A 92,160-nucleotide genomic window follows, 5' to 3' on the forward strand; every position below is an offset into this window, starting at 1 on the left:
CAATGAAAGCTTTAAGCCTCAATCTCTTTCGATTGCGACACTGTTTGTGAAACCGGGTCGTGTGGATATCCCGTTCAAGCAATTTTACACGCTCGAAATGAAAGACGATGGCATGTTGGTCGGCTATGGTTTGCCTTGGCAAGACAAGCTGCGCAACGTTCCTTACGTATCAAAGCTCATCACGAAAGAGTAGCTTCAAGCACTATTTACAGCCATTTACCAAAAGAATTCAGCACTAACATTTAATCAGGAAGCCCCAGAACATTTCTGGGGCCTTCCTGATTCGTCTCTTTCCCTATTAAAATCATGCTTAGATTTACTCGCTGTTGGTTGCCAACGTAAAGCGTGGCCGTTGCCTAAGCTGTTTTCTGATATCGCTCGGCGTCATGCCACTTTCTGCTTTGAATGCACGATGAAAGTTAGGGTAGGCGGAATAGCCACACTGATGTACGAGTTCGTCATTAGATATGCTTGGGATCTGCTTTAGCAAATCGATCGCATGTTGAATACTGGCTTTGCGTCGCATCTGCTTAAATGACAAACCTTGGCTAGCAAGAGCACGTTGGAGCGTTCGTTTGCTTAGCCCGAGTTGCGCAGCAATCAGCTCGATGCTTAGCTTTTCTAGGCCGACAAGATTAATCAAAAGCTTATCGACGGCTTCAATCGGCGTTTGCCAACGGCGCGAGGGTGATTGACTAAGCTCACCCATTGAAATGTAAGGAATCTCTATCGCGGTGACGTCGGCCCCAACTGTGGTGATCGTCTCCAAGGGGGCACCCATTGTATAAGGAGAAGTGTCGGTCGCGAGTAAGATGGACTTGGTATGCCAATCTTTACCAAGATAAATCTGGAAAAAACGCTGAATAAGAAGCGCTCGATATAACTCTATCTGGCTATTTAACTTTGAATTGGTTTTGCTGGAGCTGGCGTTACAGAGGTAGATTTTACCTTCTCGCTCTTCGAGCCAGAGATAGCCATGCGAACTGGCTTTAGGGTGTTCGAATAGCATCAACTGAACGAGATCAACAAGGCTATTACAGGTTTTGATTTTGGTTTCTAGGCCGGGCCATGCGGCCTCAAAATCAAACAGTTGAGCGATATCTTCTGCCCAATGAAGTTGCTTTGTCAGTTCCAAATATTCTAAAAATCGAAGAACTTGTTGAGAGGACAACCAGCTCGATGAGGAATCACCAGAGAAGATTGCAATCCCTTGTTGCGCCGAGAGAGTTTGCCAATCGAGGTTGATGCTTTCAAAGTAACGCTTAAAAGGTAAAAAGTGAGCGTTGTTGTTAATGGCGATGTTCTGCAAGCTCACTCCGATCAACAATAGACTGATTGTAAAACGTCATTATGTGATCTTCGATTGCGTATGAGAACCCTTTTGAAACATTTAGGCACGAAATGATAAAGAATCCAACAAAGCCTAAATCAGCCTGTACGAGTCAACTGGTCTTCAGAAATGATGCGAGATATAAACTTTTCTCGCCTTAACTGAAGGATCTCCTCAATTAGGGTCTCTTTGGCGTCTAACCCAAAGTGAGTGGTGTAGTTCTGAATTTTCTCTACGTCACAAGGCGCCATTTTGTATACATTGCGTTTAAGAGCACTTTTGGCCTCGCTCTTAATTAAGCCTTGCTGCTGAAGTAATGATACGATTTTCTTGTCTATTGGATTGGTCAGTTTAGCCATAACGATTAATACAACTTTCAGTTACCCTTTGGGATGAATGAACTTTTTCAATCGCGTTAGGGTTATGATTTTAATTGGTGGCTAATTTAGAGCGCTCATGTTGAAGAAAAATGTCTAATTCATTGCAGTTGTATTTCAGCAATCGTTATCAAGATATGAGATTGATTGACTGACAGCTTAAGTCAATTGCTTAAGCTGGATTGGCATTTGTTTTCAAAAGATTTCTCAGGCTGATTGTAGGGTTTAACCCTTCCAAATGAAGTTGATTTTCCTTTGTTATGTTATAACATACGAGCAACTTGATTGTTATAACATAACATTTTGTATAAGTATCATTTAAATCAACGTATTGCGGTAAATTATGAATAGCTTTCGCTTAGCACCTTTGGGTGCATTTTTTCTCTGTTTTGGGGCTTTCTCTGCCTCTGCAAATGACGAAACAGACGAGGTTATGGTTGTTACGGCAACCTCATATCAAACTCGAGCATCGGAAGCTCCTGCAAGTGTTTCAGTGATCACTGAAGAAGAACTTGCATTACTACCTTACAACAACCTCGCTGACGCTCTAGTCACCACCTCTGGTGTGAATATTGCCGATTTGGGGCAAGGACGAAAAGGAATCGAAATTCGTGGTATGGACGTATCACAAAGCCTGATTTTGGTGGATGGTAAACGAATTAGCCGTGCATCAGACATGATGGGTCACTCAAACTTTGAACTGCAGAATATCCCAGTTTCCGACATTGAACGCATTGAAGTAATAAAAGGCCCAATGTCTGCCCTTTACGGTTCAGATGCTTTGGGTGGCGTTGTTAACGTTATTACCAAACCGACGACAAACGAATGGTCTGGCAGCGTCACTGGTGGCGGCGCTATGACGGTCGATGAAGATGGTAATGCTACCAACATTGAGGCGCGCGCATCGGGCGCTTTGATTGCCGACAAGTTACTAATGAAAGTGGCGGCGGGTCAGTCTGAGCAAGATCTGATTGAAAACCGCTATGAGCCAGGTGAAACGGACATTGCGGGCAATAAAAACACCTTTGTTGACCTAGAGCTAACGGGCATTATCTCTGCCCAACAAGAGCTAGAGCTTGGTGTCAAAGTCGGTGAGAGTAAGATTGGTACGACACGGTTGATCGTAGCAATAATGTTGTTCGTAGTACGACAACGTATGACACGCTAGATTACTCTCTGGCGCATAATGGTTATTGGGCTTTTGGTGATAGCCAAGTACGCGTATACGGTACACGTGTATCTCAAACCAATGAGAAGAACATTGGCCAGCCAAATACCAATAATGATGTTGATGAAGATATCGTAGATGGTTACCTTCAGTTCTATGCCCATGACGCTCACCACATGACGGTTGGCGGACAATGGAGCGAGCAGCGCCTGAATAGTCCTGACTTGACCTCTGGCGGAGATGCCATTGATCAAACGGCTCTGTTTATTCAAGATGACATTGAACTTCGCCAAGATTTGTCACTTCTGTTAGGTCTTCGCTACGACAACCATTCTGAATTCGGCAGCCACACTTCTCCACGCGCTTACGTGGTTTATACCCCAACGCAGAACTGGACATTAAAAGGTGGTTACGGTGAAGGTTTTAAAGCGCCGACAATTAAAGAATTGGCACCGGATTACTACAACAGTGTTCCGGGCCGAAGCTTTGATATCCGCGGAAACGCAGACTTAAAACCAGAGGTAAACCAATCCTACGAAGTATCGGCTCAATATATGGCTGATCGTTGGGATACTACGTTAACTCTATTCAATAATGATGTTAAGAATCTCATTGATTTAACTTATGCCGATACCATCAATGGCCGCGAAGTTCGTGAGTACATTAATGTGGATGAAGCGAAGATCAGAGGTTTGGAATGGGCCGCAAATGTGACGCTGACAGATGCATTGTTCTTAAACATGAACCTGACGCTGCTGGACACTGAAGATAAGTCGACGGGTGAAGCACTAGAGAACAAACCCGACTCTCAAGCTTATGTTGCTTTAAATTGGCGAGCAACAGATACGGTGACAACTAAGGTTAGCATGCGCCATGTAGGTGAACAGAGCTATGAGTCTCGCGGTCAATCGTATGATTTACCGTCTTACCAAACCTACGATTTGGCTGCAAACTACAAGTTAGCGAGTTTTGATATCTCAGCGGGTGTGTCGAACTTATTCGATCTTTACCTAGAAGATGAGTCAAGCAACTTCAGCTATGCGATTCAGCCTCGTCAGGTTTACCTAAACGGCACATACAGGTTCTAACCAATGCGTATGTTAATTGCAAAAGCAGCCAAATTCATTGGCTGCTTTTTATTCTTGGTGCCATTGCAAGTTTTCGCTACGACAGTCGTGATGCTTCACACCGATTTTGTTCCACAAAGTAAAGTTGAGCGCTTAAAGCAGTACGCTGCTGAACAGGATGTGGAGTTGGTGAGCATCACACCCGCTCAGTTTAATCCGGCGCTTTTGGAAGGTGTCGATTTTCTCTTTGCCGATACGCCACGTATGCCTGACCGCCAGCGTTTGACGGATGCCATTGCAGACATTCCGACTGAACTGGAGTGGGTGATGCTTGGAGGTGGGCCACCAACGACCAGTGAGCAGTTGGATCCTCAGTCTCATCGAATGCTGATGGGCTATTTCCTTAATGGCACGGTGAATAACTACAACGCCTTTTTCCAAGCGATTGACCGTAAAGTTAAAGGACTACCGCTAAGCGATTTACCTAGTCCAGAGCAGGTGCCGAGTTACGGTATCTATCTTAATGAAGAAGCCGTCACAGACATTAACGCTTACTTAAGCGTTATGAATCATAGTGATGACAAACCCATCGTTGGGTTTGTGACGGCGCGCAATCAGATCATCAATCAAGAGTTTGAACCATTAGAGCATTTGATGAACATGGCACAGGATGCCAATGTCACCCCTGTGATTTACTATTTAGATGACGAATACGGGCTCGATTGGCCATGGCAAGAGAATAGACCGTCGATGCTAGTTAATATGACGCACTTGCAGCAGGGAGAAGAACGTAAGTTAGAGTTAGAAGCCTTGAATGTTCCAATGGTTCAGACCATTCATTACCGAGAAGGTGATATTGAGCACTGGCGAGCAAGTGATGTCGGTATTGAGCAGCGAAGCGCGTCGGTCACATTGGCAACAACCGAAACATGGGGTTTAACGGATCCACTGATTATTTCGGCTGATGTTGATGATGAGAAAGTGTTTATTCCAGAGCAAATGGACTTGTTATTTGGTCGGGCCCATTCTTATCATCGCCTAGCCACCAAAGCTGTAGAAGACAAATCCTTAGCGGTAATGTTCTGGAATGCGCCAGCGGGCGCTGAGAACATTTCAGCGTCGAACCTTAACGTACCACGAAGCATCGCGAGCATTGCCAACGGCCTGCGAAATGAGGGCTTTGCGATTCCGGAAATCAAAGAGCTAGACATGATCGCTGATGCTAAAGAGCTACTGTCTGGTTACTATCAACCCGAGACGCTACAGAGCCTGTATGACAAAGGCTATGCGGCGGCGCTGCCTCTGCGTGATTACCTAAGATGGTATCGAGGCGTGCCGACTGCCACTCGTCATTTCGTCAATGGCTGGTGGGGGCACCCGATGCGCTATGAAGGATTACTGCAAATTAATGGCGAACCTGCGTTTGTCTTCCCTATATTGAAACAAGGCAACTTGTGGTTATTGCCTCAGCCGCCTCGTTCGGGCAAAGTTGGCGATGCGATTCATGCGGTAAAAGAGCCGCCAAATCATCTGTTCTTGGCGGCCTATTTGTGGCTTCAAAAACAGCACGAAAGCAATGAATTAGACGCTTGGTGCATTTGGGGACGCACGGGTCTCAAGAATGGACGCCAGGCAAAGCTCGCGGTCTCGCAAGAGAAGATTTCCCTTATCTAACCTTGGGAGACCTACCGGTTTATTACCCATATATCCAAGACAATATCGCAGAAGCAATTCAAGCAAAACGGCGAGGGCGAGCAACTATCATCAGTCATCAAACGCCAACATTTGGCCCAGCAGGTTTATATGGCGAGTATGTTGAGCTTAATGGCTTGTTGGGGGATTACCAAAGTGCCCTGCCCGGTTCGGTGAGAGATGAGCTGCAACTGGCGCTTATTAGCAAAATAGAGCAACTGAATGTACTTGCGGACATGGGCCTTGACGTTAATTCACTTGAAAATGACTTCGATGGCGTTTTGTATCAACTTGAAGAACACATCGATCGCTTAGCTGCCTCATCAGTACCACTAGGGCTGCATGTGTTTGGTCAAGCCAAATCGGATCAAGACGTTATCTACACCATCATGCAGCAGCAAGGTGATGCCTTAATTGGCCATTTTGTCGAGCAGCCTAAAAGCTTCTGGAAACAGTTTGAAGGCAGCCTCGATACGTTAGTGGAAACCGAACCTTACCAATGGATAGAGTCTGTATTGGCGGGTGAGGGTGAAGTTGAAGCTGAACTTGTCGAGATCGCAGAAGCAGTTAAGGCATCTTATGTTTCTTTGTCTCAACCTAACGAGCTTGAAGCCTTGATTAATAGTATGAACGGCGGCTTTATCAAAGCTGGGACAGGGGGTGATCCGCTTCGTAATCCATCAACGACAAGCGGTACTAACTTGTTTGGCTTTGACCCTGCCAAGGTGCCAAGCCCTGCCGCCTACAATGCCGCCGAGCGTGAGCTTCAGAATCTACTTGATGCGCATATGGCCGACAATGGCGAATACCCGGAAAAAATCGCCTTTTCCTTGTGGGCAGGTGAAACCCAACGCCACTTCGGTATGTTAGAAGCGCAAGTATTGCGAGCATTAGGTTTACAACCAGTTTGGGATCGAGGGGGTAACTTAGTCAAACTCGACATCATTCCTGAATCTGAGCTTGGCCGAGAAAGAATTGATGTGGTGATTCAAGCAACCTCGGTCTATCGCGACCAGTTTGATGGCTTTATGTTAAAGCTAAGTGCTGCGATTGAGCAGCTTGCTCAGCTAGATGATGGCAACACCATTGCAGAAAACAGTCAGCGACTAAGTGAAGAACTTAGGGAGCTTGGTTACAACAGTGAACGAGCGAATATGCTTTCAGCGCTTCGAATCTTCAGCAATGAGCCGGGCGATTATGGAAGTGGTGTGAATGATTTGGCTATTCAGTCACAAGACTGGGAAGACGATGACGCCTTGGGTGCACAGTTCACCAATCGACTTCAGTATGCTTACGGCACTGAAGTTTGGGGTGAAAAGCTTGGTGATACCAACTTGTTTGAGTCTCAGTTGGCATCGGTTGATGCGGCGGTTATGGCAAGGACGAGTCGTCTTCATGGGCTTTTGTCTACCGATCATCCTTTTGAATATTTGGGGGATTAGCTGCGGCGGTGCGCCGAGCGTCTGGCAGCGATCCATCTTTGTATGTCAATGACTTAAGAGAATCACAAGGTCGAACGGTAACGGCAGGTAAGTTCATTGCTGAAGAGCTTAATGCTCGATACATGAATCCGGTCTGGATTACCGCGATGCAAAGCGAAGGCTATGCTGGCGCGCTTAATATGTTGGATATCACTAACAACCTATTCGGTTGGCAAGTGACGGCTCCCGATACCGTGAGCGATTATCAATGGGAAGTATTGAGTGAAGTGTACATTGATGACAAGCACGACTTGGGTATCAACGAGTGGTTTGAGCAGCATCAGCCCGCTGCACAAATGCAAATCATCGAACGTATGTTGGAAGCGGTGAGAAAAGGCTATTGGGATGCCGACGAAGAAAGGTTGAAGGCTTTGTTGGAGAGGCACGAAGAGCTAAAGCCTATGGTGGAATATCATCAAACTCATGAAGTGACCGAGCTGTTTATGGAACAAACCGCGATAGGATTTGGATTAGCAGGGAGCACAGGGCAAGCAACGAGCATACCAACGATATCGGGCAATGTTATGCAGGAAATCCCTGCTTATGAAGCCCCATCCGTGAGTGACAAACAGATGATGTTCCTCATTGCTTTGATTTTGATATGTATTGCCTCAGGCGCAATACGTCAGCACCTTATTTACCGAGATTAATATAATGAACCAGTTAGAAACTCTTATTTATCAGTTCGCGACGCTTTTTATGCAGCCCGTTATGCTTTTAGTGGTCATTACTGTTGTTTACTCTTTGTATGCATTAGGCCGTTTTGCTATGGAGCTATTGCAGCGCCAGCGAGCGAATCATGTTTCGGTTTTACACCGTTATGCCAAAGAGAAAAACATCTACCAAAGTGATCAGCTTGAACTTTGGATCATCAAGCAATTAGAGCTACTGCGAATTGTTAGCCGTTCTGGCCCTATGCTAGGTCTTGTTACAACGATGATTGCGATTGGCCCTGCGTTAGTTGCGATGGGTGAAGGTGATATCGACAAAGTCGCGCAGGAAATGATTGTTGCATTCTCCGCTTCAATTTTGGCGCTGATTGCTGCCAGTATCACGTTTAGTATTATGACGGTACGCCGTCGTTGGATGCTAGAAGATATGTGTAAGATTGAAGTGAAGGAGCAAAAATAATGCGCTTTCTTGAATCGGATGAGCTCGACGACCCAATATTATCCGTTGTAAACATGGTTGATTTGTTTGCGGTTGTGATGGCTTTTCTTATGATTTTGAATGTGACAGGTAGCCAGCTACCTGATAACTCGGTTTTGATTGAAAATCCGGGTGAAGAAAACATGAAAATCACCATCAAAGATGGAGAAACGCTGACGCGCTATGAAACATCTGATGAGATTGGCGAAGGAACCGGCAGTCTCGCGGGGCAAACCTATATGCTTGACGATGGACGACTGATATACGTTCCAGCAGACAACTAATTGAAACAATACTCTCAAGAGGCTTAACGTAGTGTTATGCCTCTTTTTTTGTGACAGGTTATAGGGTAAGCGTGTTACATAACAAGGCTCTAGAGTGAATAAGCGTTGAGTTTTCAACTTGGTATGAGTGCGTCAACCGCAATGTGCGGGCGTATTGTTTGACTACCACCAAAGGATAGTGTGCATTCTTTTGCAAGGGCCAGTTTTCTAACCTACTTTCTATAAAGGCTAGGGGAAAAAGGTAGGCTTTGGACATGAATGGAGTATTGTCTCAGTTATCGGTGACCAAACGTTTGGTTGCCATATTAGCGACGTTTCTAATTACAATTACGCTCATCGCAACAGATATCATCATTACATTAGAAAAAAACAAGCAAGACAGTACGGTTATCAATGTGGCAGGTAGGCAGCGAATGCTGACTAAGAAGTTCGCCAGTGAGGTAATGCTAGATATATATGAAGGGCATAAATCCGCTCAAATCAGGTAGTGGCACCTTTTCTGATTTACCAATGAAACAGCCGATTACTCTGATCAAAAGCACCGCCACCGAGTTTCTCTCTCAACTCAACGTGGTCGAAGGGCTGTGGAATGAACAAAAGGCTATGGCATTTTCGCTGATTAATCACGGTGACACCAAGCCATCGGAAGAGGAAGTCGATGCCTTCATGCTTGCTAATCAAAAAACGCTCGGAGCTATGCATAAAGCGGTGTTGAGTTACAACAAATACGCTGACGCTAACGTTACAGGATTAAAGCGGGATGTCTTAGCCATTTCGGGTGTGGGTATTCTTGCCGCTATTGTTCTTTCTCTCCTTATTGGCCGGAGTATTACTACCCCTATTAACTCATTGGTTGACGTAAGCCGGGCAACACGCAAAGGTGACTTGGAAGATAAAGTTCATATCGACACGTTAGTGAACCGAAGTGAGCTTGGTTTACTGGCTCAGAACATACAATCGATGCGTCATGCGTTATCGTCGGTAGTTAAAGGGTTGCGAACCAGTGCAGACAACATAGGTAGTTTATCTTCTCGCGTTGAAAACCTAGCTCAGCAGGTAAATAGCAGCTATGAAGAGGAGAAACAGAAATACGCGGAGATATCCGAAATTTCCGACAGCTTGGTGATGTCTTTTGAAAAAGTCTCGGACGTAATTTCACAAACGATAGAATCCGCTAATCAAAGTCAAGACAGCGCGAAGCAAGGTTTGTCATCGGTTGGGGCAAACATTAAAGCGGTAGAAACCGCATCGGTTGAATCCAACAAAGTGTCTGAAAATATTGAACAACTGAGCTCGGTGGCGGAAAAAGTATATAGCATCATTGACGTGATTCAGTCTATTGCGGAACAAACTAACCTGCTAGCACTCAATGCGGCGATCGAGGCCGCGCGAGCTGGTGAGCAAGGGCGTGGCTTTGCTGTGGTAGCCGATGAGGTCAGGGTGCTCGCGAGTAAAACTAACGACTCGACTGAAGAAATTAGCAGTTTGTTGAATGATCTGACCGAAACGAGTGAAAGTGGCGGTGGACTCCGTTGAGCAGTTGCAAACTGAGGTAGAGAACAGTAAACAGTGCAGCATTGATACCGAAAATAACATCAATATTATCAGCCAATCCATTGAGCTGACCGTTGAGCAGCAAAATGAAATTGGGGCTTTGATAGAGGAGCAATCGCGTAAAATTCAAGACTTAAAAGTGGCTCAAAACTTCTTAACCAATCTACTTGAAAACACGAACAAGAAGATCGTAGACAGCTCCCAAATTGCCGTGGACATGAGTGATATGGCGAAAGGTATTACGTTAACGTTAGACGAATTCTCTGTGTCAACTCGAGGTATGTAGGCCTGCTTCCTCTCATTGCCATTGTCGGACATGAACACCTTCTCACAAGGGGCTTAACCTGACGTTAAGTCCGTTTCTTTTGTTTCTCTATCAGTTTGGCTTTATTCTGTTCTTTTATACTTAAGACTTTGTGCCACCTTGAAAATTGGCTGTCTAGTCCTCAGTTATATGTAACAAATAGGTAAGTTCGCGGGTGAGAAAGGAGAGCTGAAGCACGATATGGACGCAATGGACTCGGAAATTGACAAAAAACGCTCATTGATTAACGGCACACTCGCAATGATGCCATTGAGTTTGGCCGTCATTCCGTGGGGATTTCTGGCAGGATCCTTTGCGATAGATTCTGGCTTAAGTATCCTAGAAGGTCAGGCGATGAGTGCGGTGCTTTTTGCTGGTGCGGCTCAGCTTGTCGCCATGGGAATGATCAAAGCGGGCGCAAGCATCATGACCATGGTGATCACCATATTCTTCATTACCTCTAGGCACTTTCTTTACAGCCTCTCTATGCGAAGTCATATCTCTGGATTACCACTGCGTTGGCGTGTAACGCTGGGCTTTCTACTCACTGATGAACTGTTTGCATTGTGTGGACACCATAAACCCGAAAATTTTGACCGCTGGTATGCGTTGGGAGCGGGTTTTTCGTTTTATCTGATATGGAACTTAGCCACGTTTGTTGGCATTGCGGTTGGCGCGCAGATCCCTGATTTACAACAGTACGGATTAGAGTTTGCGGTTGCCGCGACCTTTATTGCGATCGTGGTACCCAACATTAAGTCTTGGCCGGTATTGTTAGCGGCGCTTTCGGCACTTGTCTCTTCAGTCGTATTCGCTTATCTAGGTGTTGAAAGTGGTTTGGTTATTTCGAGCTTGATTGGTATGACGGTTGGTTATGTATCTGAAGGGTGGATAAAGTCATGATCTTTGCTCTGATTGTTCTACTCACTTCTATTGTGTTTGCAAGCCGCTACTTGTTCCTCGATCCGAAAGTGCCATTGAGGTTAAGTAGTGGTGCTCAACGTTTTTTGAGCTATGCAAGCCCAGCCGTACTCACCGCTATATGGGGACCTATTGTCTTCATGCCACATGGCGATCTTCTATTTGAAGATAATTTGCCTTACTTAATCGGCGCGGTATTTGCGATTGTGTTAGCTCGCATTACTAACAACGTGCTTTTGACTACGATAGCCAGTATTGTTTTGTTTCTCTTGATAAAGTTATACGTTTTCTAGAATAGATAAGCGTCACTCGCCATGTATAAAGGTTTGAAATCTCCATCCGCAGGGCACACTATTAAGTCGGTTTTTTCGCGCCAAACATCACTGCTTGTTTTTTGGGTAACCAAAGTTCTACATGGCGCATCGTCAAACTAAATAGCGGGCTTTGGATGTAATGATTGAGCCAGCGTTGGATTCCCACGTACTGGCTCTGACGAAACCAAGCTCGCTCAACTCGGGTAAACTTCCTAATGAGAGTGACAAGGGCAATATCCAACAGTTGCTCCCGTTCTCCGCAAAGAAAAGGACTATCTTTTAGCCTGCTTTCCAAAGGTGCGAGTATCGATTCGCATCGTAAGCGGGTCTCAATGAGCGAATCTTCATGATAACGCTTCGCTTGCTTGTACGAATCCAACGCTGGAACAAACTCAGATTCAAATCGAACAATCCTATCGATCATCTCAGGCAGATGCTGCTTCAATGGTAACAGCCGGTGTGGATCATTTTGCGCCAAAGCCCACAGCATGATGTCTAAACTTTCTTCAATCACCATAGGCTGCTCTTTGAGACGTTGAGGTAGTACTAAAACGGGCACGGTTCCTTTGGGTGAAGCATCCAGCATTTCAGTGGGTTTATTGCTGAGCTTAATCGCTCTTAATTCGACTTGAATATCTGCTTTGATCACGGCCATACGGGCTCTCATCGCGTATGGGCAATGCTGCAACGAATAAAGCACGGGAAGTGTGGGAGAGTGGATAGGGCCACCTTTTTTGATATGAGCTGAGTATCAAGAGTATAACCAATGAACTCGGTTTTCTTAAATCACTCAAATTTATAGTTGTGTCGTTAAATGGCAATCTACTACCAAGGGGTTGAGCTATTATTTCCTCGTCAGCGAATAAGAGCACTTTCTAAAGAGGAAATGTAATATGAGTAAACAAGCGCCAATCTACGGTTTTAACACTAACCAACGTCTGTTTGTGGGATACACACTTGCGATTTTGGTGGACCTAGTGGTTCTAAACTTATTCAACGAATATTGGACGTTTGTTAGCTTTTCTTCCTTCTCGGTATCACTGGCTGCGGCGGTATTAATGCAAGTGCTACTAAAAGCTTCAATTAAGGCAGAGCATAAAATTGCGGCTTACTTTATGGCGAAAGAAGGCGTTTGGCCTAAAGTGATGCGAGGCGTATCAAGCTACATCATCCTAGTAGGTTCAAAGTTCCTGATTTTGGAAGTTTTGAATATTGTGTTTGGTAACAACATTCAATTCACTGGCCCTTGGAATGGCGTGATTGCCTTCATCGCTGTGGTGTTCGCAATCCTACTGGCCGAAAAGATTGTGGCAAAGATTTACTTTAGCCTTAACGATTCTGAATTGCATACTGAGCAAGTGGCTTAATTAGATAATACGTTCTGGCCATAGCAGTATAAGCATATCGCGGTATAAGAAAGTCGCAGCATAAGAAAAGGCCGAAGCTTAAAGCTTCGGTCTTAATGTTTTATCCAGCTAACTTTCACTTTAGTAGTCTGGCTCTTTTACTTCACCGCTTTCAATTAAGTTTCCGATATTGTCGTACTCTTTCCAACGAGTAATACCTTCTTGATGGTCTGTAGCCGTTAGGTAGATGACAATACCATCGGTGTTGTAGTCTCTCTGCTCTTCATAAATGAGGTTTGCAAAACATGCGGTCTCACAGTCTTCCGGCGCAGGCTGGAGGCGTACCAACTTTTCATGATTCTTGATTCCTTCGTAGTAGGAGATGCTCAGCTCTTCATTGTCGGCTAAATAATGGTGTTCCGACACGATGTATCCGTCAACGTCGTAATGCAGGCTTTTGAGTAAAACGCCAGATTTATAATGGTGTTGTGCGTAGAGCTTGCCGCTCTCACGGAAGTTTTGGTGGAGGCCGTTAGGAAGGCCTTGTTGATACAGTCCTTCGAATTTGAGTTTAAGCTCTTCGTAGTAGCGGGTACTGAGGCCGTTACGTAAACCATGTTGATAGAAAGTGAGCTCAAGTAAATCGTTTGCATTGTTGAAGCGTTTGTATTGGCCATGCTTGACGACCTTTTTTTCCTCTTCGAGAATGTACCCTTGGTAGGTTTCATAACCTTCATCGCCTAATTCGACCTCATACCAATTCTGCGCAAACGCATTGGTGGAGATGAGCAAGAGGCAGATAAGAGAAATGCGGGTAAAAATCATGATTTCCTTATCCTCTTTTATTGAAATAGATGACGCACTAGTCGGTGTAAGAGCTCTTCTGTTCTGCCAATTATTCTCAGCTAACCCCTTCAAAAGTTTTAACTTATGAGTGATCTTAAACTGGGTTTGTTGGTTACTTGTATTAATAATGTTAGCTCAAGATGAGTATTGATGACCTGTAGAGTGGAGAAATGAGTAATGTCTCTCAATTCTCCGCAACATGTTGGAACAAAAGTAAGCTTATCAGCGCAATGACGTCGCTATTAGGTGAGCGGGTGAATGGGTGAATGAGTGAGAGGGGTTAGAAATCATGGACAAATGTTGGTTTACCCCTAGAAATGAATCGAGTGAAGAAGGAGTGATATTGCCAACCGAGCTTGAGTAAACGCTTAGCCAGTGATTTGTTTTCAATAAGCGCCACTTCGACGCTCGGTAGTGATAAGGGTGGCTTTCTATGTACTCGAGAAAGGCTGTTAGTACGCCTTGCCCGCGTATGGAAGGTGAGAGCCGGACATTGACGATACTAAAGCGCTGGCTACCCATGGGGCAACGCACATAGCAAAAGCCATGTTGATTCTGAATGGTGGCTGAAAACTCAGGGAAAGGTCGCTGATGATGGCATTTTGAAAGCTTATCGTATTCGCGACAAAGGAGATTGAGGAGCTGTTTAGCGTTTTGATTCATAGTGTCATCACTTTTTAGTTAAGCTAAAAGGCAAGTGAGACTCTCTATTTTAATCATGTTTACCATGAAAAATACGGTAAACTTTGCTCCTCAGTTTTTCCGGATTAATGCATCCAGCTCCCTTAGTTTAAGATGACAAAATGAGAAACCAGCTCGCTCTGTCGGCTCGAAAGTTGGTTAAGTGATTCGCTGTTTCGTGCCGATTCATCAACCTCTTCAGCAATGCGTGTGGCTTTGTCTGAGATGTACGTGATTTTACTCACCACATCCTTCACCACTTCACTTTGTTTTTCTGATTCGTTTGCGATTGAGCGACTCATTTGTTTGATAGTGGATAGCCTTGCAACCATGTTTTCAAGTGCATGATTACTCTCATTACTGTGGCTAACGGATACGGCTGCTTGCTCTAAATTGTTTTCTACAAGTGTAACCGCAAAAGCAGCTTTAGATTGAAGGCTATCGATCATACTGCCGATGTCATTAGCAGAGTTTTGGGTGTGGGTGGCAAGAGAACGAACTTCGTCGGCCACAACGGCAAAGCCGCGACCTTGTTCGCCCGCTCTTGCGGCTTCAATGGCGGCATTAAGTGCCAGCAAATTGGTTTGCTCAGAAATAGATTGTATTACTGTGAGAATTTCACCGATTTGGCGTGATTCATCGGACAACTGATGGATAACTTCGGTTGCTTCGGCTAGAGAAGTTTGCAACTGATGACCAAACTCCAGATTTTGGTGCATCGACTTCATGTTGCCATGCGCGAGATCGTTGATTTTCTTGACCTCATCTCTGGTTTCCGTTGCGGAGATAGTGACAGTGTCGATCGCCTGCTTCATCTCATTCACGGCTTGTTCAATGGCGGTTGTTTGCTTTTGCTGTTTAGCGACATCAATGTTGGTTTTATTGCTTAAAATATGACTTTCATTTGCGACATCACTCAGTGTGGTTGCAGATTGTTGTACTTGCGAAATAATCTCGCTCAATTGTTTGGCTAGGCTGTTGATGTTTTCTGCGATCGTCCCTAGCTCCGAGCGAATGCCTGTATCGATTCGAAAGGTCAGATCGCCATTGGTCATTTTGTCGAGAGCTTTCACGATGCCGGCGAGTGGTCTTTTTATCGAATAGACGATAGTCCATGCAACGAGTACAGCAATTAGCGTACAAGCTAAGGCGAGCGAACCATTGAGTAGGAGCGCGTTTTCTGAAGTCGTTTTGGCATTGCTTGCCGCATCACTCACGAGTAACTGAATTTGTTCAGTGATGGCATCAAACTCATTGATAACGGCATTCATGTCATAAGCTATCTGACTAAGTAATTGATTGCTTTGAGCCGTCAATCGAATGTACGTCAAATGCTGTTGGAGCAAACCTTCAGGCTGTTCGATGGCTCTGATCAACTGGCCTTGATAGAAGTCGATACTTGGTTTGCTCTCTGGCATGGTTTTCGGTAGTCGTTTTGCCTTGCTTTTAAAACGCTCGATATGGGCAATCAGCTCTTGTCGAGCCACTTCCGCATCTTGCATGTTTTCCATTGCGTAAGTCTTTTGAAGATAACGATCTGCCCCTTTTCCCTGTGCAACAATGTAGTTGAGATTACGATTGTTTGTGCGTTGATTGTTGGCCTTAGCTTTATGGGCTAAATCTGATATGTCTTGCTCGAAGAAGCGCCATTTCTTATCGAACTCATTAAGCTCTTTGGAGGTGGCTTGACGGGCGCTCATCTGCTGATTCTTCACATCAATATGAAGTAGGGCGTTAGCAAAGATATCTTGGGCCTTGGCGTCTAGCTCATTCACGCTTGCTTGCAGGTTTGGATACGCATTCAAGTCACTGATGAAGCGTTCTCGATTATTCAAGTATTCCTGTTGGGCAAGGTTGAACTCTTGTTCGAGTTGTATGCGCAACTGCTTATCCGCAGTACTCGCATGCACGAGCAGGGCGCGATTAAGGTTCTGTAGGTTCTGGCCCAGATGGTTTGCTCGCGCGAGCAAGCTGGTCATTTTGACTGAAGTCGTATCGAATTGCTCCGCCATATCAGACTGGCTAATATATGCGGTGGTACTTAGTGCAATCACAAAAATAATGACAGTCACAAATCCTAAAACGATTCGTTGGATAATTGATAGGTACATCGTCGCCTCACTGCGTATTTACTGCGAGCAGATAAAACTGCTCTAAATATATCCGTTCAAAAAATCAATCACCCGAAAGCATAGTGATGCTTTATTTCATACCTAAGAAAGATCCAGGTAGTAACGTTAACTTTATATGACATATCGATAGCTCTTATATATTCATGCAGGGATAAAGTCGAAGTTCTCTAAAGGTTAATTGCTCTATAATGCTGTTTTATATGGATTTAATGGGCATAGTCTAATTGAGGCTTATGTAAATACGACGAAGAATAAATATTGCAGGGGTGTAATTAATACATAATTTTTATGAAATGCATTTGTAATATATGTTTGTTTGAATTGATAGTGTTCGGGTATATCCAGAGCATATTAATACGACACCTTAATGACTATTGGTGTTTAACATCCATATATTCATGTATCAACTTGGAGGTTGATGTGAAAATTAAAGCCCTAATTGCTTCTACAGCAGTTGCACTAACAATGGCTACTGGCGGTGTTGCAAACGCTGCTTCACGCGACTATATCAGCATCGTTGGATCTTCCACTGTATTCCCATTCGCGACAGTTGTGGCTGAGCGATTTGGCCGTACGACTTCTTTCTCTGTACCTAAAATTGAGTCAACTGGCTCAGGCGGTGGCTTAAAGCTATTCTGTGCAGGTATTGGTGAGAACACGCCAGACATCACAAACGCTTCACGTAAGATCAAAGCATCTGAAATCGAGCTATGTGCGAAGAACGGTGTAAAAGACATCGTAGAAATCAAAATCGGCTTTGATGGTATCGTGCTAGCGAACTCAAACAAAGCTGAGCAATTTGAGCTATCTCTTCAAGATGTTTACAAAGGCGTGGCGAAAATGGTTCCAGACGCAAATGGTAACCTAGTTGAGAACCCATATAAAACTTGGAAAGAAGTGAATCCAGCGCTTCCAAACATCAAGATTGAGGTTCTAGGTCCACCACCAACTTCGGGTACTCGTGATGCTTTTGCAGAGCTTGCTCTTGAAGGTGGTTGTAAGACTTTCCCTCAAATCAAAGCACTTAAGAAAACAGACAAGAAGAAGTACAAAGCGGTTTGTCGCTCAGTTCGTGAAGACGGTGGTTACATCGAAGCGGGCGAGAACGACAACCTAATCGTACAGAAATTGGCTGCAAACCCTAACGCACTAGGCGTATTCGGTTACTCATTCCTAGAAGAGAACGCAGACAAAGTTCAAGCATCTCTTATCGAAGGTGTAGAGCCAACGTTTGATGCAATCGGTACGGGTGAATACCCTGTATCACGCTCTCTGTACTTCTACGTGAAAGAAGACCACAAAGACACAATCCCAGGTCTTAAAGAATACGTTGCAGCATTTACCTCTGAGCAAGCAATTGGTGACGAAGGCTACCTTGCAGACCGCGGTCTAATCCCGCTTTCAGCAAGGGATTGGAAAATTGTTCGTACTGCCGGTACTGAACTAACACCAAACCTATAATATTTGCTGTCCTCACGGGGTGCTCGGATGGGTACCCCGTTGTTAGTTTAGAGGCCCTATGAATTCTTTGCTTTTGATTTTGTTGCTTGGCATTTCGTCCATGGCCTATGTCATGACAAAAAGCCGCTCAAAGCAGTTGGCTACTGCAAACGGAGGATTGCGATACCTCCATTCGAGACCTGCCTATTACGCAACGCTCGCAGCAATTTTAGCTGCCATCCCAGCCCTGATTGTTCTGGCTGCTTGGAGCGTGTTTTATCCGTCAATTGTTGAATCGATGGTCATGGCAAATTTGCCAGCCCATGTGCTTGAGCAAGGTACTGACTCTTCGCTGCTTTATAGCCAAATTAAACACGTTGCCGACGGTATCACGGCAACCGATAAAGGTTGGTTGATTGACGCATCATATCACTACATCGATGTGGTTGAATCGGGTAACAATCTGCGCTTTGCGGCGTTAATCGTTTTATCTTTAACCGGCCTAGCGATTGGTTTGAAACTGGTGAGGCCAAAGGTAAAAGCGCGTGTACATGTGGAACGAACCATTCATGTCTTTTTGATCATCTGCTCGGTGATTGCGATTTTAACCACGCTCGGCATTGTGCTTTCTGTGCTGTTTGAAGCCATTCGCTTTTTCAACATAGTCCCTGTGACGGATTTTATTTTCGGTCTTGAGTGGTCACCGCAAGTAGCCCTTCGCGCGGATCAACAAGGTGCAAGTGGTGCATTCGGTTTTATCCCGTTGCTGACAGGTACATTGATGATCTCAACCATAGCAATGCTGATTGCTGCACCTGTGGGTTTAATGAGCGCGATTTACTTGGCAGAGTACGCAACCCCAAAATTTAGAAACATCACAAAGCCTATTCTAGAGGTGCTAGCTGGTATTCCAACGGTTGTGTATGGCTTCTTCGCGGCTTTGGTTGTTGCGCCAATGATTCGAGATATCGCCCATGCGATTGGTTTTACCTCTGCTTCATCAGAAAGCGCATTAGCGGCAGGTTTGATTATGGGGATTATGATCATTCCATTTGTCTCTTCACTCTCTGATGATGTGATTACTGCCGTGCCTCAATCGCTTCGCGACGGCTCACTGAGTTTAGGTGCGACCGAATCTGAAACGATCCGAAACGTCGTTCTTCCTGCCGCGTTACCTGGCATTGTAGGTGGTTTGCTGCTCGCTGTATCGCGTGCAATTGGTGAGACGATGATCGTGGTAATGGCGGCAGGGTTATCGGCAAATCTGACGGCCAACCCACTCGAATCTGTCACCACTATTACGGTTCAAATTGTCACGCTATTAGTCGGTGACCAAGAATTTGATAGCCCGAAAACCCTCGCAGCATTTGCACTGGGCCTGTCTCTGTTTGTTGTGACGCTGGTGTTGAACTTCGTCGCTTTACGAATCGTTAAGAAATATCGAGAGCAGTATGACTAGTATTCTCAATGAAATATCAAAGACTAAGAAGGCAAAGGTGAAAGCCAGCTTAGCAAAACGAAAGTCCAAAGAAGGGCGATTCCGTCTTTACGGGATTGTATCGATAAGCGCGGCCATTCTGTTTCTTGTCATCCTTATTGGCTCCATTACGTCACAAGGCTATACCGCTTTCTATACGACAGAAATAAGGCTTCAAGTCAGCCTCGACGAGGAAACGTTAGGTTTACTCAGTAGCAAGCCGAGTAAGGAAGAGCTCTTTAGTGCCAATTACATGAAGGCGCTTAGGAATGCGTTAAAGCATGAAATTGAAATTAGCACGCGCAAGGAACGAAAAGCCCTGAACGCATTCATTTCAAGAGGCGCCGAATATAACTTGCGAGATATGGTGGTAGAAAACCCGTCGTTGGTGGGCGGTAAGATCACCTATTGGGCATTAGCGGGTGACCTGTTTAACCAATACAACAAGGGCAACGTTGACGAGTCAATTCCAGAAGACTCTCGTAAGTTTAAAGACAATCAAATTGCTTGGTTCAAACAGCTAGAAAGTGAAAGCAAGGTTCGTACTGTATTTAACAAGAACTTCTTCACCAATGGTGATAGCCGTGATGCAGAGCTTGCGGGTATTTGGGGCGCAATGGTGGGTTCTTTTTATACCTTGCTCGTCTGTTTTTGTATTAGCTTTCCTATCGGTGTGGCCGCAGCGACCTATTTAGAGGAGTTTGCGCCGAAGAACAAGATTACCGATATGATTGAAATCAATATCAACAATCTGGCAGCTGTACCTTCGATTGTCTTTGGTCTACTTGGTTTGGCGATCTTTCTCAATGTGGCCGAACTACCAAGATCGGCACCTGTTGTCGGCGGTTTAGTGCTCTCATTGATGACACTGCCCACCATCATCATCTCGAGCCGAGCGGCAATTAAAGCGGTGCCTCACTCCATCAAGGATGCTGCGCTTGGGGTAGGGGCGTCAAAAATGCAGGCGGTGACACATCACGTACTGCCTTTGGCAATGCCGGGAATGTTAACGGGCACCATCATTGGCATGGCGCAGGCGTTAGGTGAAACCGCACCGCTTATCATGATTGGTATGGTGGCGTTTATTGTCGATATTCCAGAAGGCCCGTTTGATGCTGCAAGTGCTTTGCCCGTCCAAATCTACTTATGGGCAGAGAACCCAGAGAAAGGATTCGCCGAGAACACATCAGGTGCCATCATGGTATTGCTGTTGTTCCTCGCTTTTATGAACTCTTGCGCGGTCATGCTGCGTAAACGCTTAGAACGTCGTTGGTAGGGATTGTTACAAATGACAGAAAATATTTCGAATTTCGTTACTCAGCCTCAACTAGTGGCTCAAACCGAACGCTCAGTCCATCATCGCCACGACGAATCTCGTGAAACGGTGGGAGTACAGTTTATTGAAGATGCTCGCATGTCGGCACGCAATGTAGATGTATTCTATAACTTTGGCGAGAAGCAAGCGATTAAAAACGTCAGCTTGGATATCGGCGAGCGAGAAGTGCTTTCAATGATTGGCCCATCGGGTTGTGGTAAGTCGACATTTTTACGCTGCTTAAACCGCATGAATGATACTGTCGATGGTTGCATGATCAATGGGTCAATTACCTTAGACAGTGAAGACATCTACAGCAAAGAGCAAGAAATTGTAGAGTTGCGATCGCAAGTCGGCATGGTGTTTCAACGCCCAAATCCATTTCCAAAATCGGTGTACGACAATATCTCCTACGGCCCTAGACTGCATGGCTTGGTGGATACTAAAGCCGATATGGATCTGGTTGTGGAAGAGTCGCTGACTAAAGCCGGCTTGTGGGATGAAGTAAAAGATCGCCTTCATCACCCTGCGACGGGTTTATCAGGTGGGCAACAACAGAGACTCTGCATTGCGCGAACTATAGCGATTAGTCCGGAAGTGATTTTGATGGATGAACCTTGCTCTGCACTCGACCCAATTGCCACAGAAGTTATCGAAGAGTTGATTCACGACTTAAAGAAGCAGTTCAGCATCGTGATTGTGACACACTCGATGCAACAGGCGCTTCGTGTTTCCGATCGCACTGCATACTTTCATCTTGGTGATTTGATTGAGATTAATAAAACTCAAGAAGTGTTTCATAATCCTCAACATCGCTTAACCAGAGACTATATCAGTGGGCGCTTTGGATAACGAAACCAAGTTTCATAGAGCCTCGAGTTCTCGCAGCACTTGCAATGGCTCAAAGCGAATGAAGGTTATTGTCATCGGTGACGGTGATAATAACCTTGCCGAGCTTGCCAGCCATGAGATAGATATTAAGTGCAATAGCTATTTTGATATTAGCTATTATTCAGCGCCGAATCCTTTTGTAAATAAAAGTCGCTTGAAGCAAGTCAATAATCAGCTGGCTGTAAAGGAGAACAGTATATTAGAACATCACTACGATATTCTTATTGCTGTAGGGCTCGACGCTATTCAGCGTCTCCCCAAATTACCAAGCTACGACAAAATACTATTTTGGGATATTACGGATTCTCAGGATGAGCAGGAAGCGTTGAGCGAAAATGTTAATTTCTTTTTATCGCGTTACTTCTACGGTTGATGCTTAAGTTGTTAGGGCACTCACTGGGTCAATTTGTCAGTGGCGGTTAAACGGAGTGATCAACATTGAGAAGAGAATGTCCCTATTCTTGTTTCAGTTTTCGTCTTTTCAGATTTTGGTAAGTTAGTTTCTTCAAAAATCTAGGCCGTGTTCGAGCCCATCCAATCAAGGATCAAGAGATAGTAAAGAGAATGGCAACGGTGATGAGGGCAACCAAACTGATGCGTTCTAAAAGTCCGAATACCGGTTGCTCGGTGCTTTGGGTGTTTCTCATAAATAACCTCTTACTTTCTTAAAATGTCGTGTATTTGTGTTGGTAAATTGTGCTCATTAAGTGTGCGCATGTCTAAATATTAGTCCTTTAACACCTTAATTTTCAAGAAGAAAAACTCATAAAATTATGACATTAATATGACAGTTATGAAGTTTACTTAAATTAACGGTTAGATAAATTAAATTACTGTCTAAAAATTAGAATGTTAGATTTTCAAAATATAGGAAGGAATACCTTGATGAATTGAGGATTTACTTCAGTTTAGAGTCCTGTTCTTTGGAGATATATCTGATTGTGTGCAAATGGCCTGCAGTAAATGGATGTTCACTATCTACAGGCCAGAGTTGAATTTAAATATAAGTAGTTTTGAGGCTTCTAAAGCAAGCGCTAAAGTGGGTTACTCACCTCGTCCACCAAATAAAGAATCGACTGATACGAAATACCACTGTGGTGCGAAAGGCCAATTTCACAGGTTCGGCTATTACTAAAGCCACGTGTACAGCCTTCAGGTACTTGGTCTTTAAGTGGTTCAACAGCCGCAGCATTGAGTTCGGGCGTGGTAAAACCCTTATCCCCAGCCCAACCGCAGCAGGAAATATGCTCAGGTACGACAACATTGCTTGAGCATTGCTCGGCAAGCTTGAGCATGGTGTTTTCCAACCCCATCTTTCTAGAGCTGCAGGTTACGTGCAGCATAACCGTCTCGTCGGTTGGCGTAATATCTAAATGTGGCATTAGATATTTGCCCGCAAAACCAGTAGGTTCGAGAATTTCGAGTGGCTTGGTGAAGTTTTCGATACTGCGTTTGGCACATGGGCTGGTATCCATAAGGATTGGGTATTCTCCTTCATAGCTTGCTTCCCACAACGACAGCTCGAGTTGCGCCGCTTTTTGCGTGGCAATGTCGGTCATCCCTTTACTGTCGTAGGGCATGCCACAGCATTGATCGTGAATACCATTTGGTATGATCACTTCGTAACCCGCTTTTTTAATGAGTGACATTGTCACCTCAGTAAGGCTTCTCTGATCTTTCGCATCAGACTGCTGGCCCATGGTGCGAGAAGCACAAGAGGGGACATAAACAACTTTTTTGTCTGATTTCACTAAGGTCTCTAGCGACTCTTCAAGTTTGTGGCTATTGGATTGTGGGGTTTCTGGTAGCCAAATTGGTGTCTTGTTATTGGCAAGTTTGCGGAACCCATTAGTAAGTTTGGATACGCTTTTTTCGCCCACGACTTTAACGGCTATCTGGTTTGCCTTAAGTGAAGCACGAGTCAATGTCGTGGTGGTAGCAAAGTGATCCGCTGTCCACTTCGCGATGGGTGTGAACTTTTGATACTTTGCCGTGCGAAGTTGCTTGACTAAGTCACCAGTATTGATGCCAACAGGGCAGCGATCAGCGCAAAGCCCCGTTGCTGCACAGGTATCCAGCCCTTGGTATTCGAAGGTTTTCTCTAACTCTGTCGCATCGACATTTTCACCAGCTGCTCGGCGGCGTTGTAGCTCACGATAGAGCACAATACGTTGTCTAGGAGATAAGGTAAGTGTACGAGATGGACAAACCGGTTCGCAGAATCCGCACTCGATACAACGGTCGATAATGTCATCTGCGGCAGGCATGGGTTTTAGGTTTTCAATGTGGGAGTGAGGGTTATCGTTAATGATCACACCCGGATTGAGCAAGCCTTCTGGGTCGAAGAGTCGCTTAATCTGTTGCATCAAAGCGTAGCCATCTTTACCCCATTCGAGTTCAACGTATGGAGCCATGTTACGGCCTGTGCCGTGTTCTGCCTTTAACGAACCTTGATATTTCACCGCGACTAAGTCGCGACGTCATCCATGAATCCGCCATAGCGATCAATTTCTTGTTGTGAGTCAAACCCTTGAGTGAAGACAAAATGCAGATTGCCTTCAAGGGCGTGGCCAAAGATGATCGCTTCGTTGTACTGATATTTGTCGAACAGCGTTTGCAGATCTCGCACTCCATTGGCGAGACTCTCAACCGGAAACGCGACATCCTCGATAATCACTGTTGTTCCGACTTCGCGAACCGCGCCAACGGCAGGGAACATCCCTTTACGAATTCCCCACAGCGTTGCGACCATTTTTGCGTCAGTCGTGAAGGGCACCGATTCAATGATTGAATAGTCGCCGAGTGAGCCCAAAATGCTCGAACATTGGTTATCGAGTTCATCCTGCGAGCTTGCATGAGTTTCAACCAGCAGGGCGGCTGCCTCAATATCAAGGCCAGTCATGAACTCGGGCATACCAGGTTTGTCGGAAACGGATTTGAGTGCGCGACCATCCATCAACTCGACTGCGGCTACCGGAGTTTTTGCTAGAGTCGCAACTGCGCGGCTGGCTTCTTCAATATCAGCAAATACGAGTAGGGAAGAGGCTTTGAATTCGTGTTCTACCACTGTGTTGTAGGTGATTTCGGCAATAAAGCCCAGTGTGCCTTCAGAGCCAATGAGCAGGTGCTCCAATACGTCGATGGGATCAGTAAAGTCAACCAACGCATTCAAAGCGTAACCCGTGGTGTTTTTTAGGCGATATTTGTGACGAATACGATGCGTCAGCTCTGTGTTTTGCTGAGTTTGACCTACCAAATCTAATAGACCCTGATAGATATCTGAACGTTTCTCTTTAAAGGCTTCAACACTTTGCGGCTCGGCAGTATTAAGCAGGGTTCCGTCGGCAAACACGACTTTGATACTGTCTACCGTGCGATAAGAGTTTTGCGCTGTACCGCAGCACATTCCACTCGCATTGTTGGCCGCGATACCACCAATTTTACAGGTGTTGATAGACGCAGGATCAGGCCCGATTTTTCGCTGAAAAGGCGCGAGGTATCGGTTTGCATCAGCGCCGATTACACCGGGCTGAAGAATGATTTTGTCGCCATTCTCAATGATTTCATGACCGCGCCAGTCGTCGGTTAGTGTGATGAGCACGGAGTCCGAGACGGCTTGGCCAGACAAGCTTGTTCCCGCCGCGCGGAAAGTGAAATGAACGCCGAGTGTTCGGCAGCTCTGAATTGCGTAGATGACTTCGTCTAAACTCTTAAGGCGTAAAACGATTTGCGGCACCAAGCGATAAAAACTCGCATCGGTGCCGTAGGCCAAGCGCTTTGCTTCTTGAGTAACAATTCGCTGTGGATCAATGTGTAGGGCGAGCAGAGTTTCGAGCTGCTCATAAGTGGCCTTTGGTATTGTGTTTGCCATCATTGCTTCCTTATAATGAAAAGCTTCTTGGGAGGAACAAAGCTTATTCTGACTCTCGGGCTTATAATTGTTGCTCATTGCTATTTGTGTTTGTTGCCCGTTTATAAACGGTGCCACAACATGATGTGAAAAGCCGTGACACCGATTTGATTCGATACCTTAATTAGATAATCTGTTTAGATATTTACGAGCGAATCGCGATTCAAATCTTGAATCGATTTGGCGCCGGTTAATGTCATGGCAACGCGCATCTCTTTCTCATGGAGGTCTAACAGGTTTTCAACACCGGCTTGACCTTGCGCAGCAAGAGCGTAGATGTAGGAACGGCCTAGCATGGCACAGTCAGCGCCTAGGGCGAGCATTCGCACCACATCAAGCCCAGTGCGGATACCTGAGTCGACCAAGATCTTCATGTCGCCTTTTACTGCGTCTGCGATGGCAGGTAAAGCTTTGGCCGAAGACATAACGCCATCAAGTTGGCGACCGCCATGGTTTGAAACCACAATGCCGTCGGCACCGAACTTCACCGCATCTTTTGCGTCTTCTACATCAAGAATCCCTTTGATGATCATCGGGCCATCCCAGAAATCACGAATCCATTCAAGATCTTTCCAACTGATTGAAGGATCGAAGTTTTCGCCTAACCAACCGATGTAGTCTTCTAACTTGGTTGGCTCACCTCGGTAAGTAGAGATGTTGCCAAGATCATGAGGTTTACCAAATAGGCCAACGTCAAACGCCCATTGTGGGTGACGCATCGCTTGGAAAACACGTCTTGCTGCAGCGTTAGGGCCGCTCATGCCAGAGTGCATGTCACGATAACGGGCGCCGGGAACGGGCATATCGACAGTAAACACTAAGGTAGTCACACCTGCAGCTTTAGCTCGCTCTAACACATTCTTCATGAACCCACGGTCTTTCAAAACGTAGAGCTGGAACCACATTGGACGATGAATGGCAGGTGCTACTTCTTCAATTGGGCAAACCGACACGGTAGACATGGTAAAAGGAATGCCTTTGTTTTCAGCCGCTTTGGCCGCTTGAACTTCACCGCGCCTTGCATACATACCCGTCAAGCCAACAGGGATAGGGCAATTGGCATTGACAGCTTTTCTCCGAAGATTTCAGTATCTAGGCGGAGTTCAGACATGTCATTAAGAACGCGTTGTTTTAGCGCGATTTCGGCGAGATCTTCCGTATTGCGTCTCAACGTATGCTCACCGTAAGAGCCGCCATCAATGTAATGGAATAGAAAAGGTGGGAGCTTGGACTTCGCCGCTTTGCGGTAATCGGTTGAGGCAGAGATAATCATAATTCAATCCTACAAATGTTTTGGGCCTTTCTTTGAAGGCTAGAACAGGAACTGTTTAAGATGGCGTTGAAAGCACGGCCTAAACCGAGAACTGTTAGGTGAGTCCCAACGCCAAGTGGCACTATTTCACCAGAGCGTCAGTAATGCTTAGGCCATAGATAGCAACTAGACCGATGACACCAGTGACAACCAAGTAGTAGAACGTTGGGATAACCGTCTTACGCAGAGTTGCTCCTTCTCGACCTAGCAAACCTACTGTTGCCGAAGCTGCAACCACGTTGTGTATGGCAATCATGTTACCGGCAGCTGCGCCCACTGCTTGCAGAGCGACGACAACCGCACTTGAAATGGCCAGTGTTTGCGCCACTTCAAACTGGAACTGGCTAAACATCATGTTAGATACAGTGTTAGAGCCTGCAATGAAGGCCCCTAACGCACCGACGGTTGCACTTAGTGCAGGGAAAGCTTCGCCGACTAAACCAGCAGCAAAGTTTGCTGTAGTCACTGGCATACTGGCTAAGTCTGCACCGTTCACGCCAGAGTTAATGAAGATACGCACCATAGGAATGGTAAACACCAGTACAAACCCTGCGCCAATCAGTGTTTTGCTCGATTCACCAAATGCTTTAACCAGAGGTGTCGCACTGCGCGCTTGCAGCAATACCGCAACCAGGGCAACTAATACTAAGATGCCACCTGGAAGGTAAAGCGGCTGAATCGCAGCACTAATACCTGTTTCGCCAAGGATGTTGCTGAACGATAAGCTCACGCCAGTCAACATGGCTTTGAAGTCTGCGCTGACACGGCTAGCAACAAGCACTACAGCCAGAAGTACATATGGGAACCAAGCTTTTACTAGGCTCATTGGCTTAGCTTTTGTGTCATCTAAATTGATTTTTAATGAGCCAAGCCACTCTGCTGGCCACTTGTCTTCAGATTCAAAATCCCACGTTGATTTAGGTACTAGGAATCCACGTTTTGCAGCAGAGACAACAATCGCAAGGCCAGCCAAACCACCAATTAGAGATGGGAACTCTGCACCAAGGAACATTCCAGTTAACGCATATGGGATGGTAAATGCGAGGCCTGCGAAAACCGCGAATGGAAGAATATCCAAGCCTTCAGTCCAGCTTTTGTTTTTGCCAAAGAAGCGGGTCAGCATCATGGCCATTAGAACAGGGATAAGCGTCCCCACAATGGCATGAATGATCGCAACACTAGAGGTAATTTGCTGAAGGTAAGCGTCCCAAGTTGAGCCGTTGGCAACAAGTGCTTCAGAAATATTGTGCGTGTCCAATCCACGATTTACTCCCACAATGATAGGCGTGCCCACGGCACCGAACGACACTGGGGTAGACTGAATCATCATGCCCATTAACACCGCAGCTAATGCCGGAAAACCGATAGCAACCAAAAGGGGAGCAGCAATCGCAGCGGGTGTGCCAAAACCGGATGCGCCTTCAATAAAGGAACCAAAACACCATGCGATGATGATGGCTTGGACGCGTCGGTCTGGTGAGATATTAGTAAAACCATTGCGAATGGTAGCAATAGCGCCAGTGTGTTTTAGGGTATTTAGTAAGAAAATTGCTCCAAAAACAATCCAAAGAACGGCAACCGTAATGCCTAATCCTTGAAATACAGAAGCAAGAACCCGTGTGGTTGACATCTCCCAACCAAAAAGGGCGATGATAACGGTTAGACCAAATGCGACAGGCATTGCACGCTTGGCGGGCCAGTTTAGGCCGACAAGTAAGACAGCAGCCACCACAATTGGTGAGAAAGCCACAAGGCAAGTAAAGTTTCACTCATTGGTACATCCTCGTACAGGCAGTTTCCCTTAACTTTTGTGTTAGGGATGACTTGTTGAATCGAGCTCTATTGAGCTTCTCAAGTTTTATATTTGTGATAATTGTGTTAATTCGGGGTGAATTTACCCTTTCTTTTTTATTGATATAGGGAAATAATGAAAATGATTAATTCCAAAATTGACATAATAGATGCGTGCAGATGATTTAATTCTGTTTTCACAGGTGGTGGAAATGGGCAGTTTTAGTAAGGTTGCTGAAGCAAATAACCTTACAAATTCGGTAGTTAGCAAACGAATTGCTCGTTTAGAGGAAGAGTTGGGCGTTCAGCTATTATATCGAACAACGCGTAAATTGACCCTCACCGAAGCGGGTAAGGCGCTCACCCACGGAGCAAAAAATGTGAAGCAAGCCACTTCGGAGGCTATGGATGCAGTTTCAGGGTTTGGCGAAAATGTGAGTGGGCATATTAAAATGTCGGTGCCAACCATATCCGGTGATTTGATTTTGGCCGATGCCGTGGCCGAATTTTGTAACACCCACCCTGGGCTTACGGTGGACATGTCTCTCGATAATCGGTTTGTTGATCTGGTGGAAGGTGGCTTCGACTTGGTCATCCGCACGGGTTATCTTGAGGATTCAAGCTTAATTGCCAGACACATTTTGGACTCTCAATGGGTTGTATGCGCGTCTCCTGCGTATATCGCTCGAAACAATAAGCCTGTGAAGCCAGAAGATCTGGTTCAACACAACTGCTTGCAATATGCGTATCAAACCACGGGTGCCAGTGAGTGGGAGTTCAAAGGGCGAGAGGGGAACTATATTGTGCGAGTCTCGGGTTCGTTCTCAACCAACAATGCCACTGCGCTACGCAAGGCGGCATTGGGTGGTCATGGCATTGCCTACGTGCCTCGCTGTTTGGTCTATCACGATATTCGCAATGGGCAGTTAGTCGATCTATTCCCAGAGCTCGTGGGTAAAAGGCTCGGTATTTACGCGGTTTACCCGTTTACGCGTCAGCCTCCAAACAAAGTAAAACTGCTTATTGAGCATATTCGAGCTCGTTACCTAGCAATCTCTCACTATTTTTAAATGCATTGCTTTAGAGAGGGGGCTGAATTAGCTCCCTTTAACAACTGACGAAAAATGCTCTCTAAGAAAGTCACTCAATGCTTTAACCTGCGGCGGTATCCCTTGGCGAGACGGCATTAGCAGGCTCAGTTGCACTCTATTTAACATCCAGCCATCTAAGACTCTTACAACCTGACCTGACTTTAACTCTTTACGGCACACGTAAGAGGGCAACGCAGCCACTCCCATACTTTGCATAGCAGCATGCTTCAGCGTTGAAAGGTCTTGTGAGCAGAAAAACGGAGATGTTTGGATTTGAGCGCTCAACCCATCGTCGTGTTGCAGTAGAATCATCGAAGCATTTTGTTGATTTCCCATTGCGAGGTAGCGCGAGTCAGTTAAGCCGCAAGGCTCAGTGAGCTGAGGATGCTCCGCGTAGTAACTTGGCGAAGCAAAGAAATGCCATTCAACATCGGCAAGATGATGGGCGATCATGCTAGAGTCAGGAAGCGGTGCATTATGCCCGCGAATGGCGAGGTCAATGCCTTCCGTGATGAGGTCAATGTTCGAGTTAGTCACGTGCTGCTCTACCACTACGTCAGGGTATTCAAGGGCGAACCGACAAATGAGTTCTTTGAGGGCGAACTGAGCCACCCCAACCGAACTGCTAATCCTCACTGAACCTGATAAATTGCCTTCAGGGCTGAGCACAGAGGCCTCTGCCATTTCCATTGTATCCACCAGTTTGCGGGCATGCTTATAGAATGTCATGCCTTGCTCAGTAATAGAGATGCTCCGCGATGTCCGCTGAATAAGCCTTCGCCCTAAACGCTGTTCGAGCTGACTGACATGCCGACTTAGCCGAGATTTAGGTACGCCCAAGACATTCGCGGCTGCGGTGTAGCCTTTCTTTTCAACAACATGAACAAAGTAATAGTAATCATTGAGATCGATCATTTCTAATGTTCCATTTTTAGAACGATGAGTTCGATTATTGACTATTTTTTGCTGAAATCAAGCTTGCTATCTTTATTTCAACGCAATAAATGGAACGTAGAAGCATAATGTCAGCATTAAAAGGATTCACTACACGTACTTCATCAGATCAATCTTCAGATAACCAGGTTTCAGAAAACGAAGCTTCAGTAAACATTGTCGGCCCGATTAAGGGGAGCCGACTGTCGGTAGGTGACGGTTTCACTGGTACGGGTTTTCGTTATGGTCAGTTTGAAGGACAAATGGACCCGCTAATCATGGTCGACCATTAAGTTATGACCACACCAACATTTGGCGCACACCCACACGCGGGTTTGTCAGCCGTTTCGATATTACCGGAAGACACGGAAGGTCTGTTTAACAACCGTGATTCTCTGGGCAACGATTTCAATATCGAAGCAGGAGACTTGTATTGGCTTAAAGCCGGCAGTGGCGCAATCCACGACGAAGCACCGCTTAAAGGCGCGAAAGTACACGGCTACAACTGTTTGTGAATCTACCTGCCAGATTGAAACACTCGGTGCCGGATTCCTTGCATGTTAGACGTGGAGACATGCCAATCCTAGAAGGGACGGGCTACCGAGTTAAAATCGTACTGGGTGAATCAAATGGTATAGCGGGGGCAAAGTCTATAGCCTTACCTTTCACTGCTCTCGATGGTCATATACAAGCTGAAGCTTCATTTAGTCACGAAGCACAAAAGCAGCATAGCGCATGGATATACGCAATCGACGGCAGCATTGAAGTTGATATTGATAGTACAGAGTTAGTTCTTCAACAAGGCGAATCACTGGCGGTTAAATCGACTAATGATCATCAAGCGTTACCGATTCGTGTGATTGGGAAGAGCGATACCAACAATTACTTTGTCATTCTATCTGGCGAGACAGTACAAGAGTCGTTTGTTCAACAAGGCCCGTTTGCAATGAGCAACATGGAAGAGATCCGCGAGGTGACACAACGATACCAAAATGGTGAGTTAGGTAGTTTGGCATAGAGCTATGAGAACCGGTCGCTCGCACCTTTGCGGTGCTAGCGACCCAATGGCAGGTGATTATATAGCAGGGAAGCTATGAAGATTCACAACTTACATTTCTATCTATTTTCTATGGTGATGGCAGCTGTCATGTCTGGTGGGATGTCGCTTGCTATGTTGCTGGTAAATATCGAAGGAAATCTATTGGCGAGTGCGTTTATTAATAGCTGGCTATCGGCGTGGTTAACTTCATTTATGGTTGCATGGCCATTAAGTATGTTTGTGGTGCCACTGGCTAATCGAAGTGTCAATTGGATGATGTCGCTACTGAAACCGCTGCAATGAATTACTCTAACTTCATGATCTAACGTTGTTATTCGAGTCCATGAACGGCATTATGGAGGGATAGACGCGATTAAATAACCGTGAGTTCTTACTTCAGTCTTGAGTTGATTACGAGGCACTTCATGATTTCATTTAAGCAAACAGAAGATTTGTCTGCTTCAGCCCAGATAACGTACGACAACATGCAACCGTACTATACGCATTATGGTGTTGAGTGGGAGCTTGTAACGATAAGAAAGCAAATCTCAGATCTAGAAAATTGGGACATTCTGTTTGATGACACAGTAGTGGGCGCAGTACGTTTAGCTATGATGAGAGCGGTTGTTATTTGCGCGATCTGCAAGTAACTAAGGAATATCAGGGTAAAGGCATCGGTGCAAAGGCGCTCAAGAAAGTCTTGATGCTCGCGATAGATGCTGGTGCAGATTCAGTTCGTTTGAGAGTGTTTAAAATTAGCCCAGCTCGTCACCTTTATCAAAGAGAAGGGTATGCGATCGATAAAGAAGAAGAGCGCTTTTATTACATGTCCCGACCCGTGAACTAAGAGTGAATAACTTTGCAAGGAGGCAATATGGACTTTCTATTGTATTTAGCTGCTTTCTTACTGGTGCTTGTCTCTATTGCGCACTCCTATTTGGGTGAGCGTTTTTTATTGTCAAAACTGTTTGAACAACGTCATTGGCCAAAAGTGTTGGGCAGTGATGGATTTGCCAAGCGAACGCTTCGTTTTGCTTGGCACCTTACATCGGTTACTTGTCTTGGTTTTGCCGCCATTTTGGTGGTATTGACGCAGCCACAGGTGAGCAAGTTGCTCATCAGTCAGATTATCGCGACAACTTTTGCTTTTCATTTCGTCATTTCGCTGTTGGCTTCTAGGGGCAAACATCTGTCGTGGATTTTATTCGGGACCGTCACGTTTTTAGTTGTTCTGAATACATACCTTTAGATTTTTAGCTTGGGTTCAACTAGCCCAGCTTTATACATATTAAGTTGAAAGGAAATTGAAATGATTAAAAGGAACTACCGGCTAGCAGCGGCGTCATTATTATCAATGTTTGCTACTTATACGTTTGCGATGACAGAAGAAGTGAATATGGTGCCGGTACAGCTTGATGGTGACACGGTTGAACTAGAAATCATCGTGCATAAGCCTGACGGCTATCAACAAGGAACTAAGCTGCCAACGGTGATTTTGAATCATGGCTCGACTGGTTGGGGGACGAATCCTTCGTATTTCACAGCGAAAATTGACTATTTCGATGCGCTGATTGCGTATTTTGGCGATCGTGGTTGGGCCGTGGCAGTGCCAATGCGTCGTGGTCGCGGTAATTCAGAAGGCCTTTATGACGAAGGGTTTGATAGCAACAGGAAGTATGGTTATACCTGTGAAACGGGTAGGTCGCTTGCTGGAGCACAAAGAGCGTTAGACGATGTACATGCTTCTGTCGAAGCGATTGAGGCGATGCCATTTGTTGATACAGAGAACCTAATAATCGGCGGGATTTCTCGCGGTGGTATCCTCAGTACAGCTTACGCAGGCGAACATCCAGATAAGTTTAAAGGAATCATTAATTTTGTTGGTGGTTGGATGGGTGATGGGTGCCCAACGGCAGAAGGCATTAACGGTTCTTTATTTGTACGTGGAGCGGCAACAAAGGTTGAATCAATCTGGCTTTATGGTAACAACGATCATTATTATCGAATGTCCCACTCACAATCGAACTTTAATAAGTTTGTCGCCGCAGGTGGCAAAGGGGATTTCCACCAAGTGAATGTCGAACCTGGTCAAAACGGGCACTTTATTGGTTCTTATCCTCAAAAATGGACAGCTCTGATGGATGAGTATCTCGATGACCGTAATCTGTAGAGCGGCAAAAGGAAATAACGGGGAAAGAAAACTTGAGTCATATTGATATTGCCGACCCTTCGGTGATTGCTATACCGATCAAAGATACAGGAGAAAGGCTAATATCCGTAGAAGGCTTGATTGAGATCGGCCCTCCCGCGGAAAGCAGTGCAACCCAAGAACACTACCACCTGCTGCGTGAAAGTGTGGTTAAAAAGCTCATCCGCGCACAATCTCATCTTCCGACAGGCCTAAGGTTTAGAATTTACGAGGGCTATCGTTGCCCTCGATTTCAAAGTGAGCTGTTTGAACAGCAGCTTACTCGTGAACTGGCTATAAACCCTCTACTTACTTCGGAGGAAGCATTCAAAAACGCCTCTTTGCTGGTGGCTCCAGTGACTACCTATGAAGGCAAGACTTTGTCTCCACCACACAGCACCGGTGGCGCGTTAGACATTGAAATTGTTAACACAAGCGGGCAGGTGCTGGATTTTGGTATGGAGATAAAAGAGTGGTCTACTGTACCTGCCGAACTGTGTGAAACCAAGACTCCAAATCTGTCATCTTTAGCGTTAAGTAACCGCAATCTATTATGCTCGGTGTTACAGGCAGAAGGTTTTGTCAATTACACAAGGGAGTGGTGGCACTTTTCATATGGCGACCAATACTGGCTTATGTAACGGGAGCTTCATTCGCCAAATACGGTTCGATTGGCACATAAATAGACGTAAATTAAGGAATAGAAAAACGATGAATCATGTCATGCTCGACGTTGATGGAACGTTTGAGTATGACAATAATATTGCATTTTACGCACCCCAAAGTATGTAATAAACGGTTACATTCAAGCTGGCTATTATTAGTTCTATTAGATGAAATTAGTTCGTATCTAGTTCAAAAGTCTTGATTTCTGTTAAGTGACGCTCACAAATACATAGGGTATATTTACCTTTCTGTAGGAAGGGGTGACGTGACTCAAATGTTTACAAGTTTATTTGAAAAATGGCTGGGAATGAGTCGTTCTCATGAAGATTTTAGAGACAGCTTATTTGTGCTCATCGCAGTGAGTATTTTGTCATGCGTTCTTCTTCTCTTTATCTACTACAACATCGCAATTGTGCCTAACTTCGTGATGGCTTCTATTGAAATAACAGGCTTGGTTTTCTGTTTGTTGGCCTATTATTTCTTGTGGCAAGGTCGTGAAGTTAATTTAGCCGCCAATATTATGGTATCGGTAATGACCAGTATCAGTTTACTTCTGATATATGGAACAGGGCACCAAGAGTTTGCTCTGGCTTTTGCGTTTCTTACACCGATTGTATCTATATTTGTTCTAGGCTATCGAGTTGGGTCGGTGTTTAGCTTACTCAACTTTGCTATTGTTGCGTATATATGTGTAACAGGGATGGATTATTGGCTACCCGTCTACTTTGATGATATTAGTTTTATTCACCTATCTGCTGTTTATTTTTTCTTGTTTCTTACCGCTTTCTTTTACGATTCTGGTCGCCGAAAAACGATGGCGATGTTAAAAGAGTCGAATCGACAGCTTCAAAACCTGTCACATACCGATATGCTCACCCAGCTTTATAATCGTCGCCACATGGAAGGGCATCTCAAGGAGGTTGGCCGAGTAAATTGGGTTGCGATTTTAGATATCGATGACTTCAAAAAGATTAACGATGAGCATGGCCATGATGTTGGAGATCGCGTGCTGATCAAAATCGCTCGCATCCTGAGTTCCAAAATGGATAAGTTTGGTCATGTAGGGCGTTGGGGAGGAGAAGAATTCCTCATTGCTTTTGAGGTTGCTGAGCGAGCAGAAGTCGAGGCGCAAATCGAATCGATTCAGTCCGCTATCGCAAGCTATGATTTTGGCATTAAAAGACCTGTTACATTAAGTTGCGGTATCGCATTACATAATAACAGCGTTAAGAGCAGTACCTATCGCCGCGCTGATGAAGCTCTGTATCAGGCGAAAGCATCGGGTAAGAACCGTTATCGTATGGCTGCGAGTTAAAGTAAAGGGGCGTTAAGCCCCTTTTTAGTATCCGTTGTTTTTACGATTGATGACCAATCACGACTGCCATTTCATCCGCTTCGGTGAAAGGCGTGCCTCTTAGATCGCTATAAGTCTGTTTGATTTCCAAACCATGAGCGTTCAGTTCATTTGTTAGCTGATCAACTGTGAAGTGCTGAAGCCAGTTGTACACCGTCCATTCTTTGTCTTCTTGGCTGATGACGTACTTATCCAGCGTAACGAGATCGCTCTGATAGGTAAACGAAGATTGAATACACCAATAATCTTCACCACTCCAAAAACCATTCATCGCATTGCGTTCAACATTCAGTGATTCTGCTTGTTGCTTAAAACGATGTGCGGTGTACACATCAAGCACGATAGAACCGTTCGGTGCCAGTAGCGATTTGAACTTGGCTAATAGTGTTGCGCGTTGGCTTGGGTTTAAAGCGCACAGGTCGCACATGACTAGAGTAATCAAGTCAAACTGACGATTGTCTTTGTACTCTAGATAGTTACCCAAGTGGTACTCAATCTCAATACCGGCTTCTTTTGCTTGGTTTTTTGCATAGGCAAGAGAGTTCTCTGAAAAGTCGAGTCCCACCACAGTACCAACACCGCTAGACTTTAAACGCTGAGTATATAGCCAGGTCCGCAGCCAAAATCGATGACTCTAGACTGGGCGTTGAGATTAAACTCAGTGATAAGCCATTGTGCAGATGCATCAATGAATTGTTGGGTGCGAGAGGCAAGGCTTAAATCAGGGTTTAAGTGGAAATTAAGCATTTGCTTTGCAATGTGTGTGTCAGTCCACAGCACATCTGCCGTGTATTTTGACCAAACTGCGGGTTTGGCTGCAGCTTTACTTAGATTTTTGTACATAGTTTGTAATTCCGACAATACATTTGTTGCCGTCCTTACAAGAACATTGAAGGGTGCTAATTACCCTAAAAGGTCGTAAGGACGCGTAAAGAATGAGATTGTTGTTGAGATAAACATAGTGGTTGCCTCCCTAAGTTGAAATGAAATACGTTGAGATGAATCGAAAACGGGCGAACTCTACACATAGGCTTTCCATATCGCAATACTTAAATGATATTCACAAAGATAATTCGACGTTTCGTTGAGATGAATCATATTTGAACAAGCCAGCATGTGGATTGGAGCTAAGCGCGATAAAGCGTTAAGATACAGACTGTTTCAGTTTGGATAGATGTCATGATGTCAGATGAAGAACGCGCTCTGGAATGGATGCGTCAGCAAGCCTACAAAATAGATCCCTACAGCGAAGAGCTCTCTTTTGAAGAGTGCTTAGAGTTAATTGGCCCGGCTTTTAAAAAAGGAAAAAGCATGGCCCAGTTGAGACACTTATTAGGTGAAGCGGATCGCCGAGCGGGTGCTGCCGAGCGTAAACATGCTGCCTTGAAGTACGCTAAAGAAAAAAGTCCGAACGCAGGTCAAATTCTTCGCCTGCAAGGTAAACTGCAGCGAGTTGAATTGGCATTGAAGCTTGCGACAGGCGATAACAATATGACGATTTCTCAGTTTTGTGCAGAGTACGATGTTACCAAGAAAGACGGTAATACCGCTTGGCACGAAAAGCTGGTGGAGCAGAACAAAAAGCGTTAATTCGCTCTGGAACCTCTTCCTCCTAATCGAGTTTCAAATTTCCTTAATTTGCCTCTGTTTAGAGGTGAAACTTTGTAAGAATTAGTGTAATTTCGCCTCTTTATATCGGTGTTATAATATAACATTGCTAGTTCCTTTTTGGCGACTCTCCCTTGCTTGATGGTGGTCGTGTCAAAAACTGGGATTATCGTTTTAGATTGATTGCTTTAGTCATGCGGTATTGGTTAATCGCATAGTGGTCAATTATGCTAGGAGGGCTTATGAACGTAGAACAACAAGCGTTGATGTCGGAGGAAGAGATCCTTGCGGCGCCAGAATCAGATTACATGAACGAAGCTCAGCTGGCCTTTTTCGAAAACAGGCTGATGGAGCTCTACCAATCAACATCGGATCATATCGAACGTACACGTAAAGAAATGACCCAGCCTATGGAGTTCAGTGACGAAAGTGATCGAGCTTCTAGTGAAGAGCAATCGGCCATTGCGCTGCGGATTATCGACCGAGAGCAAAAGTTGCTACCGAAGATTCGACAATCTCTCGCGCGCTTGAGGGCAGGGGATTACGGTTACTGTTTGGAATCTGGCGACCCGATTGGTATACCACGCTTGCTTATAAGGCCTACTGCTGAGTACTGCGCTGAAGTGAAGGAACAGTTAGAAAACAAAGAGCATCGTTACAGAGATTAATGCGCTAGCTAAAAAATCAAGCCACTCAGTTGAGTGGCTTGTTTTTTATCTTCAGAGTGACCCTAACTGCGAATAACAATCTTTCTTGGGATCAGTTCAATACCCGGCTCGTAGCGCTTAGCGGAAGCGTTCAAAGCTAGCGCCATTGCGCTGTCAGCAATTAGCTCAAACTTCTGCGGGAGTGAGTTTATCTTCATTGGCAAGAAGTCGAGCAAACGATTATCACCAAAGGTCGCAAGCTTAACTTGATTAACCAATTCAGGTCTTTCAAGCATTACATCTAAAACACCTTCTAGTAAGGTATAAGAGGTCGTGATAATTGCATTAGGGACTTCATTGTTCTCAACCCAGCGAGAAAAAAGCGCCTTTCCTTCTTCGCGTGCGAAATGCTCTCCATACACAACTTGGCTGTTAATGTTGTTCTTACCACACACTGACATAAAGCCTAACTCACGCTCTTTAGATATTTGTAGATCGGGCAGGGCACCAATTAAGCCAATACTGTTAATAGAGTCAGAGAGAATGGAATTGGTTAACTCAAAAGCACTATCGAAATCTTCACTGACAACGCTGCAAAAAAACTCGTCATCTAGAGGACGGTCGAGGGCGATGATTGGTGTGCCGGATTTTTGCAGTTTTAAATAGTAGTCGTTGGCATCGGTCATACTGCTGGCGACAAACAGCGCATCAATACGCCTGCTGATAAGCGCCTCTGCCACCTTTTGCTCAGTATCTGGATCATCGTCTGAACAGCCAATCAAAATTTGGTAACCGGCTTTACGTGAGTTTTGCTCAATCAGTTTGGCAAGTCTTGCGTAACTGGTGTTCTCTAAATCTGGGATAATCAAACCAAATGAACGCGAGTTTCCAGCTCGAAGGGCAGACGCTGCGACATCCGGCTTGTAGTTATGCTCTTCTACCACAGCCATGACTTTACGCTGAGTCTTTTCGCTGATTCGGTATTTTTGTGCCTTACCGTTTATTACATAGCTAGCCGTAGTTTTGGAAACACCTGCTAGTTTTGCTATCTCATCTAAAGTCATTCAATCAACCTTGTTCTGTGCGCAGGATCATATTAATGCACACATGATCTTATGTTGGGTTGAATTATAAGCTGAAACGATTCAGTATAAAAGCTGAAAGGATTCAGCAAAGCTTTAAAGCAGACCCAAATCACGATTATTCAAGATTCTATGGTTTAAAGAGCTTTTCTGAACCTTTTTGTAGTTCGACTTTTTATTTGTCGACTTGCTGAATCGATTCAGTGGTTTGGCAAGGCAAAACCTTCGAGTGGTGGAATGCCACTTCGGTGAAACCAGATAACTTATGTTGGAGAGCCCATGCTTAAGCTAAACAACAATGACATTACACTAGCGCAGTCAGCATCAGACAAGTTTGCTGCGATCAAATCAATTGCTCAGTCATTAACAGAAAAAGGCCTTGTAGAAGAGGGCTATGTAGAGGGCATGCTTAATCGTGAGAACCAAAACTCTACGTTTTTGGGTAACGGTATCGCGATTCCACACGGCACAACGGATACGCGCGCTATGGTGAAAACCACAGGTGTTGCTGTGCATCACTTCCCTCAGGGTGTCGATTGGGGGATGGCAACACAGTTTACGTGGCAATTGGTATTGCCGCTAAGTCAGATGAACACCTAGGCATTCTAAAACAACTTACGAAAGTACTGAGCGCAGAAGGTGTAGAGCAGCGTTTACGTGATGCGAGTAAAGGTGAGGAAATCGCTGCACTGCTGAATGGCGATGTACAACTAGAAGCTGACTTTGATGCTTCTCTTATTCAACTGCTTTTCCCTGCAAGCGACATGGTGCAAATGAGCGCTGTGGCTGGTGGCCTTTTGAAAAACACAGGCTGTGGCGAGAAAGAGCTGGTTGCGGATCTCATTACCAAAAACCCAACGCATTTAGGTAAAGGCTTGTGGCTTGTGGGTAGCGAGAAAAGCGTGACTCGTACTGGCGTTTCCTTTGTGTCTACTGCTAACGATTGCGAGTTTGAAGGCGAGCAGGTGCGTGGCTTAGTGGCTTTCGCCGCTTGCAATAATGCTCACCAGTCTATTCTGAGTAACCTGTCGAAAATTGTTTTTAACGGCGAACAAGAAAAGCTGCTTAATGCGAATGCTGCACAAGTAATTGGCTTACTCAGTAACGAAGAGTTTAGCGGTGAAGGAGTAACAGTTCAGTCCCTTGAACAAGATGACACAGCAGCAGACAACGTAGCAGTCTACAAAATTAAGAACGCTCACGGTTTGCACGCTCGCCCTGGTGCAATGCTCGTTGCGGAAGCGAAGAAGTTTGAATCTACCATTCGTGTTTCAAACCTTGATGGTGATGGAAAAGAAGTGAACGCGAAGAGTTTGATGAAAGTGATTGCTCTTGGTGTTAAGCACGGTCACAGCTTGCAGTTTACCGCGGAAGGTACCGATGCAGCCGTTGCACTGGAATCTATTGGTCAAGCAATCAATGCCGGCTTAGGCGAGGGTTAACTCAATGGCTATCACGAATAAGGTTGTCACCGTGACGCTTAATCCTGCGCTAGACCTAACCGGAAGCCTCGAGCTTCTCAAGCATGGTTCGGTGAGTGTGGTTGATGAAAGCAGTCTACACGCAGCTGGTAAAGGTGTGAATGTGGCTAAAGTGCTCAGTGATTTAGGCGCGGAAGTGACGGTGACGGGTTTTTTAGGTAAAGATAATCCAGAACTATTTCACCAACTCTTTGCTGACATTGAAGTAAACGATCGTTTTGTTGAAGTCGATGGTGCGACTCGTATCAACGTAAAGTTAGTTGAAGACAATGGCACCGTAAGTGACATTAACTTCCCGGGCGTACAAGTGACTACGCAAGATATTGCGCGCTTTGAAGCAACCTTGTTTGAGCTTGCTGAAACACATGATTACTTTGTTATTGCGGGAAGTCTGCCTCGCGGTATTGAACCTCAGCAGTGCGCCGCTTGGATTGATGCGCTGTACAAGCAGGGCAAGAAAGTTCTATTCGACAGCAGTAAAGCCGCGCTCAAAGCTGGCATTGAATCTCACCCATGGCTTATCAAACCAAACGAAGAAGAGTTAGGTGAATTTATGGGTGAGCAATTAGATACGGCAGAAAAGTGCCAAGTGGCCGCTCAGTCTCTCAGTGAAAAGGGCATCGATAACATTGTCGTGTCTATGGGCAGCGAAGGTGTGATGTGGCTAAACGATAACGCTTGGCTTCGTTCACAGCCTCCTCGTATGCAGGTGGTAAGCACGGTAGGCGCGGGCGACACTCTTGTTGCCGGCCTGTGTTGGGGCCATATGCAGCAGATGCCAAAACCAGATTTACTACGTTTCGCTACCGCTCTTTCTGCCATGGCAGTTGGCCAAGTGGGCGTAGGCCTAACCAGTCAAGAAGAACTGGACAAAATTAAGCTCGGAACAAACGTGAGCGAGCTTTCTCCAATCACGAACCTAGACATGCCCCTATCAGGCACGAACTAAGGAACAGAAGGTTATGACTATGAATATTGCCATTATTACAGCCTGCCCAAGCGGCGTGGCGAATAGCATTCTTGCGGCAGGTTTACTTGAGCAAGCGGCAAAGAAATTGGGTTGGGACGCTAAGATTGAGTGTCAATCAAGCGTTATTGACTCAACACCTTTAAGTGCTGACGACATTAGCAATGCGGATGTTGTGTTCATTGCAGCGAGTACGCCTGTTGAGACTTCGCGTTTTGTTGGACAAAAAGTGTATCAAGTCGATATCAAAGAGGTGATTGAGGACGCCACTGTTTGTTTGGAGAAAGCACCGTCTTTGGCGACAGAATTAACGCAAGCAACGACCGTTGCAAAATTGCAATCTGCTGAGTCGGGTGCGAAGAAAATTGTCGCGATTACTGCTTGCCCAACTGGGGTTGCACATACTTTCATGGCGGCTGAAGCATTAGAAGAAGAAGGTAAGCGTCGTGGTCACCAAATCAAAGTGGAAACGCGCGGTTCAGTGGGCGCTAAGAATCAACTAACCGAACAGGAAATTGCAGACGCGGATTTAGTGATTATCGCGGCTGATATTGAAGTGCCACTAGATCGCTTCAACGGCAAGAAGTTATATCGCACTAAAACGAGCCCTGCGCTGAAAAAGACAGCAGAAGAGATGGATAATGCGTTTGCACAAGCGACGACATATCAGCATTCCGGCTCTGCTAGTACTGCCGCTACAGAAGAGAAGAAAGGTTTTTACAAGCATCTTATGACTGGTGTGTCGCACATGCTGCCAGTGGTGGTTGCGGGTGGTTTGATTATCGCTCTGTCATTTGTTTTCGGTATCGAAGCATTCCAAGAAGAGGGCACGTTAGCGGCTGCGCTTATGAACATCGGTGGCGGTTCGGCCTTTGCGTTGATGATTCCAGTGCTCGCGGGCTATATTGCGTTCTCGATTGCTGACCGTCCAGGTTTAGCGCCGGGCCTTGTGGGGGTATGTTAGCCAGTTCAACGGGCGCCGGTTTCCTCGGTGGTATTGCGGCTGGTTTCATTGCAGGTTACACAGCAAAACTGCTGGCTGACAAGGTGTCTCTGCCTCAATCTATGGAAGCGTTGAAACCTATTTTGATCATTCCATTTGTCGCAACGCTTGCTACTGGTTTGGCCATGATCTACGTTGTTGGTGGCCCTGTTTCTGGGATTATGACGGCGCTAACTGACTTTCTAAACAACATGGGTACAGACAGCGCAGTTCTTCTTGGCGTTGTGCTAGGTGCCATGATGTGTTTCGACCTTGGTGGTCCAGTGAACAAGGCGGCATACGCATTTGGTGTAGGTCTACTGGCTTCTCAAACTTACGCACCGATGGCGGCAATCATGGCTGCGGGCATGGTTCCTGCGTTAGGTATGGGCTTAGCGACATTCATCGCCAAGAACAAATTTGAGCAAAGTGAACGTGAAGCAGGTAAGGCTTCGTTTGTACTTGGCCTATGTTTCATCTCTGAAGGTGCAATTCCATTTGCAGCGAAAGATCCGATGCGTGTTATTCCTGCATGTATGGCAGGTGGTGCATTAACGGGCGCGTTGTCGATGTTGTTCGGTGCGCAGCTTATGGCACCACACGGTGGTCTATTTGTACTGCTAATTCCAAATGCGATTACACCAGTATTGATGTACCTAGTGGCAATTGCAGCGGGTACAGCAGTCACAGGTTTTGGCTACGCACTACTAAAAGGTCGTGCTGAGCAAAAACAAGCTGCAACGGCATAACCTTAATCGACTAAACAGAGCCCATCGACATCATGTCGATGGGCTTTTTTGATTGAATCTTGGCGATGATTGACAGACTACTCTAGTGTACTTTTGTTGAAATTAGGCAACTAACTGCCTAAAAGACCTTAATTTATGTTAAATTATGCCGTTCAGGATTAGATAGGAAGAATTTAATAAACTCTGTTTCATAATGCGGGATTTGCCTTGTGGACAAGTTATTCTAATCGGACATTAATCAACATGGAGTTGGTCGTTACATTCACGTTTTGAATGTACAACATCATAACTTATGAGTTATAAATCAAAAAAATATAGTATTGAATCAACAGATTACCAAGTCGGTCAGGACAATGTGACAAAGTGGGGCATGGATGTTCACAACACAGTCTTCACTGCTTCGGTTGGTCTTTCCCTCCTTTTTATTGTGACGCTACTTGTTCTGTCACCAGCGGACTCTAAAGCCGCTATCGATGCGGTAAAAGCAGCAATGCTTTCCAAGTTTGACTTTGTATTTATGTGGGGAGCAAATATCCTTCTCATACTCGCCATTGTGATTGCATTCTCTCCTTTAGGCAAAATCCGTTTAGGTGGTGACGACGCGACCTCTGATTATTCTACTCTGTCTTGGATTGCGATGCTGTTTGCAGCGGGTATGGGGATCGGTCTTATCTTCTGGGGCGTGGCAGAGCCAACCGCCTTCTTCACAGATTGGTTTGGTACACCGCTTAATGTAGAACCTTATACTGCTGAAGGTCGTGAATTAGCACTGGGCTCGGCGGTTTTCCACTGGGGTTTCCATGCGTGGGCTATATACGGCATGACGGCGTTGTCACTGGCATACTTTGTTTACAACAAAGGCTTGCCACTTTCAATGCGTTCTGTTTTCTACCCAATTCTAGGCGACAGAGTTTGGGGCCGTATTGGTGATGTGATTGATGTAATGTCAGTTCTGGTAATTCTGTTCGGTCTAGCGACTTCACTGGGCCTAGGTGGCTCGCAAGCAGCAAGTGGTATCAGCCACGTATTTGGCTTAAGCAATAGTTTATTCCTGCAGGTTCTAATCATTCTAACCATCATGGGCCTTGCTATTGTTTCAGTGGTTCGTGGTATGGATGGCGGTGTTAAGCTGCTTAGTAACCTTAACATGGTCATCGCTTTTGCGTTCATGGGTTTACTGACTATTTTGAACTTTACTACGGCGTTTGACTCACTGTTTACCGGAGTTGTTGGGTATGTAAAAAATATCCTACCGCTAAGTCAAAGTGTTGGCCGTGAAGATACGACTTGGTTACACGGCTGGACTGTTTTCTACTGGGCTTGGTGGGTAGCTTACGCACCATTCTTCGGTATGTTCGTTGCTCGAATCTCGAAGGGCCGTACAATCCGCGAATTCTTAGTATGTGTATTGGTAATCCCAACACTGGTAACAACCGCGTGGATGTCTTTCTTCGGTGGTATTGCGATTCAGCAGGTGATCGATAACGTAGGTCTGCTCGGCCTAGAGCAAGGTATTACAGACGTATCATTAAGCCTTTTCTACATGCTTGATGCGTACTCAATGGGTGACATCCTATCGGTAGTTGCTGTAGCGCTGATTATCGTATTCTTCGTAACGACGCTGGATTCAGGTTCTATCGTAGTCGACAGTATGACTGCGGGTGGTAAGTTAGAGCTTCCAATCAAACAGAAAGTTATTTGGGCTCTTATCTCAGCGACCATTGCTGTCGTTATGCTTTGGGTTGGAGGTACCGAGTCGATTCAAGCATTGCAATCTATCACCATCATTGCCGCTCTGCCGTTCACCATTATCTTGATAGTGGGTTGTGTCAGCTTACTAAAAGGTCTTATGACTGAAGTTGGTCAGCCTAAAGCAGCAAGACAAAAAGCGTTGTAATCGACCTTTAACTCGCTGATGTTATCAGTAACGAGCTGAATCAAAAAGCCAGTGAATTATGTTCACTGGCTTTTTAGTATTTGAGAAATCAAATTGAAGAACTTAGTTCAACAGAGTTAAACCATGCGGCAGTGCGTCACCAAACACACGCTTGGACTCACTTTCCGAAAGTTCTTTCACTTCTGCTACAAGGGAATACCAGCCTTCTGGCGCCTTACTTGCTTTAAGCTTTGAGAGCACTTGCTCACGATAGTCATCGGAAATATCGCTTAACCGATCGCCCGTCTTACGACACATCATCACCGCGGCGAATGCAGTCATAGGTTCTTTAGACCAATCTTGTTCAAGGATTTCTGGTAGCCACTGTTGAGCTTGTTCTCGTGGAATGACGGTGTGCTGGCTGCCGTAGAGTGGGGTACGGCTTGTCAAACGTCCGAAAGCCCACCAATGAGCTTGTGCAAATTGGCTTGAGTGAATCGCTTTTTTCAAGAACCAAGTAGCAAGCAGTGTTTTGTCTTCCAATTCGAGGTGCTCTAACGATGCAGCCAATCGAACCATCGCTTCATAGCCGTGCTCTTGTGCTTGTTTAGCCGATTGCGGATTCTTCGCAGCGCCTGGGTGAAGATACTTGGCGATATCCGCAAGAATCGTCTCTTGCTGTTCCTGGTTTAAGCCGCCTGCAATTCGACGCCAGAACACCCACCAGTCGTTCCAACCTTGGTGGTTTTGGAACTGGATGCCTTGTTGATACAAAGACCAAGTTTGCTCTATGCGCCAACCATCCGTTGCATCTCCAAAGCCCGGCCGAAGGGAGTAGCCAGCTAAACGAAGCCAGTTCTTCTCATGAGCTTCAGAGCGGCGTCGGCGCTTACGCCCGAGAGCGAAGGTATCGAACAGTTGCCTTAGGGTAACGAAGTCCCAGTCCTCGCGTTTCCCGAGTTTCTTTTCTAGCTCTTTGGCCAACGTCTTAATTTCTTTCGAGTCAGCACTTTTCTTGTTACCACTGTAGATGCGAGAGATCAGTTCCTTACAGTTTTCCAACTGTGGATGAAGCTGAATGTCTTCCTCTGCGTCTTGCTGGTGGCGAATTTCGAATTCTAGTAGCCAACGCTTTGAATCGTCTTCTACACTGACACACTCCATTTTTAATGTGCCGACCTCGGTTAACTGACAGGCTAACTGAACTTCTACACGCTGCTTCTGGTTTGCGGCCAATTCAACTTCTTCGCCCTCCAGCGTTGAAATCGAGGGAGGAAGCGGCACAAAAAGGTCGGGATTAACATCGACCATCATGCCGTTCTTGATCTCTAGATGATTAGAACCATTGGGCTCAGATAGAGAGTCATGGGTGGAGGTTAGAAGATTGAAGCGAACTGGCTCTCCCAAGGTGAGTGAGAAACGGCGACCCGCTAAACGAATCTCCTGACCTTCTTCAGACCCCTTAGCCAATAAGCACAATGCTTTGCCCATTTTGTTCTTTTCTTGTAAATGTAAGAAGTAAGAACGAGCAGCACCACCGCCAATCTTGAGTTGTGCTCCGCGTCTTGCTTTGCCAAATGCAACGGCGCCAAGGGCAACGGATAAGTCTGGATGAGGATTATCCAGTACTGTAATTGGACTGCCACGCCAGTTTACCAGCAGTTGAGTGATACGCTGCGTGACAAGGTCACTATTGAACACACCACCATTAAGAAGCAGCGCGACCGGAATCGCTGGCTTATCATCACGAATTTCCTCAATTGAAGAGAGGGCAGATTTAGCAACCATTTGATGCTGAGTTAAGAACTCTGCAACGTGCTTCGATACAGCAGGATCGGCAACGTAAGGCAGGCCAAACTCCACCACCGCGCTACGTCGTTTATCGGGGGTCTGCGTAAAGTCAGACAGTGGGAAAAAACCATCTAACGCTATTTGATGCACTTCTTGCTTGGTTAGGCTGATACTCTTCGTTCCACCAAGAAGTTTAGAACCACTGCCCAACATGGTGATCTTGATATCATCTGGTGCATTTTCCGACAAAAGGTTCTCTTTAGCGGCGCGCGTCTGCTGGATGAGTTTAGTAAGACTAGCTGCATTCAACTTTTTGCTTTGGCTAAAGCGTTGCTCTGCTAAATGGGCGAGCGCAAGGTCGAGGTTGTCACCACCTAGCATTAAGTGCTCACCCACACCGATACGATCTAGCTGAGCTCATCTCTCTCTGAGTAGCGTGCTTCAATCAAACTCAGGTCAGTGGTACCGCCGCCCACATCACATACCAGGATGAGGGGCAGTAGGGCTAGCTCCTCGGAAGCGCTGTCCTTATGGCGCGCATACCAGTCGTAGCAAACTGCTTGAGGCTCTTCGAGCAAAACGATTTTGTGTAGACCTGCTAAACTTGCGGCTTCTAGGGTCAGTTTGCGCGCAGTTTCGTCGAATGATGCTGGAACCGTGACGACGACATCTTGATCTTCAAGTTTATTGCTTGGATTACGGTAGTTCCAAGCTTGTCGAATATGGTTGAGGTAGCTTGCGCTGGCAATAACCGGTGAAACTTTATCTACATCGTTAGCTGCGGCCCAAGGTAGAATGTCTGAGCTGCGATCCACCGCTTGGTGAGAGAGCCAACTTTTCGCGCTGGAGACTTGTCTGCCTTCTACTTTCGCACCCAATTCTCTTGCCCATTCACCGACTATCACATTACTAATATCGCCTTCAACAGGTTCTATTTCCCAAGGTAGAGTTAAATCACTGGTAGCGATTTGTCCTATTGCTGGGTGGTAGCGAAAAGAGGGCAACAGGGGCTTTCTGACCACTTCACCGGGGCCGATGAGTTGATCGATTTCGAAGAGAGAAGTTTCAGCAGAAGATAGGTCGTCAGTAATCTCACAGTAGGCGACCACGGTATTGGTAGTCCCTAAGTCAATTCCGACCAAAAAACGAGGAGAGGCCATGCGAGCTCCTTAGTGTCAAAAACGGCACCCAATGGGTGCCGTCGTAATATTGCTTATGTTTTATTGGCTTTCAGTTGCGTTTGACTCTTCACGAACGTCAAACTCAACGTGCCATTTTTGTCCGTTATCTGAAGCAATGGCTTCTAAGTAAAGTGTTCCTAGCTCGGTAACGCGAGAAGCTAACGTCACAGGCACAACTTCACCTTCACGGCGGCCTTCGGATACTGGCAGTGTCACCTGAATCTCAGGTAACTCCTCAAGTTCATCAGGTGCCCAATGATCTAGGTGCGTACCGGCTTCGTCGTCTCGGCGAGTGGTAGAGCCAAAGAATTGGAAGTGAACAGGTTCGCCAATAACTAAACCAAATTCTTTGCTCGGCACTTCAGCGCTTGAGCCTTCTTCCATACCAAATGGGGCAACACACAGTGCTTCCATTGGAGGAGCCATTCCCGGAATCGCAGGCATCGCACTTTCAATACCCACGTAGTAGCTTGAAGCAATACCACCGCGAATGCGAACGCCTTGACCACGGCGAACTGAGCCGTAGTAAGATGCGCCGCTTGCTACTGCTAGGTCAAGATCTAGGCCAGTGAGTTGCTTTGCTTCATCTGTTGATGCTGAGGTAAGCCAACTATTGATGGTTTCAGTGAGGCGATTTGCTAGAAGGTGCGACTTCAACACACCGCCGTTGAACAAGATAGCGGTTGGCTTAATGAAATCCGTACTTGCTTGAGCGCTATCACCCATACCTGGCATGCCAGGCATATTGGCAAATGGGTCAAAACCGCTATCAGCTTGACTACCGCTTGATTCGCCCTGAGCGTTTGCTTGCTTAGCAAGGAAAGCTGCGATATGACGAGTAATGCCGGCGTCTTGTGCGTAAGGTAAGCCCATTTGTGTTAGTGCGCCACGAGTTTTCTGAACCGGATGCTCAGTGATCGTCACGCGAGGGAAGAAGCCATCGACAAGGGTTTGCTGAACTTCTTCTTGAGTCAGTTCGGTTTTCAGCGTTGCGCCTAGCAGCTTAGAGCCGCGGCTTGGTACCACGATAGGAACAGACTGTAGCTCGCTGTCATTGAGCAGTGCTTCTTTCGCATCGCGACATGCGTGCGTCATGGCTTGAACCTGCCAAGGGGCCAACTCTTTGCCTTGCTGGGCCATCTTCATTTTAAGACGGTACGCAAGCGCAAGATCCATGTTGTCACCACCTAACAAGATGTGCTCGCCAACGGCGATACGGTTAAGCGTTAGGTTGCCTTCTTCTTCGGTAACTTCAACCAAAGATAGGTCGGTTGTACCACCACCAATATCGACAACAAGTACAATATCACCAACGGCAACTTGGTCACGCCAGTTGTCATCGCTGTTATCAATCCAGCTATAAAGCGCCGCTTGCGGTTCTTCAAGCAGGGTTAGGTGCTTAAAGCCAACATTACGTGCTGCTTCTGCGGTTAAATCGCGAGCAGCAGGGTCGAAAGAGGCTGGAACGGTAATCGTGACATCTTGCTCAGCAAGTTTATGTTCTGGGTTCGAATGATCCCATGCGGCGCTGAGGTGAGCAAGGTAGAGCTCGGTTGCGCGCAGTGGTGAAACCTTTTCAACTTCTTCAGGGCTTCCGGTCGGAAGGAAGGCGTCGCGACGATTCACGCCACCATGGCAAAGCAAGATTTTGCGCTCGCAATCAAGCGAATAGGGGTCTTTGCACCAAGGTTTCGTGCGATCGCACCCACTAAAGCCGTTGGCTCGCTCGACCAAGGAAGAACGCGAGACGCAGGATTCATCTCGTGCTCATGCGGTTGGTACAAAAAAGAACCTAACTGCTCGCGAGCCTCAACCGTACCTGGCGCGGTAAGTTGAGAGATTGGCATGACTTGCACACGAGCATTTTCGTCAGTGGTATCGATGTAAGACAACACACAGTGTGTCGTACCTAAGTCGATACCAACGCTAAAGCGAGCGTGTTGGGTCGCGTCTGGTGATTGTGACTGTTGGCTAGGGTTTTGATGAGAAGGGTTAGAATGATCCATTACAGCTCAACCTCTGCAGGGGCGATCACAGACGCATCGTAGTTTTCTGCCAGTTTCGGCAGTGTCATGTCTGTTGCTTTCCAACCTTTGTGTACTAGCGTGCCATTAAATGGTGCGCTGCCTGTCACGTTACCAGTTAATCGAACTTCTTGCGGATTGAAGCCTTCTTCAATCGTAATGCGAGACTCTTCTTCTTCACTGCGTACAGGTGCAAGAGCAACGTAATCGTTCAGAACTTTTTGACCGCCAGTGTGGATAACACGAGCTGCCGCGCCCACTTCTTCATCAGAGAACGAAGTAAGGTCTTCTTTAAGGAAATCAATTAAACGCGCTTCTTGTTGCATGATAGATAGAAGCTGCATTGCTGAATCAGTAGAAGCTGTCGCGAGTTTCGATTCTACTTCGACAACACGCTCGATCACTTTTTCTACTTCTACGACTTTTTCCACCTCGACGATCTTCTCGACTGGTTTTTCTACTTCTACGATTTTCTCAACTGGCTTCTCGACAACTTTTTCAATCACTTTTGATTTACGTGATACAGCGATAAGTAGCAAAAGAACGCTAGAGGCAGTTAAGCCCGCGTGCAGCATGTCGAATGTCGTTGGGATCAGATTTAAATCGAAGTTCATAATGAATGCTCTTTGAATAGTAAGTTCATGGTGGAACGCTTATGTCCACCTGTGGCAAACGCCAGATCTGTTCATGAAATTGGGGCGAATAGTAGCATAATCAACCTTAGCTTCTTGCTAAAAATTGGCACGCAATTGACTTGCTCAGGTTGTTTGCCTGTTTTTTAGGCGAAATCCAGTAAGTTGTGGGGTGTTCCTCGCAGGTTTAGCCTGTAAATGGTTGGAGGAGTAGCTTTCGCCCACAATTTATAGGTATAGATATTTCTCGTTCTGAGCTAAAACGGTACACTCTTGCAATATTTTTTGGAACGATTATCACTTTTATTGGGTGGAAATGAAGAAATCTGCACCGAAAGTTGTTTACCCAGCTCTCGCTTTTAGCTTAGTTTGCTCTATCACAGCGTTGGTCGTTTTGATGGCCTATTGGATGCAGCGACACTACAGTGAAGTGATTTTCAATAACCTCGCCCAGAGACAAGCCCAAACTCTCTCTTCATTAGTCGAGACCGATCTCGAGTTCATTGGTGCAGGTGCAAACTTCTTCCACGCGGTTCCACCGGAAAACTGGCAACAATTCTCTTACTTTGCTGATGGTATTGTGAGTAGCTCGGGTAGCGTAATTGCTATGCAGTGGATGCAAAAAGTCGATACGCAAGACGTTGAGATTCATATGACTAATATGCAGTCTCGGTTCCCAAACTCTGAACTGTTTACCATTCCCAAAGGGGGAAGCCGAACAACGGGCAATGTTCTCAGTAACGAACGGCCACTGTTTATCGCAAGTGATGTGTTTCCTAGAACAGAAAGCAACCTGTCAGTACTCGGCTTTTATTCTTCTCGTGTTCGCTTCCAACGTATATTAGATGGCATGAGAGAAAACAGGCAGCCACACATTTCAGACAAGCTACGTTTGTTGCAAGATGGCCCGAATCAAACTGAACCAAGAAATGGCATTCTTATCTATCACCCAGTGTTTGATCGTCATGCTGTGCATGAGCTTATTGGTGTTGTAATTGGTGTGGTTAGGGCCGATGAGTACTTCAGCAGTTTGATTGAGCGAACGGCTTCGGAAAACACCCTTGAGATACGGGTGACGGATTTGGGGTATGAAGCCTATGACGATCCCATTTTGTTCAGCAGCCAAGGATGGGACAGCTATACCGGTTTTCACGCCAGCGAACGTATCAGCCTACCCAATCGAGATTGGTTAATCGAATTTAAGCTGCCAACAACTTTTACTGACTATCACAAGTGGACTCTTAAAGGCCTCGCAATGGGAGGGATTTTGATCGCGCTGCTGGTGGCTTACATTGTTTACATGCAGATTGAAGAGAAGAATCGATTATCTCGAATGTTGGCAAACCGAACCAAAGAACTTCAGTTCCTAGCAGACCATGACAGCCTTACTGAGCTATACAGCCGCCGAGCGTTCAATCATTTCGTGGATAAGTTTATCCTTCACCGCAAGCAGTTCAGCTTGGTGGTATTCGATATTGATTTCTTTAAGAGCGTTAACGATAACTATGGCCATGTTGCTGGCGACCAGATGCTGGTTCATATCTCGAGTGTGGTGAAGTCTAAACTTTACTCTGATGATGTGTTTGTTCGTTTGGGTGGCGACGAGTTTTGCATCATCACGACGATTGTTAATAGGCGAGCACTTGCGAATTATCTAGAGTCCATTCGTAGTGCTGTCGTTGATACTCCAACTATCATTGAAGGGCAAAAAATCTCCTGTAGCCTGAGCATTGGTGCCGCTGTCAGAAACAAGCAATCGAAGAAAGAATTGTTGAAGGAAGCAGACGCACAGCTCTATCTCAGCAAAGAGCAAGGAAGAAATAGCGTGAATATTGCTGCTTAGTGCATCAATTGGACGCTTGCCTGTCGAGATTGATGGGTAATTAGGGTAGAATTCTGCGCTTTACTAAGTTTGGGTGAGAAAAGTAGATAATGAACCACAATCGTATCGTCTGTTTTGACTTAGAGATGTGCTGTTGGAATGTTGATGGCGTTGGTACGACAGGTGAGATTATTGAAGTAGGGCTGGCTGAAATTGACCTAGTGTCAGGTAGCATCGTGAAACGCGCCCAGTACTATGTGAAGCCAGAAAAGGATGAAGTTTCCTTATTCTGTACTGAACTCACTGGCATCTCGCCGAGAAAGATTCAAAAGCAAGGCCGCCCGTTGGCATCGGTGGTTCAATCGATGATCAAAAACTTCGGCGGCCCTAATAAAATCTACGCTTCTTGGGGGCGTGATGATCTTATTTTGCTCAATGAGTGCAAAGAAAAAGGCATCGAGCCACCATTCAAAGAGTTTTTAAACCTCGCCACTTTATACCGCATTCAAAATCGTCTTAAAGACAAGCGTATAGGCCATCGTGCTGCTCAAGAAGAGAAGGGCATTGAGTGGGAAGGGCGTCAGCATTCGGGTTATGTGGATGCGTACAATTTAGCTAAGCTCGCTCTTCAGATGCTCTAAGAAGCATTTCACTCTTTAAACATCATGTTCTTAGCCAAAGGGAGCGATTTTTCGCTCCCTTTGATTATTCACCTGTTAAGGTTTGCTGTCTTAAGCTTGCAGAGCTGGTCGGGTTGAAACCTTGTCAAACCAACGCTTAATGTTCTGATTGGTTTCAAACACCTCTATCTTCAGTGCGTTTACGGCGACGAAAACAAGAATGTATGCGCTGATGTCCGCAATAGAGTAACGTTCGGTCGCGACATAACTTGATTGACCAAGTTGTTTATCTAGTTTAGGCAAGAACAGTTCCACACGGCGTTTCGCTTCTTTACCCCAATCTTCTACACAGTTTTCGCGGTCGCTGTATAAACCAGTGAGGTTTCGGAATGCTTGGAAGGCATTTTGAATACCGTCGATTTCAACAATACGGTTCCACATTTCTACCTTGGCGCGCTCTACCGTGTCTTGACCAAATAGGTTTAAATCATTCGGTGTGATTTCATCAAAGTAGCGGCTGATCGCCACTGTTTCACTTAAGTGAGAACCATCATCGAGCTCTAACAGCGGTACTTTTCCATTAGCACTTTTGTCTTGATAACCCTGATCGAGGTTATCACCTTCCCGCACATTAATTTCGATTCGCTCTAAATCAGTCACCCCGATTTCACGCAAGAATAGATTGAGGCGTTTACAGCTTACCGTTGCCGCTTGCTCGTATAGTTTCATGGTTTGTCTCTTTATCTAACCGATCGTTTAGATATGCTCTAAGCAATAACTAAACGATCGGTCAAGAATTAGTTTCCGTTTCTTTTCCTTATTCTTGTACAATAGATTTCCAAGGTTATTAGAAACGAAATGTGTGATCTATCTAAGGGTTCCAATGGCAAGAAAAGCTAACTTTTGTAAACAAGAAAAACTGGAGCAGGCAATGACGCTGTTCTGGAGCAAAGGCTTTGCCAATACTTCCATCAATGATTTGACAGAAACGCTCGCGATCAACCGTTTTAGTTTGTACAACACCTTCGGTGATAAGGAGACTTTGTACTATCAAGCTCTCGATAATTACCTCAGCTCCATTTCTTTTCCAAAACTTGAGCCGTTAAGAGCTGAGGGGCTGGTATAGATGCCTTGGAAACCTTCTTAATCGGCTTTGCTGAGAAGCAAAAAGACAGTACTTGTGGCTGTTTCATTCAAAATGCGGTGGTCGAGCATGCCGGTGAAAATGAACAGGTATTACAACGCAGTGACGCTTTGTTCGATACTCTACAAACCGCCATTGTTCAGACCATTAAGAGTGCTCAGAACCAAGCTCAGATCAGCAGCAAGCAAGACGCGAAATCACTAGGTCAGTTTGTTATCTGCCAGATGCAAGGGATGCGAGTTCTTGGTAAAGCTAAGCGCTATACGGAAATCGATACTGCCACACAGATTCTAATCCAGTATTTGAAAAGTGCATAAAAACGCCACTCTGAACGCCTTCGGAAAGGGAGAGAAAAGGAAAAATTTAACTAGAGTGGCGCAATGACGCGCCCTCTATAAATGAAAAGATTAATGGTGGATGAAGTGCTCATGCCGCAAGTTAAAATGGGAAATCAGCTTTTGCCATTTTTCTGCCATGTGTATTTGCTCGGTTTTCAGCAATTGAGATTGAGCACGCTCTATCATCTCTTTTGGCATACTTTGGTAAAGCAGCTCAAAGCGGTTACCGCTTATATCTTGTTCATTTTTAACACCTTTTAACTCATAGGCCAACCCGCAAGCGTAAGTTCGAGCGGCTTGCGTCTCGGGTGTGTTGGCTTCTGTCTCTCTGAGTTGATTGATAAGAATCTTCAATCTTTCAAATTTAATCTTCATCACTAGATACCTTTATGTTGATGTGCATGAGGTGGTCATACATAGCTACAATCTGCCTACTTTATGCACTACTTCTCATCTTTAAGCCTTGCTTCTGCTCAAAATTTACCCGCTTGATTGGGTTGCAAAATAAGATTTCATTTTTGGTATTTCTAGCCACCGAGTGATTATAGTCCAAAATTCCTTTATACAAGTACGCAATTGAGGTTTGCTTGGTTCAACTGACGTTGAGTTATTATCCATATATTGAACAATTAGAAATTAGCGAGTTGATGAACTAAATTGAATAATAAACATTGAGCGTTGGAGATTATGTCGATTTCAACATGGGCTGAAAAATACTGTCTAGAGAGTGACTCTTTAATGCTGCTGTTCAATCCAGACGCGGATTACGTATGTGAGAGTAAACCCTTACAGCAAGAGCTATCGCGTGGATCAGGTGACATATCTGAATTCCTTTCCAACTTGCCTGCCAGTGAATATCTGGCGCCGGATTTTAGTCAGTTTTCTCTACAAATCGACTCGGTCAAGTGTATCGAAGGTCTGTACTGCTATCAGCTAAGCCCCGCGATCTTGGACGAAGGTGAAAGCTGGCAAAAGTTTGCGGATACTTTATCTAAATTACATGATGTGATGCTGCGCCTGAGCAAAGCCGAATCATTGGAATCACTGTACAAACAAGCCATCGTTGAAGCACAGCAGTACCTGTACCTTGATCGCCTTGCCATCCTTCTTCTTGACCCTGAAACTAATGAAATGGTGGGAACGTGGGGAACCGATGAAGAGGGAAATGTAAAAGATGAAACGGCTTTTCGTGGCCCAATTCCAGATGCTCCATGGGTGGAGTTGACCTTAGCATCAAAAGATCATGTTGAAGTATGGGACAACGTAGACTTGCTCTATTACAACCAAGTGGTCGGTAAGGGTTGGAACGCAATGGCTGCAATGTGGGATGGCGATAAACCGATCGGGTGGATTGCCTGCGATAATCTCATAAACAAGCGCCCAATCCAACCTTGGCTTAAAGAGATTATTGGTCAATTTGGTCAATCCTTAGGCCACGCCATAGTTCGATACAAGTACTTACAGGAACTCAAGTCAATCAATGAGAATTTAGAATCCTTGGTGGAGGAGCGCTCTTCTCAGCTAAAAGAGCAAGTTCAGCTGCTCGAGAAAGCTCAAGAGGATTTAGTAGAATCTGAAAAACTCGCCTCATTGGGAGGGCTGGTGGCAGGTGTCTCTCATGAGGTGAATACTCCTCTTGGAATTGGCGTGACGGCAGCTTCCCATTTGGTGGAAGAGTCACGTTACATCACTAAGCTGTATCAAGAGCAAACTTTGAAGAAGTCGGATCTTGAGGGCTTTTTTGAGTACACCTTAGACAGCGGGAAAATACTTCAAGACAACCTGATGCGTGCCAGTGAGCTGGTCAAAAGCTTCAAACAATTGGCGGTGGATCAGTCTATTGATGCGACATTTGATATCAATATGAAGGATTTGGTCGATAATATTCAAAATAGTTTCCATCACAAGTTCAAAAAACGACCTATTACTTTCGTCAATCACATTCGAGACGATGTGATCTTCAGAGCTTGTTCAAGCACCTTGAATCAAATTTTGACTAATTTAGTGAACAACTCTTTGGTGCATGCTTTTGAAGAGGATACAGAAGGCAGCGTAGAAATCGATGCTAAGCTTGATGATGATAGGCTCCATATTTGTTACTTCGATACTGGCGTGGGTGTCAGCGATGATATTCTGGGCCGCCTATTTGAGCCGTTTTTTACCACCAAACGCGGTAAAGGCGGGACGGGGCTTGGCATGAACATCATCTACAACATAGTGAAAAAACTTGGCGGCCAAATTGAACTTAGCCATGTCTCGCCGTCTGGCCTTCAAGTGGATATTTACCTACCGGCAGAGGTGAACAATGACAGATGATCTCTTTAGTGATGACTTCTTTGCAGATGAAGACAGCTCAGAAAAGATAGAACTCCCTCCTTGGAATGTTTTAATCGTCGATGACGAAGAAGAGATCCACCGCGTTACTAAAATGGCACTCACTAAATTTGAATATGAGCAAAGGTCGCTAAACTTCATCAGCGCGCTTTCTGCAGAAGAGGGGAAGAAGGCGTTTACTGAGCACAGTGATATTGCCATTGTATTTCTAGACGTAGTGATGGAAAGTGAACATGCTGGGCTTGATTTGGCTAAGTGGATTCGCGAAGAACATTGTGACCCTAATGTGCGTATCGTATTAAGAACAGGGCAACCTGGCCAAGCCCCGAACAAGCTGTGATTCGTGACTACGACATCAATGATTACAAAGCGAAAACCGAGCTCACTGCACAAAAACTCTACACCACCACGCTCACGGCACTTAGAGCCTACGAGCACATCATGATTTTGGAGCGCAGTAAGGTGGGTATGGAACAGGTGGTGATAGCCACCAAGAATGTCATGGACAAACTGGGTTTCGCTGCGTTTACTAAGGCAGCACTTGAGCAGATCATTACGCTGATCAACGTCACCGATACCATGTTGCTCGATTTGAGTGACCATCTTTATGAATCAACCAAATTAACGACTCATATACGCACTCTAGGTGGAACAGGTCGTTTTAGTAACGAGCAGTCTCACTTTAACTCGCCGTCTGATTTGCCATTTAGCGAGCTTCTTCAAAGATCTATCGCACAAGGGGAGTCCATTCTTGGGGGAGATGAGATTCTTATTTATTGCCGCAGTGAGCATTACGCAGTGGTGTTCTATCTAGAAGCAGAAGGTGCGCTTGCCGACTTGGACAAACACTTGCTTGAAGTGTTTACCGAGAATCTAGTTGTTGGACTCAAGAACATTGACCTGAATGACCAAATGAAGTCCTCACAACGAGAAGTGATTTACCGCTTAACAGAAGTGGTCGAAAGCCGTTCTAACGAGACAGGGTTCCATGTAAAGCGTGTTGCCCGCTATTGCGAGTTACTGGCGAAACTGTATGGGCTGTCGGAAGAGCAGTGCGAAACGATTCTGTTTGCCTCCCCATTGCATGATATCGGGAAAGTGGGTATTCCAGATCGCGTGCTTAATAAACCCGGCAAGTTGGACGAAGAAGAGTGGAGCGTAATGCAAACCCATGCCCAGTGTGGAGAGAACATGTTGGCAGGTTCAGACTTAACGCTTCTTGATGCAGGAGCAACGATTGCAGGCACACATCATGAACGTTGGGATGGTACAGGGTACCCCAATGGTTTAACCGGAACTCAAATACCGATTTACGGCAGGATCTGTGCACTGGCTGATATATTCGACGCGCTCTGTTCTAAACGTTGTTACAAAGAACCGTGGGATTTGGATAAGGTGTTTGAATACATTGAATCTGAATCCGGTAAATTCTTTGACCCAACATTGGTTCAACTCTTCCTTGATAACCGTGAACGTTTTTTGGCTATCAAAGAAGAGCTAAGAGACGAGGACTGATATTAGTCTTTGACGACTGAAAGTTTTGCGCGAATAAATTCGCTGTGATCAACGTAAAGCAGTTCTGCAGTTTTACGGATAACAGAGTCTTCGAGTGGGTCGATTTCTCCATCTGCGCTGGCGACTTCCCACATTGCTTTGATTAATTCAAAGCGGGTCTCTTGACTGAGCTCGCGCAGTTGTGTGGTGAACTCATAAAGCGACGCTGAATCTTTTACCTGTTCTTCCGCTTTATCAATTAATTCACTCACTCGTTCTGAGGGTAGGTCTAGCAACACTTCTATTAAGTGCTGCTTAGCACTTCTCTCACTGTCCGATATATCGTTATCGGCACCTGCTACTTCACAAAGCAAACAAGCAATAGCGAGGTTGGGATTGTTAACCGGCGTTTTGGCAAGATCTTGGCCATCGAGTAGCTGTTTAAATAGCGAAGTAATTGAATTAAACATATTAGCTGCCTTTCTATTCATTTATCTTTTTGTACGTCTATAACTCATAGATAGGATCTCATAGACGTAAGTTCAAATATTCTTGGTAATATACCCAAGTGACTTCAAGATGCAGGATTCAGAGCGTCATCACGGGTTCAAGTTCAAGGCAAATGGCGCAGCGGAATAACGGGTTCTTTCCAAGCCATTTAACGCAGAAATTGAGCCAGTGATACGCTCCCAAAGGGCGAGTTTGCCTAGCTCGCACACTTTGTTAACGATTCTTAATTTAGAGCCACTAGATTGTCGAATCCTTGCCGCGTTTGCAAACTAGGCAATTCTCGCTGAACCACGCATCTTGAGGTTACTTGGGTATAGCTATGTCAATTAATCGTCTGATATGGCTTGGAACTCGACAGTTGTGCTCTCGCCAGTTAGCAACCCGATGTAGCTTGGCTCCCCGGTGTCACTTAGCTTGAGTTCGCCAATGGCGCTTTGATTCACAAGTTTACGACGTGAGCGAGTGGTTGGTGTGCGTTTCTTGATTCTCAAGCGCTTACGCTTAGTCAATAAGTTGAGCGGCGAACGCGGCGAATAGAGTAGGGTGTCAGCGGTGTCACAGATCGATAGTAATGGCTCAGGGAACTGATTTTTAAATCCACTGCAGGTGATCTGATAGATGTTTGGGCTAGACTTTCTGTATCTAAGCTCAATGTCGTAGGCGAATGAATAATGCACATCGCCAGACAAGATCACAAAGTTTGTCGGCGTTTTGGTGTGCGTAAAGATACTTAGCAGAGTATTCGCACTACCAGGGTGTGCCATCCAGTTTTCGGCGTCGATAACTAGCGGCTGACCTAACCAGGTTGCAAGGCGCTGAAGGGCTTCTATGAACTTAACACCAAACATTGGAGCTGGGGAGACCACCACAACTTTCTCTTGGTGAAGTAACTGCTGCTGGAACTCGATTAAGGCTTCCCAATCCATTAAGCCTGATGGTTTGTTCATTTTTGATTCTGAACGCCAACGGCGAGTTCGAGTATCGAGCACAACCACTTTCGGAGAAGTCTCTGTGGTGTAGTGCCACCGTTCGAACTGATACAGGTATTCGACAAACTCACTATGAGCGTCTGCTCTACGTGCGGTGAACAAATTGTCTGCATAGCGATGGAACTCTTCATTGAAACGGCTTGGTTGGTTACCCCAGGCCTGACAGAGCCAGTAACTGATTAGCCCATTACCAATGATGCGGTGAGCAAAAGGATTTTCGTACGCCACTTTTTCCCAACCTATGGTTAGGTTCCAATCGTCTGTGACATCATGATCATCGAAAATCATGTAAGTTGGAATATGCGCCATTAACCGCGCCACAAATGGGACTTCAGAAACAAACTTGTCGATCAGGCCCATTTCCTCTCGCCACTTGGCCGCGTTACTTGCGGTAAGGTTCAGCGGCGGATTTTGGTATCGTTTAACTAAATAGCTCCACATTGCTGGCGACCATACCAGTAAATACATAGCAAAGAATTCGCTGAATGTGATGAGGTGGTTAACGCATTCTTTGGAGCTGAAAATAGGATTTGCTTTTCCACCCAGCCATCCGCTGTCAGATTTAGGAAGTAACGACTGCCGACCATAGAGGTGTTCATCGTGATGATGCAGCGCTTGCATGCTGTCGATAGGCGCTGCGGGGAGTATTTCGTCCATTAAGCCTAGTGCATCAACGACATGGGTTATCGCATTGAGCAGCGGGCCTGCAACATGGTCAGCGTAGATCTGGTCTCCACTCATCAGCAACATGTCTGGCCTTTCATGGATTGGCGTAGAAGCAACTTTTGAGTCGGCAGCGACCAGCGCATCTTTACACTCTGCATGGGGAGCGCGGCACGAACCATGTAAGATGTAATCGGCCCTGTCGGTTATCGTGAAACGCGGGCGAGTCTCTCCTTGATAAAGCAGATGTGAGGCCAGCGTGGCGAGGTTTTGTTCATCGGTATGAAGATCGTAACTGAGCTCTACGTCGGTGGGGAACTGGCCATTGATTTGAACTAGGGTAACCCATGCGTGTTTGCCTACCTGATATCGACTGTGTTCCTCAAGCAAGGTATCCAGAAGTAAGGTTTCACCTTGATAGACGGACAGACTGCCATTAAGCGGCTCTTTACTGGCTATCCACCACACAACTTCTTTGCTTGTGCATTTGCGCAGAATGGGACCTGCTAAAATAAGCGGTAAGTTTTCAGGGCTAGGTACAGACAATGGTCTTCCTTTTTGGTTTGGCTCGGATCGTTATAAATCAATCGTTACAATTAAAGTTCTGTTGATGTTGGATCGTCTGGAACTTCAGGGTCTTCCAGTATCTCTATAATGTCGGAGCTTGATTGCTCATGCCCCATGAGGAAAAGGGCCAACATAGCATCGGCTTTGGTCTTGGTATCGGTTTGACCTTCGATGATTTGCTCGAAACGAGTGCGAATCATTTCAATCTCGTGTTCCACGAAGCCACGGCCTTCGTCGTCTCCTTGAGTGTCTTCGGGGGCATTGTCGAAATCTAAAAACAGGAGTTCACCGTCTTGACGAGCAGACAGCAGACGTTCTGGAAGCCATTCTTCACCCATGACAACGTCTGGGTTGTTTCCTTCAGGGAGTTCTTCGAGTATTTTTTTTAATTCTAAAGCTTTCACAATACTGATATTTAAGACAACATATATACATAGTGTAACGGCGAATCACCCCGAATCATAAGTAATCCTTACGAATACATACAAAAAAGTGTGTGGTTTGGCATGGATGAGAGAATAAAAATGAAGTTACTTACCGCAGTGAGTATGAGTGTCATGAGTTGTGCAGCAATAGCCAACGATGTCACATTTGAAAAGTCAGAGGCCGAAACAACGGCTCAACAACAAAGCACCGCCATCGCAGAACAAGAGTGGGGCATCGCGGCAATGAGCCGTGTCGCCAATATTCCCTTCGCTCTAGAGACGGGTGACAAGTCAGTGACGACTTTCATTCCAATGATGTTTTTTGAAAATGATTACGTTTTCATTGATGGTATTGAAGGCGGTGCGTTTCTTTATAAAGACGAATCGGACCCGCTAGAACTGAGCGCACTGCTTCGTATGCGTTTCGTGGATATTCCAGCTTCCGAACAGAATCGTTATGAAGGGGATACATCAGATTTTGGTCTGAGAGCACGCTATCAGTTCGACCCGTCTTGGTACGGGGATTTCGAGATAATGACAGATTCCAATGTGAACTGGCATGCGAACTGGCGCGTAACGAAAGACTACTATTTTGGCGACCTAGAACTAAGCCAACGGCAAACCTCCGCTATAAGAGCAGCGACTTTAACAGTACTTACTATGGTTTTGATAACTATGCTGGCGGTATTCGAATCGGCGCGGGTTTTGACGCGACTATTGGGGTAGATGCCAAATATCACGTGGTTTCTAATTTGTACTTATTGGGTGCTGCAAATGTGACTCGATTGGATGACAAGACCTACGATAGCGCGTTTGTTGATGACAGGTACGAAGGTGAACTGTACCTAGGCTTTGGTTTCTTCAACGACAAGTCTACGCCACGTAAATCAGAGCTAAGTAACAAACGATATGTTCGCGTTGCTCATGGTTGGGGTACACCGTCGAATATTGGTGAAATCTTTAAGTTTGATTGGGAAAAAGACGAAAACAACAGCCAATTATCGTCGGTTTTCTACGGTCATCCACTCACCGATGAGCTGTTTGGCTTGCCCATTGATATCTATTTAACACCTGGTTTGATTCATCACTGGTCATCGGATGCGCAAGGTGCCAGTACCGAATACGTGGCGGCGATTAAAGCTTATTATACCTTTAACTGGCCAATTCAGTGGCGATTTGGTGTCGCGGAAGGTCTGTCTTACATCGATAGAATCTCTTACATTGAGGCGAAAGAGATGGAACGTAAAGATAAGGTGCCGAGCCATCTGTTGAACTATCTAGATTTCTCATTCGATCTGAATGTAGGGTCACTGTTGAATAACCCCGATTTGAACAATATGTGGTTTGGTTATTCACTGCATCACCGCAGTGCGATCTTTGAAAAAGCTTCTCAATATGGTCGAATCAAAGGCGGCAGTAACTTTAATACTGTCTATGTTCAGTTCGATTTTTAAAACCGCTTAGTGCTCTAAATTTAAACGCCGCAGCCTGTTAGGTTTGCGGCGTTTTTTAATGGACGGCATTTGCCAGTGATCCTTAGCGGCTACTTTGAGGTAAAACAAGGGATGTTCAACTTCACATTGTTCAAACGAAAGAGCGGCTTGTGATACAATCCGCGCAGTTTTGTAAAAGTAAGAATAGGAAACGCTTTGACCTCGTCACAGCCAAATAAAGACAAACAGGCCGCACAAGCAAACAATGCGGCTTCTTTACGCAAAGCACTGAATGAGTGCATGTTACGTGACAGATTTCGTTTGAGTAAGCGTATCAGTGGTGCCAGTAAAATTAAGAAAGAAGCATCACGTAACGCTGTATTCGATGAGATCGCTCTAGATATCGCCAAATCCATGATGGAGGCGACGCAGCGCGCCCAAGCCAATCCAAAGATCGAATACCCAGATTTACTGCCGGTTAGCCAGAAGCGTGATGATATTGCCGAAGCGATTCAAAACAACCAAGTGGTGATTGTTGCGGGTGAAACGGGTTCAGGTAAAACCACTCAGCTGCCAAAAATTTGTGCTGAGTTAGGTCGTGGCCAATATGGCCTTATTGGCCATACGCAGCCTCGTCGATTGGCCGCCCGTTCAGTTGCAAACCGCATTGCTGAAGAGATGGAAACCAAACTGGGTGAGTTTGTCGGCTATAAAGTTCGATTTAACGATCAGATTTCTGAAAATACTCAAGTGAAATTGATGACAGACGGTATCTTGCTGGCAGAGATTCAACACGACCGATTCTTGAATCAATACGACACCATCATTATCGATGAAGCGCACGAACGCAGCTTGAACATCGATTTCATCTTGGGTTACCTGAAAGAGCTATTGCCGCGTCGACCTGATCTGAAAGTGATCATCACATCGGCAACTATCGACCCAGAACGTTTCTCAAAACATTTCAGCGATGCGCCGATTATTGAAGTCTCTGGTCGTACATATCCGGTAGAGACACGTTATCGCCCACTGAAAGGTGAAGACGATGTCGATCGCGACCAGCTTGAAGGTATCTTCGAAGCGGTTGATGAGCTTTGCGATGAAGGGTTAGGTGACATCCTGATCTTCATGAACGGCGAGCGCGAAATCCGCGATACGGCCGATGCCTTGGGTAAGCGTAATCTACGCGACACTGAAATCGTACCGCTTTACGCAAGACTTTCCGCAGGCGAGCAGAACAAGATTTTCCAGCCCCATGCTGGTCGTCGAATCGTACTCGCGACCAACGTAGCGGAAACCTCGCTAACCGTTCCAGGCATCAAGTATGTCATTGACCCAGGTACCGCGCGTATTAGCCGATATAGCTACCGTACGAAAGTACAACGCCTGCCAATCGAACCTGTTTCACAGGCGAGTGCGAATCAGCGCAAGGGTCGTTGTGGTCGTGTCGAAGAAGGTATCTGTATTCGTCTTTATTCTGAGGAAGATTTTGAATCACGCCCAGAGTTCACTGATCCTGAAATCCTGCGTACTAACCTTGCGTCTGTAATTCTACAAATGACAGCGTTAGGTTTGGGTGATATTCAAGCATTCCCATTTGTTGAAGCCCCAGACAAACGCAACATTCAAGATGGTGTGCGCCTCCTTGAAGAGCTAGGCGCGATTAACGAGAAAGCTAAAGATCCTCGTAAGCGTCTGACTCAGATGGGTCGCCAGTTAGCCCGTTTGCCAATCGACCCTCGCTTGGCGCGTATGGTGTTGGAAGCTCCAAAGAATGGCTGTTTGAAAGAGCTGATGATTATCGCTTCTGCGCTGTCGATTCAAGACCCGCGTGAGCGCCCGTCAGATAAGCAGCAATCTTCTGATGACAAGCATCGCCGCTTCTTCCATGAAGATTCTGACTTCCTCACGTTTGTTAACCTGTGGGATTACATCCAGAAGCAGCAAAAAGCATTGAGCGGCAACCAGTTCCGTAAGCAGTGTAAGCAAGATTATCTTAACTACTTACGCGTGCGTGAGTGGCAAGATGTGTATTTCCAAATCCATCAAGCGATGCGCGAGATGGACTTCAAACTGAACGATGAAGCAGGCAGTTACGAGAAAGTACACAGCTCGATCCTCGTCGGATTGCTTTCTCACATTGGTGTGAAAGATCAGGAAAAGAATGACTACCAAGGTGCACGTAATGCCCGCTTCCATATCTTCCCAGCATCAGGCTTGTTCAAGAAGCAACCTAAATGGATTATGTCGGCTGAGCTGGTGGAAACCTCGAAACTTTGGGGCCGTATTATCGCGAAGATTCAACCTGAGTGGGTTGAACCGTTAGCGAAACACCTGATCAAGCGCAGCCACAGCGAACCGCATTGGTCTAAGAAGCGTGCGGCGGTTATGGCTTATGAGAAAGTGATGCTTTATGGGGTGCCGATTGTCCCTAAGCGCTTAGTGAATTATGGGCCGATTGACTCTGTTGTAAGCCGCGAAATATTCGTTCGTAGCGCTTTGGTTGAAGGTGAATGGGAAACCAAGCACGCGTTCTTCAAGCAAAACCGCAAATTGCTGCAAGAAGTAGAAGAGCTCGAACACAAGTCTCGCCGTCGCGATATCTTGGTCGACGACGATGAGCTGTTTGATTTCTATGATCAGCGTGTTGGTACAGAGGTAGTGTCTGGTCGTCACTTTGACACTTGGTGGAAAGCTGAATCGAAGAACAACAAAGATCTCTTAAACTTTGAAAAAGAGATGCTGTTTAGAGGCGATGCTAGCCATGTTACTGATCTCGACTATCCAAACTTCTGGCATCAAGACGGCTTGAAACTCAAACTGAGCTACCAGTTCGAACCGGGTGATGATAGCGATGGCGTGACCGTGCACGTTCCACTGCCGATCCTAAACCAAGTGGAACAAGCGGGCTTTGATTGGCAAATTCCAGGCCTACGACATGAATTGGTTGTGAGCTTGATTAAAGCACTACCGAAGACATTACGTAAAAACTTTGTGCCAGCGCCAAACTATGCCGATGCATTCTTAGCTCGCGCTACGCCAATGGAAGCGCCTCTTTTGGATGCATTAGAGAAAGAGCTTCGCCGTATGACCGGCGTGGAAGTATTGCGTGACGACTGGAACTTGGAGCAAATACCGGATCACCTGAAAGTGACCTTCCGCGCCGTTGACCATCGCAATCGCAAGCTCAAAGAGAACAAAGATCTGCATGAGCTGAAAGAGAGCTTAAAAGATAAGGTTCAAGAGACGTTATCGAAAGTCGCTGACGATGACATCGAACAGCAAGGTCTTCACACTTGGAGTTTTGGTGAACTGCCAAAAGTCTACAAGCAGAAGCGCGGTGGTTTTGAGGTGAAAGCCTTCCCTGCGATTGTTGATTCTAAAGACAGTGTTGAAATCAAACTGTTTGAAACAGAGCAAGAGCAGATTTCTGCCATGAAGGCAGGTCAGCGCCGCTTAATTCTACTAAACGTACCGTCGCCGATTAAGTATCTGCATTCGAACTTACCCAACAAGTCAAAGCTTGGTCTTTACTTCAACCCTTACGGTAAAGTAATGGACCTTATCGATGACTGTATTGCCTGTGGTATCGACAAACTGATCGAAGAGAAGGGCGGGTTAGTTTGGGAATCTGACCAGTTTGAACAGCTTAAAGAACACGTTCGCGCTGAGTTAGGCGACACAGTGGTCGATATTGCCAAACAAGTGGAAACGATTTTGACTACCGCATTCAACATCAATAAGAAGTTGAAGGGCAAAGTAGATTTCACTATGGCGTTCGCACTGTCTGATATTAAAGCTCAAATCGAAAATCTTATCTTCAAAGGGTTTGCCACAGAGTGCGGTTGGAAGAAGCTACCGGACATTCTGCGCTACATGAAGGCGATTGAGCGTAGAATGGAAAAACTGCCAATCGACCCGAATAAAGATCGCTTGCACATGCTCAAAATAGAGTCTGTGACTAATCAATACAAAGAGTTATTGAACAAAATACCGAAAGGAATGGCAATTCCAGAAAATGTCAAAGAGGTTCGTTGGATGCTCGAAGAACTTCGAGTGAGTTTCTTTGCTCAGCAGTTAGGTACGCCTTATCCTGTCTCGGATAAGCGTGTTAAGAATGCTATTGAAGCGTGTTAGAATTTTGACAAAAAATAGGTATGAATTTTGCTTCTAGTGAAGTAACTTATCGCAAAACAACGGACAACGGCAATATCCTGCCAAGGTATTGCCTCTGGAATAAAACTAAAGGTTTATTATGAAAAAGACACTACTAGCGCTTGCACTGATTGGAGCATCAGCAACTGCATCTGCAGACTCTTGGATTTACGGTGGTGCTAACGTAGGTTCTTCAGATCTTGGTAACGACTCAAGCAACACTTACGGTGTTCACGTAGGTACGGGTCTACTGCCATTTATTGGTCTAGAAGCGGGCTATCAAAACCACGGTGAGTTCTCTGGTTCTGGTTACTACAACACACTCGGCGACCTAAAAGCAGATTCTCTATACTTTGCTGTTAAGCCAAGCATCGATTTTGGTCCTCTTCACGTATACGCGAAAGCTGGTGCACACTCTTACGATGTGACTGGCGATAACTACAAAGAAGACAGCGTAGACCTTATGTACGGTGTGGGCGCAGAATACTTTGTATTTGGTCCGCTATCTGTTGGTGGAAGCTACACAGTATTCAACATGAAGCACGACCACATTAGCTCATTCAACTTAAACGCGACGCTTCACTTCCTATAAGTTGATATCAGTCGTTCCCATCTGAACGAACATTATTTATTTAAGCCGCCAGCCTTTGCTGGCGGCTTTTTTGTTGCGCTATTCAGACTTTAAGCTCAGGAATACCAATAGCTTTTAATCGAGCATACCGATCTTTAGTTTTTGATTGATACCAATTCACGGGCATTCTATCTTCTAATCCCAAGTTTTTCATTTTTTGCCACTCCTGTTTACTGATTACAACGTAATCGAGCAAATCATCAAGACAGTTACGCAGCGTGTCTTTAGAAAGTAAGTCATCTCGCTCTAGGCACTTTATTTCCCCCACCAAGGTATCGAGTGGGACTAGCGGTATGAGATCTACTTGTTTGGAGATTGATGCATCAGTTGATCGGCGACATGAAGCGCGGGCTTTTTCCCAGTCGGGTTTACCGTGAGTGGTGACATAGCCCTCGCGGAAACAGAAATAGCTGAATAAAAATCGAGGGACTAAACTCCAGCGCTGGTATTTTGCTTCAAGGTAGAGATGTTCAAACTCAATGTCGAGGTCGGTCATGGGTAAACCAATACTATTCAAAAGACGGGTAATAATATCGTTAACGCAAAGCCTTTTAAATGACTGTTAGTGGTTTGACAAACTGACATCAACAGCAATGCTTAATGGAGCGTTTAAGATTAGGGAAAATGGTCATGAGAGCAACGGTTTTAGCTGTAGGTTTTTTTTTAATGGTTACTGCCGCCCATGTTTCGGCAGAGAAACCGGAATGGGCGGGAAAGGGTAAACCAGACATCAGTGAAGTGGCTGACATTGCAGAAGCTGAAGAACTAGAAGAGCAAATTGAAGATCGTGAAAAAGAGCTAAATGAGAAAATCAAACAGAAAACGCGACAAAGCAAAGAAAGAAAAAAGTAAGAAGAAAAAAGAAAAGTTAGAAGATGAATTAGAGTCTCTCGAAGAAGAAAAGGAGCAGATGGAAGAAGCGAAAGAAGAACTCAACGAAAAGAAAGAAAAATTGGGTTCTGATGATGCAGCTGGGCTAGAAAAGCAAAAGCAGAAAAAGGCCGAACAAGTTCGAAATGAAGAAGATAAAGGGTCTGAAAAAGGGCAAGAAAAACGAGAGGAAAACAGTAAAAAATGGTGGAAATTCTGGGAAGAGTAATAGAAAAGTAGCCCTATTCATTGTTCATGAGTAGGGCTACCAGTTCGATCATGCCTTCTTAAGGTCTTTAGCAGGGTAAGTAAGCGTCATGTCGCCTGCTTTTACGTGAACGTAGTAACCGCCGCTGCTTAGACCTGTTACAGTCATTTGGCCGAAATCAACACCTTTTGTTGCAACAACAACATCATCGATAGAAAACATATAAATACCTTAAAAGTAAAAGAATTAGGCTTTCGCCCGTGGGCGGCATTTAAGCAAACACCTAGGTGTTTACCTAATCGACTTTTTTATCGACACGATTAGCAATACTGAGTTAGTCTGTAAGAGACGTATATCAAATAACAACAATGGCTTAGGCGTTAGAAAATGCAGTATCAATACATTAACGACAAAGATGTTTCTCCAGAATTAGACCAAAAACTCCGTGACTTACTCAGTCGTAGCTTTCTCAATGGGCAAGATCCTGAAATCTTCAGTCGCCAGCGCTACTACAAAGAAGCGCCGGCGCACCGCTATCTGTTATGGGATGGTGATATTCTTGCCGCTCATATTGCGACACATGAAAAACAGGTGGAAGTGAATGGTGAAACCTTCCCAATTAGCGGTATCGCCGAGGTGTGTGTAAACACCGATTACCGAGGTAAAGGGTTGATTAAAAAACTATTGCCAAAAGTCCACGAAGAGAGCCGTGCACGTGGTGATGCTTTCTCAGTTTTGTTTGGTGAAGTGTATGTTTACAGTTCATCGGGCTATCAATTGGTAGATAACATCCAACTTTTGAACCAAGACAATGAATGGGAAACACCAAAGAACGTGATGGTTTTGCCACTTAATGAAACCTGGCCAAAGTCAGAAGTTAAATTGTTGGGTTTGCCGTTTTAGTGTCAAAGTTAAAACGCATCAGATATTGATAAAGCGCCTTTGTTGGGTGCTTTTTTAATGATTATTTGGAATAGTATTTACTCTCGTTGAATACGTCACGATTGCGAGGGTCAATAGACAAAAACATCCAAATCTCTTTTTGTGCTTGCTCTAAATAGCCGTCTTCAAACACCACCATAGAGCAGTGTAGCGACAGTTTTTCGGCAAAGGCTTCTAGCGCTTCGATACCAATTTTTTCAATGTCTTTGGCGTCTAGGACGAAAAGCTTTTTGTGTTTTTTCACAGTGAGATCGCAATCAGACAGAGATTGATCGAAGAGAAGGCGAAAATCGAGTTCAACTTCCAAGCCGGTGCGGTTTTGCTTGAAGTGGTAATACTCTTCCTGTTGTGAACATAGTTGATAGTTTAACTGTTCAAAGTAATCGAGCAGGGCACTTTTGACGTTGTTCATTGGGATATCTCTTTGGGACGCCTAACTCGTTTGGTCATTTAGGGTGTGGAAACCTGAATAAATTCGAGTAAAGGTGGTGAACCAACACGCAGCACCAAAGACATAGGCAATGATGGCAAAGTGTTGAGGGAACAAACAGAAAGCAATGAAACAGCCGATGGTCTCGGTGCCTTCAGTTAATCCGCTCATGTAGTAAAGCGACTTATGTTTATATACTGGATTGTCGATATTGCGCTTACCAGCCATGATGGCAAAGGCTAAGAAGCTTGTGCCTGTCCCTACGAATGAGAAGATCAAAAACGCGCCCGCGATGGCATTTTGATCGGGTGCAGCAAGGACAAAACCGAAAGGTATCAGCGAGTAAAACACGAAGTCTAGACTCACATCTAAGAAGCCTCCAGCGTCGGTTATTCCCTGAATTCGGGCAAGTGCACCATCAAGCCCGTCACAAATTCGATTGGCGAGAATGAAGAACAGCGCCAAGGTGTACTGCTCAAAAACAAGAGCAGGGAAGGCCATACAGCCCAAAGCGAAGCCAAACAGCGTGGTTTGATTGGCCGTGACTCCCAGTGGTTTAGTAGCTTCGCGCTTTTTGATAGTGGCCAGCGAATGACCTTAATACTAAAACTATCGAGCATGATTACTTTCCTAATCGGCTAGTTAAGCCGTGAGTGATTCTGTGTTCCATGGCCAAGTGATGCAGCGACTTCCTTGTGGAATGTCTTCATCATCATGAGTCACCATCAAAGTTGGAATATTGGCTTTCTGCAACTGTTCAACAACCCAATTTCGAAATTGCTCTCGCAAGTCTTTATCAAGTTTACTATAGGGTTCATCAAGCAGTGCCAGTTTGGGCTTTGCTAACAGCATTCGCGTTAGTGCAATACGTGCACGTTGACCACCGGATATCTGATCAGGAAATGAATTGGCTAAATTTTCTAAGGCGATATCTGAAAGCGCGCGCATCGCTTGTGTTTTCCTTTCAATGCCTTTGACAGAATTAGGCAACGCAAATGCGAGATTCTCCCAAATTGTTAAGTGAGGGAAGAGCAAGTCATCTTGAAAAAGAATTCCGACAGAGCGCTTGTGAGCAGGTAATTTGTTTAGCTCGGCATCATCTAAAGTGATAGTGCCAGTGAAGGTAAACTCATCGGAAAGGTGACCTGCAACGGCATCAAGTAACGTGGATTTCCCGCAGCCGCTTGGGCCCATTAGAGTCACTATCTCGCCTTTTTCCACTTCCAAGTGAAACGATGAGAACAGAGTGTCACCGTTGAGTTTTTGATGGCGAGATTTTCGAGACAAAGAGACATGAGATTAAACACCTCTTATTTTTAGCTTGCGATGTTTGCCATGAAGTCGATTCACGATAATCGCAAGGAAGAAGAAGATAAACGGCAGCAGAGCTTGCCAAATTGCGTAGATGGCGGTTACACGGCGATCAAAACCACTCGATAGTGCAACTGCTTCAGTCGTAATGGTGGTTATACGTCCCGCACCCAAAACAAGTGTTGGCAGGTACTGCGCCAAACTGACACTGATCCCGATAGCCCAAGCGAAGACAACGGCCGGCAACAAGATAGGCAGTTTTACCTTAAGCCAAGCACGCATCGGAGATTTACCTAAGCTGAGCGCTGCGCGCATGTACCTTCGTTAAAACTACGCCAAGGCCCATCTAATGATAGGTACACAAATGGGAAGGCAAAGAAAAACGTGTGACCAAATGACCCAAAACAGGTAAGCATCGCTTTGAGCATAGAGCGCGACCACTTGCATTCCGAACAATACGGAAAGCTGAGGAATCAACATGGGTATTGCGATAATGTAACCCGGCACTTGCATGCGATAGCGAATACGATATTCGTGGCCGACTAGCGCCAGTAGCAGAGCAATGGTTGCACTGATTAACGCCATAAAAACACTTTGCTCGATGTTGCCTAGGATGTTATTCCATTCGAGATCCCAGTAGCGCAGGCTATAGCGGCTAGGGAGTAAGTCAGGGAAGCGCCAACGTTGGGCGAAACTCCAAATCACCATTAGTGGGATCATCAGGGTTGCCAATGAAGCAACAAGCCCGAACAAGCTCTTGCCCGGCAAGCCCAGCCACAACGCCCTGAATATTGCCAACGTCTGAAGTATTGAGTGACGAGCCATTCGACCAAGCGAGCAAAGGCAATCAGCAAGGATGCTAAGCCAAACAAAACCACCGCCCCTGCGGCTGCTCTAGAGAGTAGCGATAAATCAGGATCGCTAAACCACTGCCAAACCAAAACGGCAAAGGTTGGTGGATTCGTCGGGCCGATAATCAACGCGACGTCAACAACAGATAACCCATAAGTTAGTACGGCTAAGATAGGGAAGCGTAGCTTTCTAAACCATTGCGGGAAAACACATTTCCACCACGCTTGTTGGCTGCTGTAACCCAGTGAGTGGCTGACTTTCTCAACTTGATCCACTTTGAGCTGTTGTAAAATTGGCACACTCATCAACAGCAGGAAAGGCACTTCTTTGAAGGCCAACATGATGATCAGGCCAAGGGCATGTGGTCTTTAATCAAAAGCGCCAAACTGTCAGTCGATTGCCCGTTTGGATCATAATCGAATAGATGATGAAGCGCGCGCACCCCCATGCCTGTTGGTGCGAATAGGAAAGCAAAACCAATGGCAAAGGCCACGTGCGGCATGGCTAGCAGCGGCGATAAAGCGAGTTCTATCTTTCTCCACAATCGTGTTCCCCACGTGGCCTGTAAGATGGCGAACGTCATCATACAAGCCAGATAGGTGCTGAAAATAGCAGAGTAAACAGACAGCGAAATAGAGCGCCAAACACCTTCCCAGTTAAAGACGGCCGCAAACCCGTCGAGTGAGAAAGCGTTCAAACCGACAGGAGCAAGTAGCCAAATGCGGAGACAACGACTCCAGCGATGCCCGGTACCGTAGGGAGGATACAAACAAATATTAAAACGAAGTAAAGCGCTCGAAGCATAACGTGTGATTAATTTCCGTATCGACGTAACCAAGCTTGTTCAAGAGCGTCTTGCCAGCTTGGATGTGGTTCATCAATCGCTTTGTGAGCTTGAGCTTTCTTAGCACTGCCTGTTAGGTATTGCTTTTCAAGTACTGAAGGGTCACCCCAAACGTCAATATCCCCTTTACGCGATTGCGCTTCAGGGCTTAGCAAGAAGTTGATCGCCACTTGCGCACCAGCGGAAGCATTGGCGTTCCATGGGATGGCGAGAAAGTGAATATTCGACAGAGCGCCAGCCTGCATTGAGTAAGCGGTAGTGGTGGGTTCTAAGTTACCATTGGCTTGCGCTGAATAAACCGCGTTTGGATTGAAGGTGATGGCAAGATCGATTTGGCCGTCATCAAGCAATTGAATCGACTCAGCTGTACCGGCAGGGAACTGCCTGCCACCGCGCCATGCGACTTTATGGAAAGCGTCTAGGTAATCCCAAAGCGGTTGACTCATTTGGTCAAAATCGACTTCAGAAACTGGCTTTTGTAACGCTTCATCATTGTCGGTCAACTCAATTAACAGAGCTTTGAGAAAACTGGAACCGTGAAACTCAGGCGGGCGAGGGTAGGTAAGACGATTCGGGTTGGCGTTCGCGTAATCAAGCATTTGAGCGAAAGACTGCGGCGGATTGTTGAGGTCTTCTTGGTCATAAATGAACACCAATTGGCCCACACCCCAAGGCGCTTCTAAACCATCTGTCGGCGTAGAAAAATCAACATCGATGGGAAGTCTCTTATCCACGTATTGCCAGCTGGGCAGTGACTCGGCAAATGGGCCAAACAGCAGCTGATTGTCTTTCATCGATTTAAAATTTTCACCATTAATCCAAACCATATCGACGCTACCACCAGTGTTACGGCCTGCGGCTTTTTCGGCAACAAGACGCGTGGTGGTTTCTGAAATGTCAGTGACTTTTACGTGATTGAGTGTGACGTTATAGCGTGATTTAAGTTCGTCGCCCGCCCACTGAATGTAGTGGTTAATTTCTTGACTGCCGCCCCATGCGTGAAAATAGACGGTCTGCCCATCAGCTTGCTGTTCGATACTCGACCAGTCAGAGGCAAAAGAGTGACTGGCAATGACTATATTAATGGGGATTAGGCCAATGGCGCTTAGTAGCTTCTTCATGTTAAGTCCGTGATGGCTAATGTGAATGCTAGGCAGTGATTCCAATAGGATAGCTTTTTTTCACTCTGATAAGAACCACTCATTTGTGAGTCTAATAGACTGATTACAAAAGATAGATTGGATTTTCGCCTGTAGTTTGTCTTCTTTCAAAGCAAAAGAAAGAGGCGCGAAGCCTCTTCCTTTAACTTACGGTCCTTTATGTTACAAAAGGGATAGACCGGACTACTTCGCAAGTTCTTCCATGTTGATGCCTTTTTTCTTCGCGATGTACTTTGGAATTAAAGACATACCGAACAGAACAAGACCTGCACCTGCAAACTTCACTAATAACATCGCTGACACACCGTTAGTCGCGATGTCACCGGCCATGTATGCGAAGATGAAAGCACCTGGAGCCATAGTGATCAGTGATACGATGACGTAAGTCGCAAGGTTTAGACCTGTGATTCCGTACGCGTAGTTTTGTAGGCTGAATGGGAACACAGGTACGAGACGCGTTAGGATCAAGAAGCTTGAGCCGTTTTGAGCCACACCATCATCAATCTTCTTAAAGATTGGGTTGTCGCCGAACTTCTTCACGATGGTATCGCGGAAGATAAAGCGAGCTAGGATGAATGCTACTGTTGCGCCTAGAGTTGCTGAGAAAAGAGCAAGCAATGCGCCTTTTACCGGGCCAAACACAATTCCCGCCACAATGGTAAATGCACTACCCGGTAGCATGAACACACATGCGAACACAAAAGCTAATACGAATACCGCGTAACCCCAAACACCAAATCCAGCGATCCACTCTTGTAGGCTGCGGATGTCAGTGATGATTTCTAAAATGCCAGTTTGCTTTGCTACGAAGATCACCAATGCGATCGCGAGAGCAATAAGCGCTATTTTTGCAAATTTCATAATTTATCTACTTCTTTATTAAGACGTTATCGAGTAAACGTTCTTATACTAAACGGTCATACACTTGATTAGGCCCGCTTTTGATTTGTAGCGGTTGAACCAAGACTTCACTGGGCTTGCTAACACATTGGCTGGTGGAAGATCGCCTTCCATCACGACTGGGCCAAACACAAGGTCCAGAATGTGCCAAGAGTTGGTGTCCACACCCATCATTGATGCACGACAAGCCGCGCAGTAAACCACAACGTAATCTGTTTCGAACTCATCAACACGGCGTTGAATAACGCGATTAGCAACGTCTGGGTTAGCTGGAACAACCATGCCGCCAAAGCCACAACAGCGTGTTTTGTCTTTGGTGTGTTTCGGTTCAACGGTTTTGTAACCCAACTCGTTTAAGATCCAACGAATGCCGTCTTGCAGTTCACGCTCGTAACGCGTAGAGCAAGAGTCGTGAATAGTGAAAACCACATTACTGTCTTTCGCTTTGCCCACTAACTCTTTCGGTAGACCGATTTCAGGAAGTAGCTTCCATAGTGATACTGGCTTTTGCTTTGCGCCTGCTTTTTTAATCATGCCGTAGCAGCTTTGACACGCCACAATCACTTCTTCAGCTTCCACTTTGTCGAAGTCTGCTTGAAGTTGACCGTAACGCTCTTTAAACAGCTCGGTTTGACCAACCGCTGCGGTAGGCTTACCACAACATTTTTGAACCGCCCCCATCTCTGGGAACACGTTCTTAAGGTGCTGAGCCATTGCAGCAACACCTTCAGGAGAATAGGATGGCAAGCTGCATCCCGGCATAAATACTTTATTGCTCATAACGAATTACCTTGCTTTGCGTGCCATTGTGAAGAACTTAGAGAAGCCCAATAACTGGTGCATCTTGATTGCTTTGTGTCCTTTCATCGGAGACTCACCGTTATTTGCTTTAACAAAGTCGGCACGCGCGCCTAGGAAGATATCCTTCATTGGAAAATCTTTCGGACAAACAATCGTACATTGGTCACATGCGTTACATGAGTAAGCGAGCTTCGGGTCCATCTCTTTGTTTTCAATAAACTCAGAGAACATGGTCTTCGGACAGTCGCTAAAGTCGTTCATCATGATGCACTCGCTCATACACAACTTACAGCTACACTGAAGACAGCGAGCGGCTTCTTGGGTAATTTGCTCAGCGGTAAAGCCAAAATCGACTTGTTTGAAGTCTTTTTTGCGCTCGTCTGCATCACGCAGCTCACCGTGTAAGCGGCGAACGTCTTTTGTGCCTTCTGGAAGTGGTACGTCTAGGCGAGATTCGTAAGCGTACTCTTGAGTAAAGTCACGGCCTTCGGTCAGTGCTTTGTTCGTTAGGAAACGCTCGATGCTCATTGCGGCTTTGCGGCCAAGAGCCATCGCTTCGATCACGATGTTACCACCACACGCATCGCCAGCCACAAACACGTCTTCCAGGTTTGTCGCAAGAGTTTGCTTGTCCACAACGTAGCGGCCGCCACGAGTTTGTTCTAGTGCGCCATCGGTAATGTCAGCAACGATTTGACCCGTTGCAAAGATAACCGTGTCCACTTCGATTGTTCTGCTCTCATCGCTGTATTGAGGAGCGAAGTTGCCTTGCTCATCAAAGATAGACAGAACTTTCTTGATAACTAAACCCGTCACCTTGCCATCTTTATGTTCGATAGCAACTGGGCCCCATCCTGCGTTGAACTCAACGCCTTCTTCAAGTGATTCATCGATCTCGATCTGGCTTGCCGGTAGGTTCTCCATGCTCTCTAGTGAACATTGATAAACCTCCTCAGCGCCGATACGCCAAGAAGAACGCGCACAATCCATCGCAACGTCGCCACCGCCGATCACTGCTACATGTTTGCCAGCGCGAGGGAACTGTTGAGTTTCAGAAATCTCTTTCAAGTATTCCACTGCAGAGAACACGCCATCGTTGTCGTGGCCCGGTAGCGGAATGATTGAACCAACGTGAGCACCGTGGGCAAGAACAACCGCATCGTGTTCATTGCGTAGGGCTTCAAACGTGATGTCTTTACCAATCTCTACACCGAACTTGGTAGTAATGCCTAGCATGTCTAGGTAGCTGTATTCGAAGTCGATAACGTCACGCGGTAGTCGGTACTCTGGAATACCAACACGCATCATGCCGCCATACACGTCTAGCTTTTCATAGATGGTGACCTCATGGCCTTGACGGCGCAGTTCGATTGCCGCTTGCGCGCCCGCTGGGCCAGCACCAACAATTGCAATATGCTTGCCAGTCGCTTTAGCGATATCTAGCGGCCATTGGTCTTGCTTATCCATTTGTTCAGCAACGAAACGCTTGATGCCAGCTACACTGATTGGCTGACCAAATTCAGTGTTACGACGACACGCTTGCTCACATGGGTGCGCACAAATGCGCCCCAGTGTTTGCGGAAGAAAAAGTTTGTTACGAATAACGTTAAGCGCACCCTGTAGGTCACCTTCACCAGCTAGACGAACATATTGTTTAACGTCGGTGTGCATTGGGCATGCCGTTTGACATGCCGGATCTGCATCTCCCATACAGCCGTCAACAATCGTTTGGGCTGTGTCATACAGCTTTTGGCTGAAAATTACATTGCTCATTGAATTGTATTCTCGCTGCTATTAGCTGTTGCCGTTTGAAACTTTTACGTCTTGGTTGTTTTGCTCGTAGTGCTCGTGGCTGTACTCGATCCAAGAACCGTCGTAGTTGTAAACGTTCTCTGCGCCTAGTACCTCTTTAAGAACAAGTGCTGTATGAGCAGAGCGAACACCTGATTGACAGTAAGCAATCACATTTTTGCCTTCGATTAGGTCACCGTATAGGTCTTTCAGCTCTTGAGCTGTTTTAAGAGTCGTGTCGCCATTGACTGTTTGGGTCCAGTTGATGTGAACACTGGTAGGAATTTTACCTGGGCCGTATGCACCAGAAACCGTTGTTGTGCCGTTGAATTCGTCGTCACCACGAGTATCAATAATCACCCAGTCAGAGTCTTGCTGAGCGTTTAATACCATGTCTAGAGTCGCCAGCGTTTCTTCTTGAGCACTTGGATTTGGTGCTACGTAGCTCGTCGCTTTAACAGGAGGATTTGCGTTGCCTGTTGCGTAACCTGCACCAATCCAAGCGTTTAGGCCGCCGTCAAGGTAGCGAACATCTTCGTGGCCTAGGTTTTGAACTTGCCAGAAGATACGAGCTGCATCATGGTGAGAGCCTGCTGCGTACACAACGATAGTTGAGTCAGGGGTTGCACCTACGTGACCAAGAAGCGCTTCCATCTCTTCAGTGGTATTACGCATACCGCCGAACTCGTATGCGTCGCTTTGTGCAGAGTAGTCACCGCGCCACATAGTGTGGGAACCCGCAATAGGTGAGTCTGGACGAAGTGGGTTAAGAGCGCCGATTACAACGACATCTTCTTCACTGTCCATAAGCGCTTTTAGTTGCTCTGCGGTAATAAAGCTTTCAGCGTTTGCGTATTCTGATAGCTTAGTTGCTAGAACCGACTCATCCACCGCTACGGCTTCAGTACTAAACATAGAGTTATAAGTCGTGTAGCCAATAGCGACCGCTGCTGCGATTGCGCCCAGTGCAATTGTTGATTTTTTCATTGTTATATATCCATAAATTAAAAAATGTATAAAAGTTTCATCGCCGTCTACCTTTATTAGGAAGGCGTCGACTTTGGATTCTTTTGGCGCGAAATTAAGGTGTAGTAGCTAAATGAGTTTGATTCTTATTTGTTAATACTCAAGACGTTATACGTTGCGGCCATTGCTCTGGGGGGATTTTTATTGATTTACTACTTAGTAGGTATTGTGGTTTCCCACAATACTGATGTGTGATTGATCTAACGCAACAAATTGGAGAGGTTGGTTGATGGTAAAATAACCGTGACGTATCCAACCGATGATTTTTTGACTTGTTTTTTCATAACTTGCCACATTTAGCCGTATCATTCGCTCTCTCGCTTGTTCTCATCTCTGCGCCAACATGGGCCGAAGAAGACGAGCTCGAAGAGTTTGAAGTAGGCGTGCTTGCATTGCGTGGCCATGCTCACGCCAGAGATACTTGGCAACCGACTATCGACTTTCTTGAGCAGCAATTGCCTGAGTACAAGTTTAATTTGCATACCTATAACTTTGAGCAGTTGGAAGATGCCTTCTTGCATGGCTGGCTAGATTTCTTCTTGACCAGTCCAGGGCAGGCAACGACTCTCGCGCGCTCCTATCCTGTGAGTTGGCTTGCTACTCAAAGAACCGCATACAGCGATATTCCAAACAAATCGATTGCATCTGTTGTCTTGGTTAAGCAAGACTCGAAATACCAAACATTCAGCGATTTAAGTGGGGTTCGTTTAGCCGCCGTATCAGACAAGGCCTTTGGCGGCTATCTAGCGTTTCGTTATGAACTAGACAAGCTCGATCACTTCAATAATCAGTACTTTCGCAATATCGAATTTACTGGGCCGCCAACCGACCGTCTAATATTGGATCTATTGGATGACAGATACGATTCGGTCATCGTTCCTGCTTGTACTTTGGAAGCAATGGTGGAAGCGGGTGAGGTCGATATTATCTCTGTACGCGTGATTAATGCACAAAATCCGGCTAATTCAGTATGCACGGTGAGTACCGATCTTTATCCAAACTGGACGTTTGCCATGACCGACCGAGCCCCCACTTATATTGGTGGTTTGGTGGCGCAGGCACTTCTAGCTATGCCGAAAGACCACCTAGCCGCTAAAGCGGCGAACAACGTAGGATGGATGCATCCAGCGCCATCGGTGCAATTGGATAAAGCCTTTAAGCAATTGAACATGCACCCATTGCAAACGCCATTTGGTGAGAAGCTCAATAAGTGGCTCACGCAAAATAGAGTTCCTGTTGGTTTTGGTTTGTTGATGGTGTTTTTTATGGCGATTTACCACGTCATCTTAGAGCTTAAGTTTAAACGTAGCCAAACTGAATTGCGGGAAACCCTTAATGACTTGCGCCGAAAAAGTGCTTTATTAGAGCAAGCTCAGCGAACATCGATAGCAGGTGAACTAGGCAGCAGCATCGCACACGAGATTAATCAGCCATTGGCTGCGATTAAAAATTACAGCCAAGGCATGAAAATTCGGATGCAAAAGGGCACCACACCAGAAGAGATGGTGCCGATCATTGATAAGATACAGCATCAAGTAACCTCAGCCAGTTCTATCATTCAACGCCTTCGCGATCTCATCAACAAGAAGCCGATTGAAAAACGTGAGATAGATTTAGACCTCGTGGTTAGCGAATGTATAGAGCTACTAGATTTTGAATTTCAACGCCACGGTGTGGAGGTTATCATCTCTAGTTTTGGCATGAACCAAGCAATAAACGCAGATGAAACGGGCATTCAGCAATTGCTACTAAACTTGTTAGTGAACGCAAAAGATGCCTGTGTGAGTCGAGCCAGTGATGGCGACTCACTCACTATCGAAGTTCATGTGGAGTACCAGATAAGTAACGTGGTGATTGATGTGATAGATAACGGTATAGGCTTTGATGATGAAGCAATACCATTGACACAAGCCTTCTATACCACCAAAGAAAATGGCCTTGGTTTGGGTCTAGCAATTTGTCGAGATGTGGTAGAAAGCCACCATGGCAATATTGAATTTAACAAAGCAACACCAAACGGTTGTATAGTCACCGTAACGCTGCCGTATTCAGGAGACAAAAAATGAGTAACGACATGAACCCAATCTACATTGTTGACGATGAAGTAGAGGTACTGGAATCGATGTCATTTTTGCTAGAAAGCTATGGATACGAGGTGAAGACGTACTTGAGTGGGCAGGAATTTTTGTCCAATGCACGAATCCAGAAGCCGGGTTGCGTCCTTCTTGATAGTCGTATGCCAGAGATGCGAGGACAAGAGGTTCACCAAGCTTTAAATGAGCAACACAGTCCCTTGACGGTTATCTATCTTACAGGCCATGGTGATATTCCTATGGCGGTGGATGCGCTCAAAGATGGGGCTCAAGACTTTTTCCAAAAGCCAGTTGATGTAGAAAAACTAGTGGTAGCTATTGATACTGCGTTAACGAGCTCTGAAAAGCGGTTCCACACTCTACAAGATGAAATGGCGCTAAACGCCCTCACCAAGCGAGAGAAAGAAGTGCTTGATCTGGTAATTAAAGGAATGAAGAACCAGCAAATGGCAGACGAGCTTTGTGTATCGCTTCGTACTATCGAGGTACACCGTTCTAACGTGATGAAAAAGCTTGAAGTGAAGAATGTCGCGGCACTCATTCAAAAAGTCGGGCACCTAGTCTAAGTTATTCTAAAAATTGACGTTTACGGCGTTTCTGCGAGCACTTCGTATCACTTTGATTCAATTAAAGGTGTGATAGCGCTAAAGAAAAGGGCAGGGAAGCGATACAATGCGTCACAATCAAAACTGTATGTCCATTCAATCGATAGTAAATCCTTATGTCTAAAGAACAAGAATACGAGTTCAACACAGAATACACCCTCGACAAGACTTTCTTCGCAGAGTGCTACGACCAAACTAGCACACCTGCGAGTTTTCCAAAATCGTATTTTAAAGCTTTCATATTTCTGATGTTTGGTGGGGCGTTGGTTGAGTTTGAATTATTACCAAGTGGATATGTTGGTTGGTTCTTTATTGTGTTGAGTATTGTTGAAGCGTGCAGTGTTTACTTCAAAAGAACATGGTGGCTATGGCGACAACGATGGAGCATGAGCAACGGTAGTAAAGTCTCTATCAAAGTGGACACCAATGGTTTGAGCTATACCAGTGGCAAGAATGTTCGAATGCTCGAATGGAAACAGATCGACCAACTCGAACAAAGCGATTTAGGTTTCATCCTCCATATTGGCAAACAGCGCCAATACGTCAGCAAATCTTGTTTAAGTGATGAAGCGATTGCGTTTATCGTGGAGCAGCACGAAGCTTCACGTAAAGCCTAAGCGATAAAGCTAAGCTATTTAGATTCAAACAAAAAAGAAAAGGATTGGTATCTCTACCAATCCTTTATTCGTTTAAGCCTTGTGACGCTGTATGTTAACAGCAAGCGATTACTCGTAATCGGAAGCGTAAGTATCTTCGTAAGAGTGAGAGTAGAACTCGAAAAGGTTTCCAAACGGGTCTTCTAGGTAAACCATTTGCGCTTGTTTTAGCTCATCTTCTGGGTGGTAACGCATAATATCCATACGCACTTTACCTCCATACTCTTCAACACGTTTAATCGCGGTATCAAACTGCTCTTTTGGCAACTGAAGACAGAAGTGGAAGATACCAAGGCGAGAAAAATCTACGTTGTGGCGCTCATCACGATCTACCATTTCGAAGAGTTCAACACCGATACCATCAGTCGTCACTAGGTGAGCAATATTAAAACCTTTGAAGCCTTCACCGAAAACCGCGATACACATGCGACCAATAGCTGACTCGCGTTCTTCTTGAACTTTAGTGTTGTTCATCACTATACGAAGGCCAAGCGCTTTCGTATAGAACTCAACCGCTTTGTCCATATCACCGACCATGATACCTACGTGATTCATCTTCATGACTTTCTCCTAACTTTATATTTGAGTATTTGTTTGTTCGTTTCGATATGGAGAAGTATAGGTACAAAAATTTGAGATGGTAAATTATCAATAATCATCATTATGATAATTTTTTGTTATTATGGAGGGGAAGTGGAAGCGAGTGTTATAACCATGCGGGCTCACGGAAAAATTCGCGACTAGCTATTGGATGGAGTGCCACCAACACGGCGGTTAACTGCCTGAATGATGCAATATCGCTAACATCCTTGCGCTAAATAGAATAAGATACACGGCCTTAAATTAAGCACTGAGCCCCTCATCGCAATGACCGATCAAACACCACAAGCAACATTTGCCGATCTCGGCCTAATTCCAACTCTAGTAGAACGACTCACCGAGTTAGAATATAGCCAGCCGACCCCAATCCAAACGCATACTATCCCTTGTGTTCTAGAAGGGCGAGATATCATCGGTGGTGCTAATACAGGTTCGGGTAAAACGGCAGCGTTTACGTTACCTATTCTGCAAAAGATTGTTGAGCAAGGTGAATCGAACAGTCGCCGCGGCAACTACGTTTCTCATCTGATCCTTGTACCGACTCGTGAACTGGCATCGCAGGTGGCTTATAACGTTAAATCATACTCGTACCACTTAAGAGACAAGATCAAAACGGTTGCTGTGTTTGGTGGCGTATCAGTAAATCCGCAGATGCTCGCACTTCGTGGTGGCTGCGACATCGTAGTGGCAACACCGGGTCGATTGCTTGATTTGGTATCGAGCAACGCGATTAAGCTAGATGAAGTGAAAACGCTAGTGCTTGATGAAGCAGACCGCATGCTGAGTCTTGGCTTTACGGAAGAACTAAACAAAATTCTTGCACTGTTGCCAGAGAAGAAGCAAACCTTGCTGTTCTCGGCGACGTTCCCAGACAAAGTGACGACATTAGCTCAGCACCTATTGAGCGATCCGGTTGAAGTTCAACTGCAAAGCGCAGAAGAGAGCACTTTGGTTCAGCGTGTGTTTAGTGTTAATAAAGGCGAGAAAACAGCGGTACTGGCGCATTTGATTAAGCAATATCAATGGCGTCAAACGTTGATTTTCGTGAATGCGAAGAGCGCGTGTAACCACCTAGCTCAGAAACTGTCGAAACGCGGAATCACAGCAGAAGTGTTCCACGGCGACAAAGGGCAGGGTGCTCGTACCCGTGTGCTTGAAGGATTCAAGTCTGGTGAGATCCAAGTGTTGATCGCAACCGATATCGCAGCGCGCGGTCTGGATATTGAAAAACTGCCTGTTGTAATTAACTTCGATCTTCCGCGTAGCCCAGCAGACTATATGCACCGAATCGGTCGAAGCGGCCGTGCGGGTGAAGTTGGCCTTGGCTTATCTTTGATTGATTACGATGATTATCATCACTTCAAAGTTATTGAGAAGAAAAACAAGTTCCGTCTTGAGCGTGAACAGGTAGAAGGCTTTGAAGTTGAAGACGACCAAAGCGAAGCGTACTTCTTACCTATGCGGCCGCAACCAAAACCTGCTGGCACAGGAAAAAAGAAGAAGAAAAAACGCAATCCACAGAACAACGACTAAACCGTCGAATCTCTATTGGGCGGCTAGAACTGAGAGAGAAAAATAGAGAGCCTCGCTTGATGTAACAAGCGAGGCTCTTTTTCATCTTATGATTGACTATCGACGCTGTGAACGTCCGCGACCAGAGCGTTCTTTGAAAGACGAGGCGGCTTTCGCTTGAGATTTTAGAATCGAATCTACCGTAAGTGGCATCGGCTCTTTAGGTTTGAGACCATGACGGAAAGTACGCGCTCTCGGTGGCAAATCATACTCTTCCACACTAGCGCGTGGCATGCGCTTAAAGCGGTAGAGGTAAAAGTTCTCTAACTTCTCTCTTGCCCATTCGGTTTTCTTCAAATACTTCACACTACTGGCAATAGAAGGATTGGTGTTGAAGCAGTTAAAACGCATGGCGGCGTCGAGAATGTCCCAGCCATAAAAGTCCACCAACTCTTGCAACATGGTTTCGAGTTTTAACCCGTGCAGTGGATTGTTTTGTTGCAGTTCTATTCTTTTTTCGTCAGTCATCATTTTGGTGGCCATAGTGCTTAGGAATATAGGTATCTATAAGTTCAGTTTTGAAGGGGCGGAGTTTAACAGAGTATAGCGCTTAGAGATATGTGTGGTGGTGTACGTGCAGTTCGAAAAGGATAGTTTCAGGTGAAATGGTGTTTTATAAAATTGACAATTAAATTTATACTGCATATATTCCTGCCATGGTAAGTCACTAAAAACATTCACAATACCAATTGGTTGGTTTGGTGGTTAAGATAAATCTGGACAGCGTGTTCAGTTCGGCGCGTTGAGTTTTGATAGTGTTCATCAGGTTGAGTGAGCAGTATTCAACAAAATGGAGATATGCGATGAGTCATTGGTTAGACTATTTTCCGTACGTGGCAATGGCAATTAAGTTAATTGCTCTTGGGGTCGCTGGATATTTCGCCATCAAATGGCACTTCGATCAAGATAAGAAGTTAAAACAGCAAGAACAAGAGGCAAAAGAAGCGAAAGAGTCGTAAAAAGCACGATGACTTAAACATCGAACTAGAGCTTCATTACAACACTTCTCAATAAAATGCTGAACCACTTTAGTTAGCTTCTTTTTCAAGACACTTTGCTCTATCTAAGTCTCAGCTCATCTTGGATTCTAGAAGCAATCCCACGCGTACATTCATTTCGGTTTGCATCATGGAATATCTAAGGTCTCTCTCGCTCTCTTAAGGAAAACTGCCTCAATGACATACAGTAAAGCCACCGCCATCGGTTTAGTTGCCATATTGATGTGGAGCACTGCGGTTGGTTTGATTAGAACCGTTGCTGAGGCTTTAGGCGCGGTAGGCGGAGCGGCGATGATTTATACGCTTAGCTCAGTTGTACTGCTTGTGGCAGTCGGCTTTCCAAATCTTGCCAAGTTTCCTCGCCGTTATCTCATTTTGGGTGGTTTGCTTTTCGTTGTCTACGAGCTGTGCCTCTCGCTTTCCGTGGGTTTCGCCACTACCAGTAAACAAGCGATCGAGGTGAGTATGGTTAACTACTTATGGCCAAGCTTCACCTTAGTGCTTGCGCTTCTTGTAAGCGGAAAAAGAATGTCATTGATGATGTTCGTTGGGATGATCATCTGTCTTTGTGGAGTTGGCAAAGTGCTTGCTGGGGATGATGGGTTTTCGCTAACAGAGATGGGGGCCAACATCATCAGCAACCCATTAAGCTACGGGCTCGCTTTTTCTGGAGCAGTCATTTGGAGTGTCTATTGCGTATACACCAAGAAAGCCGCGGAAGGGTTTAATGGGATTACGCCATTTTTTATGCTCACGGCTACGGTCTTGTGGTGTAAACTTGGCCTGAGCGAAAACCCGGTAATGACGTTTTCACCCAGAGTGCTTATCGATCTTGTGTTGGTTTCCTGTGCGATGGGTTTAGGCTATGCCGCATGGAATATTGGCATATTACATGGCAATGTTACCGTACTGGCGACCGCTTCTTATTTTACTCCGGTGCTTTCAGCTTTGTTTGCAGCACTTCTACTGGAAGAATCTCTCGGTGTTGGCTTTTGGCTGGGGCGTCGATGGTGAGCATCGGCTCAGTTATCTGCTGGATAGCCTCTAAACAGAACTGAACATTTGGATGTCTGTTGTTGGGCTTGCTGAGCATTTATGACACCTTGTATTTCAAACAGAGACAGGGTCCAATACCGCTTAATATCATATTCACCAAGAACCTTTTAAGGCACTACATAGGACGTTTGCATAATGCGCAAATCAGACAAGAAGATCGAAAACCAAATTAGAGATGTGTTGACCGATGTATGTGAAGGTACGTTGAAAAGCTATGAAGGTTTTCAATGGGTAACGCACACCGTTAAGTATTCTGCTTTTCCTCAGAGTTTAAAAATTGCCTGTGTATTCGAAACGAATCAAGATAGAGCGAAGTTTCTAAACTCAGAAGGCCCACAGCATGTCTCAGCCACAATCCAAATGGCGTTTAACCAAGTTGGAGTCCAACTCAAGAACGTGGATAAGCTAATTAGTTACGATACTGAGGAGAATCGTAAGCGTTAGGGATCGACATTGTTGACGTCTTTAAACAAATAAACAGATCGAAAACCGAACTAGGAAATTATGAAGTTATCTGAGTTGCAAAGTCACATTAAAGAGTTTGATTATGCTCCCGATTTACCAGAGCACTATTTTCTCAAATTAGTCGAAGAAGTGGGTGAGTTGTCTGAATCTATTCGCAGTGGGAAAGGCGGTCAACCCGATTTGGAAGACCTAAAAGGCTCGATTGCTGAAGAGCTATATGATGTTTTGTACTACGTTTGCGCTCTGGCGAACATTTACGATGTTAACCTAGAACAAACGCATGACCTGAAAGAAATATTGAATAAGGTTAAATACAACCGCTAGAGCGCTTACCGCTGAGCAACATGTGTATGCTCAAGTTTAGCTGCACACGTCAATGATAATATTCTCTTTTTCTAACGGATGGCCAAATGAGCGACGAGCATTTTAAAGGGAAGTATGAGGTAGAGCTTAAGTACCGCGTCGAGTCTAAGACCAGTTTCTTAGACGTTTTAAAACAAATGCCTCACGAAATAATGCTAGAGGATAATCTAGAATCCGATTGGTATTTCGATACGCCTGATAAATCTTTGAAGCAGCAGAACAAGAGTGTCTGTATTCGCATAATGGAGCCATCAGGCATCAAGCTTTGGATTGTTAAAGGTCCCGAAGCAGACCGATGTGAGGCCACGAACATTGCCGATGCTAACAGCGCCAAAAGTATGCTTCAAACCATGGGTTACGAAGTCACTTTGAAAGCAACTAAAACGCGAAGTATCTATTTCGTCGGTAAGTTTCACATCACGGTAGACACTTTAAATGGCATTGGTGACTTTGCAGAGTTCGCAATCATGACAGACGATGAATCGATGCTAGACACCTATAAAGTTGAACTTGAAAACTTAGCGAGTAAGTTTGGATTAACAGACTCGGCTTTACAGACCAAATCCTATAAGCAAATGTTCTTAGAAAACCACACATCGAGAAACGGTGGAAGTGGATTTTAAACACTTGGCACCTTTTCCGCCGAGTGTCAGCCTTGTTCCTTTCACGAACGGTTGTCGCATGCACTATGTATGAACCGTGCCTTTAGAGTGAATAAAGAGAACTCTATCACATGGATAACATTGACGTTTTTTGTCGGTGACGTAAAGATAGTGATGTGTGCAAAACCTATTATTTGTTAATCCGTACAGAATGATATTTCCAAGCCAGCGGCGACCAGTGTTAGTAAATCGCTCGTGTAACCACTGGGTGTGTAAGATATTGAATTAAGAGAAAGTGGGATTCGGAATAGCAGAGCCAATCGGTAACTCTCACGCTCCAAAGAACCATGCGTTCTCGATCATTAATGGACTGAGCAGCCCATGGGATCGCCATGTAATACCTCAAGGGATTTAAGCAGAGTATGACGCAGAGTATTTCAGCCCAGTGTGAGCTGGTATCATTTAAATTATTCTTTCACGGTGGATTAAACCAGGTGCAGGTGCATTGCTTGAAGGGGGAGGGCACTTGTTTAAGTCAGTATGAATTGGCTGGTAGCGAGCACAAGCTTGTCTTGCTGCAGTGGTTAGATAATACAACCCTTTTGGCCATGGATTCATGGGGAAAGCTGTATCGGTGGCCGTTTCACGAGGGTGACCACCGTACGGTCGAACCCGTACTGGATATGCAGTTGCGTCCTTTTATAGATGCGTGGTTTATAGGCAATACCTTGTGGTTTGCAGCGGAGAGTGAACTCGACGGACCCTCCGGTCAACGTTTGTTCGGGCTCGATCTAGCTAAGCTGCAATTGATTTATGACCGTCCCATGGACCTCGATTTTGAAGAAGGCACCTTGGTCCTGCTGTCACAGGGTGAATGGGCCTGCTATCAACGAAGTAGCAAGCCGGGCTATAAATTTCGAACGCATTCCGTCGTGCGCTTTAATGCTAATACCATGGAAGTCCAAACTACTGAGCTTGCCAGTAAGCCCACGATTGATCCCTTGAGTTTCCGTAAAACCCTTTTTGTTGATCGCCAAGCGGGAACACTGCTTTGTGCAGACACCAGCTCCGTCGAGGCCATCACAGATGACAAGGGAGTCAGTCGGTATGGCTTTGCGTTGCAATTAGTCGATCTTTACTCACAACGTCTGCTCTGGTCAAAAACGGTACGCTACCTGAGTGGCGACGAGATCGCCGATGATTTTGATCGTGATGAGATCATCGAGTCTCTAGACGCGATTGCCAATGGCGACGTCAGTCACCAACACAATGAGGCTTGGCAGTCATTGGTAGAATGCCTGACCGATGTCCAGTTTGATAGTGCAGGTGAACATTTTTGGTTGGCATGGCAAGGAGGACTGGTTCAGTGTCTCACTCGTCAAGGTGAGATTATCCATGGACCTACCGCACTGCATGCGAAACCTGGGCAAAGTTTCTCTCAGCATGAAGAGAGCTACCTGCTTGAGTGCATCAACCAAGGTGACCAGACTCAACTGCTTTTAGCACAGGGCGACCGGGAATGGGCCAAACTTTGGTGGGCCAATGTACCCAAGGCTTGCGAAGCTGGGGTCAGAACCGAAGATAGTGCTGCGCTGATTGCTACACAAGCTATACCCGCTCAACGGGCACAGCTGCGTGTTCCTCGAAACGAAGTGGTTGAGCCGATGAAAAGTGGCCAGATAAACTTTTTCTGTGCCGATCTGCAATGCCGTCAACATGGCGTCGCGACCTTAAACTCACTATTGAATAGCCTGCCAGCGTTGCAGGCTAACTATGAACGACAGGCAAAGGCTACACATGACACGATCTTACCCCTGTTTTTCTGTTTCACCGCGCTGCAACCTCAGCTAGTCGAGACGGCCAGTGAGTATAACCTGTTCCCTTCGCTTGCCTACGAGCTGATGGCGCCGACATGCTTGCGACCCTTATCGATAAGATTGCGGCTTGGTCCTGTTGTGGGCGACTGTTCGGTCAAGAGGACAAGCCTGTGTTAGCAGATGCAGTGTTGTCACTAGTGGACAAAGCCGAGTACTTACCAGTTTTGACCCGCTATTTTCAGTCCATAGCGACTTCCACAGAGAATCAAGCGTTCCACTGCAACCAGACTCTACCAGCGATCCGCGAGAGCCATGCGGGAACAGAAGCATTGACGCTCTTTGAGCAGCAGGTGCCTTGGCCTTGGAACGATCCCGCTCACAGCATCGCTCAGCCAGATCCTTACGACGACTGGTAACTTTTTTATTGTTGGCGGCAGTAGCTAGCAGTCTACTGCCGTTTATTGAAATCGATATAGCATACCTGCATAGTGGTTTGAATAACAAATAAAGAAGCCTTAATACAGGCTTTCCCTTAGCTCAAGAGTACATAGCCGTAAACTTTGCTCTACCTATCTTAAATACCTTACCCACTAACACTATCAATACGGCACCGGTAAGCACTGGGGTTATTAAGAATGCCCAGCTTTGCGCAGTTAACATGATCAAAATCGGATTTGCTCCCGCTGGCGGATGTGTGGTTTTGGTCAGTAACATCAGCGAAACACCAAGCCCAGTCGCGATAGCCAATGTAACGGGAGTTACCCCTATAAACTGGGTGAAAGCAACACCTATAGATGCAGTTACTAAATGCCCAAGAATCACATTTTTGGGTTGGGCTAACGGGCTATCTGGCAGCCCAAATACCAATACTGTTGTTGCGCCAAATGGTGCCATGATAAATGCGATATCTATGAGTGACGCTTCCAAATGGCTCAGTACGCCAATGGCAATGGCGGCCCCAATCCCGGCTAAACAAGAAACAATGTAGTTATTCATTTTCGTGTGCTCGTGTGTGCTTATAAAATAGTAGACCAGTCTGTCTACATTGAAAGGGTAGACAACTTGGTCTACTATTGTCAAACGTTTTTGATAGGGTGTTTGGCTAGTAGGCAATGAATAAGAAACGACAACAGTTAATCGATACAGCCCTCGATCTGTTTTATCTTCAGGGTATTCACTCGGTTGGTATTAATGAGGTTCTTAAAGTCTCTGGCGTTGCGAAGCGAACGCTTTACAGTCACTTCGACAGCAAAGAGGCTTTGATTCATGCAACGCTCGAGCAAAGGCATGCCAACTTTATGCATTGGTTAGAACTAACCTTGAGTGACGCCTCTTCTGAACAGCAACTTGTCTCTGATTTATTTGATGGTTTGAATCGTTGGTTCAATGGTGAAGCCAGTGAGCTCGGGGACTTCAGAGGGTGCTTTTTCATCAATACATCGGCAGAGTTTAGTGACGTTGACAGCGACATTGTTAAGTATTGCTCTTTCCACAAAAGTGAGGTTAAGCGCTTAATTCAAAGTAAATTAACCGATGATAATCCTCAGCTTTTGAATGCTATTTGTATCATGAAGGAGGGAGCGATCATTACTGCGCACATGACTAGAAAGGGTGACGAAGTATGCCAACAGAGCAAAGACGCATTGAGGGCACTTTGTACTTAAACGTTCCGTTTGTACATAAACGGAACGTTTGGATTTAAATCGCTCTAATTTGGTGGCTAGTGACATCGTATCCATACAATGTAGGGCTATCGCGGGAAATTCCAACTAAGATAGAAATTCACGCAAGGTGTCTTCTTGCTAGCTTAACGCTAGGCCTTATTCAATGATATAGCCTCTAAAATCGGTTCCATGAAACGTTCACTTGCCAGATAACCTCCTAGGCCATCGAATACAAATTGGAATGCGATACAGATGAGGATGAAGCCCATTATACGTGTGAGGGCATCTAAACCCGTTACGCCAAGTGCTTTGGATATATAAGGCGCGCCTTTCATC

At 45.6% G+C, this 92,160-nt stretch carries 82 protein-coding genes and 14 pseudogenes; 60 read left to right on the forward strand and 36 right to left on the reverse strand.

From position 1 onward, the window contains the following. Positions 1–193, forward strand: a pseudogene (locus tag UA76_RS03055) (hypoxanthine phosphoribosyltransferase); the annotation flags it as partial. A gap of 123 nt (positions 194–316) precedes the next feature. Here the strand turns inward: UA76_RS03055 and UA76_RS03060 are convergent. Together UA76_RS03060 and UA76_RS03065 are read right to left on the reverse strand one after the other, a co-directional pair. After that, positions 317–1,309: a helix-turn-helix domain-containing protein gene (locus tag UA76_RS03060; protein ID WP_047042910.1), complete on the reverse strand. Its 993-nt coding sequence runs from the start codon at positions 1,307–1,309 to the stop codon at positions 317–319. Between the two features lie 119 nt (positions 1,310–1,428). After that, a complete protein-coding gene (locus UA76_RS03065) occupies positions 1,429–1,689 on the reverse strand; it encodes a hypothetical protein (protein WP_047042913.1) in 261 nt (86 codons plus the stop codon). A 361-nt stretch (positions 1,690–2,050) separates the two neighbouring features. Here UA76_RS03065 and UA76_RS22840 point away from each other — a divergent pair, with 361 nt between their 5' ends. The 11 genes and pseudogenes from UA76_RS22840 (at position 2,051) to UA76_RS03115 (ending at position 11,620) form a co-directional block, all read left to right on the forward strand. Beyond that, on the forward strand, positions 2,051–2,875 hold the full coding sequence (locus UA76_RS22840) for a TonB-dependent receptor plug domain-containing protein (RefSeq protein ID WP_075202532.1): 825 nt from the start codon (positions 2,051–2,053) through the stop codon (positions 2,873–2,875). A gap of 8 nt (positions 2,876–2,883) precedes the next feature. Beyond that, the gene (locus UA76_RS03075; RefSeq protein ID WP_238322162.1) at positions 2,884–3,963 is read left to right on the forward strand and encodes a TonB-dependent receptor domain-containing protein; all 1,080 of its coding nucleotides are present in this window, start codon (positions 2,884–2,886) and stop codon (positions 3,961–3,963) included. Between the two features lie 3 nt (positions 3,964–3,966). After that, the gene (locus UA76_RS25120; protein WP_052771928.1) at positions 3,967–5,616 is read left to right on the forward strand and encodes a cobaltochelatase subunit CobN; all 1,650 of its coding nucleotides are present in this window, start codon (positions 3,967–3,969) and stop codon (positions 5,614–5,616) included. Then, a pseudogene (locus UA76_RS25125) lies at positions 5,535–7,765 on the forward strand (cobaltochelatase subunit CobN). Before UA76_RS25120 ends, UA76_RS25125 begins: the two are co-directional and overlap by 82 nt. 4 nt (positions 7,766–7,769) lie before the next feature. Continuing rightward, entirely contained in the window at positions 7,770–8,246 is a 477-nt protein-coding gene (locus UA76_RS03085; protein WP_047042916.1) for a MotA/TolQ/ExbB proton channel family protein, read from the forward strand. Continuing rightward, positions 8,246–8,548 carry a DUF2149 domain-containing protein gene (locus UA76_RS03090; RefSeq protein WP_047042918.1) on the forward strand — a complete coding sequence of 101 codons (303 nt, stop codon included), beginning with the start codon at positions 8,246–8,248 and terminating at the stop codon, positions 8,546–8,548. Before UA76_RS03085 ends, UA76_RS03090 begins: the two co-directional genes overlap by 1 nt. Before the next feature lie 254 nt (positions 8,549–8,802). Further along, the gene (locus UA76_RS03095; RefSeq protein WP_047042921.1) at positions 8,803–9,036 is read left to right on the forward strand and encodes a type IV pili methyl-accepting chemotaxis transducer N-terminal domain-containing protein; all 234 of its coding nucleotides are present in this window, start codon (positions 8,803–8,805) and stop codon (positions 9,034–9,036) included. Between the two features lie 22 nt (positions 9,037–9,058). After that, on the forward strand, positions 9,059–10,084 hold the full coding sequence (locus UA76_RS03100; protein ID WP_047042924.1) for a methyl-accepting chemotaxis protein: 1,026 nt from the start codon (positions 9,059–9,061) through the stop codon (positions 10,082–10,084). Next, positions 10,065–10,388, forward strand: a complete 324-nt coding sequence (locus UA76_RS03105; protein ID WP_047042926.1) for a hypothetical protein — start codon at positions 10,065–10,067, stop codon at positions 10,386–10,388. The genes UA76_RS03100 and UA76_RS03105 overlap by 20 nt, the downstream gene beginning before the upstream one ends. Before the next feature lie 207 nt (positions 10,389–10,595). Beyond that, a complete protein-coding gene (locus UA76_RS03110; RefSeq protein ID WP_420340890.1) occupies positions 10,596–11,309 on the forward strand; it encodes an AzlC family ABC transporter permease in 714 nt (237 codons plus the stop codon). Next, positions 11,306–11,620 carry an AzlD domain-containing protein gene (locus tag UA76_RS03115; RefSeq protein ID WP_047042931.1) on the forward strand — a complete coding sequence of 105 codons (315 nt, stop codon included), beginning with the start codon at positions 11,306–11,308 and terminating at the stop codon, positions 11,618–11,620. Before UA76_RS03110 ends, UA76_RS03115 begins: the two co-directional genes overlap by 4 nt. A 61-nt stretch (positions 11,621–11,681) precedes the next feature. Here the strand turns inward: UA76_RS03115 and UA76_RS03120 are convergent, their stop codons facing one another. After that, on the reverse strand, positions 11,682–12,362 hold the full coding sequence (locus UA76_RS03120; protein ID WP_075202534.1) for a glutathione S-transferase N-terminal domain-containing protein: 681 nt from the start codon (positions 12,360–12,362) through the stop codon (positions 11,682–11,684). Positions 12,363–12,534: 172 nt separating this feature from the next. On the opposite strand from UA76_RS03120, the gene UA76_RS03125 reads away from it, so the two are divergent. Next, the gene (locus tag UA76_RS03125) at positions 12,535–13,008 is read left to right on the forward strand and encodes a hypothetical protein (protein WP_047042936.1); all 474 of its coding nucleotides are present in this window, start codon (positions 12,535–12,537) and stop codon (positions 13,006–13,008) included. Positions 13,009–13,128: 120 nt separating this feature from the next. Here UA76_RS03125 and UA76_RS03130 read toward each other — a convergent pair whose 3' ends face one another. The 3 genes and pseudogenes from UA76_RS03130 to UA76_RS03135 all read right to left on the reverse strand — a co-directional run bounded on the left by UA76_RS03130 (position 13,129) and on the right by UA76_RS03135 (position 16,625). Next, positions 13,129–13,812: a toxin-antitoxin system YwqK family antitoxin gene (locus tag UA76_RS03130; protein WP_047042938.1), complete on the reverse strand. Its 684-nt coding sequence runs from the start codon at positions 13,810–13,812 to the stop codon at positions 13,129–13,131. 301 nt (positions 13,813–14,113) lie between these two features. Continuing rightward, positions 14,114–14,496 (reverse strand): annotated as a pseudogene (locus UA76_RS22845) (hypothetical protein). A 122-nt stretch (positions 14,497–14,618) separates the two neighbouring features. After that, complete coding sequence (locus UA76_RS03135; protein WP_047042941.1) at positions 14,619–16,625, reverse strand: methyl-accepting chemotaxis protein; 2,007 nt, start codon at positions 16,623–16,625, stop codon at positions 14,619–14,621. Between the two features lie 441 nt (positions 16,626–17,066). Between UA76_RS03135 and UA76_RS03140 the strand changes: the two genes are divergently transcribed. From UA76_RS03140 to UA76_RS03160, 5 genes are all read left to right on the forward strand, one after another. Further along, positions 17,067–18,107, forward strand: a complete 1,041-nt coding sequence (locus UA76_RS03140) for a substrate-binding domain-containing protein (RefSeq protein WP_047042943.1) — start codon at positions 17,067–17,069, stop codon at positions 18,105–18,107. A 58-nt stretch (positions 18,108–18,165) separates the two neighbouring features. Next, on the forward strand, positions 18,166–19,545 hold the full coding sequence (gene pstC, locus UA76_RS03145) for a phosphate ABC transporter permease subunit PstC (protein ID WP_047042946.1): 1,380 nt from the start codon (positions 18,166–18,168) through the stop codon (positions 19,543–19,545). After that, on the forward strand, positions 19,538–20,839 hold the full coding sequence (gene pstA, locus UA76_RS03150) for a phosphate ABC transporter permease PstA (protein WP_047042949.1): 1,302 nt from the start codon (positions 19,538–19,540) through the stop codon (positions 20,837–20,839). The genes pstC and pstA overlap by 8 nt, the downstream gene beginning before the upstream one ends. 123 nt (positions 20,840–20,962) lie before the next feature. After that, positions 20,963–21,730: a phosphate ABC transporter ATP-binding protein PstB gene (gene pstB / locus UA76_RS03155; RefSeq protein WP_420340891.1), complete on the forward strand. Its 768-nt coding sequence runs from the start codon at positions 20,963–20,965 to the stop codon at positions 21,728–21,730. Between the two features lie 58 nt (positions 21,731–21,788). Next, positions 21,789–22,142, forward strand: coding sequence for a hypothetical protein (locus UA76_RS03160; protein WP_047042951.1), 354 nt, complete (start codon positions 21,789–21,791; stop codon positions 22,140–22,142). Between the two features lie 661 nt (positions 22,143–22,803). On the opposite strand, the pseudogene UA76_RS03165 reads toward UA76_RS03160, so the two are convergent. From UA76_RS03165 to UA76_RS03175, 3 pseudogenes are all read right to left on the reverse strand, one after another. Beyond that, positions 22,804–25,643: pseudogene (locus UA76_RS03165) on the reverse strand (FAD-binding and (Fe-S)-binding domain-containing protein). Positions 25,644–25,816: 173 nt separating this feature from the next. Beyond that, positions 25,817–26,952 (reverse strand): annotated as a pseudogene (gene lldD, locus UA76_RS03170) (FMN-dependent L-lactate dehydrogenase LldD). A gap of 121 nt (positions 26,953–27,073) precedes the next feature. Further along, positions 27,074–28,764: pseudogene (locus tag UA76_RS03175) on the reverse strand (L-lactate permease). Positions 28,765–28,952: 188 nt separating this feature from the next. Here UA76_RS03175 and UA76_RS03180 point away from each other — a divergent pair. Next, positions 28,953–29,852 carry a LysR family transcriptional regulator gene (locus UA76_RS03180; protein ID WP_047042953.1) on the forward strand — a complete coding sequence of 300 codons (900 nt, stop codon included), beginning with the start codon at positions 28,953–28,955 and terminating at the stop codon, positions 29,850–29,852. A gap of 27 nt (positions 29,853–29,879) precedes the next feature. On the opposite strand, the gene UA76_RS03185 is transcribed toward UA76_RS03180, so the two are convergent. Continuing rightward, positions 29,880–30,788 carry a LysR substrate-binding domain-containing protein gene (locus UA76_RS03185; RefSeq protein ID WP_047042956.1) on the reverse strand — a complete coding sequence of 303 codons (909 nt, stop codon included), beginning with the start codon at positions 30,786–30,788 and terminating at the stop codon, positions 29,880–29,882. Positions 30,789–30,895: 107 nt separating this feature from the next. On the opposite strand from UA76_RS03185, the gene UA76_RS23975 reads away from it, so the two are divergent. The 10 genes from UA76_RS23975 (at position 30,896) to UA76_RS03220 (ending at position 36,014) form a co-directional block, all read left to right on the forward strand. Further along, positions 30,896–31,099, forward strand: coding sequence for a hypothetical protein (locus tag UA76_RS23975; protein WP_202906902.1), 204 nt, complete (start codon positions 30,896–30,898; stop codon positions 31,097–31,099). Positions 31,100–31,102: 3 nt separating this feature from the next. After that, positions 31,103–31,321, forward strand: a complete 219-nt coding sequence (locus UA76_RS23980; RefSeq protein ID WP_202906903.1) for a pirin family protein — start codon at positions 31,103–31,105, stop codon at positions 31,319–31,321. 26 nt (positions 31,322–31,347) lie between these two features. Beyond that, on the forward strand, positions 31,348–31,824 hold the full coding sequence (locus tag UA76_RS23985) for a pirin-like C-terminal cupin domain-containing protein (RefSeq protein ID WP_202906904.1): 477 nt from the start codon (positions 31,348–31,350) through the stop codon (positions 31,822–31,824). A gap of 75 nt (positions 31,825–31,899) precedes the next feature. Beyond that, entirely contained in the window at positions 31,900–32,148 is a 249-nt protein-coding gene (locus tag UA76_RS03195; RefSeq protein ID WP_047042959.1) for a DUF2798 domain-containing protein, read from the forward strand. A gap of 122 nt (positions 32,149–32,270) precedes the next feature. Then, positions 32,271–32,495, forward strand: coding sequence for a hypothetical protein (locus UA76_RS24335; RefSeq protein WP_238322152.1), 225 nt, complete (start codon positions 32,271–32,273; stop codon positions 32,493–32,495). After that, positions 32,477–32,692, forward strand: a complete 216-nt coding sequence (locus UA76_RS24340; RefSeq protein ID WP_238322153.1) for a GNAT family N-acetyltransferase — start codon at positions 32,477–32,479, stop codon at positions 32,690–32,692. The genes UA76_RS24335 and UA76_RS24340 overlap by 19 nt, the downstream gene beginning before the upstream one ends. A gap of 39 nt (positions 32,693–32,731) precedes the next feature. Next, positions 32,732–33,094, forward strand: coding sequence for a hypothetical protein (locus UA76_RS03205; RefSeq protein ID WP_337588494.1), 363 nt, complete (start codon positions 32,732–32,734; stop codon positions 33,092–33,094). Positions 33,095–33,154: 60 nt separating this feature from the next. Then, a complete protein-coding gene (locus tag UA76_RS03210) occupies positions 33,155–34,015 on the forward strand; it encodes an alpha/beta hydrolase family protein (RefSeq protein WP_052771931.1) in 861 nt (286 codons plus the stop codon). A 32-nt stretch (positions 34,016–34,047) separates the two neighbouring features. After that, positions 34,048–34,674: a M15 family metallopeptidase gene (locus UA76_RS03215; protein ID WP_052771932.1), complete on the forward strand. Its 627-nt coding sequence runs from the start codon at positions 34,048–34,050 to the stop codon at positions 34,672–34,674. Between the two features lie 332 nt (positions 34,675–35,006). Next, entirely contained in the window at positions 35,007–36,014 is a 1,008-nt protein-coding gene (locus UA76_RS03220) for a GGDEF domain-containing protein (RefSeq protein WP_238322154.1), read from the forward strand. A 40-nt stretch (positions 36,015–36,054) separates the two neighbouring features. Here UA76_RS03220 and UA76_RS03225 read toward each other — a convergent pair whose 3' ends face one another. Beyond that, entirely contained in the window at positions 36,055–36,621 is a 567-nt protein-coding gene (locus tag UA76_RS03225; protein WP_238322155.1) for a class I SAM-dependent methyltransferase, read from the reverse strand. 20 nt (positions 36,622–36,641) lie between these two features. After that, positions 36,642–36,896: a hypothetical protein gene (locus tag UA76_RS24345; RefSeq protein WP_238322156.1), complete on the reverse strand. Its 255-nt coding sequence runs from the start codon at positions 36,894–36,896 to the stop codon at positions 36,642–36,644. Positions 36,897–37,235: 339 nt separating this feature from the next. On the opposite strand from UA76_RS24345, the gene UA76_RS03230 reads away from it, so the two are divergent. Both UA76_RS03230 and UA76_RS03235 read left to right on the forward strand, forming a co-directional pair. Further along, positions 37,236–37,643, forward strand: coding sequence for a hypothetical protein (locus UA76_RS03230; protein ID WP_047043075.1), 408 nt, complete (start codon positions 37,236–37,238; stop codon positions 37,641–37,643). 260 nt (positions 37,644–37,903) lie between these two features. Continuing rightward, entirely contained in the window at positions 37,904–38,329 is a 426-nt protein-coding gene (locus UA76_RS03235) for a TraR/DksA C4-type zinc finger protein (RefSeq protein WP_047042965.1), read from the forward strand. Between the two features lie 62 nt (positions 38,330–38,391). On the opposite strand, the gene cra is transcribed toward UA76_RS03235, so the two are convergent. Next, complete coding sequence (cra, locus tag UA76_RS03240) at positions 38,392–39,372, reverse strand: catabolite repressor/activator (RefSeq protein ID WP_047042967.1); 981 nt, start codon at positions 39,370–39,372, stop codon at positions 38,392–38,394. A gap of 297 nt (positions 39,373–39,669) precedes the next feature. On the opposite strand from cra, the gene UA76_RS25550 reads away from it, so the two are divergent. From UA76_RS25550 to UA76_RS03260, 5 genes and pseudogenes are all read left to right on the forward strand, one after another. After that, positions 39,670–39,990 (forward strand): PTS sugar transporter subunit IIA, encoded by a 321-nt coding sequence (locus UA76_RS25550; RefSeq protein ID WP_420340889.1) that lies wholly within the window; start codon positions 39,670–39,672, stop codon positions 39,988–39,990. After that, positions 39,951–40,832, forward strand: coding sequence for a fused PTS fructose transporter subunit IIA/HPr protein (gene fruB, locus UA76_RS03245; RefSeq protein WP_420340892.1), 882 nt, complete (start codon positions 39,951–39,953; stop codon positions 40,830–40,832). The genes UA76_RS25550 and fruB overlap by 40 nt, the downstream gene beginning before the upstream one ends. A 4-nt stretch (positions 40,833–40,836) precedes the next feature. Beyond that, on the forward strand, positions 40,837–41,820 hold the full coding sequence (pfkB, locus tag UA76_RS03250; RefSeq protein WP_047042970.1) for a 1-phosphofructokinase: 984 nt from the start codon (positions 40,837–40,839) through the stop codon (positions 41,818–41,820). A gap of 19 nt (positions 41,821–41,839) precedes the next feature. Beyond that, a pseudogene (fruA, locus tag UA76_RS03255) lies at positions 41,840–43,569 on the forward strand (PTS fructose transporter subunit IIBC). Positions 43,570–43,861: 292 nt separating this feature from the next. Next, positions 43,862–45,466, forward strand: coding sequence for a BCCT family transporter (locus UA76_RS03260; protein WP_047042973.1), 1,605 nt, complete (start codon positions 43,862–43,864; stop codon positions 45,464–45,466). 102 nt (positions 45,467–45,568) lie between these two features. Here the strand turns inward: UA76_RS03260 and UA76_RS03265 are convergent. From UA76_RS03265 to UA76_RS03275, 3 genes and pseudogenes are all read right to left on the reverse strand, one after another. After that, a pseudogene (locus UA76_RS03265) lies at positions 45,569–48,396 on the reverse strand (Hsp70 family protein). 60 nt (positions 48,397–48,456) lie between these two features. Beyond that, positions 48,457–50,423 (reverse strand): annotated as a pseudogene (locus tag UA76_RS03270) (Hsp70 family protein). Continuing rightward, positions 50,423–51,055, reverse strand: a complete 633-nt coding sequence (locus tag UA76_RS03275) for a DUF2760 domain-containing protein (protein ID WP_047042976.1) — start codon at positions 51,053–51,055, stop codon at positions 50,423–50,425. The pseudogene UA76_RS03270 and the gene UA76_RS03275 overlap by 1 nt, the downstream one beginning before the upstream one ends. Positions 51,056–51,389: 334 nt before the next feature. Between UA76_RS03275 and UA76_RS03280 the strand changes: the two genes are divergently transcribed. Together UA76_RS03280 and UA76_RS03285 are read left to right on the forward strand one after the other, a co-directional pair. Next, on the forward strand, positions 51,390–52,916 hold the full coding sequence (locus UA76_RS03280) for a sensor domain-containing diguanylate cyclase (RefSeq protein ID WP_047042980.1): 1,527 nt from the start codon (positions 51,390–51,392) through the stop codon (positions 52,914–52,916). Positions 52,917–53,005: 89 nt separating this feature from the next. Beyond that, complete coding sequence (locus UA76_RS03285; protein ID WP_047042984.1) at positions 53,006–53,536, forward strand: 3'-5' exonuclease; 531 nt, start codon at positions 53,006–53,008, stop codon at positions 53,534–53,536. A gap of 90 nt (positions 53,537–53,626) precedes the next feature. Here UA76_RS03285 and UA76_RS03290 read toward each other — a convergent pair whose 3' ends face one another. Further along, positions 53,627–54,244, reverse strand: coding sequence for a glutathione binding-like protein (locus UA76_RS03290; RefSeq protein WP_047042986.1), 618 nt, complete (start codon positions 54,242–54,244; stop codon positions 53,627–53,629). Between the two features lie 154 nt (positions 54,245–54,398). Here UA76_RS03290 and UA76_RS03295 point away from each other — a divergent pair. Then, a pseudogene (locus UA76_RS03295) lies at positions 54,399–54,976 on the forward strand (TetR/AcrR family transcriptional regulator). Positions 54,977–55,066: 90 nt separating this feature from the next. Here UA76_RS03295 and UA76_RS03300 read toward each other — a convergent pair. Continuing rightward, positions 55,067–55,372 carry a hypothetical protein gene (locus UA76_RS03300; RefSeq protein WP_238322157.1) on the reverse strand — a complete coding sequence of 102 codons (306 nt, stop codon included), beginning with the start codon at positions 55,370–55,372 and terminating at the stop codon, positions 55,067–55,069. A gap of 312 nt (positions 55,373–55,684) precedes the next feature. Between UA76_RS03300 and UA76_RS24350 the strand changes: the two genes are divergently transcribed. From UA76_RS24350 to UA76_RS03310, 3 genes are read left to right on the forward strand one after another with little or no spacing between them, the layout of a single operon-like run. Continuing rightward, a complete protein-coding gene (locus UA76_RS24350; protein WP_052771933.1) occupies positions 55,685–57,313 on the forward strand; it encodes a sensor histidine kinase in 1,629 nt (542 codons plus the stop codon). Continuing rightward, positions 57,303–57,671, forward strand: coding sequence for a response regulator (locus UA76_RS24355; protein WP_238322158.1), 369 nt, complete (start codon positions 57,303–57,305; stop codon positions 57,669–57,671). The genes UA76_RS24350 and UA76_RS24355 overlap by 11 nt, the downstream gene beginning before the upstream one ends. Then, positions 57,668–58,846 (forward strand): HD domain-containing phosphohydrolase, encoded by a 1,179-nt coding sequence (locus UA76_RS03310; RefSeq protein WP_238322159.1) that lies wholly within the window; start codon positions 57,668–57,670, stop codon positions 58,844–58,846. The genes UA76_RS24355 and UA76_RS03310 overlap by 4 nt, the downstream gene beginning before the upstream one ends. Positions 58,847–58,848: 2 nt before the next feature. Here the strand turns inward: UA76_RS03310 and UA76_RS03315 are convergent, their stop codons facing one another. The 3 genes from UA76_RS03315 to UA76_RS03325 form a co-directional block, all read right to left on the reverse strand. Continuing rightward, positions 58,849–59,295 (reverse strand): tellurite resistance TerB family protein, encoded by a 447-nt coding sequence (locus UA76_RS03315; protein WP_047042989.1) that lies wholly within the window; start codon positions 59,293–59,295, stop codon positions 58,849–58,851. Between the two features lie 366 nt (positions 59,296–59,661). Then, on the reverse strand, positions 59,662–61,533 hold the full coding sequence (locus UA76_RS03320; protein WP_047042992.1) for an alkaline phosphatase D family protein: 1,872 nt from the start codon (positions 61,531–61,533) through the stop codon (positions 59,662–59,664). 50 nt (positions 61,534–61,583) lie between these two features. Further along, a complete protein-coding gene (locus UA76_RS03325) occupies positions 61,584–61,958 on the reverse strand; it encodes a VC1380 family protein (RefSeq protein WP_047042994.1) in 375 nt (124 codons plus the stop codon). 144 nt (positions 61,959–62,102) lie between these two features. On the opposite strand from UA76_RS03325, the pseudogene UA76_RS03330 reads away from it, so the two are divergent. The 3 genes and pseudogenes from UA76_RS03330 (at position 62,103) to UA76_RS03340 (ending at position 68,159) form a co-directional block, all read left to right on the forward strand. Beyond that, positions 62,103–63,433 (forward strand): annotated as a pseudogene (locus UA76_RS03330) (MipA/OmpV family protein). A gap of 195 nt (positions 63,434–63,628) precedes the next feature. Further along, positions 63,629–67,549, forward strand: a complete 3,921-nt coding sequence (gene hrpA, locus UA76_RS03335) for an ATP-dependent RNA helicase HrpA (protein ID WP_047042997.1) — start codon at positions 63,629–63,631, stop codon at positions 67,547–67,549. 118 nt (positions 67,550–67,667) lie between these two features. Next, on the forward strand, positions 67,668–68,159 hold the full coding sequence (locus UA76_RS03340; protein WP_047042998.1) for a porin family protein: 492 nt from the start codon (positions 67,668–67,670) through the stop codon (positions 68,157–68,159). Positions 68,160–68,241: 82 nt separating this feature from the next. On the opposite strand, the gene UA76_RS03345 is transcribed toward UA76_RS03340, so the two are convergent. Further along, on the reverse strand, positions 68,242–68,694 hold the full coding sequence (locus UA76_RS03345) for a hypothetical protein (RefSeq protein ID WP_047043001.1): 453 nt from the start codon (positions 68,692–68,694) through the stop codon (positions 68,242–68,244). 104 nt (positions 68,695–68,798) lie between these two features. On the opposite strand from UA76_RS03345, the gene UA76_RS24360 reads away from it, so the two are divergent. Together UA76_RS24360 and UA76_RS24365 are read left to right on the forward strand one after the other, a co-directional pair. Next, positions 68,799–69,050, forward strand: coding sequence for a hypothetical protein (locus UA76_RS24360; protein ID WP_238322160.1), 252 nt, complete (start codon positions 68,799–68,801; stop codon positions 69,048–69,050). Continuing rightward, positions 69,001–69,297: a hypothetical protein gene (locus UA76_RS24365; protein ID WP_238322161.1), complete on the forward strand. Its 297-nt coding sequence runs from the start codon at positions 69,001–69,003 to the stop codon at positions 69,295–69,297. Before UA76_RS24360 ends, UA76_RS24365 begins: the two co-directional genes overlap by 50 nt. Before the next feature lie 48 nt (positions 69,298–69,345). Here the strand turns inward: UA76_RS24365 and UA76_RS23990 are convergent, their stop codons facing one another. Beyond that, the gene (locus tag UA76_RS23990) at positions 69,346–69,498 is read right to left on the reverse strand and encodes a hypothetical protein (RefSeq protein ID WP_157617550.1); all 153 of its coding nucleotides are present in this window, start codon (positions 69,496–69,498) and stop codon (positions 69,346–69,348) included. Positions 69,499–69,663: 165 nt separating this feature from the next. Here UA76_RS23990 and UA76_RS03355 point away from each other — a divergent pair, with 165 nt between their 5' ends. Beyond that, a complete protein-coding gene (locus UA76_RS03355; protein ID WP_047043003.1) occupies positions 69,664–70,179 on the forward strand; it encodes a GNAT family N-acetyltransferase in 516 nt (171 codons plus the stop codon). Positions 70,180–70,240: 61 nt separating this feature from the next. Here the strand turns inward: UA76_RS03355 and UA76_RS03360 are convergent, their stop codons facing one another. From UA76_RS03360 to UA76_RS03400, 9 genes and pseudogenes are all read right to left on the reverse strand, one after another. Next, entirely contained in the window at positions 70,241–70,630 is a 390-nt protein-coding gene (locus tag UA76_RS03360) for a hypothetical protein (RefSeq protein ID WP_047043005.1), read from the reverse strand. Positions 70,631–70,651: 21 nt separating this feature from the next. Continuing rightward, a pseudogene (locus UA76_RS03365) lies at positions 70,652–71,268 on the reverse strand (CDP-alcohol phosphatidyltransferase family protein). Positions 71,269–71,290: 22 nt separating this feature from the next. Continuing rightward, a pseudogene (locus UA76_RS03370) lies at positions 71,291–71,943 on the reverse strand (ATP-binding cassette domain-containing protein). Between the two features lie 4 nt (positions 71,944–71,947). After that, positions 71,948–73,615 (reverse strand): annotated as a pseudogene (locus UA76_RS03375) (ABC transporter permease). A gap of 9 nt (positions 73,616–73,624) precedes the next feature. Then, positions 73,625–74,776, reverse strand: coding sequence for an ABC transporter substrate-binding protein (locus tag UA76_RS03380; RefSeq protein WP_047043008.1), 1,152 nt, complete (start codon positions 74,774–74,776; stop codon positions 73,625–73,627). Between the two features lie 222 nt (positions 74,777–74,998). Continuing rightward, complete coding sequence (locus UA76_RS03385; protein ID WP_047043011.1) at positions 74,999–75,676, reverse strand: TVP38/TMEM64 family protein; 678 nt, start codon at positions 75,674–75,676, stop codon at positions 74,999–75,001. A 48-nt stretch (positions 75,677–75,724) separates the two neighbouring features. After that, positions 75,725–76,495, reverse strand: a complete 771-nt coding sequence (locus UA76_RS03390; protein WP_047043014.1) for a heterodisulfide reductase-related iron-sulfur binding cluster — start codon at positions 76,493–76,495, stop codon at positions 75,725–75,727. 6 nt (positions 76,496–76,501) lie between these two features. Next, entirely contained in the window at positions 76,502–78,289 is a 1,788-nt protein-coding gene (locus UA76_RS03395; RefSeq protein ID WP_047043016.1) for an FAD-dependent oxidoreductase, read from the reverse strand. A gap of 21 nt (positions 78,290–78,310) precedes the next feature. Beyond that, positions 78,311–79,294: a sulfurtransferase gene (locus tag UA76_RS03400; RefSeq protein WP_047043018.1), complete on the reverse strand. Its 984-nt coding sequence runs from the start codon at positions 79,292–79,294 to the stop codon at positions 78,311–78,313. 311 nt (positions 79,295–79,605) lie between these two features. On the opposite strand from UA76_RS03400, the gene UA76_RS03405 reads away from it, so the two are divergent. The 3 genes from UA76_RS03405 (at position 79,606) to UA76_RS03415 (ending at position 82,648) form a co-directional block, all read left to right on the forward strand. Then, positions 79,606–81,399 carry a sensor histidine kinase gene (locus tag UA76_RS03405; protein WP_052771934.1) on the forward strand — a complete coding sequence of 598 codons (1,794 nt, stop codon included), beginning with the start codon at positions 79,606–79,608 and terminating at the stop codon, positions 81,397–81,399. Next, positions 81,396–81,992 carry a response regulator transcription factor gene (locus tag UA76_RS03410; protein ID WP_047043021.1) on the forward strand — a complete coding sequence of 199 codons (597 nt, stop codon included), beginning with the start codon at positions 81,396–81,398 and terminating at the stop codon, positions 81,990–81,992. Before UA76_RS03405 ends, UA76_RS03410 begins: the two co-directional genes overlap by 4 nt. A gap of 155 nt (positions 81,993–82,147) precedes the next feature. Next, complete coding sequence (locus tag UA76_RS03415) at positions 82,148–82,648, forward strand: YcxB family protein (protein ID WP_047043024.1); 501 nt, start codon at positions 82,148–82,150, stop codon at positions 82,646–82,648. Between the two features lie 108 nt (positions 82,649–82,756). Here UA76_RS03415 and UA76_RS03420 read toward each other — a convergent pair whose 3' ends face one another. Then, positions 82,757–83,248, reverse strand: a complete 492-nt coding sequence (locus UA76_RS03420) for a VOC family protein (protein WP_047043027.1) — start codon at positions 83,246–83,248, stop codon at positions 82,757–82,759. A 306-nt stretch (positions 83,249–83,554) separates the two neighbouring features. Between UA76_RS03420 and UA76_RS03425 the strand changes: the two genes are divergently transcribed. Continuing rightward, positions 83,555–84,820 (forward strand): DEAD/DEAH box helicase, encoded by a 1,266-nt coding sequence (locus tag UA76_RS03425; RefSeq protein WP_047043029.1) that lies wholly within the window; start codon positions 83,555–83,557, stop codon positions 84,818–84,820. A 96-nt stretch (positions 84,821–84,916) separates the two neighbouring features. On the opposite strand, the gene UA76_RS03430 is transcribed toward UA76_RS03425, so the two are convergent. Continuing rightward, the gene (locus tag UA76_RS03430; RefSeq protein WP_047043086.1) at positions 84,917–85,330 is read right to left on the reverse strand and encodes a VF530 family protein; all 414 of its coding nucleotides are present in this window, start codon (positions 85,328–85,330) and stop codon (positions 84,917–84,919) included. A gap of 332 nt (positions 85,331–85,662) precedes the next feature. Here UA76_RS03430 and UA76_RS23995 point away from each other — a divergent pair, with 332 nt between their 5' ends. The 7 genes from UA76_RS23995 (at position 85,663) to UA76_RS03460 (ending at position 90,576) form a co-directional block, all read left to right on the forward strand. Then, entirely contained in the window at positions 85,663–85,818 is a 156-nt protein-coding gene (locus UA76_RS23995) for a hypothetical protein (protein WP_202906905.1), read from the forward strand. Between the two features lie 216 nt (positions 85,819–86,034). Further along, complete coding sequence (gene yddG, locus UA76_RS03435) at positions 86,035–86,871, forward strand: aromatic amino acid DMT transporter YddG (RefSeq protein WP_272945999.1); 837 nt, start codon at positions 86,035–86,037, stop codon at positions 86,869–86,871. 177 nt (positions 86,872–87,048) lie between these two features. Further along, complete coding sequence (locus UA76_RS03440; RefSeq protein WP_047043033.1) at positions 87,049–87,357, forward strand: hypothetical protein; 309 nt, start codon at positions 87,049–87,051, stop codon at positions 87,355–87,357. A 60-nt stretch (positions 87,358–87,417) separates the two neighbouring features. Next, the gene (locus UA76_RS03445; protein ID WP_047043036.1) at positions 87,418–87,702 is read left to right on the forward strand and encodes a MazG nucleotide pyrophosphohydrolase domain-containing protein; all 285 of its coding nucleotides are present in this window, start codon (positions 87,418–87,420) and stop codon (positions 87,700–87,702) included. A gap of 86 nt (positions 87,703–87,788) precedes the next feature. Next, on the forward strand, positions 87,789–88,364 hold the full coding sequence (gene cyaB / locus UA76_RS03450) for a class IV adenylate cyclase (RefSeq protein WP_047043039.1): 576 nt from the start codon (positions 87,789–87,791) through the stop codon (positions 88,362–88,364). Between the two features lie 401 nt (positions 88,365–88,765). Then, a complete protein-coding gene (locus UA76_RS03455; RefSeq protein WP_047043043.1) occupies positions 88,766–90,337 on the forward strand; it encodes a hypothetical protein in 1,572 nt (523 codons plus the stop codon). Beyond that, positions 90,331–90,576, forward strand: coding sequence for a hypothetical protein (locus tag UA76_RS03460; protein WP_047043045.1), 246 nt, complete (start codon positions 90,331–90,333; stop codon positions 90,574–90,576). The genes UA76_RS03455 and UA76_RS03460 overlap by 7 nt, the downstream gene beginning before the upstream one ends. Before the next feature lie 121 nt (positions 90,577–90,697). Here the strand turns inward: UA76_RS03460 and UA76_RS03465 are convergent, their stop codons facing one another. Further along, on the reverse strand, positions 90,698–91,156 hold the full coding sequence (locus UA76_RS03465; protein ID WP_047043049.1) for an HPP family protein: 459 nt from the start codon (positions 91,154–91,156) through the stop codon (positions 90,698–90,700). A 116-nt stretch (positions 91,157–91,272) separates the two neighbouring features. Here UA76_RS03465 and UA76_RS03470 point away from each other — a divergent pair, with 116 nt between their 5' ends. Next, complete coding sequence (locus tag UA76_RS03470; protein WP_047043051.1) at positions 91,273–91,824, forward strand: TetR/AcrR family transcriptional regulator; 552 nt, start codon at positions 91,273–91,275, stop codon at positions 91,822–91,824. Positions 91,825–91,973: 149 nt separating this feature from the next. Here UA76_RS03470 and UA76_RS03475 read toward each other — a convergent pair. Then, positions 91,974–92,160, reverse strand: a 187-nt coding sequence (locus UA76_RS03475) for a MarC family protein (protein WP_047043055.1), incomplete at its 5' end; no start/stop codon positions are given.

Origin of the sequence: Vibrio mexicanus, from assembly GCF_001012815.1 — a bacterium.
In the GTDB taxonomy this organism is placed as follows: domain Bacteria; phylum Pseudomonadota; class Gammaproteobacteria; order Enterobacterales; family Vibrionaceae; genus Vibrio; species Vibrio mexicanus.

What these genes read in the sequence shown, in the direction of transcription:
- UA76_RS03280 (WP_047042980.1), top strand. Translation starts at nt 51,390, where the DNA reads ATGAAGAAATCTGCACCGAAAGTTGTTTACCCAGCTCTCGCTTTTAGC.
- UA76_RS03085 (WP_047042916.1), top strand. Translation starts at nt 7,770, where the DNA reads ATGAACCAGTTAGAAACTCTTATTTATCAGTTCGCGACGCTTTTTATG.
- UA76_RS03180 (WP_047042953.1), top strand. Translation starts at nt 28,953, where the DNA reads ATGCGTGCAGATGATTTAATTCTGTTTTCACAGGTGGTGGAAATGGGC.
- UA76_RS03290 (WP_047042986.1), bottom strand. Translation starts at nt 54,244, where the DNA reads ATGAAACTATACGAGCAAGCGGCAACGGTAAGCTGTAAACGCCTCAAT.
- UA76_RS03390 (WP_047043014.1), bottom strand. Translation starts at nt 76,495, where the DNA reads ATGAGCAATAAAGTATTTATGCCGGGATGCAGCTTGCCATCCTATTCT.
- UA76_RS03455 (WP_047043043.1), top strand. Translation starts at nt 88,766, where the DNA reads ATGACGCAGAGTATTTCAGCCCAGTGTGAGCTGGTATCATTTAAATTA.
- cra (WP_047042967.1), bottom strand. Translation starts at nt 39,372, where the DNA reads ATGACTTTAGATGAGATAGCAAAACTAGCAGGTGTTTCCAAAACTACG.
- UA76_RS03380 (WP_047043008.1), bottom strand. Translation starts at nt 74,776, where the DNA reads ATGAAGAAGCTACTAAGCGCCATTGGCCTAATCCCCATTAATATAGTC.
- UA76_RS23990 (WP_157617550.1), bottom strand. Translation starts at nt 69,498, where the DNA reads ATGTTTTCTATCGATGATGTTGTTGTTGCAACAAAAGGTGTTGATTTC.
- UA76_RS03430 (WP_047043086.1), bottom strand. Translation starts at nt 85,330, where the DNA reads ATGATGACTGACGAAAAAAGAATAGAACTGCAACAAAACAATCCACTG.
- UA76_RS03220 (WP_238322154.1), top strand. Translation starts at nt 35,007, where the DNA reads ATGAGTCGTTCTCATGAAGATTTTAGAGACAGCTTATTTGTGCTCATC.
- UA76_RS03420 (WP_047043027.1), bottom strand. Translation starts at nt 83,248, where the DNA reads ATGAAGATGAATCACGTAGGTATCATGGTCGGTGATATGGACAAAGCG.
- UA76_RS23995 (WP_202906905.1), top strand. Translation starts at nt 85,663, where the DNA reads ATGAGTCATTGGTTAGACTATTTTCCGTACGTGGCAATGGCAATTAAG.
- UA76_RS25550 (WP_420340889.1), top strand. Translation starts at nt 39,670, where the DNA reads ATGCTTAAGCTAAACAACAATGACATTACACTAGCGCAGTCAGCATCA.
- UA76_RS03065 (WP_047042913.1), bottom strand. Translation starts at nt 1,689, where the DNA reads ATGGCTAAACTGACCAATCCAATAGACAAGAAAATCGTATCATTACTT.
- pstA (WP_047042949.1), top strand. Translation starts at nt 19,538, where the DNA reads ATGACTAGTATTCTCAATGAAATATCAAAGACTAAGAAGGCAAAGGTG.
- yddG (WP_272945999.1), top strand. Translation starts at nt 86,035, where the DNA reads ATGACATACAGTAAAGCCACCGCCATCGGTTTAGTTGCCATATTGATG.
- UA76_RS24360 (WP_238322160.1), top strand. Translation starts at nt 68,799, where the DNA reads ATGGAGCGTTTAAGATTAGGGAAAATGGTCATGAGAGCAACGGTTTTA.
- UA76_RS03425 (WP_047043029.1), top strand. Translation starts at nt 83,555, where the DNA reads ATGACCGATCAAACACCACAAGCAACATTTGCCGATCTCGGCCTAATT.
- UA76_RS03315 (WP_047042989.1), bottom strand. Translation starts at nt 59,295, where the DNA reads ATGTTTAATTCAATTACTTCGCTATTTAAACAGCTACTCGATGGCCAA.
- UA76_RS03275 (WP_047042976.1), bottom strand. Translation starts at nt 51,055, where the DNA reads ATGAACTTCGATTTAAATCTGATCCCAACGACATTCGACATGCTGCAC.
- UA76_RS03185 (WP_047042956.1), bottom strand. Translation starts at nt 30,788, where the DNA reads ATGATCGATCTCAATGATTACTATTACTTTGTTCATGTTGTTGAAAAG.
- UA76_RS03470 (WP_047043051.1), top strand. Translation starts at nt 91,273, where the DNA reads ATGAATAAGAAACGACAACAGTTAATCGATACAGCCCTCGATCTGTTT.
- UA76_RS24335 (WP_238322152.1), top strand. Translation starts at nt 32,271, where the DNA reads ATGATTTCATTTAAGCAAACAGAAGATTTGTCTGCTTCAGCCCAGATA.
- cyaB (WP_047043039.1), top strand. Translation starts at nt 87,789, where the DNA reads ATGAGCGACGAGCATTTTAAAGGGAAGTATGAGGTAGAGCTTAAGTAC.
- UA76_RS24365 (WP_238322161.1), top strand. Translation starts at nt 69,001, where the DNA reads ATGAGAAAATCAAACAGAAAACGCGACAAAGCAAAGAAAGAAAAAAGT.
- UA76_RS03355 (WP_047043003.1), top strand. Translation starts at nt 69,664, where the DNA reads ATGCAGTATCAATACATTAACGACAAAGATGTTTCTCCAGAATTAGAC.
- UA76_RS03090 (WP_047042918.1), top strand. Translation starts at nt 8,246, where the DNA reads ATGCGCTTTCTTGAATCGGATGAGCTCGACGACCCAATATTATCCGTT.
- UA76_RS03385 (WP_047043011.1), bottom strand. Translation starts at nt 75,676, where the DNA reads ATGAAATTTGCAAAAATAGCGCTTATTGCTCTCGCGATCGCATTGGTG.
- UA76_RS03410 (WP_047043021.1), top strand. Translation starts at nt 81,396, where the DNA reads ATGAGTAACGACATGAACCCAATCTACATTGTTGACGATGAAGTAGAG.
- UA76_RS03210 (WP_052771931.1), top strand. Translation starts at nt 33,155, where the DNA reads ATGATTAAAAGGAACTACCGGCTAGCAGCGGCGTCATTATTATCAATG.
- pfkB (WP_047042970.1), top strand. Translation starts at nt 40,837, where the DNA reads ATGGCTATCACGAATAAGGTTGTCACCGTGACGCTTAATCCTGCGCTA.
- UA76_RS03230 (WP_047043075.1), top strand. Translation starts at nt 37,236, where the DNA reads ATGTCAGATGAAGAACGCGCTCTGGAATGGATGCGTCAGCAAGCCTAC.
- UA76_RS03340 (WP_047042998.1), top strand. Translation starts at nt 67,668, where the DNA reads ATGAAAAAGACACTACTAGCGCTTGCACTGATTGGAGCATCAGCAACT.
- UA76_RS25120 (WP_052771928.1), top strand. Translation starts at nt 3,967, where the DNA reads ATGCGTATGTTAATTGCAAAAGCAGCCAAATTCATTGGCTGCTTTTTA.
- UA76_RS24345 (WP_238322156.1), bottom strand. Translation starts at nt 36,896, where the DNA reads ATGTACAAAAATCTAAGTAAAGCTGCAGCCAAACCCGCAGTTTGGTCA.
- UA76_RS03095 (WP_047042921.1), top strand. Translation starts at nt 8,803, where the DNA reads ATGAATGGAGTATTGTCTCAGTTATCGGTGACCAAACGTTTGGTTGCC.
- pstC (WP_047042946.1), top strand. Translation starts at nt 18,166, where the DNA reads ATGAATTCTTTGCTTTTGATTTTGTTGCTTGGCATTTCGTCCATGGCC.
- UA76_RS03285 (WP_047042984.1), top strand. Translation starts at nt 53,006, where the DNA reads ATGAACCACAATCGTATCGTCTGTTTTGACTTAGAGATGTGCTGTTGG.
- UA76_RS03395 (WP_047043016.1), bottom strand. Translation starts at nt 78,289, where the DNA reads ATGAGCAATGTAATTTTCAGCCAAAAGCTGTATGACACAGCCCAAACG.
- UA76_RS03100 (WP_047042924.1), top strand. Translation starts at nt 9,059, where the DNA reads ATGAAACAGCCGATTACTCTGATCAAAAGCACCGCCACCGAGTTTCTC.
- UA76_RS03235 (WP_047042965.1), top strand. Translation starts at nt 37,904, where the DNA reads ATGAACGTAGAACAACAAGCGTTGATGTCGGAGGAAGAGATCCTTGCG.
- UA76_RS03300 (WP_238322157.1), bottom strand. Translation starts at nt 55,372, where the DNA reads ATGAAGATTAAATTTGAAAGATTGAAGATTCTTATCAATCAACTCAGA.
- UA76_RS03415 (WP_047043024.1), top strand. Translation starts at nt 82,148, where the DNA reads ATGTCTAAAGAACAAGAATACGAGTTCAACACAGAATACACCCTCGAC.
- UA76_RS22840 (WP_075202532.1), top strand. Translation starts at nt 2,051, where the DNA reads ATGAATAGCTTTCGCTTAGCACCTTTGGGTGCATTTTTTCTCTGTTTT.
- UA76_RS03260 (WP_047042973.1), top strand. Translation starts at nt 43,862, where the DNA reads ATGAGTTATAAATCAAAAAAATATAGTATTGAATCAACAGATTACCAA.
- UA76_RS03465 (WP_047043049.1), bottom strand. Translation starts at nt 91,156, where the DNA reads ATGAATAACTACATTGTTTCTTGTTTAGCCGGGATTGGGGCCGCCATT.
- UA76_RS03160 (WP_047042951.1), top strand. Translation starts at nt 21,789, where the DNA reads ATGAAGGTTATTGTCATCGGTGACGGTGATAATAACCTTGCCGAGCTT.
- UA76_RS03115 (WP_047042931.1), top strand. Translation starts at nt 11,306, where the DNA reads ATGATCTTTGCTCTGATTGTTCTACTCACTTCTATTGTGTTTGCAAGC.
- UA76_RS03360 (WP_047043005.1), bottom strand. Translation starts at nt 70,630, where the DNA reads ATGAACAACGTCAAAAGTGCCCTGCTCGATTACTTTGAACAGTTAAAC.
- UA76_RS03345 (WP_047043001.1), bottom strand. Translation starts at nt 68,694, where the DNA reads ATGACCGACCTCGACATTGAGTTTGAACATCTCTACCTTGAAGCAAAA.
- UA76_RS24350 (WP_052771933.1), top strand. Translation starts at nt 55,685, where the DNA reads ATGTCGATTTCAACATGGGCTGAAAAATACTGTCTAGAGAGTGACTCT.
- UA76_RS03125 (WP_047042936.1), top strand. Translation starts at nt 12,535, where the DNA reads ATGAGTAAACAAGCGCCAATCTACGGTTTTAACACTAACCAACGTCTG.
- UA76_RS03130 (WP_047042938.1), bottom strand. Translation starts at nt 13,812, where the DNA reads ATGATTTTTACCCGCATTTCTCTTATCTGCCTCTTGCTCATCTCCACC.
- UA76_RS03445 (WP_047043036.1), top strand. Translation starts at nt 87,418, where the DNA reads ATGAAGTTATCTGAGTTGCAAAGTCACATTAAAGAGTTTGATTATGCT.
- UA76_RS03195 (WP_047042959.1), top strand. Translation starts at nt 31,900, where the DNA reads ATGAAGATTCACAACTTACATTTCTATCTATTTTCTATGGTGATGGCA.
- UA76_RS03400 (WP_047043018.1), bottom strand. Translation starts at nt 79,294, where the DNA reads ATGAAAAAATCAACAATTGCACTGGGCGCAATCGCAGCAGCGGTCGCT.
- UA76_RS24355 (WP_238322158.1), top strand. Translation starts at nt 57,303, where the DNA reads ATGACAGATGATCTCTTTAGTGATGACTTCTTTGCAGATGAAGACAGC.
- UA76_RS23980 (WP_202906903.1), top strand. Translation starts at nt 31,103, where the DNA reads ATGACCACACCAACATTTGGCGCACACCCACACGCGGGTTTGTCAGCC.
- UA76_RS03440 (WP_047043033.1), top strand. Translation starts at nt 87,049, where the DNA reads ATGCGCAAATCAGACAAGAAGATCGAAAACCAAATTAGAGATGTGTTG.
- UA76_RS03135 (WP_047042941.1), bottom strand. Translation starts at nt 16,625, where the DNA reads ATGTACCTATCAATTATCCAACGAATCGTTTTAGGATTTGTGACTGTC.
- UA76_RS23975 (WP_202906902.1), top strand. Translation starts at nt 30,896, where the DNA reads ATGTCAGCATTAAAAGGATTCACTACACGTACTTCATCAGATCAATCT.